Genomic DNA, 113,562 nt, shown 5'->3' on the forward strand with positions numbered 1-113,562 from the left:
CCCGCGGAGCGGGTACCACATCGCTGCGCGATGTGCAAGCGAACCCCCGCGCTGCGCGCGGGGGTTGCGCTCCCGCTCCGCGTGAGCGCTGGCGGGTGCCTGCGCCACCCGCACACCGGGCCTGCTGCGCAGGCCCGGTGACGGTCCGTCCGCTGCGCTCCCGGACCGGCGGGACTTTGTCCCGCTGTCAGGCTTCCGCTGCGCTCCAGCCTGCCTGCGGGAGCGCTGCGCTCTCCCGCCTGGCGGTCCTTCCGGCTGCGCCTTCAGGACCTTGAGACCCGCTGTCGCGGGCCGGGCTGCCTGCAAAGGCGGGTTGCTTGCTGATGTGTGATGTCAAGGTAGTCGTTCTTGCTCCCTTCTTGAGGTGATGCACATGTAGTGTTGGCGGAAACAGGTGACATCCTCAGCCGCTCGATGCGGGCTCGGATGCTCACGCTTCCGGGAACGGCTTTAGGCGCAATGTGGAGTACTCAGGATGTGGCGCGGGATCAGGTCCGGCGTCAAGCGGATGGGTGATGTTGCCCGCTGTTTCGAATAAGGTTGCGGAGGCCGCTGTCTGTGAGCGGGAAGCTGCTGAGCGTTTGAGGGGGAACGGTTCCTTCTACGCCTTCGATGCGGACAGGGAGCGGCTGGCTGTCATGTGGTTGGTCAGCACGCGGAGTGGCGGCGTGTCAGGGACTTGATGGTGGCGACCGGTTGGAGTGTGTACGAGCCGGGGCTGGATGCTCAGGGTTCGGTGTGGGCTCGTGAGCGTGAGGAGCGGTCTGCTGGTCAGGCTTCTTCGGTGGGATGGAGGGGTGGGGAGGTGGATGAGTTGCGGGTGGAGGTGTGGTTGTCCGCGGCGTCCGGCCGGCTGGTGCGCATGGTGGCCGACCGTTCGGGGCTGCGCTCCTCTGAGGTGTTGGCGCAGCTTGCTGAGCGAATAGTCGTGAACGAGGACGGTACGGTTTTCGTGCCGCCTTTCACGCTGTCCCTGTGAAATTTTGTGAAGTGAGCCTGCAAGAAGGCGGCGAGGGGGGCCATGGAAATGCTGGGTATTGAGCTTCGGGAACACCAGGTGCATCAGCGATCGGCATTTCGCAGGTGGGTAGGATTTCCTGCAAGATCAGATGTGCCCGCGCAGGGTGCCCGGGGGACGATCGTGTCCGCGACAGGCTCGGGCAAAACCATCACAGCTGCCGCGTGCGCGCTGGAGTCGTTCGCAGACGGCCGGATCCTCGTGACCGTGCCCACCCTGGACCTGCTCGTGCAGACCGCCCAGGCGTGGCGCCTGGTGGGCCACCGGGCGTTGATGGTCGCGGTGTGCTCGCTGGAGAACGACCCGGTGCTGAAGGAGCTGGGGGTGCGGACCACGACCAACCCGATCCAGCTCGCCCTGTGGGCCGGGTCCGGGCCCGTGGTCGTGTTCGCCACCTACGCCTCCCTGGTGGACCGCGAGGACATCGACGCACCCGAAGGCCAGCGCAAGGTCCGCGGACCGCTGGAGGCCGCTCTGGCAGGCGGGCAGCGGCTCTACGGCCAGCGCATGGCCGGCTTCGACCTCGCGATCGTGGACGAGGCCCACGCAACCGCCGGAGATCTTGGTCGTCCGTGGGCGGCGATCCACGACAACCAGCGGATCCCGGCGGACTACCGGCTCTACCTCACCGCGACCCCGCGCATCCTCGCCGCGCCCCGGCCCCAGAAGGGCTCCGGCGGCCAGGAGGTGGAGCTCGCGACCATGGCCGACGATCCGAACGGGACCTACGGCGCGTGGATCGCCGAGCTGGGCCTGTCGGAGGCGATCGAGCGGAAGATCCTCGCCGGGTTCGAAATCGACGTCCTCGAGATCCGCGACCCCTCCCCCGTCCTCGGGGAGTCCGAAGAGGCGCGGCGCGGCCGGCGCCTGGCGCTCCTGCAGACCGCGCTCCTGGAACACGCCGCCGCCTACAACCTCCGTACGGTCATGACCTTCCACCAGAAGGTCGAAGAAGCCGCCGCGTTCGCCGAGAAACTGCCGGAGACCGCTGCCGCGCTCTACGCAGCCGAGGTCTCCGCTGAGGACTTGGCCGCCGCCGACAGGCTGGCGAGGTCCTCCATCGATGCGCAGTTCTACGAGCTGGACGCCGGCCGCCACGTACTCCCGGACCGGGTGTGGTCGGCGTGGCTGTGCGGCGACCACCTCGTCACCGAGCGACGCGAAGTGCTGAGGCAGTTCGCCAACGGGATTGACGCAGCCGGGCGCCGGGTCTACCGCGCGTTCCTCGCCAGCTGCCGGGTGCTCGGGGAGGGCGTAGACATCACCGGCGAGCGGGGCGTGGAAGCGATCTGCTTCGCCGACACCCGCGGCTCGCAGGTGGAGATCGTGCAGAACATCGGCCGCGCGCTCAGGCTCAACAAAGACGGCAGCACGAAGGTCGCCAGGATCATCGTGCCGGTGTTCCTGGAGCCCGGCGAGGACCCGACCGACATGGTCGCCTCCACGAGCTTCAAGCCGCTCGTAGCGGTCCTCCAGGGCCTGCGCTCGCATGACGAGCGCCTGGTCGAGCAGCTCGCCTCCCGCGCCCTCACCCACGGCAAGCGCAAGCTCCACCTCCAGCGCGACGAACAGGGGCGGATCGTCGGGGCTGGCGGCGAGAGCGACGGTCAGCACCAGGAGGACGACGACACTGAGACCGCCGCCGAAGCGGCCCTGCTGCACTTTTCCAGCCCGCGCGACGCAGCCACGATCGCGGCGTTCCTGCGCACCAGGGTGTACCGGCCGGAGTCCCTGGTGTGGCTGGAGGGCTACCAGGCCCTGCTCCGCTGGCGGAAGGAGAACGAGATCACCGGCCTCTACGCCGTCCCGTACGACGTCGAGACCGAGGTCGGCGTCACCAAGGACTTCCCCCTCGGGCGGTGGGTCCACCAGCAGCGCAAGGCGCTGCGGGCCGGCGAGCTGGAGGACCGGCGCAAGGTCCTCCTGGACGCGCCGGAGGCCGGGATGGTCTGGGAACCGGGTGAGGAGGCGTGGGAGGTCAAGCTCGCCACGCTGCGGTCGTACCACCGGGCCACCGGGCACCTCGCTCCGCGTCAGGACGCGGTGTGGGGCGAGGGCGAGGCGATGGTGCCCGTCGGGCAGCACATGGCCAACCTCCGCCGCAAGGGCGGCCTCGGGAAGAACCCGGACCGGGCGGAGAAGCGCGCGAAGCAGCTCGCCGCGATCGACCCGGACTGGAACTGCCCCTGGCCCCTGGACTGGCAACGCCACTGCCGGGTGCTCGCAGAGCTCGTCGACGCCGACGGCCACCTGCCCGACATCGCACCCGGCGTCACCTTCGACGGCGATGACATCGGCCGGTGGCTCCAGCGGCAGAAGAACCCAGGCACCTGGACACAGCTCCTCCCCGAACAGCAGCAGCGACTGGCCAAGCTCGGCGTGACGCCTGCCGAGCGGGCCGCCCTAGCTCCGGCCCCGGCGGCCAGTCGCGGGGCGAAGGGGCCGAGCAAGGCGCAGCAGGCGTTCCAGCGGGGCCTGGCGGCCCTCGCGCAGTGGGTCGAGCGGGAAGGCGTGGACCGGCCCGTACCACGCGGCCACAGCGAGGAGCTCGCCGTCGACGGGGAGGAACCAGTGATCGTGAAGCTGGGCGTATGGGTCTCCAATACGAAATCCAGGAGGGACCGGCTGGACAGCGACCAGCTGCAGGCCCTCCGGAACCTAGGAGTCCAGTAGGCAGGAAGCGTACGGAAGACGTACGAAAGACGTGCCTTTCGCGTAACTCCCCGGTCTGAGCCTCCAGGCCCACCCCCGAAGCCGCCGCCACGCTCGCGGCAGCCCCGCCAGACGGCGAAACCGCTCACCCAGCGCGCAAGGGGGCTGTGGTCTATCGCCGGAAGCCTCGTCGAGGGTCCCTGGTGCTGCGGTTCATCGAACGGGTCGAACCAGGCGGCCTCCCGAAGGTCGCCCACGCCCATGAACTGGTTTGCGGGGTGATCTGGGTCCTCGATGCCGGTGAACTTGGAGTGGAAGAGCATCAGGACGCCGTGGTCTTGGAACAGCAGGTCGGAGCAGCTGTCCCAGCTGTAATCGTCCTCGTGCTCCGGGAGGCTGCTGTGGTTGTCCTCTGCGGGGCGGTCCTCCAGGTAGATCGGTGCGTCCTCGATGGCCAGGTGCAGGGCCATCTCCTCCGCAGTGCAGGTGGGGTTGGGCCAGTTTCCCTTAGCGAGGTCGGCGGCCAGGTCGTCAAAGGCGCGCGCCATCCGCCGTCGCCAACGGTGGTCGGCTGTCCAGGTGAGCGGGGGCAGTCGGTCGAAGACCTGCCACATTGCGGAGTCAGCGTCTGGCAGGAACTGGTCTCCCAGACGCTGCGCGTCGTCGTAAGCCTGGTCCGCGAGGACGACCAGTGCTGTGTGGAGCAGGTCGGCGGTACGGGGGGCGGGCCGGGCTGGTGTGGTCAGCGCGGCCAGGGAAGCTGGAGTGCGCCAGTCGGCAGGGGGTGCGGCGGGCGGGACGACGTCCGGCAGCGCGAGCTGCGACAATCCGGCGTCGGTACTCTGAGCAAGTTCGGCCTCCGCCTGCGCGGCGGTCAGCGCGCCGAGCTGCCGAGGGGGCTCGGCCTGGGTGACGGCGGCGTAGCGCTGTCGCTGAGAAGCTTCGAGGTCCTTCTTCAGGCGGCGGCTGCGGGCGGCCCGTGCCCTTCGGACGGCGCGGAGCTGTTCCTCGGTGGCCTGGTCGGCTAGGTCCGCGGGGCCGAGGTAGCGGCCGGTGGCGGCGTGGTAGACCTCGATGCGGTGGTCGTGGTGGGGCATGAAGCGGATACGGACCTGGATCCCGGCCTGGCCGGTCATCCACGGCCCCACGTAGTCGCGTCTGCGGAAGCGGATGCCGCGGGTGGTCAGGGTGCGGGTGCCGGCGTCCTCCAGGGTGAACGTCCACAGATCCGCGGCCGGCACGTCCCGCAGCGGGGTGGGATCGTCCTGCCACGCCTGAAGCGGAGTCTTGCCCCGCAACGGCGCCGGACGGTGATCGGTGTTCCACCAGAGCGTCCAGGCCAGCAGCTGGGTGGTGAAGTCCTCGAAGCCCAGTAGCACTTCGTCCTTCGGACGAGAGGAGCGTTTGCCAGGGCGCGGCTGGCGGGCCTAGCCGGGCAGCGCGGCCAGGAACATGCTCTCCACCGCCCGGTTCAGGCCTTCCACGGTGCCCTTGAGGTGGGGGGTGTAGGCAGGCAGGTCCTCCACCGTCACGTCCAGGAGATCGAACACGGCGGTCACCGTCCTCGACAGGAAGTCCTTGCCGCGGTCCACCCGCACCTTCTCGGGCAGACCACCGAACGGACCGTAGGGGTCCTCGCGCAGGACCGCGGAGCGCAGCGCGGCCAGCACCGACTCCCTCGACGGATGCACCGGTGTCACCGCGACGCCGGTGATCGCGTTCGTGGCGCAGTCGGTGAACCAGGTGATCCACGGCCTGCGAGCCTTGCCATCGACATCGACCAGCACCGGCACCTGGACGTGGTCCGTCTCCCACACCTGATTGCGCCAGCCCCGCGGCCGGGCCAGGAACACATCATGCTTGCGCGCCGCCCGCTCCCCACCCGCGAGCCCCGCCCGCTCCCCCGGCGTCAGATCCCGCTGGATCGCCCGGTGCAGCGTCGGGATCGACGGAGGCGGCTCCCCCTCGCCCCTGGCCGCCCGAGCGATCAGCTCGCGATGCACCGCCGCGACGTTGCCCTTCCACAAGGCCAGCAGGCGGCGCACTTCCGGGGTGACGGAGAAGCGGTCCCGGGTCTGGGCCCGCGTCCCGGGCTCCGCGGCCGCGGACTCGTCACGCTCGGCAGCGGCAAGCCACCGCCACACCGTGCGCTCGGTCACTTCCAACGACTGTACCGTCAGCCGTACATGCCGGGTCGTCAGCTTCTGGTCCTGCCGCAGGGCGAGCAGCCGGCGCACGGCAGGGCCGCGCAGCGCCGACAGGGAGGAAGAAGGCAGACCTCCCCGCGCGTGCGGGCCGTCCCCGTGCACGCCGGAGCGGGAAGCGCCCTCTGTCGGCCCGGCCGCGCCGGTCACAGCGGCCCCATGAGCCGTGCGCAGGCCCGCTCCAGCATCCGGCGGTCCACTACCGGCCGGCTCTTGCCGTAGGTCTCGGCGGTCAGGTGCGAGGTGAGCTTCGCCCAGGTCCGGAAACTGCCGTGTCCCACATGCTCGTCCACCCACGCGACATTGTCCTCGCTGACGTCCTCCCACAGGGGATGGAAGGCAGCCATCACGGTGGCCACCTCGCGCGGGATGAGGCGCGGCACCAACTCCCAGGTCAGCACCCGAGAGGCCGGCGCAGGCACGCGGCGCAGCGCCCGTTCGCTCCCGCGCCCGCCAGCACGAGGGCCGTGTCCGTGTCCGGGTGGTCCCACAGCCCGCGCAGAAACTCCAGCGCCGGCCCCGGAAGGCGCTGTGCCTCGTCCAGGACCAGCACACGGGGCTGTCGGAGCGCGTTCACCAGCGTCAGGTCGGCCTCCCCCGCCCCGCGCGGCAGACGCCTGCCCAGCTCGAGGGCGTCCGCGAGCACCCGGCGCAGTTCGGGAACCGTCGGGTGCACACCGACGTGGACCCGACGGACCCGGGCGGGGTGCGGCAGCTGGGACAGGGCATACTGCAGCGCGACGGTCTTGCCCTGGCCGGCGTCGCCGTACAGACACACCACCGCCCCCACCGCGGCCGCGTGCGCGACCGTCCGCAGCACCGACCGAACAGCAGGCGTGTGCACCACCTGCGCGCCCGGCACCAGGACCGGGACCTGCGCCAGATGCTTCTGCTCCCGCAGAAAAACCTGCCCGCCTGTACCTTGGCCGGCCACAACGTTCAAGCCCAGCTCGCTGAGCGGATCGGGCCTACGCGGCCCGGCCACCTCAGGCTCCCGCTCGGCCATCAACGCCCGGCCCGCCCGGCGGTCCCGGCGGATCACCCGGTGCAGTGTCGACGCCGACGGAACCGAATCCCCGCCGCCAGCCGCGGCCAGCCGGCGCCTCAGCTCAGCAACATTCCCTCCCACCTCGCCCAGCAACGCCCACACCTCGTCCGACACCGCACACCCCTGCCGGACCGGCGCCTCCAGCTGCCCGGTCGTCTTGGCCTGCTCCAGCCAGCCGAACCACTCACCGCCGGGCAGTCCCGCACCCGTCTGCACGCCGGTAGGCACCCGGCGGCGCCCGGGGCCGTCACGGCGTGCGTGAGCGTGAAGAGGGGCACCGCCGAGGCGGGTACACGGTGCACCGCACCGGGCGACGTCCGCTCTGGCCGGCGGAACACCGTCGCTCCCGCGGGTTCCCCGACCGCTCACGCCGACGAAACCACCGCGGGCGCCCGGATCCTGGCCGCCGCGGCGGACAACGCCGGCGCCCCGGCCGGCGGCGGCCTCGGTACCGAGTTCGAACCCGACGCCGACGACCCCGAACCTCCGGCCCCCGCCTGGCCGGTCACCAACCCCGCCACCGGGACATGGAGCCGCACCGGCCGCATGTGCCTGGACGGCGCCGAGGTCACGTACAAGCTCCTCGACTCGAAGGGCGCGGAGATCGGGAACGGCCTGATACCCGTCAGTTCCACCCTCAGTACCTCCTACAAGTCCCTCGACGTCAACGAGACGATCACCGCCAAGCTGATCCGCGTCACCGGCGACGTGCACAGCTTCACCCTGCGCATGCAGGTCGGCTGCGGCACCAGTTGCACGCCGGTGACCAAGCAGCTTTGTACGCCACCACCCTGTCGTACGACCAGGAGGTCACCGGAAAGACCAAGTACCGGGGCGACCCCTTCGCCACGGGAAAGACCCGCGTCTCCCTACGGACCAACTACGCGATGTACGTCACGCGCCGGGCACCAGCACGATCGGCAACAAGTACGACCTGGTCCAGCCCCACAGGCGGCGAGATCCGCTGTAACGCCGAGCAGCCCCGGCTGCGTCATCCCCACGGAACGACCCGCCGTCCTCAGCTATCCGCGCTCGCACGCGAAATGCGGGATCGTCGTCCCGAATCAATGAGGAGATCATGCGGCGCCGTGGTACCGACATCCTGCACGCCGTCGACCCGGCCCAGGCGACAGAGACAGACGACCCGTTCCGCATCGAGTTCACCGCTTGAACGGGCACCGTGAACCGGATGCCCCGCGTTGTGCCGCGCGGGCGCCCAGCAGACACGATCCGGTAGAGGACGCCGGTACATAGAAGGAGGCAGAACATGACGACGGACGCGTTCGACTGGGCGGGTGACCAGATGTGCGTCACCTTCACCCGGGACTTGGACCCCACCGAGGTGTTCACCCGCTACGGCGCCGACCCGGCCCGTTCCCGCATGCTCGACGCGGACGCCGCGTCCGACCTGCAGCACTCCAACGGAGCCCGGACCATCGTCGCCCTGGCCCAGGAAGCCGACGTCCCCCGCAATGCACTCACCCAACGCCATCCGGATCTGAGGTCCGCCAGAAGGCCCAACCCGCCGAAGCCGAAACGCAGCTACGCAAACAAGTCGTGAAACTCAAGGAACTCCGCGCAGCGGACAAAGACGAGATCGCCGAACTCCGCGCCGACCGCGAAGCCCTCATCCGCGTCGTCCACCAGCTGACCCTGGAAAACCGGCAGCTCCGCCAGCAGCCCACGGCCCCTGCCCCCGTCGTCCGTATCCTGCCCACTCAGCCCCAACCACCCGTCGCCTGAGGCTCGGGCAGCGCACATCGCCGCCATCAACCGATGGCCCCCACGGTGAGGGCGGGCAAAGCCCGCCCTCAGACCAGCTTCGAAACACCCTCACGGCTCCGGAGCCGTGTACTTCAGAGGCTTGGTTTCTGCGCCGGAGCGTCTCAGCTCCTGGTCAGGGTGCGCCCGAGAAGGGGCAGCAGGCGGTCCCAGTGGCGCTGCAGTGCGGCGGGGCTGAAGGCATCGGTGTCAGACATGGTGAAGCCGTGAACGGTGCCGGGATAGATCTCGGAGGTGTAACCGACACCCGCCGCATCCAGAGCCTTGTTGAGCTCGCCGAGAGCCTCGGGCGTCAAGTCGCTCTCGGCATGGCCGAAGTGGACCTCGGCGGAGAGCTGGGAAAAGCTGTCGGTGCCGTCGACTCCCACCGGACCGTGGAATGCGGCGACGGACGCCACCTGGCCTGGGTGGGCCGAGGCGGTGCGTGTCGCCAACAGGCCACCGATGCAATAGCCGGTCACCGCGACCGGTCCGGCGCTGACCTCGGGCTGAGCAGTGAGGAACCTGAGGTATGCGTCAGCGTCTCGCAGAACACGGTCGGCGGTGTGCGCCTCGATCAGGGGCATCAGCTGAGCGAAGACTGCGGGCCGGGCCTCTTCTCCGATGTGCTCGGGAAGTTCAATCACCGGTGCCGTGCCGTGGCGGTAGAAGACGTTGGGGACGAGCACGTAGTACCCGTGCCCGGCCAGTTCGCGGGCCATTTCTCGCAGCACGGGCCGGATGCCGAAGCCGTCCGCGTACATCAGCACCCCTGGGCGCTGCTCGCCGTGGACGGGGAAGGCGGCAAAAGCATCGGCCTGGCCGTCCGCGGTAGGAATCGGCAGCGTCTTGGTGGGCATGAATTCTCCTGTCGTGGTTGATGTGTCGAGCCTGTGATCAACACGACGGAGGCGGAGCCCGCGCGGCAGCGCACGCTCCTCGATCGAACAGCGGGCCCGCATTGGCCCGCACGGCGCTCAGAAGGGCACCGGGTCACCAATCCGTGTGTGGCGCGATGCCGTCCCGGTAGTCATGTCTGCAACATAGCCCACCCAACGAAGCCACTGCCAACACCCTTAAACCACAATGCAGTTCGCAAGAATGATCTCGGCCAACACCTCGCTCCCGAACCCGCTCGACGCGCTGCCCGTGGCACCCATACCGATCTTGAAGCTGCACGATCCTGACTGCACTGTGTAACACCTCCTCGCCTCAACACGCAGGACTTGACAGAGAATCCGCCGGGTGGGGCGGCCAGGAAAGGCTGAACGTCACGCTGGTGGAACCCGAACTAGCGGTGGAAGTCGGCGTCGACGTCGCCCGCGACGCCTCCGGCCGGTGGGGCCACCCCGCACGCTGGCACCGCCCCCGCCCCGGCCTCTCCCCCGCCGACGTCCCCCGCCTGACGTCACCGCCGCACTGACGATGGCCCGGCGCGGCGGTGACGCCGACGCGCAACCGGCTGAGCGCGCCCCGATCCCCGGCCGCGGCCGCGCCGCCCATCCCGCCCCTCCCTTCCTCTTTCATCTCAGCCGAAGGACATGGGCAGAGCAGCCGCAACGGGGATGTCAGCGAACCGACCACGGCAAAACGATGCGGTGACCTGCGCGGACAGAGGGACGGTCCTGCGGGTCGCGCAACCCCCAGCGCAACCTCGTGCTCCTGGTCGACCGGGGCAGCCGGTCACGCGGCCCGGACGGCTCCGCGGGCGCGGGCGAGATGGCGCAGCTCGGACCGTGCCGCCGGCACCGAGGGGACGGTCTTCCCGTAGGGGTGCCACCACAGCTGTACGGACAGGAGCAGCAGGTGGCAGCGCAGGGCGGTGGTGTCGCGGGGGCGGGGTGCGGCGAGCGCGTCGTAGGTGGCGTTCCAGGCGGCTTGCGTCTGCACCAGGTCGTTGGCGAAGTCGGTCACGTCCATACCGGCATTAGATCGCTTGTTCGACTTTTGTGTCACTTCGGACACGCCACTCGAGCCGTGCTCGGGGGTCGCACCCGGCGTGGTCGGCCTCATGGCCGGGCGACCATGCGGGCCCGGCGGCGGCGGAGTTCCTCAGCCCAGTTCCAAAGCAGTCCTTCGAGGACCAGATTGCCTCCGCGGGCCACGGTCTGGAGGAGCTGGGCGCACACGGTCGCTTCGGCGGCGAGGCCGGCCGGACTGCCCAGCACGGGAAAGGCGGCGCGGACGCGGGGGGGGGGCAGTGTCCGGCTGGAGCAGCGAGTAGGCGTAGAGCGTGCCGACGTCGCGCCTACCAAGGCTTGAGACCAGGCGCTGACTGGCCCTGCACGCACCGGGGGCCTTGCCCCTCAGCAGATGGAGCTGCCGAAGGGCCGGCGTCCTCTGCGACCGATGGCCCCACCAGTCCCCCGCAGTGCGCCTGGTGCGGACCGGCCCGCAGCAAAGGCGTCAGCGGCTCTCAGGCGAGGACGACTGGCTTGCCGCTCAGCACCACACCGGCTTGGCGTAGCTCACTGATCGCGGTGCTGGTGGTCTCGGCGGCAACGCCGGCGGTGAAGTCGAGCAGGACCCGGACGGCGAAGCCCGCTCGCACACCGTCGAGCGCGGTGGCCTTCACACAGTGGACACAAGCGATGCCGACGACATCGAGCATGCTGATGTGGTCGGCGGCGCCGAGGTCGACATCTCCCTCGGTCTGGCCGCGATCGCCGGCCGGTTCGCCGACGACGACCTGATGTGCATCGTCCAGCACCGCAAATCCGGCGTCCATCCAGCCGACCTCGTCGTCGCCGACGAAGCCCACTCCGTCCAGCCCGGCACTTCCGCCTGGGCCGACTTCGGCCGCACCCACAGCGGCCCCGCAGAAAGGAACCCGAAGCCATGACCGGCATCGCGTTGCTGGACCCAACCACCGAACCGGCCGCCCAGCAGGCCCTGGCGGTGGTGGCGTCCTTGTCAGTGAAGACCAGCTGCCAGCGGCCCGCGCTGGCCAGGTACTTCACGGGTGGAACAGCCGGTGAGGAGGGTCGCGGCGGCGGTGCCGAGCGCGAGGGCTACCCTCCTTCTTCTCATGGTGCTGACCTCTTCCTTGTGCTCTGTCGTGCCCACGTGCCGAGGACTGGGACGCATTCCTCGGCGAAGTACTCGTAGTCGGCGGCGGTGTTGTAGACGTGCGCGGACAGGCGCATGTAGCCGATGCCGCCGAAGCTGGTGAAGGCCGCCTCCACGCCCAGTTCCCGGGCCACCCGGTCCCGCAGGGCGTCCGCTTCGAGCCGGTCGGCGGCGAGCCCGTCCGGCAGGCGCACCAGACGCATGCCGGGGACGGGCATGCCGACGTCGACCGAGGTGTCCGCACCGAACGGTTCGGCGAGCGCCGCGCCGATGACGCGGGCGCCGTAGTCGGCCAGGTCGTCCATGTAGCGGCGGGTGGTCGCCCACCCCCAGGTGCGCTCGATGAAGGCGAGAGACGCCGGCGCGGCGAGGTAGGCGGTGGCGTCGACGGTGCCCTGCTGGTCGAAACGGTCGGGGAAGGGATCGGCCGCGGCCCACGAGTCGATCAGCGGGTGGAGGCGCTCGCGCAGTGGCCCACGGGCGATGAGCGCCGCGGTGCCGCGCGGGGCGCAGCCCCACTTGTGCAGATTGCCGGTCCAGAAGTCGTACGTGGTGCCGGCGAGGGGCTCTTCCAGCAGGCCGGGCGCGTGTGCGCCGTCGACGAGGACGGGGATGCCGCGCCGCCGGGCCTCCGCCCCGATGCGTTCCACCGGAAGTCGGCGTGCGGTCGCCGAGGTGATCTGGTCGACGACGACGAGTCCGGTGGCGTCACCTAGCTCGGCGGTGACGGCCTCGAACGCCTGGTCCTCGTCCGCGTCCAGGGGCACCCGGGCGGTGCGGACCCGGCCGCCGCTGCGGCGGGCCAGCCGCTCGGCGCCCATCGTCACGGCGCCGTAGCCGTGGTCGGTGACGAGGATCTCGGCGCGGGGAGGCAGGTTGAGGGCGGAGTAGACGACGCTCGCGCCCGCGCTGGCGTTCGGCACGAGAGCGAGATCGCCGGCGTCGGCCCGCAGGAAGCCGGCGAGCTCGACCCGTGTCGCGGCGAGGCGCTGGGGCAGCGCCGGGAACCACACGACGGGTGAGCGTTCCATCTCGGCACGCAACAGGGCCTGCTGCTCCTGGGCCACCAGCGGAACGGCACCGAACGAGCCGTGGTTCAGATGCTTGAGGGCAGGGTCGAGCGACCAGGCCCGGTCGGCGGGCCGGCCGTCCGCAAGGAGCAGGGGGCGCGGTGCGGTGGTCACCTCGGTCTCACTCACAGGACTCCACATCTGGGCAGGGCCGTCCTGCGGAGGCTCACCCTCCGCCGGACACATCTGATGACTGGGCATCCTGCCTACCTTCTCGGGCGGAAACAAGGGTCGTACAGTGAAAGTCATCAGATGACTTGCCTGGGATGCCTACCCGACACATCTGACGGCCCGCCGGGCCTCGCTACAGTTCTCCGAGGGACGCGGCCTGATCGCGGCTCGCCGGGGGAGGAAGAAGGAAACGGATGTCCGCAGTCGAGAAGGCCTTCCACGGCCTGCGGCACATGATCGGGACAGGGCGCCTCGGCCCGGGCGAACGCATCCCGCCCGAAGGGGATCTCTGCGAGGAACTGGGCGTCTCACGGGGGTCGCTGCGCGAGGCGGTGCGGATGCTCGCCGCCCTGGGTGTCATCGAACCGCGGCACGGCTCGGGCACGTACGTCTCGCAGCTGAGGCCCCAGGACGTGATCGGAAGCTTCTCCCTGACCCTCGAACTCCTGCCGCTGTCGGGCCTGCTGGAGGTCTACGAGATCCGGCGCGTCCTCGAGGCGCACGTCGCGGCCCAGGCGGCGGCGCGCTGCACCCCGGAGACGGTGGACACGCTCTTCGCCCTCATCGAGGACATGGAGGCCACGAGCGACCCCACCGAGGCGTCGGAACTGGACCACCGCTTCCACGCCGAGATCGCTCGCCTGGGCGGCAACCCGACTCTGGCCACGCTCCTCGCGGTCTTCCGCTCCCGGTCCCGCAAGTACCAGGTCTTCACCCTGCCCGAAGGCCCCGAACTGCGCAGGAAGAGCGACGAGGACCACCGCGTCCTGGCCACCGCCATCGCCGATCGCGACCCGGTCGCGGCAGCCGGCGCGGCGCAGGCGCACGTCGCCCAGACGGAGCGGTGGCTGCGGGCGTTCATGCCGCCGGTCGAGGAGCCCGGCGACGTCGGCTGAGGCAGGGGCGCCGGTACTGGCCCGGGCACCGGTGCCGTCGGGGATGATCTGCGCGCGATCTGCCCCGGGTGAGGCGTGTCTCACCGCGCAGGCGTTGCTATGCAACTAGGCGCATAGCAAGATCCCACCATGGCGCTCGAGCACGCGATCCTCGTTTCCCTGCTGGAGAAGCCGGGCTCCGGCTATGAGCTCGCCCGGCGGTTCGAGCGGTCCATCGGGTACTTCTGGACCGCCACCCACCAGCAGATCTACCGCGTGCTCAAGCGCATGGAGAGCGACCGCTGGGTCGACGTCCGCGATGTCCCGCAGTACGGACGTCCGGACAAGAAGGAGTACTCCGTCGCCCGGCCCGGACGGGAAGCACTCTCCGCGTGGCTGAGCGAACCGACCGAGCCGGAGAGCGTGCGCCACGACCTGGCGGTGAAGATCCGGGGCGCCGCCTTCGCTGATCCGGCCGCCCTGATCAGCGAAGTCGAGCGGCACCTGCAGGCGCACGCCGACCGTCTCGCTCACTACCTCGCGGGCGAGTCCCGCGACTTCGGGGATCCCCCGGCGGACGGTCCGCTCGACGCCGAGCGGGAACTCCAGCACGCCGTACTGCGCGGCGGCATCGCGTACGAACGCATGATGATCGCCTGGCTCGACGACGTCCGCGCCACACTCGCCCGCTTCGACGCCGGTCGCTGACCGGCCGAGCGGCCCCCGGGACTCGCGCCCGGACCCACCCTCACCCCTCCCAGCCGAAAGGCGGCACACGTGACCGACGCGCTGCTCTTCAACCCGCGCACCTACAACCCCGCGCACTTCGATCCGGAGACCCGCAGGCTGCTGCGTGCCACCGTCGACTGGTTCGAGGAGCGGGGCAAGCGCCGGCTCATCGAGGACTACCGCACCCGCGCCTGGCTCGGTGACTTCCTCGCCTTCGCCGCCAAGGAGGGCCTCTTCGCGACCTTCCTCACCCCCGCCTCCGCCGCGGCGGAGGACGGTGGCGACAAGCGGTGGGACACCGCCCGCATCGCCGCCCTCAACGAGATCCTCGGCTTCTACGGCCTCGACTACTGGTACGCCTGGCAGGTCACGATCCTCGGACTCGGCCCGGTATGGCAGAGCGACAACGCCGCCGCTCGCGCCCGCGCCGCCGAACTTCTCACCCAGGGCGAGGTGTTCGCCTTCGGCCTGTCCGAGAAGGCGCACGGCGCCGACATCTACTCCACGGACATGCTCCTCGAGCCCGACGGCACGGGCGGTTTCCGGGCCACCGGCTCCAAGTACTACATCGGCAACGGCAACGCCGCCGGGCTCGTCTCGGTCTTCGGCCGCCGCACCGACATCGAGGGCCCCGACGGTTACGTCTTCTTCGCCGCGGACAGCCGTCACCCGGCGTACCAGCTGGTCAAGAACGTCGTCGACTCCTCGAAGTTCGTCAGCGAGTTCCGTCTGGAGGACTACCCCGTCACCCCGGACGACGTCCTGCACACCGGCCGCACCGCCTTCGACGCCGCCCTCAACACCGTCAACGTGGGCAAGTTCAACCTGTGCACCGCCTCGATAGGCATCTGCGAGCACGCGATGTACGAGGCCGTCACCCACGCGCAGAACCGCATCCTGTACGGCCGCCCCGTCACCGCCTTCCCGCACGTGCGGCGGGAGTTGACCGACGCGTACGTCCGGCTCGTCGGGATGAAGCTGTTCAGCGACCGCGCCGTCGACTACTTCCGCACCGCCGGCCCCGACGACCGCCGCTACCTCCTCTTCAACCCCATGACGAAGATGAAGGTGACCACGGAGGGCGAGAAGGTCATCGACCTGATGTGGGACGTCATCGCCGCCAAGGGCTTCGAGAAGGACACCTACTTCTCGCAGGCCGCCGTCGAGATCCGCGGTCTGCCGAAGCTCGAGGGCACCGTCCACGTCAATCTGGCGCTGATCCTGAAGTTCATGCGCAACCACCTCCTCGACCCGGTCGCCTACGAGCCGGTCCCGGCCCGCCTCGCCGCGGCCGACGACGACTTCCTCTTCCGCCAGGGCCCGGCCCGCGGCCTCGGCTCGGTGCGCTTCCACGACTGGCGGCCGGCCTTCGACGCCTACGCCCACCTGCCCAACGTCGCCCGGTTCCGGGAACAGGCCGACGCACTGTGCGAGTTCGTCCGCACGATGGCTCCCGACGAGGAGCAGCGCCGTGACCTCGACCTGCTTCTCGCGGTCGGTCAGCTGTTCGCGCTCGTCGTCCACGGGCAGCTGGTCCTGGAGCAGGCAGCCCAGTCGGAACTGCACGAGGAGGTGCTCGACGAGCTGTTCGCCGTCCTCGTGAGGGACTTCTCGGCCCACGCCGTCGAGCTGCACGGCAAGGACTCCGCCACCGAGGAGCAGCAGCGCTGGGCGCTCGGGGCGGTGCGGCGCCCGGTCGTCGACGGCGGCCGTTCGGAGCGGGTCTGGAAGCGCGTCGAGGCACTGTCCGGGGCGTACGAGATGATGCCCTGACCCGAGGCCTCGGCCCGCCCCGGGACGAGCCTCGCAGACCACGCGCGAGGGGAGCGAGGCCGGCAGCAAGGCGACCCGCTCCTCCCGGAACAGCGGCTCTACCTGAAGCCCATGCGCGGGTGCTCGTCAGTTCGTGAGCCGCTCATGAGGACAGGACGGCGGCCTGAGCGAGGGCAGCGGTCTGCTGTGGCGTTCCGTCGATCGGGACGGCCGCGCCCCTTTCCTCCTGGCCCAGCGGTTCGAGGTCGGACACTTGCGAACGGAGCAGTTCGGGCGGCATGAAATGGCCCCGCCGGGCGGTGATGCGTGCGGCGATGAGCTCCGGTGAGCCGTCGAGGTGGAGGAAGAAGACATGGGGGGCGGCGGAGGCCAGGCGGTCACGGTAGCGCCGTTTGAGCGCCGAGCAGGTCACCACTCCGCCGCTGTCCGCATGGTCGACCAGCCACTGTGCGATCTTGTCCAGCCAGGGCCCGCGGTCGGTGTCGTCGAGGGGGTGGCCCGCTCGCATCTTCGCCACGTTCGACGCAGGGTGGAAGTCGTCCCCCTCGGCACAGTCGACACCGAGGCGCTCTGCCAGCAGTCGGCCCACTGTGGTCTTCCCCGAGCCCGAAACGCCCATGACGACAACCAAGGGAACGGTGTGGTGGGACATTGAGGTCCTTCCTTCGAGGGGTGGCCGCCGATCGATCAGAGTTCGACGACCACCTTGACGTCGTCCTGTCGGGGGCTGAACGCCTCCATCGCGCGCTCCAGCGGCACCCGCCGAGTGATCATGCGCTCCAGCCATGACAGGTCCGCCTGCGCCAGGGCGTCGGCAGCCTGGCGATAGTGACGCAGGTTGGCGTTGACCGATCCCACCACCGCGTCATTCCGCAAGACGATCTCCCTGTTGATGGCACCACCGTCCACGGTCGTCCTGCGGCCCGTGGGAGACACCCCGGTCAGGCACACGACTCCGTAGGGCGCGGTGCCCGTCAGGGAGGTGAGGACCACCTCGTTCGCGCCCGTGGCCTCGATGACGACATCCGGGCAGAGACCGGTGATGACCTGCTCGACGTCCCCCGCGTGGTACGTGGCACCCAGGTCCCGTACCAGGGCGGGCTTGGTCCCTTCGGTCACCCGGTCGAGCACATGGACCTCCAGGCCGCGCTGTGCGCCCAGAAGAGCGGCCAGCAGACCGATGGGCCCCGCGCCCGTCACCAGGACGCGGCGTGGGTCGAACCACGAGCGGGCACCGACACGCTCGACCTGTTCCCATGCCTTGGCCACCACGGAAGTCGGCTCCAGGAGCACACCTGCGCGCTCCAGATGCGGCGCGAGCTTCACCGCGTAATCGGCCTCCACGCACCACGTCTGCGCGCCGAAGCCGTCGATGCTCTTGATGCCGCGTTCGGTGTAGCGGCCGTTGCGGCACATGTCGAACTCGCCCCGCGCGCACGCCCCGCAGGGCTCCGGGTCCGGCCGCCGAACCACCCCGGCCACCAGGTCGCCGGCCGTGAAGTCACTGCCGGGCGGCGCCTGCCGGACTCTGCCGAGGGATTCGTGCCCCAGCACCAGCCACTCACGCTCCGCGGGAGCCCAGCCGTACTCGCCCTGGACGATCTCCTTGTCCGTTCCGCACACTCCCACGGCCAGGCCCTGCACCAGCAGCTCATCGGCTGCCGGAACGGGATCGGGCACATCCCGCACCTCGAGGGACCCCTTCTCTCCGGGCCGCACGGTCAATGCACGCATCGCCAACCTCGTCCCTCCTGTCATGGGCGCCGTTCGTGCGCACCGCTCCCTGACGTATGTCCCGTTCGGCGTCCTTCAGCACCACTCGGCCGGCAGGACGACCCGGGAGCGTGCGCCGGGCGGGGTCAGTGTGGGGTGGGGCGCAGGGCGAGGAGAGCGATGTCGTCGGTGCTCCCCGCGCCGAGGCCGAGGATCAGCTCGTCGCAGAAGACGTCGAGGGGGGCCTGTGCGAGGGCGGCGGTGTGCCGGCGCAGCCGGGCCATGGCGTCGCTGAGGGATTCTCCCGGGCGTTCGATCAAGCCGTCGGTGAACATGAGCAGGGTGGAACGGGCCGGCAACGGATCGCGGGCGGTGGGCCTGGGAAGGGTGCTGTCCACACCGATGAGCACACCGGACGCCGTGTCGAGGTAGCGGGTGTCGCCGTTGGGGCAGGTCAGCAGCGGGGGGAGGTGTCCGGCAGAGGAGTGGTGCACCTCCCACGGGCCGTTGCGGGGGCCCTTGACCACGGCGTACGCGCAGGTCGCGGTGGAGTGCGGGTAGAGGGTGAGGGTGGCGAGGTCGAGGCGGCGCAGCACCTCCGCGGGCCGGTCCTGGCAGTCGACAGCGATGCCACGGAGCATGTTGCGCAGTTGGCTCATCGTGACCGCAGCGTTCAGATCGTGCCCGGACACGTCTCCGATGACCAGGGACGTGTCGCCGTCGGGCAGGGTGAAGGCGTCGAACCAGTCGCCGCCGATCTGCGCGGTGGTGCTGGAGGGGGCATAGCGGGCGGTGATCTCCATGGACGGAATGTGCGGGAGGCGGGGCAGCAGGGAACGCTGAAGGCGCTCGGCCGCGGTACGGGTGTGCTGATGCAGACGGGCGTTGTCGACACTCAGCGACATGCCTTTGACGACGTCGGCGACGAGGAGCGCGTCCTCCTCGGTGAAGGGGTCCTCGTCGCCGGTACGCACGACGATCAGGGCGCCCAGCACTTCACGCCGGGCCCGCAGCGGAGCCATGATCGTGCTGCCGGCGTCCAGCTGCTCGAACAGTTCCAGCTGCCGGGCGTCAAGGGCGCTCTGCGCCTGGTCCGGTGACGGAATGTCGGTGATCAGCAGGGGTCCCGCACCGTTCAGTACCCGGGCCAGCGGTCCTCGCGCGTTCTCGGACACCGGGGGCAGCCTGCCGAGGTCCACCCCGACGCTCAGTGCCTGGGGCTCGCGGTGGACGACGCAGACCCGTTCGGCGTCCCCGAACTCGTCGAGCAGGTCGACCACGCACCAGTCGGCCATCTGCTGGGTGAGGACGTGGCACACACGGCGCAGCCCCTCCCGCAGGTCGAGTGTGCTCGACAGTGCGCTGGTGGTGTCGGCCAGCAGGCTGAGCCGCTTCCACGCACCTGCCGCCCCCTCAGCGCCGGCTCGGGGCGCTCCCGCCGCCCCGGTGGGCAACCGCACCGAGGGCCCCGGATGGGGACGTGACGCCGGCCGGTCCTCGCCGGGAGCTGTCGCCCTCGGCATGAACTGGCCGACCCGCACCGTGCGGCCGTCCACTGCCTCCTGACTCTGGACGTGCAGACGCACAGGGACCAGGCTGCCGTCGTGGTGCAACGCCGGCAGTGGGATGGACCGGCCCATGATGCGGGACCGGCCGGTCAGCCGTAGCGAGGTGAAGCCGGCCTGATGGCGCTCGCGCAGATGCTCGGGGATCAGCACCGTCAAGGGCCGGCCGATGAGCTCGTCGGCCTGCCATCCCAGCAGGTCGGCCAGTGCGGCGTTGACCGCGATGATCCGGCCGTCGTCATCGGCCGCGGCGGTCGGGACGCTGCTGGCCTCCACGTCGCCGGCGTCCCAGGGCGCCATTTCGGCGGAGGTCGCGTCCGGCACGCCGGGCAGCAGCGTCCACGCCGTGGGCGGACCTCCGGAGAGTTGGGTGACCAGTTGGTCGAGCACCCACTGGTAGTGGGTCCGCACGTGGGGTTGAGCCGGGAGGGTGAGCAGGGACCCCAGCTGCGCCGCCGCGTCGCCGTTCGCGAGCACGTGCCGCAACGTGTCCACGGCCGGCGCGGCGTCCGACGGGAACGCGATGTCCAGGGTCACGGTCGCGCCGCCGGTGACCGTCTCCTGGAGTGCGAACGTCATGGACGCGTCGATCACGTCGGCCACGTCCTCGGCGACCAGCAGGTCGGCACTCGACACCCCGGCGCGTTGCTCGTCGCAGGTGGTCAGCGTCAGCTCGCGCAGCATCTCGGCAGTGTGCTGCTGCGCCGCGCGGAACAGGATGGAGGACATGTCGATCAGTGTCACGGTCGCGGTCCGCCCGTGCGTCGGCACAGACTCCCACCCGGACGTCGGCGGCGCGGGAGCCTCGGACCACAGCTCGAACCAGACCGTCTTGCGGTCCTCCCCGACGTGGGCTCCGTGGCTGGAAGCCAGCTCCTCGACCACGGCAAGACCCCGTCCGGCACCGGCGTACGGCCTGGACTCCCGCGGCACGAGCGGGCAGTCCGGCCGGTTGTCGCCGACTCGCACGCGCACGTGTCCCTCGTGGGACCAGACCCGCACCTCCACCTCGGTACGCGCGTGCAGCACCGCGTTGGTCACCAGCTCACTGGCCAGAAGCTCGGCGGTGTCCACCACCTCCGGCGGGGCACCGGGCAGCGCCGACCGCACGAACCGCCGAGCCAGCGGCACACTGCGCGTCTCCGGAGGAAAACGCCGCGAGAGAACTCCGGGCGGGCTAGAGCTGTCCATACCGCTATTGCTCCCGCCAAAGGGCGAAAATCTAACGCGTGGACGGACCCCACGAACCCCACGAACCCCACGAACCCCACGAACCCCACGAACCGCGGTGCCGACGGGGACGGCCCGTTCGTACAGCAGGCGCTGTGCGCCCTCACCGCCATGCCGGCGCGGTGGGGGATCAGAAGTTTCGCCGAGCGGCCGGCTGCGACCGCGTCTCCCCGTCTCGATCACACGGACGGCACGCCTGTCGGAGTGCCTGACCAGGCGCGGGCCCGTGCGACCCGCCCCCGACCCACTCCTCGCAGCCTCACTCGTACTCCGTGCCGCCCTTCCGTGTGAGATACGCCGGACTCACCGCCTTGGCGATCGCCCGACCCCCGGTCACCGGGCTGTACCGCTCTGCGCAAGGCCGTATCACCACGCCCTCCCGCAGGTGCAACCCCCGCCCCGACACCGTTTCCCGGCCGACGGCGACCTCCAGCACGCGCTCGATGTCGTACGGCCCCTGGAACAGTCGCGGCACCAACGGCAGGCGTCCCTGCAGCAGTTCGGCCGCGTCCAGCCACCGCACCTGCCCGTCGATCTCCGCGGAGACGTCGAAGACGGCGTACCCGAGCGTGTCGCGGCGCCCGTCCGCGCCGTACGTCAGGTCCTGCACGCCCGCCCCGTACACCTCACCGAAGATCCCCACCCGCCGTGCCCCCAAGCGCTCGGCGAGCCGCGCCGCGGCCTCGGCGACACCGTGCCCGCGCACCGCCCGCCAGTACAGATTGCGCGGATCCTCCTTCAGCGCCAGCGACTTCGCGCCGAAGCCCTTCGACGAGACGTACACCCGTCCCTCGCCCGCGACATACGTCAGCAGGCACGCCGACCCGTGCAGCTTCTCCGTCAGGACCACGTCCTCGCCCGGCGTGAAGATCCCGGGGAACCGCTGGATGTTCTCGATGTCGACCCACGGCAGCAGCTCCGACGCGGCCTCCACGTCGCCGTTCATCACTGGCGGCACCGGCGGCACCCACTTGGTGATGCCGAGCAGCGTGGCGAAGTCGGTCCCCTCCAGCGCCGCCCGGGCCAGGTCGAACCCCGCGAGCGCCTTGGGGCGGCACACGATGCCCTGCGACAGCTCACCCCGCAGCCGCACCGCCTTGACCCGGTCCGCGTTGCCGCCCGCGAGCCGCCCGGTCAGCCCCAGCTCCTCGATCAGCTCGGACGGCAGCACCGACTGCTCGGGGATGTACACCGCCGCCTCACCCGTGCGATACGCGCCCTTCGCGACGACGGCCCGGTACAGACCCACCTGGGCCAGCTCGAGCGCATCGGCGTTCGGGTGCTCATGCACGGTCAACACTTCGGCTGTGACGCGCAGCGTCGACATGGGGGACTCCTCCAGGTACCTACGTGGGTTTCATCGCCACTCAGTCTCCGGACGGGAAAGGGGTGGGTCGAACGGATTGGCGCCTGGTAGCGTCTCACTCTTCGGCCGGCGAGCCAGCCGTGCACGGCGTCCTGACGGGACCGACCCCCGCTCCACGCACCCGTCAGCCGACCCCGAGGCCGACCGCCAGCGTCAGTTCGAGGACCCGGTGCGGCGACGTGAGGTCCGGGAACAGCTCCCGCAGTTGCGACATCCGATATCGCACTGTCTGAGGGTGGACGAACAACTCCGCCGCCACCTCGTCCCGCCTGCCCTGGTGCAGCAGCCACGCCCGCAACGTCTCCTCCAGCCGCCGTGCCCTTGCGACGGGCAAGGCCAGCAACGGTGCGAGGGCTCGCGCGCGCAGGTCGGCGAACGCGTCCGGGTCGGCGCTCAGGACCAGCTCGGGCAAGTGGTCCTCGGTGTCGCGGATGTCGGAGGAGAGAGAGCGCGCACGCAGGGCTCGCGCGTAGGAGGCGGACGCCAGCGTCCACGGCCGGGACGGGCCGACCACGGCGGTGCGGTCGGTCAGCCGCCGCAAGAGGAGGGACCGGTCGGCGTCGGGGACGAGCAGCACACCGGTGGCGTCCGGCAGATCGTCGAGGACGAGGGTGGTCGGGTCGAGCGTGCGGTACGCCGGCCGGGCCTGGGCGGCCGGCAGCAGGACCGCCGTGAGCGACACCGGAGGCTGCCACCCGGCCCGTTGAGCGGAGGCCAGCAGCACGTCCGGGCTCGCGCCGGCGAGGAGGTCGCGGGCCAGGTGTTCCAGCTGGCGCTCGTGAGCCCTGCCCTGAGCGGCCAGTTCGTCGGCGTGGCCCGCGGCGCTCGCGGCGGAGAGTTCGTCGATGTAGGCGAAGGTCAGCTCGGCGAACTTGGCCACCTCGGCGGCCGGCAGACCTGCCGGTACGGCACCCTCTGCCAGGCATCGCCAGGCCACGCGGGCGCCGACGCGGTAGGCGCTGAGCAGGGCGTCCATCGAACGGCCGTCGCGGACCTCCCCGCGGCCCAGCTCGTAGGCGGCGTCACCGCCGTCGCCTCCTGTGGCCTTCCCGCTCGCGAGGTCCAGGTAGTGTCCCAGGGCGGTGCGGACGGCCCGGCGGATGGTGGCGCCCATGTGGCCCGAGAGGGCGTTGGCGTAGGAAGGGACCTCGTCGATGATCGCTTGGACGACCTCGTCGGCGGTGGTCTTCAGCGCGGCCCGAAGTGCGGTGACCGTCGTCTCGTCCAAGGCCAGTTCGCTGGCCCTCTGGATTGCATGGCTCACGTTTTGTTCCCTGCGAACAATTCAGGCGACCAGATTCACGTCCTGCGGTCAGGACTTTACGCGCTGCGGCGCAGCAAGCTGAAGTCATGACGAGTACAGCCCTCCGCAGCAGGGCGTGGAAACTGCTGGAGATGGTCACGACACCGCTGCTGCCGTCGGACTACCTCGACCTGGTCAGCCCGCTGCGTGCGGGCGCTGACCTGCGCGGACGCATCGAGTCCGTGCACCCCGAGACGCGTGACGCCGCGACCATCGTGATCAGGCCGGGACGGAGCTGGCGCGGCCACACCGCCGGTCAGTACGTGCGGATCGGGGTCGACGTCGACGGGGTGCGCCTGTGGCGTGCCTACTCCCTCACCTCACCGGCCAGCCGTCGGGACGGCCGCTTCACGATCACGGTGAAGGCGATCCCGGACGGCAAGGTCAGCAACCACCTCGTCCGCAGTGCGAAGCCGGGCACACTGATCCAGCTCGACCAGCCGACCGGAGACTTCGTCCTGCCCCGGCTCAAGCCCGCCAAGGTGCTCTACCTGACGGCCGGCAGCGGCATTACGCCCGTCATGGGCATGCTGCGCGACACCGAGCTCGACGACGTCGTCATGGTCCACTGCGCGCTACGGCCGCAGGACGTGATCTTCCGCAACGAACTGCACGACCTGGTGGCGGGCAGGAAGCTGCGGCTCACCGAGGTGCACACCGACACGGACGGCATGCTCGACATCGCCCGCCTCGACGAGCTCGTACCCGACTGGGCCGAGCGCGAGACCTGGGCCTGCGGGCCCGCGGGTCTGCTCGACGCCGCCGAAGCACACTGGGCCGAGCACGGCGTGCAAGAGCGCCTGCACACCGAACGCTTCCGCCCCCGCATCGTCGTCACCGGCGACGGCGGCGAGGTCACGTTCAGCACCACCGGCAAGACCGTCGACGCGGACGGCGCCACGCCGTTGCTGGACGTCGGCGAGGACGCCGGCGTGCTCATGCCCTCCGGGTGCCGTATGGGCATCTGCTTCGGCTGCGTCACGCCGCTCAAGGCGGGCGCCGTCCGCGACCTGCGCACCGGCGAGATCACCGAAGCCGAGCCGGGCGTGCTCATCCAGACCTGCGTGTCCGCCGCGGCGGGCCCCTGCGACATCGAACGGTAGGAACACCTTGACCGCAATCGACCCCACCGCCCACCTCACTGCGGAGCAGATCGAGGAGCTCGGCCGCGAGCTGGACGCGATCCGCGACGAGGTGATCGCCAGCCGAGGCGAGAAGGACGCCGCCTACATCCGCAAGGTCATCTCGGCGCAGCGCAAGCTCGAGCTGGCCAGCAGGGGCGTGCTGCTGTTCTCCTTCTTCCCGCCGGCATGGCTGATCGGCACCGCCGGTCTGTCCGTGGCGAAGATCATGGACAACATGGAGATCGGCCACAACATCTTGCACGGCCAGTGGGACTGGATGCGGGACCCGAAGATCCACTCCACCACCTGGGACTGGGACCACGTCTCGCCGGCCGACCAGTGGAAGCACTCGCACAACGAGCTGCACCACACGTACACCAACGTGATCGGCAAGGACAACGACCTCGGCTACGGCATCATGCGCGTCGACGAGGACCAGAAGTGGCAGCCGTTCCACCTCGGCCAGCCCCTGTGGAACTTCATCAACGCCTGCTTCTTCGAGTACGGCATCGCCGCGTACGACCTGGAGCTCGGCGCGAACCTCAGCAAGCACCGCCGAAGGAATCCGGAGTTCCGGGCGCGGGCCAGGGCCGTGGGCCGCAAGATCCGCAAGCAGGTGCTCAAGGACTACGTGATCCACCCGCTGCTGTCGGGCCCGTCGTTCCTCCCCACGCTCGCCGCCACGTTCACCGCGAACGTGGTCCGCAACCTCTGGTCCCACTCGGTGATCATGTGCGGGCACTTCCCCGAAGGTGTGCAGGTCTTCCAGCGCCGGTCGATCAAGGGCGAGACGCGCGGACAGTGGTACCTGCGCCAGATGATGGGCTCGGCGAACATCAGCGGCAGCAAGGCCATGCACTTCATGACCGGCAACCTGTCCCACCAGATCGAGCACCACCTGTTCCCGGACCTGCCGAGCAACCGGTACGCCGAGGTCGCCGTGAAGGTGCGTGCGCTGTTCGAGAAGTACGAGCTGGAGTACGTCACCGGGCCCCTGCCCAAGCAGGTGTTCTCCGCATGGCGCAAGGTCTTCCGGCTCTCGCTGCCGAACAAGAAGGCCGAGGCCGGCACGCCGGACCGCGAGCGGGAGCTCCTCGCAGCCTGATCCCGGCATCGGTTCGGTTTTCCACCACGCCGGCCTCGACCACGTTTCCTGTTCTTTGCTGTGTGTGCCGGTCGTCCGACTGCCTGTCGGCGAACCGGCCGCCCCGCGGCGAAGACGAAGCCGCTCCGCTCGGCGCCACGGGCTGCGGTACCGCGGCGCCTTCGGCGAAGAACGGGACGCGGTCCCGTGTGACGACCTCGACGCCGGGCGGTTCAGATGCCGCAGGTGGGGGCGGACCAGTACGGGGACGGGTCGAGTGCGACATGGGTGTGGTCATGGTGATCGGGGTAGCCCGGACCGAGGATCTCCGAGAAGCCGTGCGTGCGGGCCTGCTGGGCGAGGCGGCAGAGGGACGGCGAGCCGGTCAGATCGGCGGCGTCGCCGTACAGGTGGCGGCTGGTGGACGACCCGCCGACGGCGTTGTTGCAGGCGTAGGAACGAAAGCCGCTGGAGACGGTGAGCGGGACGTCGCCGAGCGCGTGTCGCATCGCCTCCAGTTTCCACATGGTCTTCAGCGCGTTGGCCCTGGCGGTGGCCGCCGGGACGGCACCGCCCGACCAGTCGGCGTTGCAGCGGTTGAGCTCGGCGTAGGAGAAGTGGACCGGCGTGCAGTCCGCGTCCTGCAGCGCGTAGAGCTTGCTGAAGGTCGCGGGGCCCGCGACCCCGTCGGCGGCAAGGCCGTAAGCGGACTGGAACTTGCGCACGGCGGCGGCCGTGCGGGCGCCGTACTGGCCGTCGTAGGAGAGACGCTCCCCGGAGGTCACCCACCCCGCCACCCGGATCTGCAACTGGGTGACGTCGCTGCCGGAGGCGCCCTGGGAGAGGGATCGACCCCAGGTGTAGCACTCGTCGGCGTATGCGGTACCCGCGGTAGCGCCCACGCCGATCGTCACGCCTGACGCGAGCATGACAATCGTGGTGACGAGGCGTGTGATCCGTCCGAACATCCAGACCTCCCGGTCGTCGGTGCGCACGACCGCTCTCGTGGCGGTCATCGAACCCAGCCTGAGCCCAAGTGCTACGCGCGTCAACAGTGTGGTCGTGACGGGAAGTTGAACGGTGGCGGCATGCGTGTGCCACGAGAGCGCGTGTCCGGGGCCGGCGCGCCATGAGGACCTTGCCCACACCAGCACGACTCCCCCACTCCCCCGGGCTCGCTCATGCGGGTTCGCGCCGCCGTCCGGCGTACGGCGATCACCGCCAGAAATCCGGGTGACCCCGTCGTCGCACGTCAGGACAATGGCCGGTACCCAGAAGCGAAAGGCGCCGACCGTGACCGTCCCTCCGTCCCTCCGGCTCTCCGGCTCTCCGGCTCTCCGGCATCGTCCGGTCGACCGCGTACGGCCTCGCCCGCGCGGCCCCCTCGGCCGCGCGGCCCTTTGCTCCGGCAGTACGAGGACGCCTTCGCAGCGGGCCCGTCGGTGCTCCCGGGCGAGCCCGACGAAAGCTCCGGCCGATACCTGTCCGCCCCGCTTCCGCGCGCGCCTCTACGCGGAGTCGGCAACCGCCGCCTCCGCACACCGGTGAACCCCGTCGCGCCTCGGGCCTCGCTCACACGAGCGCAGACACCGACGCGCCGACACCTGCCCCTCATGACGAGATGAGTCACCTTGCCCAGTTCTTCCGTCGGTCCGGCCACCGCCCTGACGATCGAACCCTTCCGTCCGGCCGCCCACTTGGGTCCCGCAGCCGAACTGCTCGCCGCCCGCCACCAGCGTGACGTCCGGCTCGAGCCGGTGCTGGGTGGGCGCTTCACCGTCCTGGAAGAGTGCCAGGCCTTGCTGGAGCAGGCGTGGGAGGACGGCGCCCGTGGTGCGGTCGCGGTCCGGGAAGGCGCGGTGGCCGGATATCTGCTGGCCCGAAGCGGGGAGGGGCAGCGTGGCCGTCACTGCTGGACGCAGCCTCAGGACGCCGCCCACTCGCCGGCTGCCGGGCCGGCCGTCCTGCACCGGCTGTACACCGCTTCGTCCGCCGCCTGGCTGGCCGACGGACGTCTGCACCACTACGTGGTGGCTCCGAGTGCCGACCTGCCGCTGTGGCTGGCGCTCGGGTTTCCCCACGAGCAGGTCCACGCGGTCGTCGACGTCCCCACGACGGCGCCGACCGCGGCACCGCACGGTGTCCGGAGGGCCAGCCCCACCGACATGGAAGCGCTGGAGCCGCTTCTCGGGCTCATCAACGAGGCGCACGCGGCACCGCCGGTTTTCGCGTTCACGGACCAGCCGATGTGGGACGTCCTGCGGTCCGGCCACCTGGAGTTGGTGAACGATCCGGCCGTGGCGTACTGGGTGTGCGAGGGGCGGGACGGCATCGACGGTTTCGTCGTCATGCGTCCGGTTCCCGACGAGGAGGCCTCGATCCTCAAGCCCGAGGGCTCGGTCGAACTCCTCCTGGCCGCGACGGCTCCGCACGCCCGCGGTACCGGCGTCGGCCGCCGACTGACCGAGTGGGCCCTGGCAGACGCGGCACAGCGGGGCTTCACGGTCTGCGTGACCGACTGGCGGGCCGCCAATCCCTTCTCGTCCGTCTTCTGGCCTCGCCGGGGATTTCGGCCCGTCGCCCATCGGCTGCACCGCATCCTGGACCCACGGCTACTGGGCCCGGAGCACGTTGCCGGGGGCTGACCGGCTCTGTTGCGTCCGGCACCGGGCCGACAGCTGCCTGGCTCGCTCAGGTGCGGGCGAGTTCGGCCGCGCCGAAGGAGACGTCGAAGCGGTCGCACCAGATGCTGACGCTGGTGTAGCGAGCCGGATCGATGTCGTCGGGCAGGACGTAGTTCTGGTTTCCCTTGTTGCCTTTGAGCTTGCCCAGGCTGACGTGCCTGCCGTCGTCGAAGACATGCCAGCCTGCCTTGCCCTCCTTGACGGGCGCGTCGGTCAGCCATACGCGCAGGTCCGGTCCGTTGCTGGTGTCGAGGTTCTCCAGCCGGACGACGTACGAACCGTCGGTCAACCGCACGAGCTTCGCCGTGCCCGACGTCGAGTGCTCGTGACTGATCAGCTCACCACGCGCCAGTGTCCTGGGTCGCGCCGACGGGGTGGCCGTCTCACCCTCCGCCGAAGGCGTCGCGGAGGAGGCCACGGCTTCGGGCAGTGCCTCCTGGACGGTCTCGTCCTGCCACAACTTCCACGGCTGGAACCAGTACAGCCCGAAACCGACTGCGGCGACCGCCATCACCAGCACCGTCACGACCAGCGGTTTGCTCAGTGGCTTCCGCCCACGCTTCATCGTGCTTCTCCCCCTCGGAGTGCGCCTGTCACTGTCCATTCAACGCGGCAGGACCTCCGCTCCGCAGCCCGCAGGAGATGACGGAACTCTTACGGACCGCGGCGACAGCGGTTCACCGCGCAGGCAAGGACAGCAGATGCCGGGGTGCGTCAACGTCCACGTGCTCACCAGCCGTCGAGGGTTTTTGGCCAGCCGCACCGGCATGACGGATGCCAACACATGCAACGCTTTCGACAACGATCAGCCCCACCGCAGGAGCCGCGAATGGGGTGGTCAGTGGGCTCATCACAGGCGCCCTGTTGCGGGTCCGACAACCGCGGGGCTCAGGCGTCGATGCGCACCCAGGTGCGGCCGGCGCGGAGAAACAAGGTGCCGTCACGGCCCTGGCCGCAATGCATCACCACCCGCCCGGGCAGCCGCACCCGCTCCTGACCGATGGCGACACACTCGTCGCCGACCAGTTCCGCGCGGGTCACGGTGGTCCTGCGGTCCCACGGTCCACCACAGCGCGCGCCACCCCGCCTGGACGTCTCTTGAGGACAGCCGCCACATCACGGGCAGATCATCGAACATCATGAGGATGGACCTTCGCGTCTCCGGGGGCCTACGTCAGGGGTAGGGGTCAGACCAGTCCGACCCGCCGGGCAGTGGCCTCGGTCTGCTCCAGGTGGTCGCGGGCGGTGGATCCCAGGGCCGCGATGACATGGGCCACGACCGTCTCGATGACGGCGAGCGTCGGCACGAGACTGTCGTAGGGCGAGGTGGAGGCGACGCGGCTGGGCAGCACCACGTCGGCGTGGGCGCTGACCGGGGAGAGCCAGGTGTCGGTGAACACGACCACCTTGCCTCCGCGTTCGCCGGCGAGCTGGGCGAGGGTGAGGTTGCCCGGCTCGTAGCGCCGGTAGTCGAAGACCACCAGGACGTCCCGGCGGTTCAGGCCGGACAGGACCGCCGTGCGTTCCACGTCCCGGTCCGGAAGGATCTGCACCGTGTCGCGCATCTGCATCAGGTGCAGCGCCAGGTACTGGGCCAGCAGGTGGGTGAACCGGCCGCCGCACAGCAGGATCCGCCGCTTGGGGTCGCAGAGCAGGGCGACGGTGGTCTCCAGGTCGTGCGCCGGCAGTTCGGCCAGGGTCTGGGCGACGGACGTGCTGAACGTGGACCCGCTGCGCGCGAGCAGCGTGCCCTCGGCCGAGTCGCCCGGGGGCGCGCCCGCGGCCTCGTACAAGGACAGCGGGGACGCCTCGCGCTCCTGCACCTCGGTGCGCAGGGCGGCCTGGAACTCGGGGAACCCGCCGAAGCCCAGCCGGCCGGCGAAGCGCAGGACGGTCGGTCCGCTGACGCCGGCCCGCTCGGCGATGCTCGCGACGGTCTCGAACCCGACCGCGGGGTAGCCCGCCAGGATGACCCGGGCCACCTTGCGTTCGGCGGGGCTGAGTTCACCCAGGTTCAGGCGGATCTCGTCGGCGAGCGTGCCGTGGGTCACGGGTGTCTTCCTTCCTCGGATGGAGCGGCCGGTGTGCCGGGTGGGCGTCCGGCACACCGGCCGCGGTGGTGCTCACTGCGGCCGGACGGAGACCGACAGGTTCAGCAGGGTCCGCGGCGTCGAGCGGTCCGTGCTCCAGGCCGTGAAGGACGGCCCCTTGGTGAGGACGGCTGCGAACTGCGGGTCCTGCTCAAAGGTAGTCGCCGTGGCGGTGTTCCGGGCGCGGGTGCCGGCCAGGGCGCGGGCCGTGGAACGGAAGGAGTACGGCACTCCGTCCGGGTTGTCCGCGGAATGGAAGACGTCGCCGTTGAGCGGGACGGGACCCGCGCCGGCCGGTGTGTACCGGCGCTTGACCGTGCCGGGCTCAGCGTGCCAGAGGGCGGCGTCGTAGTGGTCGCCGTCGGTCAGGTAGCTGTAGCGGGCCCCGGTGAGGGACCAGCCGTCGGCGGACGTCCTCGCCCTGGCCGCGCGCAGGTCGAAGACGGCGACGCCCTGCGTCCCCGCCACCTGCATGGTCTCCTTGGTGGTGCCCGGGCGGTCCACGATCAGTGCGGTGTTCTCCTCCAGGGCGTAGACGCGGTCGTGGCCGGTGTCGGCGGCCAGGCGCAGGATCCGGCCCTCGCGGCCGTACGCGCCGGTGTGGGTGTCGATCAGGCCGGAGCGCAGGAGTCCGAAGCCGCCCTCGGGGAGGTGGCCGAGGCGGGTGGGGTCCTCGAAGTAGCCGGGTGCGCTGCCGTCGCGCAGTCCTTGGTAGGACTCGCCGCCGGTGACCATGTCCCGGCCGGCGGCGATCTGCGCCCCGGCCGACGTGCCCGCGACGACGGCTCCCTGCGCGAGCCGGCGGCGGATGGCAGCCAGGGCGCGGGAGTCGGTGTGCTCGTCGCCGTGCAGCAGGGTGGTGACGTAGCGGTACTGGTCGCCGCCGCCGAAGAAGAAGCCCGTCATGGACTCGATCTGTGCGACGACCTCGTCGTCGTCTGCGTTCGCGAGGTGGTCCAGGTCGATGGGGATCCACTCGGCGTCCGCCGCGCCGTGGCGCTCGAACAGGTCGACGTAATAGGCGCCGTTGCACGCGGAGTTGCTGCACCGATCGGGGTCGTCGGCGTCCGGATCCTGGCTGGCCGGGACGGAGGCGGCCGTCAGGACGCCGATGCGGGCCCGGTCCCCTCCGGCGCGGCGGATGATCTCGCCGTACACCTCGTCGTTGTCGGCGCTCAGTGCCCCGCCGACCAGGACGAGCGAGCCGGACCGCGCCGCGAACGGCCCGGACGCACCGCCGGCGGTGGCGGTAGTGGTGGTAGCGGTGGCGGGGACGGCGGTCAGGAGTACGACGCACACGGCGCCTGCGGCGCCGAGGGTGCGACGGCGTGCGGGCAGGGGTCTGGACACGGAGCCTCCAAGGTGGGTTGTCTCGCAGGGGATGTGGTGCCGGGTGGGGCCCTGCTGGGCGCAGCCGGGGCTCGCGCGGTACAGGGTTCAGCGGGTACCGGGGCCGCACCTCGCACGGGTCAGCGGGTGCCGAGGGCCGTGATGAGCGAGGCGAGCAGGGCGATGCGGGGCGCGACCGTCGTGGTGTCCAGCCACTCCCCGGGGCTGTGGTCGGCGCCGCCGACCGGTCCGAGGCCGTCGAGGGTCGGGGTGCCCGTGCCCGCGATGAGGTTGGCGTCACCGACGCCGCCTGTGGCGGCCGCGCCGACGGTGATGCCCAGGGCCCGCGCCGCCGTCGCCGCCTCGGCGTACAGCGCCCGCGTGGCGGGGGTGTCCTCCATCGGCGGGCACAGGTCGCGCTGCTCGATCGTGACGTCGGTACCGGGGACGCGGCAGTCGGCGGCGGCCTCCTCCATGGCCGCCCGTACGGCCGCGAGGTCGCGGGTGCCGGCCGCGCGCACCTCGACCTGCAGTTCGGCCTCGTCGCAGACGATGTTGGGCAGCCGGCCGGCGCGGATGACGCCGACGTTGACGGTCACGCCCCGCTCGGGCCGGTTCATGGCCTGGAGGGCGACGGTCAGCCGCGCCGCCGTCAGTGCGGCGTTGGCTCCGCGCTCGGGCTCGATGCCCGCGTGGGCCGCCTTGCCGGTGACCGTGACGAGGTAGTCGGCCACGCCCTTGCGGGCCACGACCAGGTCGCCGTTCTCCCGGGCGCACTCCAGAGCCAGCGCGCAGTCCACGCCCCGGGCGACGTCCTCGGTGACAGAGCGGCTGAAGGGGGAGCCGATCTCCTCGTCCGGCGTGACGAGGAAGACGAGTTCGGCGTAGTCCGTGACTCCTTGTACCGCCAGGAGCTCCACTGCCGTCAGTCCGGCGAGGAGTCCGCCCTTGTCGTCGCTGACCCCCGGGCCGTGCGCCAGCCGGCCGGCCAGGGTGAACGGGCGTGCGGCAGCCGTTCCCTCGTCGAAGACGGTGTCCATGTGCCCGGCCAGGAGCACGCGTCGTCCGCCGTCGCGCACCGGGCGCGTCCCCCGCTTGCGGCCGACCAGTACGTCGCCGGTGCGGGGGCCCTGCCCGGGAGGGGGTGGGGTGCGCCGCACGGTGAAGCCGAGCGACCTCAGGCGTCGCTGCACCGAGTCGGCCACCCGGTTGACCCCGTCGGCGTCGTGCGAACCGGAGTCGATCGACACGAGTGCGGCCAGGTCGCTCAGATAGTCCTGTAGGCGGTCCTCGGCGAGGGCGAGCATGTCCCGTTCGAGCGTGCGCTGCCGCGCGTGGGCGCTCACAGGACCTTGGACAGGAAGGCACGGGTGCGTTCCTGCTCCGGTTCGGTGAGGACCCGGCGCGGATCGCCGGCCTCGACGACGACGCCTTCGTCCATGAAGACGGCCGTGTCCCCGACCTCGCGGGCGAAGCCGATCTCGTGCGTGACCACCACCATCGTCATCCCGTCGCCCGCCAGGGCGCGCATCACGTCGAGCACGTCCCCGACGAGTTCCGGATCGAGGGCCGAGGTGGGCTCGTCGAACAGCATGAGCTTCGGCTTCATCGCGAGCGCCCGGGCGATGGCGACCCGTTGCTGCTGGCCGCCGGAGAGCTGGGCGGGGAAGTGCCCGGCCCGGTCCGCCAGACCGACGCGCCGCAGCAACTCGTGCGCCTCCTCCCGGGCCTGCGCCCTGCTGACGCCGCGGACTCGTACGGGCGCCTCCGTGATGTTGTCGAGGGCGGTCATGTGCGGGAAGAGGTTGAACCGCTGGAAGACCATGCCGATGTCGCGGCGGCGTTCGGCCACTTCCTTCTCGCGCAGTTCGTGCAGGGTGTCGCCCTGCTGGCGGTAGCCGACCAGTTCACCGCCCACCGTCAGCCTTCCCCCGTCGACCTTCTCCAGGTGGTTGATGCAGCGCAGGAAGGTGGACTTGCCGGACCCGGAGGGGCCGAGCAGACAGCACACCTGACCCTGTTCGACGGTGAGGTCGATGCCCTTGAGGACCTCCAGCCTGCCGAACTGCTTGCGCACGCCCTCGGCGCGCACCATGGGCACGTTCATCACGCGGCGCCCTTCCTGCCGGGGCGGACAGTGGATCCGCCGGTCGCGAAGCCCAGCATCCGGCGCAGCGGCGAGGCCTGCCCCTGGGTCGAGCTGCCCCGGCCGTAGCGCCGCTCCAGCCAGGCCTGCGGGACGCCGAGCAGCGTCACCAGGGCGAGGTACCAGATGCTGGCCACCACGAGCATGGGGATGACCTGGTAGTTCTGGGCGTAGACGTCCTGGATGTTCGACATCAGGTCGTGGGCGGAGATGACCGACACGAGCGCGGTCATCTTGAGCATGTTGATGGTCTCGTTGCCCATCGGCGGGATGATCACCCGCATCGCCTGCGGCAGGACGATCCGGCGCATGGTCAGCGCCGGGCCCATGCCGAGGCTGTGCGCGGCCTCGGTCTGGCCGCGGTCGACGGACTGGATGCCGGCGCGCACGATCTCGGAGGCGTACGCGGCCTCGTTCAGCCCCAGGGCGAGCAGGGCCGCCACCGCCGGGGTGAGCAGGGAGTTGGTCTCCATCTGGAAGAAGGTGATGTCGGTGAAGGGGACGCCGACCTTGAGGTACTGGTAGAGGGCCGCGGCGTAGCCCCAGAAGATGATCTGCACCAGCAGGGGGGTGCCGCGGAAGACCCAGACGAAGAGGGTGGCCAGGCCGTACAGGACGGGGCTGGTGGACAGCCGCATGACGGCGATCAGGGTGCCCAGCGTGAGGCCGAGCGCCATGGCCGCCGCGGTCAGCCAGAGGGTGGTGGCGAGGCCGTCGAAGATCAGCCCGGCGAAGAGGTAGTGCCCGACGACGTCCCAGTGCAGGTTGGCGTTCTTGGCGAGCGACCCGGCCAGGCCGACGAGGGCGGTCAGCGCGACGGCGATGGCGATCCAGCGCCCCCAGTGCCGTACGGGGACGACCTTCAGCTCCTGGGGCGCCGGGCCGGATCGCGTGGTCTCGCGCGGTGCGGTCACGTCGGTCATGTCAGTCGACCGCCGCGTTCCTGGTAACTTCCTTCACCGCGATGGAGGCCACGCCGTACTTGTCGAAGATCTTCTCGGCGGTGCCGTCGTCGATGAGCTGCTGGAGCGCCTTCTGCACGGCGGTGGTCAGGGCGGGCAATTTCTTGCTGACGGCTATGCCGTTGGGCGAGGCGTTGTAGCCGCCCGGGGCGGCCGGGTCGTCGACGAGGTCGAAGGCGGCTCCCTTGTCGGCGGTCTTGGCGACCCAGCCCGCGGCGGGCTTGGTCAGCACCTGCGCCACGACCTGGCCGGAGCGCAGGGCGAGCTGGGCGTCGGAGTCCTTGGGGAAGGTCTTGATGTCGATCGTGCCCGTGGTGCATCTGCCCTGTTGCGACTTGAGCAGGTCGAGCTGGTTGGTGGCCGCCTGGACGGCGACCTTCTTCCCGCAGAGGTCGTCCAGGGTGCCGATCTTCCCGGGGTTGCCGTCCGCGACGAGGATGCCGGAGCCGGACTGCGAGTAGTCGACGAAGTCGACGACCTGCTGGCGTTCCTCGTTGTCCGTGATGGCGGACATGGCCGCGTCGTACTTGCCCGCCTGGATGGCCGGCACGATGCCGTCGAACTTCTGCGCGCTGAAGGCGAACCGGACGCCGAGCCTGGCGCCGATGGCCTGTCCGAGGTCGTAGTCCAGACCGGTGAACTCGGTGCTGCCTTCCTTCACGTACATCACGAACGGCGCGTAGGGGACGTCGGTGGCCACCTTGACGGTGCCGGCCTTCTTGATCCGGTCCGGAAGCGCGTCGTGCAGGGCCTGGTCCTTCTTCACCTCCACGCCCGCCACCGTCACCTTGCCGGCCGGCGCGGCGTCCGCGGTGTCCTGGTCCCCGCAGGCCGTCAGCGCGAGCGAGGAGGCCGCCAGGAGGATGGCGGCCGCGGAGGCGGACAGGGATCTGTTCATGGGGCAGGGCCTTTCTGGATACGGAGGCGGACCGGACGTCTTCTTCTCGCCGGCCCATGCGGCTGTAAGTTACAGACCTGGCGCTTGAATGCCTAGATGTATCGATCGTTACGTTCGAACTTGAGAGACTGAGACCTTCCCGTTACCCCACATATCGCGCCAAGGTGGACATAAATGCAACGATCTTGAGGCCGATCCGGCGTTACATCGACGCACTGATCACGATCATTCGTATCGGCGGCTCCCTCGTGTCTGGTGCTGCCGTGGGACACGCCGCCCGGAGGACCAATCCGCCGGCCTCCCGGAGCCGGATTCCCTGTGTGGCGGACACGGCCCCGTGGCTTGCGTGGGCCTCCCGGGGGCACGTGACCGGGAACCTCGCATCCGGCGCGACGACCGCCGAGCCCGTGTCGTCACCCAGGCAGGAACGGACAACGGTGCCGGTGGAGACCGGCACAGGGATGGATGTCGGTGAAGGAACCCGTATTTATCGGCCCTCGTCCGGTGCGGCAGCCGGATCTGGAAGCGCTGGTGGAGTCCGTGGCGCGCGGGGACACCGATGCCTTCGGCCTGCTGTACGACGCCGTCGCGGCCTCCGTCCTGGGCGTGGCCCGGGCGGTGCTGCGTGATGTGGCGCAGTCCGAGGAGGTCGCCCAGGAGGTACTGGTGGAGGTGTGGCGCACCGCGCCCCGCTACCGGCCCGACCGCGGCACGGCCCTGAACTGGATCCTCACCCTCGCCCACCGGCGCGCCATCGACCGGGTCCGCTCGGTGGAGGCGGCCGCGGCCAGGGACCACAAGGCCGCGCTCCTGGACCGACTGCCGGAGTACGACGAGGTGAGCGAGCAGGTCGAGAACCGCCTGGAACGCGAACAGGTCCGCCGGTGCCTGCGCACACTCACCGAGTTGCAGCGCCAGTCCGTCACTCTCGCCTACTACCGAGGGCTGACCTACCGCGAGGTGGCCGCCCAGTTGTCCCTGCCCCTGGGGACGGTCAAGACCCGCCTGCGTGACGGACTGATCCGCTTGCGCGACTGCCTCGGAGTGAGCGCATGACGACCGACACCGATCTGCACACCCTGACCGGGGCCTACGCCCTGCACGCCCTGTCCGACGAGGAACGCGCGCTGTTCGAGCGGCACTTGAACGCTTGCCCGTCCTGCGCGGACGAGATCACCGAGTTCACGGCCACCGCGGCGAAACTGGCGGCCGCCGTCGCCGTCACACCGGGCCCCGCCATGAAGCGGCAGGTCCAGCAGCGTGTGACCACGGTGCGGCAGGTGGCTCCGCACGTCCCGCGGACGCCGTCGGCAGCGCGGCTGCGCCGGCGCCTTCCCCCGCTCGTGCTCGCTGCCTGCCTGGCCGCGGCAGCCGCCCTGGGGGGCGTGGCCGTGTGGGAGCACGAGCGGGCCGAGGACGCCGTCGCGCAGGGACAGCAGGCCCGTCGGCAGGCGGACGAACTGGCCGCTGTCCTCGGGGCCTCGGACGCGGTGTCGCACCGCGTCCCGCTCCAGGGGGGCGCGAGCGCAGCCCTGGTCGTCTCCCGCGCGCACGACAAGGCCGTTCTGGTGGCGGCCGACATGGCAGCACCGCCCGAGGGCAAGGTCTACCAGCTCTGGTACGACCAGGGCGGCAAGATGCGTCCGGCAGGGCTGATGGACAGCGACCGCACCCGTCAGGCCGTGACCCTGTCCGGGTCGGCCAACTCGGCTTCCGCCGTGGGCATCACGGTCGAACCCGCCGGAGGATCGCCTCGCCCCACCTCGGCGCCGCTGGCCGTGGTGGACCTGCCGGCGTGACGGAAGGCGTCCAGATATCCGGGTCGGTCGATGTGAAAGCGGGTCGCTGAAAGCGGGAGTTATTCTGCACGTCCCGTCTTTCTCGCCGGGCCCCGGTGGTCAGCACTGCTGCTGACCACCGGGGCCTTCTTCGCACACTCCCCCACTTTTCGACAGGGCGACCGGATCAGAACAACCGTGAAGATCTGTGCGATCCGGAACGCCGGTCTCGTCGCCGCCGCCGGTGCGCTGGTGCCGGGCCGGGCCGGGGCCGCCTCCGCGGACAGCGGTGCCCAGGGTGTGGCCGCCGTCTCCCCCGGCGTGGCCTCCGGCAACGTCGTGCAGGTGCCGGTCCACGTTCCCGTGAACGCCTGCGGCAACACGGTGAACGTCGTCGGCTTGCTCAACCCCGCCTTCGGCAACGCATCCGCGAATGTCAGCGGACACGGCTGGGCAGCTCGGGGCTGACCGGAGGACGGGATATCCGTAGGACGGAATATCCGTAGCCACGGGCACTGCGGATTGGTCCGGGAAGAAAGTCGAGCGACTTGATTTCCGGGCCAATCCGTCCGCCGGCCGGCAGCGGATTACCCACGTGAGCGATGAAGAGAAGAAGCCGCGAACTCCCGTGCAGCGACTGCGCCTTGCGCTCGGTGCGCTGAGCGGCTTGCTGGCCGGATTCGCCGCACTGACCGTGGCCGAACTGGTGGCGGCAGGTGTGCGGCCACAAGCCGGTCCGATCGTGGCGGTCGGGGGTGCGGTCGTCGACCGCACCCCGGCCGCGGTGAAGGACTGGGCGATCCGCACCTTCGGCGCCGACGACAAACTGGTGCTCCAGACCGGCATCCTGGCCGTCCTGGTGGTGTGCGCCCTGGCTCTCGGTGTTCTGAGCCTGCGTCATCGGCTCCTGGGAGCGGCCGGGGTGGTGCTCTTCGGTGTTGCCGGCTCCGCCGCGGCGGTGGGGCGACCGGACTCCGAAGGTGTCGTCGACGCGCTGCCCTCCCTGGTGGGGGCGGTGGTCGCGGCCGGACTCCTCCACCTTCTCGCGGGCCGGATCCACACCTCGGGTCCGTCCCCCGAGGGCTCGGACCGGCGTCCGGACCCGTCCGGAGGGGAGGGCTGGGACCGACGCGGCTTCGTCATCGCCGCCACGGCCGCCGCCGCGGCCTCGGCGGGTGCGGGTGTGCTGGGCCGGTTCCTGAACGACTCCGCCGGCAAGGGCGCGGTCGCCTCCCGGGACAGCGTCGTCCTCCCGGCCGCGAACTCGTCCGCTCCCCCGACACCCCGGGGGGCCCGGGTCCGGGTGGCGGGTGTCAGCCCGTTCGTGACCCCGACCGAGGACTTCTACCGCGTGGACACCGCCCTGGTCGTGCCCAAGGTCGACGCCAGGGCCTGGCGGTTGCGCATCCACGGGGCCGGAGTGCGCCGCCCGCTCACCCTGTCCTTCGACGACCTGCTCGCACGCGAGTTGATCGAACGTCACATCACGCTCACCTGTGTGTCCAACGAAGTCGGCGGCCCGTACGTGGGCAACGCGCGCTGGATCGGCGTCCGGCTGGCGGACCTCCTCGCGGAGTGCGGGGTCGTGCCGCCGTCGAAGGGGGGCCGTGCCGACCAGCTCGTGGCCCGCTCGGTGGACGGCATGACCATCGGCAGCCCGGTCGAGGACGTGATGGACGGCCGCGACGCGATGCTCGCCCTCGGCATGAACGGTGCCCCATTGCCCTTCGAGCACGGCTTCCCGGTCCGCATGCTCGTGCCGGGTCTGTACGGATACGTATCGGCCTGCAAATGGATCGAGGACCTCGAACTGACCACGTTCGACGCCTACGACGCCTACTGGGTCAGGCGCGACTGGGCCCGCGAGGCGCCCGTCAAGACCCAGTCCCGGATCGACACACCGAAACCGTTCGCCCGCCCGAAGGCCGGGACCGTGATGGTGGCCGGCGTCGCCTGGGCCCAGTCCCGCGGTATCGACCGGGTCGAGCTCCGCGTGGACGACGGTCCCTGGCAGGAGGCCGGCCTGGCCGCAGAGGACACCCGGGACACCTGGCGCCAGTGGTCCTTTCCCTGGCGGGCGACCAAGGGCGCGCACACCCTCACCGTCCGCGCCACCGACCGCACCGGTCAGGTGCAGACCGCCGGACGCACGCGCACGGCCCCCGACGGTGCCAGTGGTCGGCACTCCGTCGCGGTGACCGTCGAGTGACCCCCGAACTACTTCCCTTTCCACAACACCCGACAGCGGCCGACGGCCGCTCGATCATCAGGAGAACCACATGAACACCCGTGTCCGCCGCATGGCCACCGCCGTCGCAGCCGCGGCCGTCCTCCCCCTTGCTCTGAGCGCCTGCTCCGACGACGGCGGCAGCTCGTCGAAGGCCGACTCCGACACCAAGGCGTCGGCGTCCGCCCCCGCCTCCGACGACGCGATGGCGGGCTCCAGCCCGTCCACCGAGGACGAGCCCTTCGGCCCCGCCTGCGCCTCCGTGCCCAAGGATGGCGCCGGCTCCTTCGACGGCATGGCCAAGGACCCCGTGGCCACCGCCGCATCCCACAACCCGGCGCTGTCCACCCTGGTCACCGCTGTGAAGAAGGCCGGCCTGGTCGACACCCTCAACAACGCCGAGAACATCACCGTCTTCGCGCCCACCAACGACGCCTTCGCCAAGATCCCGAAGGCGGACCTGGACAAGGTGCTCAACGACAAGGAGCAGCTGACCAAGGTCCTCACCTACCACGTCGTGGGCCGGAAGCTCGCCCCGAAGGACCTGGAGAGCGGCTCCTTCGACACCCTGGCGAAGTCCAAGCTGACGACGTCCGGCTCCGGCGAGTCCTACACGGTCAACGACTCGGCCAAGGTGGTCTGCGGCAACGTGAAGACCGCCAACGCCCACGTCTACATCGTCGACACCGTGCTGATGCCGCAGAACTGACCGCACCCACCTGCCGGCCGGGCACCGCGCGAGCGCGCCCGGCCGGCAGGCGCGTCCCGGCCCAGGGGACACCCGCCTGGGCAACGAGCCAGTCCCGCACCGGAAGCACCCTCAACCAGCGTGATGGATCACCAGCTTGAACTCGGCGAGCATGAGCAGCCTCGAGTGGGCGTCGTCGTGCGTGACGCGCAGGGCCAGCGGCGTACGAGGGTCCACCTTGATGGCCCAGTGCTTCGCGAAGAACTGCCGGCCCGGGCTCGGTGATCGGTGCTCGGTCGCCGTGGTGTCGTTGGGGCGGGGCGTCAGACCAAGCGGGTCCCGCACGAACTGGTCGCGCAGCTCCTCGTAGCCGCCCGTGCCGCTGCGCGCCTCCCACTGCAGGAGCGCATACAGCTGCCCGAGACCGGCCTTCGACGGCCAGATCAGCCCGCTGCGGTCGTCCGTCGCCCAGTTGGACACCACGTAGCCGTCGGGCTGTACGGCTTGGTGCATCCTCCACCGGTCCGTTGACTCGCCCGCCCCGAACGGGAACCGCACCACCTTGTAATCCGACCCGGGCGCGATCAGCTGAGGCGTGTCCACCTTCAGCGAGCAGAACTCAACGCCGGGGATGGTGGAGCCGCTTGTTCCGGACATGGGTCACGTCTGCCCACTCGTGCAGCCCCCCATGCGGTGCGCGTCCCCCTCTGGCACGCCCAGGCCGAGCAGCACCGTGTAGTCGTCCCGCTGCCGCACCGCACGGGCAGTGCCGTGCCCTTCACGCCCGGCCTCCGGTTGCCTTCACCCCCGCATCGCCCCTGCTCGTCCCCGGTTTCCCGGTCACCGGGCCGGTGGGCAACAGGAAACCCGTCGCCGCCCGGCCCGCGGCGGCGCAACTCTGGATCCGTCAGCCGGCGGCGGTGAGGGGAGGCGGGGTGCATGCGACGGGCACTGATGTCGGTCTGCGTGGCCGTGACAACCACCGCGGCCGTCACGACCGGGTGCACCAGCGGTGGTGACGACAACGGCCGTACAGGGACACCGGATTCACGTCCCGCGGCACTGACCTGGCAGGAGGAACTGCGCGTCGCCGACGCGCAGCAGCGACTCGTCAAGCAGTGCATGAACCGCCGTGGCTTCACCTTCTGGGAGGACCGCGGTCTGACGCGCGACGAGAGCCGGCCGGTGCGCTTCGTGCAGGACGACGTGGCGTGGGCCCGCGCCCACGGGTACGGGGGCCGGATCGAGGCGAAGGGCCAGGCCCTCCATGCGCGTCACCCCGTCGGCACCTACCGGCAGAGCCTTTCGGCCGATCGGCGCGCCGCCTTCGACACGGCGCTGGACGGCGGCGCCGACGCCCGCGTGCTCACGGTGACCCTGCCCGGCGGCGGGCAGATCCGCAAGCGCCTGGGCGGCTGCATGGAGGAGGCCGAGCGCACGCTCTACGGCGATCCGGCCGCTTGGTTCCGCGCCGGGAAGGTCGTCACGGGTCTCAACGCCCTCTACGGCGACCGGCTGATGAAGGACCGCCGGCTCAGCTCCGCAGTCGGGGCGTGGTCGCGGTGCATGCGGCGGGCGGGACTGCCCTACAAAAATCCTCGGGCCGCCCGCGACGCCGTCCGCGGCAACGCCGGCCGGCTGGAACCGGCCCGTTCCGATGAGGCGTTCGCCGCCGAGCGGAGGGTCGCCGTCGCGGACGCCATCTGCGCCCGGCAGACCTCCCTGCGAGCCGTGGCCTCCGCCCGGGAGACGTACTACCTGGAACGCCTGCGCGACCGGTACGGCAGGGAGATCGACACCTACCGGCATCTCGGTCAGCGGGCCTACGACCGGGCGGTGCGGATCGTTCCAGAGCGCCGCTGACCACGCGCGCTCCGAACCCGACACCGCTCACGGTGCGGGCGCACCGGGCCGCCGGCCCGGCACACCCGCACCCGCACCTCCGCACGACCGGTACCACACCGACAGTGACAGGAAACGAGGGAAACAGCATGCGCAAGATCAGCGTCACCGCAGCGGTCCTTGGGCTCGCCGCCCTGGGCCTGGCCGTGCCCGCCACCGCGCAGGCGGCGGAGAGCGCCGTTCCCGGCCCCGGCTGCAACAGCAAGTGGGGACCGCGCAACGGCTACATGTACGCCTGGCAGGACCTGGACTGCGGGGGCACCCTGTTGATCAGCACGCCGGGCAACAGCAGCAACTGGGGTCCCGGCTCCAACGACAAGGCCACCTCCGTCATGAACCGCGGTTACACGGGTGGCGCGGACCACGTCGCCTTCTACGAGAACGACAACTACGGTGGCGGCCACGCGTGTCTGGCGCCGGGAGAGCTGTACGCCGACAACCTGACCGACAACCGGTTCACCAACGGCGTCGTCGTGAACGACAACATCACCTCGCACCGCTGGGTGGTCGGGAGCGCCTGCGGGGCCTTCCTGACCTGATCCGCCGGCCGATGGGAACGGGCGGCCCGCGCTCCCTGCGAGCCGCCCCGCCCTTCCGTCACCCCGCCCTTTCGGCGCCCGCCCCCCTGTCGCCCCGTCGCTCGCGGTCAGGGGAACGCCACGCATGCCTGGGGAGCCTCGCTGGCCCGACTGGCGCAGTAAGCGGCGCAGAACGTCCGGAACCGCCCCACCGGTTCCGGACGTTCGCCTTTTCGCCACGCCCGGGGAAAGGCTCGCCTGCCCTGCGCGCCCCCGCAGTAGCCTGGGCATCCGCCGTCTCACGGACGCACTGCCATGGGGGACACCGTGGGAGACCCGCAGCACGGGCATGACGCCGACGACCGGAACGGGCGGGACGGGAACGCGCTGACCACGCAGTCCTTCCCCGCGCAACTGCGACGACTGCGGCAGGCACGCGGCCTGTCGCTGACCGATCTCGCTCGGCAGACGCACTACAGCAAGGGCTACCTCAGCAAGATCGAGACCGGGACGAAGCGAGCGACCCTCGACGTCGCCCGCCTCTGCGACCAAGTACTGAACGCGGACGGGGAGTTGCTCAGGCTCGTCCAGGAGAGACCGCTTTTCGGCGGCGAGGACGCATCCGAGACGGCCGTGACCGAGCAGCAGTCCCACGAGCCGTGTCCTTACCGTGGGCTGTCGGCGTTCACCCCGCAGGACGCGGAGTGGTTCTTCGGCCGGGAGCAGGCGACGGCCGCTCTGGTGGAGCGGGTCTTCGAACGGGTGGGCAGCGGACCGCTGTTGCTGGTCGCTCCCTCGGGCGCGGGCAAGTCGTCCTTGCTCAACGCCGGGCTGGTGCCCGCCCTGCGGCGCGGCGACTTCCCGATGCCGGGTGCCGACCGGTGGCCGGTGGTGACGTTCACGCCAACGTCGCGGCCGCTGGAGGAGTTGCTGGAGCGCACCGCGAAGGCGGTGGGTGGGGACCTCGGGGTCACCGTCGAGGAAGCCCGTCGGCGCCCCGACGCGGTGCTGGATGCCCTCCGTGCCATGGTCGAGACCCCGTCCAAGACTCCGGGGGACCGCCGGCCGCCGCCCTGGCGACCGGTGCTGATCGTCGACCAGTTCGAGGAACTCTTCACGCTCTGCACGGACGCGGACGAACGCCGGTCGTTCGTCCGGGTGCTCCGCACGCTGGCGGCGTCCTGGCCGGAGACCGGCGGGCACGGGTCCGCCGTGGTGGTGCTCGGCATGCGGGCCGACTTCACGGGCAGCTGTCTCGAACTGCCCGAGCTGGCCGCGGTCTTCACCGACGGGTTGTACGTGCTCCCCCCGATGTCCCTGGCGGAGCTGCGGGAGTCCATCACGCGCCCGGCGCAACTCGCCGGGCTGACCCTCCAGCCGGGTCTGGTCCCCCTGCTCCTGCGCGACGCGGGACTGCTCGACGGACCGGGCGGCGCCTCCCCCGGCGCCACCGGGACCCACCCCGGCGCGCACGAGACACCCTCGGGCGCCCTCCCTCTCGTCTCCCACGCTCTGCTGGCCACCTGGCAGCGGCGTGAGGGCTCCGCACTGACCGTCGCCGGGTACGAGCGGGCCGGCGGGATCCGGGGCGCGATCGCACGCACCGCCGAGAACGTGTTCGCCCGGCTGTATCCGGCCGAGCAGAAGACGATCCGCCGGGTTCTGTCCCGCCTGGTGTACGTCGCGGACGGGGCCGGGGCGACCCGCCGCCGGATGGGCCGGGCGGCGCTGATGGAGCAGCTCGCCGACGCCGACGGCGCTCCCGCCGCGCTCGACGCCTTCGTACGGGCCCGGCTCATCACGATGGACAGCGACACCGTCGAGATCACCCACGAGGCGCTCCTGCACGCCTGGCCGCGGCTGCGCGACTGGATCCACGCCGACCGCGCCGGACTGCTGCTCCACCAGCAACTGGCCCACGCCGCCGCGGAATGGGAGCGCGAAGGCCGTGATCCGTCCGCCCTGTACCGCGGCACCCGGCTGAACACGGTGCGTTCCTGGGCCGAGGAACTCGACGGATGGAGCCGGCTCAGTCCCGGCGAGGAGTCCTTCCTCGGGGCGAGCCTGGCCGAGCGGGAGGTGCTGGAGCGGCAGGGCAGACGCCAGGTCCGGCTGCGGCAGACGCTGCTGGCAACCCTCGCCGTGCTGCTGGGCCTCGCCCTGACCGCCGGGGCGTTCGCCTACCAGCAGCGCGAGAGCGCCCTCGACCAGGAAGCCGTCGCCCGCTCCCAGGCCCTCGCCGTACGCTCCGCGTCGCTCGCCGGGGGGCAGCCCGAGGCATCGATGCTGCTGGCCGGGGAGGCCTATCGGACCCACGCCACCACGGAGGCGCGCGGCGCGCTGCTGAGCACGCAGTCCCAGCCCTTCTCCGGCCGGCTGGGCGGCCACCGGGGCGCGGTCAACGCGGTGGCCTTCGCGCCGGGCGACGGGTCCCTGGCGACGGCCAGTTCCGACGGGACGGTGACGTTGCGCCGGGTGCACGACCGCCGTACGACTGCCACGTTCGCGGTGCACGGTCCTGTCCGGTCGATCGCCTTCAGTCCCGACGGCCGCTTCCTGGCGGCGACGTCGGCACTCGGTCCCGTGAGTCTGTGGGACGTCGCCGGGTCCCGGCGGACGGCCCTGCTCGGTGAAGGCACCAGCGGCTCCCGGACGCTGGCCTTCGACCCCCGCGGGGGCAGGCTCGCCGTCGCGACCACGCGCGGGGTGATCGAGCTGTGGGACACCGCGGGCACTCCGCGGATCGCCGCGACCCTGACCGGACACCAGGGCTCGGTCAACGCCCTGGGGTACGCGCGGAACGGCCGGGCCCTGGTCTCCGCCGGCACCGACCGGACGGTGCGGTTGTGGGACACCGACCGGGCGGCGCAGTCGACGGTGCTGAAAGGGCACACCGACGAAGTGCTGGGCGTCGCGTTCTCCCCGGACGGCCGCAAGGTGGCCTCCGGCGGCATCGACCGGACGGTACGGCTGTGGGACGTCCGCGGTCGCCGGCTCAGTGCGACGCTGCCGGGGAGCAGCGACGACATCAACGCCGTGACGTACACCCCCGACGGCGCCACGGTGATCGGCGCGGTCGGTGACGGCACGACCCGGTTGTGGGATGTCCGCAGCGGCCGGCAGACGGCCGTGCTGGCCGGCCACACCGACTACGTCATGGGGGCGGCCGTGACCTCGGACGGTGCCCTCCTGGCCACCGCGGGGTTCGACCGGTCCGTGGTCCTGTGGGACCTGGGCGGTCCGGTGCTGACTGCGCGTCCGTTCACGGAGGTGTGGCAGGCGCGGTACAGCCCGGACGGGTCCCTGCTGGCCACGGCCGACACCGACCACACCGTGCGCCTGTGGGAGGTGCGCGGGCGGCGGTTGGTGGGGACGCTGCGGGGCCACACGGAGGCGGTCTTCTCGGTGTCCTTCGCACCCGACGGGCGAACTCTGGCGTCCGCGGGCTCCGACGGCACGATCCGGTTGTGGGACGTGGCTGCCCGCTCCCTGGTGAGGACGCTGACCGGCCACACGGGGCAGGTGCTCTCCGTCGCCTTCGCGCCCGACGGCCGGAGTCTGGCCTCGGCCGGCGCCGATCGCACGGTGCGCCTGTGGAGTGTGGGCGAACGCACGCCGCGGGCGACGCTGTCCGGCCACCGCGACTACGTCAACAGTGTCGCCTTCAGCCCCGACGGCCGGACCCTGGCAAGTGCGGGCGACGATCTGGCCGTACGGCTGTGGGACGTGTCCGCGCGACGGCTCCTCGACACGCTGGGCGGCCACACCGGCGCGGTCCGCGGCGTCGCCTTCGCCCCGGACGGGCGGACCCTGGCCAGCAGCGGCAACGACGGCACCATCCGGCTGTGGGACGTGGGACGGCGGCGTGCGCAGGCCGTGCTGACGGGGCACATCGGCTCCACCCGGGGCATCGCCTTCGCCCCGGACGGCCGTACGCTCGCCAGCAGCGGCAACGACCGTACGGTGCGTCTGTGGGACGTGGCCGCACGGCGTCCGTGGGCAACGTTGACCGGGCACACCGACGCGGTGTGGAGCGTGGTCTTCGCTCCGGACGGACGCACGGTCGCCAGCAGCAGCACCGACGGCACCGTACGGCTGTGGGACCTCGACCCCGGGTCCCGCCTTGCGGAGATCTGCCGGCTGCGCGCGGACCTGACCGCGGACGAACGCGCCGCACTGTTGCCAGGGGTCCCGCTCTCGGCCAAAACCCCTTGCGACGAGCGGGACTGAGCATCGGGGTCCCTGCTCGGAGGGGGTTTCCCAGGTGTTTCCCGTTGCCTGTCGGCAACAGGCGACGGTCGGAGCGTCGACGGTCACGGGCCGCGGCCAGCAGGCTGCTGTGCGACCAATTCTTCACCGCCTACAGGAAACGGGGGTCCTGGCATGGTCCGCCGGACCGGTCTCATCCGCACACTGATCGCCTTCATGGCCCTGATGTTCTGGGCGCCGGTGTCCGCCACCGCCGCGCCCGGCCCGGAGTCCGCGCCGCGGTCGGCCGCCGCTGCGTGCGGCGCCCTGGCGCCCGGGGCCTCCGCCGCTGCGGAGCGGGCGATCGCCGCCGCCTGCGCCGAGGTGGCGGCCGGCACCTGGTACACGTGGGGCGGCGGCCACGGCCCCCGACCGGGCGCCACCTATGGACAGGTCGACCCCACCGACCCCGACAGCGCGCACGACCCCGAGCGGCTCGGCTTCGACTGCTCCGGCCTGGTACGGCACGCCTACGCCAAGGCGGCGGGCTCCGACATCCTCGACGGCATCGCCAGCCAGCAGTACTACACGCACCGCGCGGCGGCCCGCTTCACGGCCGCACAGGGCCTCGCTCCGCTGCTGCCCGGCGACCTGCTCGCCTGGGGCACGCCGAGCGACCTGCACCACATCGCCATCTACCTGGGCGCGGGCAAAATGGTCGAGGCGAAGGAGTCGGGCACCCGGCTCATGGTCAGTGACGTCCGCATGAACGGCTACTTCGGAGCCGTCCGCGTCAACACCGGCCAGGTCACCGGTCACATCCACCAGACCTGGGGCACCGACGTGTGGACCAAGGCCAAGCCCTCGCTCGGCGCGGCACGCGTGTACGCCTTCCCGTACTCCACCACCATCCGGGTGCAGTGCCAGATCCACGCGGAGATGGTCAGCGCCGAGGGCTACGACAACGACGTGTGGTCGTACCTGCCGGACTACCGGGCGTGGGTGAGCAACATCTACATCAAGGGACCGGCGTGGCTCGACGGCGTCTCGGACTGCGGGACGGAGACACCCGTGCCGATGGTGTGATCGAGGCGCAGCGCCGCGCAGGGACCCGGACACCATGATCAGCGGTGCCCGGGTCCACGCGTCCTCAGCAGATGTCGAGGCTGTTGAAGTCGTAGGTCGCGTAGTCCGGGAAGCTGTAGATCTGGCCGTCCGCGGGGGCGTGGTACGAGTAGGTGGGCCCCCAGAAGCGGACCTGGGCTCCGCCGGTCTGGTTGTTGCGGGCGAACAGGGAGTCGACGAAGTTCGAGAGCGACCGCGTATCGCACTTGAACAGGTGGAAGATGCTGAGCCTGCCGTCGCCCTGGCCCACGGCCACGCAGGCGATCCCGGATGCCAGGGAGCACGTGATCAGCTCCGAGTTCCGCTTGTCGGCCGGCACGTCCCGCTTCACCCACTCGCCCGAGAACAACGGGGAGATCTGCGGTGTCCATGCGGTCGTCCCGGCCGCGCCGTCCTGCGCGGCCTGTGCCGGTGCCGACGCCGCCAGGGGAACGAGGACTGCGGCGATCATCGCCACGACCATCGCAGCCACCCGTGTTCTGATTCTTCTCAAGGTCATGTGATTCCCTCAGTAGTCGCAACCGATGCGGCCGTTCCGACGGCCGGATGCCGCCACCACGGCTGTTGCTGTTACTCGCCGGAGCGCCGGCTCTGCTCTGCTCCACCGTGCGCCGCAGCGGCCGGCGCTCCCCCGCGTCAGCGATCAGGACCGTAGTGCGGGCAAGGAGCGTCGCGACACTGACAGATGTCAGGGTGTGAACGGGCTCGCGACCGGCGTGACTTCACACGCGCAGTCAGGCACCTTCAGGCGGGGGCGCTGCAGGCGGTCGCGCGGGGACCCTGCACCTGCTCGTCGGCAGGGTCCCTGGTCGACGTCCGCCAGGCGATGGGGGCCTGCACCGGGCGGGCCTACCTCTCGTCGGGTTCGTCCTCGTCCCGAAGGCCCCTCGACGGGCCCCTGACGTTGCCCAGAACCCGTTTGCTCTGCTGGTCGACGAGGCGTGTCACGCTTTCCTGGGCGATGCCGAACATGAGGGCCCAGGCAAGGATCTGAGCACCGGAGTCCAGATCCGTCAGTCCCGGCACGAAGCCGCCCTGGATCACGAGCAGACCGAAGACCGCGGCCAGGGCGCCGACCGGCAGCCGCAGCAGCAACAGGCAGATGGGCACCATGTACGGTGTCGCGGTGCCCTGCATGTGGCGCAGGGACACGGCTCCGGCCAGAGCCGCCCCGCACAGCCCGAAGAACTCCACGATGAGTACGTCGGCGCCCTCCGGCGTCCCGTCGATCGGGCAGACCAGGTTGGTGTTCGGTCTGAAGCAGAGGTTCTGCGCTATCGCGCTCGGCTCGGCGTATCCCCAGAAGACGATGAGCCCGGCGATGAGGGCGGTGAGAAGGACCGAGGTCAGCAGGATGTTGCGGAAGCTGCGTGCTCTCGCCCTCTCCAGATCCTGGGCGTCGTTGGCGGCGCGCAAGGCCCGCACCGCGAGGTCCCGGAACCGGGAGTCCACGTCGTGCCCGTTCGAACGGAGCTGCAGCTCCAGTTCGTTGCGCAGCGGGTCCTCGTCACCGAGGTGCTGCTGCGCCCGCGCGAGCACCTCGCGGCCCCACCACGCCAGCTCCGCCTCCCCGGCGAGCTTCAGGATGGTGACCTCGGCGCGGTGGATGTTCGCCCAGGTGCGGTCCACGGCAGAGCCGGACAACAGGGACAGAGGGGTGTCCCTGCCGTTGAGAGCCTCCCGAGCTGCCTCGAGCTGAACCTTGGCCTTGTTCACGAGGCGCTGGCGTTCGCTCGACAACTCGCCGCGGGCCTCGATCGTGCCCAGGTCGCCCTGAAGCTCGGCGACATAGGCCGAGGCGCGCTGGTGCCAGGAGGACTTCCGCCTGCCCGCCACGTCTCCGTCTTCGTCAGGGATGATCCGCACAGGGGAATCCACCATGGTTCCGCCCTCCGCCGAGCGACCCGGAGTTCACCTCAACAGGGCTCTCACCTCCAATTTCCCGCCACACGGGCGTCAACGCAAGTCAGCGCCGAAGCGGGTTTCCCTTCCCTGTTCGTTCCGCTCGGCGTCCGCCCGGCGGCGGTGATCCCGCAGGCTCTGCTCGCGTTATTCGCGTAGGGACGCACCCCTGAGTCGACAGGGTGTTCATTTCGCCCTCAACATTTGATCCGGATACGATCCGGAATCTTCCCGCATGTGGACAAGGTGCAGGTCAGACAGGGTGCGAGTAATATCGCAAATGGAATTACCCAGCATTCTTGGGCAACGAGTTCGGGAAACTCGACACCCGAGCGGAATCACCATTGGAACACATCGGAAGAAGGAGCTGACAATGTCGGATCGCATACTTTTCTACGGCGCGGACAAAGGACGTGGGGTCGTCGCCGCCCTCGACGCCGCCAACCATCTCAGGGACGTCACCGTCATATCCGCGGGCAGCTTCGCCAAGGACTGGACCGCCTTCACCGGCCTGAGCGGCGATCGACTCCTGTTCTACAGCGCAACCAGGGGCGGCGGCGTCGTCTGCTCCGTCGATGACGACAACAACATCGCGGACGTCACCGTCATGCCCAACGGCAGCTTGGCCACCGACTGGACAGAGGTCACCGCGCTGAGCGGCGACCGCGTCCTCTTCTACGGCAAGTCCAAAGGACGCGGCGTCGTCTGCTCCATCGACGACGGCAACAACCTCGCAGACGTGACCGTCATACCCCCGGGCAGCTTCGCCAAGGACTGGACGGAGATCGCCGCGCTCAGCAACGACCGCATCCTGTTCTACAGCGCCACCAGAGGCCGCGGCGTCGTCTGCTCCATCGACGATGCCAACAACATCGCAGACGTCACCGTCATACCCCCGGGCAGCTTCGCCACCGACTGGACCCAGATCACCGCCGTCAGCGGCGATCGCATCCTGTTCTACGGCAGGTCCAAAGGACGCGGCGTCATCTGCTCCATCGACGACGGCAACAACCTCGCAGACGTCACCGTCATACCCCCGGGCAGCTTCGCCAAGGACTGGACGGAGGTCAGTGCGCTGCGTCCGCCGGAGGGCCGCGTGCGAGTCGGCCGCTCCGCGGAGCTGCACCACGCGTAGACCACCATTCCCTCACCGCGCCGGAGACGCACCGCGGCTCCGGCGCGGTCAACGACCGGGCCGCGTCCAGCGAGAGTGGTTCCGACGCCACCAACTGCTGGTCGGATGGGCCGGATAGCTGAACTGCCTTACGGAGCAGGGGGGTCAGGCAATACGTTATGCCCTGAACCCAATGCTTCGGCTGAAAGACAGACGGCAGACATGACCGACCACACGACCGCGTCCGGACCGGCAGGGCATCAGAACATCGACACCTCCGTGCCGCATTCGGCCCGCATCTGGAACTACTGGCTGGGCGGGAAGGACAACTACCCGGTCGACGAGCAGGCCGGCGACGCCTACACCGCCGTGTTCCCCGGCATCGTGACCATCGCGCGCAGCAGCCGCGCCTTCCTGCGCCGCAACATCACGTACCTGATCGCCGAGGTGGGCATTCGCCAGTTCCTCGATGTCGGGACAGGGCTGCCGACCGCCGACAACACGCACGAGGTCGCCCAGCGGATCGCCCCGGAGTCGCGGATCGTCTACGCCGACAACGACCCGATGGTGCTGGCGCACGCCCGGGCTCTGCTCTACTCCACGCCGGAGGGGGCGACCGCCTACGTCGACTCGGACGTGCTCGACCCGGACCGCATCCTGGCGGCCGCCGCGGACACGCTGGACTTCAGCCGGCCGACGGCCTTGATCCTCAGCAACATCCTGGGGCACATCGAGGACTACGACCAGGCGCGTTCGATCGTGACCCGTCTGATGGGAGCACTGCCGTCCGGCAGCTACCTCTCCATCAACGACGGTTCGCGAGGCATCGACCCGGTCTTCGAGCAGGCGCAGGACGGGTACAACAAGAGCGGCGCGGTGCCGTACACGCTGCGCACCGTCGACGAGATCACCTCGTTCTTCGACGGCTTGGAGCTCCTGGAGCCCGGCGTCGTATCCGTCCCCCAGTGGCGGCCCGACTCCACCGACCCGGCCCCGCACGTCATCGCCGAGCACGGCGGACTCGCCCGCAAGCCGTGATCAGCTGTCTGGCCATGGCGTGAAGTGACACGCCGCCGGCACGGTCGGCCTCCAGCCCGGGACACGCTGGATCTCCTTGCTGTTTTCCGCCCGGCGCCCGCACCATGTTCCTCCAGTGATCATGGTGCGGGCGCCGGGCGTCCGCACACGGGGGACGGGAGCCGACGCATGCGCTGCACAGCACGGAGACTCAGCGGGACCGCTCTGGCCACGGTGGTCCTCTCAGCAGGGCCGGCAGCCTGTACGGGCGGCAAGCAGGAGAGCGCCGGCCCGTGCACGGACGGGACATACGCCTGGTCGGATGTACAGCGCTCGGAGGAGCTGACCGAACTCGCCGACCCCATCCGGTTGAAGAGGAAGACGGCGTCCTACTCGGCCCGACTCAAGCCGGTCGGCGAGACCGGCGTGAAGCCCGAGGTGAACGTAACACCGCAAGGGGTCAGCGCTGCCGACGTGATCAAAGCCTTGGGAAAGCACCTCCGGGTGGAAGAGCCGCTCGCCGACCCGAGCGAGCGCGACGTGCCCGAGGAGCGTCTCGGACACGTCTTCGAGGCGGCGACCGGGGATCTCAAAGGTGCGTACTACTCGTGGGGTTACCGCAAGGCCGTCGAGGCCGACTTCACCTACGCCTGCGGCTCCGACACGCCGGTGAGGGGCCACGTCCGGACCTGGGAGGGGACCGGCTCCGGCTTCCTCCCCTGTTCCGACGACCCGTCGGAGCTCGAGAGCGGTCGCCAGGCCGCCCGCGAGCGCTGCCCCGAGGGATCGAAGGCGGTCAAGACATCCTGACCGGCCCAACCACACCCGCACCGACCGCCCCGCTCCACCGGCCCCGCCTCACGTGCGGTGTCACGCACCGTCCAACTATGGCTGGTTCCCCGGTACATAAGGCCGCTGCCCGCTGAAAGTCTTGGCCCGACGGTCCTCCCGGTGCGCCGGCGCGCTGGACGGCTCGCCACCTGGTGGGCGACGCATCGCGCAGGGAATCCCGACCGGCATTCGCCTGCGCGACACGTCGCGACCGTCTCGGCGCCATCTCTCCCCTCGTGACCGCTGAGCAGAGCGGGCACCGATCGAAGGACGGAATATGAAACGGATGGTCTCCAAGGCCGGTGTCGTATTAGGTGCTGCGGCGCTTGCCGCCACCGCGCTGATGACCGCCGGCCCCGCCAACGCGGCCTGGTCCGACTGCCCGTCCGGTGCGCTGTGCGCGTATCTGGGCACCGGCGGCGCGGGTGACCCCGGAACGGTCTACGGCAACAACACCAACCTGCTGCAGTACAACAAGTTCAACAACGCGGAGTCGCTGTACAACAACGGGAACAACTGTGACGTTCGCGTCTACTCGGGCCTGAACTACACGGGTTCGGTCGCCGTGGCCCAGCGGGGTTGGACGTACTCCCCTCTGTACAGCCCGTGGAAGGACAACGTCGCCTCCAACCGCTGGTGCTGAGCCGATACCGCGGGCGGTTCCCTCACCTGGTGCTGATCACCGCACTGGCCGCGGCCGGTTGCTCCTTCTCGGAGGAGCCCGGCCGCGCGCTCGCACCCCCCGACGTCCGCCCGCTCTCGGGAGCCACCGCGGTGAGTCACGCCGACTCGGTGCGTCTGCACGACCGCACGGAGCGAGCCGTGACCGCCTGTATGACTGGCCGTGGCCAGGAATACACGGCACAGCCCGCCAACTCCTCGGCACGCAGCGCGGAGACCAACCCGTACGGACTGCTCACCCCGCAGCGGGCCGCCGCGGACGGTTACGGCATCGTCGGCGAGTACCTTCACCTGCGATCCACTCCGCCACCCGTCGAGAAGCCGCGCTCGAAGGCTTGGCAGGAGGCCCTGACCGGAACCCCGGAGCGCCGGGTGACGCTGCGACTCACGGGCGGGACCACGGTGCAGTACTCGGCGGACGGTTGTGTCGCCCGCGCGAACGCTGAGGTGTACGGACCGAAGTGGAACACGCTGGAGCCACTCACCATGAAACTGGCGAACCGGGTGCTCGCCACCGTCGAGGACGATCCGGCCTATCGTGAGGCGCTCCGGCGCTGGTCCGCCTGCATGACGAACGCAGGGCATCCCGCGACGGACCTCCAGGCCGCGCGCGCACCCCTCAACTCCCGTCTCAAAACGGCTGCGCAGGACGAGCAGCGGCTGCGAGCGCTCGGCCGCGACGAGATCACGGCAGCGAAGGCCGACGCCCAGTGCCAGACCGAGACCGAACTGGCCAAGACCATTGCGGGCGTCCAGCGAAGGGTCGAGGGCAAGCTGCTCACTGCGGAGGACCGCTCGACCATCGCCGGCTATCGGCAGGCCAAGGAACAGGCACTGCGCGACGCGGGCTGATGAGTGGCCGACGCCCGGACGGCATGCGGCAAGGCGGCGACCGGGCGGGGCGAAGCCGGTGCCGGGCTGGACGGCGCACGGTCACGGAGCCCGATCGTCTCGTGCGGCTTCGGGCCGACGCGAGAATGTGGCGAGCACGCCACCCATCTCGCCGGCGGCGGACGCGTTGGCGGCCCCCCGGGTGCACGACGAGTAGAGCGGCAACCCCCTGGTCACTGGCGTCTGAGCGCAGCCGCAGCGATCGCATGAGAGCTTCGTCGTCAACCTGCGAAGACATAACGGATGCGATGCGCCATCAACTACCGGTTGTGTTCAGGCCATTGACACCTCCATTACCCAGCATTTACGTTCCGGCCATCTGAGAGCGCTCTCAGACTCCCCTCCTGTGAAGACTTGAGGTGCCGCATGCCATCCCCACACTCCAGACGGGCAGCGATCCTGCTGCTCGCCCCAGCCCTCGCCGCGTTCGGTCTCGGCCCCGCCGCCACGCCGGCGGCCGCGGCCACCGTGCCCGTCGGCTCGGGCAGCTACTCCGACACCCGGCCGTCCGGCACGTCGGGCCCCACCACCAACACAGGAACGCCGGTCACGCCCAAGGTGACCGCCGCCGCGCGGAACCGGGCCGTGCCCACCAACGACTGGTGGTCCTCCCTCGCCTTCCAGCGCTACGGCGACAACCCGTGGTCGACCCCCATGTACGGGCACCCCCTCACCTACCAGGCCACGTCCGGCGGGCTCGACATCGGCTACCCGACCTCCCCCTCGATCGTCGGTGACGGCCGTCAGTACGAGTACGCCCACAAGCGGGACCTCACCATCGGCCTGAGCGGCCTCAACTCGCCCGACACCAAGGCCGACGACTGGTCCGACTGGACGGTCACTCCGCTGTGGTCCGACGGCACCCGTACCCTGCGCACCACCATCGGCCACGGCTCCCCGTTCGTCTACGCCAAGGGCACGGGTGGCAACGCGCAGATCACCACCGCCGGCGCACCCACGGTCTTCAGCGACCAGGGCAACGTCCTCGGCATCACCGTCGCCGGGCATCACTACGCCCTCTTCGCGCCCACCGGCAGTGACTGGAACGTCTCCGGCTCCACCGTCACCGCGGGCCTGGGCTCCAAGGACTACTTCTCCGTCGCCGTACTGCCGTCCACGGGCGCGCTCGCGACCTTCAAGAAGTACGCCTTCAGCTTCGTGACCGACTCCAAGGTCGCCTGGAGCTACTCCGGCGGCACGGTCAGAGCCACCTACACGCTCACCACGGAGGCGAAGGAGGGGACCGAACGGGGCACGCTGCAGGCGCTCTACCGCCACCAGTGGCTCAACACCTCCGACGCGCTGACCTCCTACACCTACGTCTCACCCCGCGGCACCATGAAGGTCCGCGAGTCGGCCTCCTTCACCACGAGCCAGAAGGCGGCGGCGGTACTGCCCGGGCTGCCGAAATCCAGTGGCGTGGACGCGGCCCGGCTGCGCGGCTACCTGAACGAGGTCGTGAACGCCTCCGACCCCTTCTCCGGCGCCACGGACACCTACTGGACCGGCAAGGCGCTCGGCCGCCTCGCCCAACTCGTCCCGCTGGCCGAGCAGATCGGTGAGACCGGCACGCGCGACCGTCTGCTCGGGCTGCTCAAGGGCAAGCTCCAGGACTGGTTCACCGCGGGTGGCGCCAACGAGTTCAGCTACGACAAGGACTGGAAGACCCTCACGGGCTATCCGGCTTCGTACGGCAGCGACACCGAGCTCAACGACCACCACTTCCACTACAGCTACTACGTCTACGCGGCCGCGATCGTCGCGCAGTACGACCAGGGATGGGCCGCCGACTCCGCATGGGGCGGCATGGTCAAGACCCTCGTGCGAGACGCCGCCAACCCCGGCCGCACCGACACCGCCCTCCCCTTCCTGCGCGGCTTCGACGTCTACGCCGGCCACAGCTGGGCCTCCGGCCACCAGGGCTTCGCCGCCGGCAACAACCAGGAGTCCTCCTCCGAGTCCACCAACCTCAGCGCGGCCCTGGTCCTGTGGGGTTCCGCCACCGGAGACACCTCGCTGCGCGACCTCGGCACCTACCTGCTGACCACCGAGTCGGAAGCGATCGCGCAGTACTGGTTCGACGCGGACGAGCAGGTCTTCCCCTCCTCCTTCAACCACGACACGGCCGGCATGGTGTGGGGCAGCGGCGCGGCCTATTCCACCTGGTGGACCGCCAACCCCGAGGAGATCCACGGCATCAACGTCCTGCCCGTCACCGGTGGTTCACTGCACCTCGGCGGTGAGAAGGCCGCGATCCGGCGCAACATCGCCGAGATGGAACGGGAGAACGGCGGCCCCGCCGTCGAGTGGCGCGACATCCTCTGGGAGTTCCAGTCCCTGGCCGACCCCGCCTCGGCCAAGTCGAAGTGGGACGCCGGCAACGCGAACTACACGCCGGAGCAGGGCGAGTCCAAGGCGCACACGTATCACTGGATCAACACGCTCGACGCGATCGGCGCGCCGGATGCCACGGTGACCGGCGACCTCCCCACCTCGGCCGTCTTCTCCAAGGGGACGACCCGTACCTACGTCGCCCACAACCACGGGGCGTCGGCGCGGACCGTCACCTTCTCGGACGGGAAGACCCTCTCCGTCCCGGCTCGCTCCACCGCGAGCACCACGGGGTCGGGTTCCTCGGACCCCGACCCGGATCCCGACCCGCCGACGGGGAACACCTTCCAGCTGCGCAGCGGTGGAGTACTGACCACGGCGACCGGTGGCACCTCCGGCAGCGACACGATCGCCTCGGGCGGCGGCGCCAACCACGACGGCACGCCGTACCAGCCTCTCGTCTACGAGGTCCGCGGCGTCAACGGCACTCTCACTCCGGGTGCGGGGACGACGTTCCGGTTGCAGGTGGACGCCGGCACCACCGTCGGCCTCGGCCAGCAGGCCCGTGTCAGCTACGACTTCACCGGTGACGGGAGCTTCGACCGGACCGAGACGTACAACTACTTCGCCACCGACCCGGTCGCCGGGTGGGAGGAGTACGCGCAGACCCGCGGCCTCAAGGCCTCCACAGGCACCCTGGGCAATCTCAAGGGTGGAACCGTCCGCCTGGAGGTCTGGAACGCCATCGGCAACGGCACCTCGAAGCTCCAGACCGGCACGGACAAGTCCGTGGTGGTGATCCCCTACAGCTGACCCGGCGCACGAGGCTCGTGCGGCGGGTGACGACACCAACGAGTCACCCGCCGCACCGCCCGCGGGGCGTGAGCCAGCGGCATCTCGCGCACTGCCGACGGAAACTGACGGCCCGTACTGAAACCATCTTCCCCAGTGCTCTGCGTACACCTTCAATTACTGCGGCCTAGTCGAAGAGCGCCGCCTCGGGCGCCGGTGACCCGGCCCAGTGCATGCGGGACCACGGGAGGGACAGGTCGTCCGTGCCGCTCACCGTACGAGGCGCCAGGTCCTCGATCCGGGCGGCCTCGTGGTGCCGGGTGAACACGGTGTCGACGTAGCGGTGGCCGGTGTCGGCGGCGAGGAACAGGACGGTACGGCCGGGCTCTTCGCGGCGTTCCCACCGCGCGGCCAGGTAGGCGGCTCCGGTGGAGAGACCCGCGAAGACGGCGTGCCGGCGCAGCAGGTCGACGTTGCCGGCGAGTGCGGCGTCGAAGGCGAGCCAGTGCAGGGTGTCGTAGAGGTCGTGGCGGACGTTGCCGAAGGGGATGGAGCTGCCGATCCCGGCGATGATGATCTCCGGGTCGGCGACGTGGTCGCTGCCGAAGGTGACGCTCCCGTACGGTTGGACGCCCACGAGCCGTACGTCGACGGAGCGTTTCCTCAGGTAGTGGGTGAGGGCGCCGGTGGAGGCTCCGGAGCCCACGCCACCGACGAAGGTGAGGGAGTCGCCACCGATCCGGTCGTGAATCTGCTCGGCGACGGCTTCGTAGCCGAGGTAGTGGATGTCGTCGTGGTACTGGCGCATCCAGTGGTAGTCCGGGTGTTCCCGCAGGATCTCGCGTACGCGGGCGACGCGGCGGTTCTGGTCGAGCTTGAGGCTGCTGCTGGGCGGCATCTGCTCCAGGTGGGCGCCGAGTACGTCGAGTTGGGCGCGCAGGGTCCGGTCGACGGTGGTGGAGCCGACGATGTGGCAGCGCATGCCGTAGCGATGGCAGGCCAGGGCGAGTGCGTAGGCGTAGATGCCGCTGGAGCTGTCGACCAGGGTGTCGCCGCGTCGTACGGCTCCGGTGTCGAGCAGGTGGCGTACGGCGGCCAGGGCGGAGACGACCTTCATGGTCTCGAAGCGGAGGCAGAGCAGGCCGTCGTCGAGACGTATCAGGTCCGGGCGTCCGATGGCTTCCGAGATGTGTTCGTCCACGGGGACTCCTCACTGCTGGGGGACGTGAAGGTGGTGAAGGTGCGGGTCGGCGTGATGCCCTCGCGTTCGAGGGCGCGGGTGCACCGGCGCAGAGCGTGGCGCAGGCCGGGCGCGCGGGGGTCGAAGAGGATGCCGGCGACGTTGCCGCTGTGGGCGACCTGCACGCCGACGGCGCCGGTTGCGTCGGCGATTCCGGTGAGCGCGGGGAACTCGGGGTGCCACAGGACGCGTTGGCGCAGCCGGGCGCTGGCGGTGCCGACCCGGCCGAGCAGGGCGGTGTCGGCGTCGGCCACCGCCCGGCGGAGCATCCGGCGCAGGTGGCCGTAGGCGGCGAGGTCGTCGTCGTGGTGGTGGAGGGCGGGGAGGGAGAGGGTGTCGACCGGTGCGCCGCCGCCGAGCGCGCACCCGACGACCACGGCGGGCGGCAGCACGGAACCCAGTACTTCGAGGACGCGGCCCTCGCGCTGGGCGAAAAGCAGCGGCCGTGCACCGTGCATCAAGGGGTCGCTGGCCCCTTCGGCGCGCACCGCGATGCGGGCGATCGTCTCCGCGGGCAGCAGCACGCCCCAGGAGTCCGCGACCGCCCGCACGGTGGCGATGACGTCGCTGGTGGAGGATCCCATGCCGAGCCCGACGGGGAGGTCCCCGGCGAGCGTCAGCTCCCCGCCGCAGGGCTCCGCGTCGCGGCGTGCGGCGCACTCCCGTACCGCCAGGACGGCGGCCGCCCGCGCCTTGGTGCGGCCGGCGGGCGTCACCGTCACCTCGTCCGCTGGCCTGCCCGGCCGGCATGTGAAGCGGGCGGTGCTGCCCGGTCCGTGCATCGGCAGCGTGACCAGTGCGTGGACGGGGCGACGCCGCTGGTCGAGGAAGACGCCTTGCAGGATTTCGCCATGGTGGCAGGCGGCGCGTCCGGTGCCCTCCGTGTCACGGGCAGGGGCGCCCGGTCGGCGGGTGGCGGCCGTCATGCGTGGCCCGCCGCCCGGTAGCGGTACAGGGTGGTGGGGTCGGCGCTGAACTGGGAGAAGGGGAAGGGCTCCGCGGACAGGGCGGTCACGCCCCGTCCGAGGAAGGCGCGCGCCACGGCGCTGCCGGTCTGGGCGTAGACGACCAGGGGTACGCCGCGTTCGCGGCAGCGGGCCAGGACGGTGTCGAAGCTTCCGTTGCCGAGCGTCATGCCGGTGGCCACAACGGCGTCGGCGGTGTCGAGGACCTCGTGCATGTCGTCGGTGACCGGGTCGCCCCACTGGGTGGTGCGGAGGTTGAAGTCGCAGAGCAGCGGGTCACCGCCGCGCTCGCGGATGGCCGCGACGAGCGGGTTGACCACCCCGATCAGAGCGACCTTGGCTCCGGTGTCGATGTCGAGGAGCCCGGCGACGGCCGCGTCCCGGGCCAGCGCCCGGGTCTCGGGTGTCCCGGCGGGCAGGGTGACGGGTTCCGCCTCCGTCGCCTCCCGGTGCGGGCGGACCGAGCTGAGGTAGGCGTCGAGCGCGGCGACCTTGAGCGCCTTCGGCGCCTCGCGCAACAGCGTGTCGACGGGAGTACCGGAGGCGTCGCGGCACAGGGACGGGTCGACCTCGCCCGCCTCGAAGGCGCAGCCGCCGAAGGAGTCGCCCAGGCGGACGAGGACGTACTGGTTGAGGTAGGTGGTGTTGCCGCCGGCCAGGCGGGTGCCGTGGTGCACCCAGAAGACGCTGGTGGCGACGAGGTCGGCGGGGCGGGGGCCGTGCTCGCCGGCAAGGACGGCGGCCAGGAGTTCCTCGGTGTTCTTCATCGCTGTCCTCCGGTGCGGGGAGTGTCGTGGGTGATGCGGAAGAGGTAGGTGAGCACGCCGTCCTGCCAGTCGTGGAGGTGGTCGATCCGGGGGCTGAGCCCGTGGTCCAGGGCGTGCTGGACCAGGGCGCGCAGGTCCGCGGTGTTGGAGGCGATCACGTGGATCTCACCGCCGGGGGCCAGCAGGTCCTTCTCCGTGATCTGGGCGAAGAACGTCGCCAGCAGTGGCACGCCCACGCACACGTTGCGCACGACGTCGGGGTCGTCACTGACGGTCTGGCTGACGGCGGGCGGGTTGAAGGTGACGACGTCCAGCTGGACTCCCTCGGGGAGAGCGTCGAACACGTCACTCACTGCGGGCAGAAACGGGGGGTGTTCGCCGACCAGGCGCCGGTAGTGACGGGTGGCGGCGGCCACGCTCTCGGGGTGGACGTCGAGGGCGTGGATCTCCCGGGCGCCCCGGACACCCGCCGCGACGGCCTCGACGCCCAGGCCGACGCCCATGGCGGCGTACCGCAGGCCGCGGGTCTCGATACGGCCGTCCAGGACGCGTTCGTGGATCAGGCGGCTGGTCCAGCCGGGTAGGAAGACGCCGGGCGGAACGTCGAACGTCCAGCCGTTCCACTCGTAGGAACGAGTCGTGTGCAGATCCGCCTTGGGCTGGTTGAGGGCGATGATCCGGTCGGCGGGCAGGGGTGGGGGCAACTGCTCGAGAAGAGCGCGGCCGGTCGAGTCACGGTGCAGGTTCATGGGTCCTTTCCTTGTCACACGGCGGGGTGGCGGGCGGCCACGCCGAAGGGCGGCCTGTCCGGCGGGTGTCGGTGCCTGCCGGACGAGCCGTGGCGGGCGGGGACTCAGCCCTTGAGTTCGCGCAGGTAGGCGCCGAACTTCTCCAGGCCGTCGATGTTGCGGGGGCCGCTGATGCCCTCGTTGTAGTCGAGGACGAAGAAGTTGCCCCTCTTCACGGCCGGGAGTTCCCGGGTGTGCGGGGACTTCCGCAGGAAGTCGATCTTCTTCTCGGCGGGCAGGTCGCCGTAGTCGAGGATGACGATGACCTCGGGCTCGGCTTCGGCCACGGATTCCCAGGTGACCTGGGTCCAGCGCTCGTCGAGGCCGTCGAAGACGTTCCTGCCGCCGGCCGTCTTGATGATGTCGTTGGGTGGTACCTGGTTGCCTGCGGTGAACGGCTGGTCGGTGCCGGAGTCGTAGAGGAAGACGGGCACGGGATCGCCGTCCGGGGCCTTGGCCTCGACCTCTGCCACGCGCTTCTTCAACCCGTCCACGACGTCCGTGGCCTTCTGCTCGACCCGGAAGATCTTGCCCAGCCGTTCGAGGTCGGTGTAGAGAGCCTGGAAGGGGCTCATCTTCTCGGGGTGCCCCGGGTAGTTGAAGCAGCTCTCGGTGTGCATGAAGCTCTGGATGCCGAGCTTGTCCAGGATCTTGGGTGTGATGCCCCGCTCGTCCTTGAAGCCGGAGTTCCAGCCCGCCACCACGAAGTCGGCCTTGGCCTCGACCACGACCTCCTTGTTCAGGAGGTCGTCGCTGAGCATCTTCACCTTCGCGTAGTCGGACGCCCAAGGGGACTCACTCACCGGCGGGTTGGCGGGCGGCATCACGTAGCCGTGCACGTGCTCGGTCAGGCCGAGGGCGAACAGCTTGTCCGCGCTGCCGCCTTCGTAGGCCACGGCCCGCTCGGGCACCGTGTACGGGACCGGTTCACCGCACCGCTTGACGGTGACCTTGCCGGACTCCTTGGCGTCCGACTCGACCTCGGCACCGCATCCGCTGAGCACCAGCACCGCGGCCAGCGCGGAGCCGAGAGCGGCGGGCCTTCGGACCGCGGCGGGGTTTCGGGTTGTACCCATGCGTGAACAGCCTTTCAGCGGGTGGAGTTGAGCGCATACAGCAGTTGGGGAGCGCCGGTCAGCGGGTGGGGGACGACGCTGGCCCGGACGCCGAAGACGTCACCGACGAGGTCGGTCGTCAGCACGTCCGCGGGCGCCCCGGAGGCCACCAGGCGGCCTCGGGAGAGCACGCCGAGCCGGTCGCAGGCCGCCGCGGCGAGGTTGAGGTCGTGCAGGACGACCAGGACGGTGAGCCCGGAGGAGCGCAACAGCGTCAGCAGGTCGACCTGGTGGCGGACGTCCAGGTGGTTGGTCGGCTCGTCCAGGACGAGGATCTCCGGTTCCTGCACGAGGGCGCGGGCCAGCAGGACACGCTGGCGCTCGCCACCCGACAGCGTGAGAACGCCCCGGTGTGCGAGGTGTCCGATGTCGAGTCGTTCCATCGCCCGCTCGCACAGCTCGCGTTCCCGGCCACCGAGTGCCCGGTTGCCGCGCAGATGGGGCGCGCGTCCGAGCGCGACGACCTCCTCGACCGTGAAGTCGACGTCGACGCCGCCGTCCTGGGTCATGGCCGCGATGGTCCGGGCGCTGTCGCGCATGGGGAGCCGCGTCAGGTCCTGCTCCCCCACCCAGACGGTTCCGGAAGTGGGCCGCAGTGCCCGGTAGACGCACCGCAGCGCCGTGGACTTGCCGCTTCCATTGGGCCCCACGAGCCCCACGACCCGACCGTCCGGCACCGTGAGGGACAACCCGCTCACCAGGCTCCTGCCGTCCGTCACCACGGAGAGCTGATCGAGTTCCAGGTCCACGTCAGCGCCCTCCGAAGGTGTAGCCCCGGCGCCGCATCAGGGCGATGAAGACCGGCACCCCCACGAGCGCGGTGATGACTCCCAGCGGCAGCTCGCGCGGGGCCACCAGGGTCCGTGCCGCCAGGTCGACCCACACCATGAAGATCGCCCCGACCAGGGGGGCCACGGCGAGGACGCGGGCGTGCGTGGCACCGACGACCATCCGCACCACATGCGGCATCACCAGACCGACGAAGGCGATGGCGCCGCTGACGGCGACCATGACGCCCGTCACCAGGGAAACGAGCACGAGCAGCATCTTGCGGTGCCGGTCGGGATCGAAGCCGAGGCTGGAGGCGGTCTCGTCCCCGAGCGACAGCACGTCCAGCGCCCGCCCGTGTCGGTACAGCACCGCGAGACCGGCCAGCACGACGACGGCGACGACGGGCAGCGCGCTCCAGGTCGCGGCGCCGAAGCTGCCCATGGTCCAGTACAGGACCATGCTCGTCGCCTCGCCGTCCGGCGCGAGGTAGATGATCAGGCTCATGACAGCCTGGAATCCCGACGACATGGCCACGCCCGTCAGCACGAGGCGCAGCGGGGACAGCGCGCCGCGACTGGAGGAGGCGGCGTACACCAGGAGCGAGGCGGCGAGTGCGCCGGCGAAGGCGCCGACGGAGACGGCGTGGATGCCGAGCACCGCGAGCCCACCGGTGACCGTGACCCCGACCGCACCCACGGAGGCGCCCGAGGAGACCCCGAGGACGAAGGGGTCGGCCAAGGCGTTGCGCACCAAGGCCTGGATCGCGACTCCGACCGCACTCAGCCCGGCCCCCACCAGTGCCGCGAGCAGCACACGCGGTGTGCGGATCTGCCAGATGATCTGGTAGGTCGTCACCTCGTCGGCTCCGATGCGCCCTCCGCTGAGAGCCGCCCACAGGTGGCGAGCGGTCTCACCAGGGGTGACGACCGCCGGCCCGAGCCCGATGGCGACGACGACGGACACCAACAGGACGGCGGCCGGCCCGGCGCAACCGAGGATCAGCACCTTGCGGGACGCGAGGCGAGCGCGCACAGCCTTCTCGGGCCGGGGCGCCGACGCCTCGGGGGGAGTGACCTCCGCGCTCACGTCAGGCGAGGACTCGGGTCCCGCGAGTGGAGGCGGGTGCGGCACCGTCACGTCCCCTCGTTAATGAAAATCATGTTCATGTGCAGAACCTAGCACGCGCTCTGGCCTGCCACGCAAGTGCGGACCGGCCGGCGACCGCGGTGCGATCGGGCGGCCGGCAGCACTCTAATGGAAATGATTATCAGTGCGATAGTGTGACGTCCGCGCCGCGCTGCCCGCCGTCCGCCACGGCCGGCCCCGTTGCACAACTTCCGTGCAGGGCAGGCCCCTTGCAGCCGGATCGCGGCCGATCCACCGCCGCCGACAGGAACAGGAGCACTCCTCCGTGCCCACCCCCTCCACCCCCACCACAGCCGAGTCCCCTCCCTCCGAGCAGCGCTCGGTCCTTCTCGACGTGCCCTTCCTCCGCCTCTGGACGGGCGCCACGGCCTCGGGCCTGGCCACCTGGGCCCTGCCCTTCGTCCTCGGTCTCGCGGTCTTCGACCGGACCCTGGCCGCCACCGACCTCGGCCTGCTGCTCGCCGCGCGTACGGTCGGTTTCCTCGCCGCGGTGCCCGTGGCCGGAGTACTGGCCGACCGGCACTCCCGCCGGGGCGTCGTGCTGTGGGCGGGGCTCGCCGCCGGAGCCGCCGCCCCTGTGCTCGCCGCCGGGCTGGGACGCTCGGTGCTGCTGATGGCGGTGGCTGCCGCGGTGTCGGGAGCGGGCCAGGGCGCCTGCCGACCCGCCTACCAGGCCCTCACCGCCGAGGTGGTCGACGCGGGTCGCAGGCAGCAGGCCAATGCCGCCATGACCCTGGCGGTACGGGTCACCACCCTCGTGGGCCCTTCCCTGGCCGCGCTGCTCGCCGTCTTCCTGGACACATGGGCGCTGCTGTGGGGCGTCGGACTGCTGTGGCTCGTCGCGGCCTGCGTTCCCGGGCGCGGCGCACGGCCCGGGGCTGCGGACGACACGCCGGAGCCTTGGCCCGGGCCGGGCAGGGCGTCCTTCCTGTCCGAGTTCACGGAGGGGGTCCGCGAGGCGCGCAGGCACCCCTGGTTCCTCGCGGGTCTGGGCGCGCTGACAGCCGTCATAGCCACCGGCTACTCCGCGACCGGCGTCGCCCTGCCCATGGTCAGCAGGGACGCGTACGGGACCGAGGTCGTTCTCGCGGGTGCGATGACCGCCTACACCGCCGGAGCGCTCGGGGGTGCGCTGCTCATGGCCCGCTGGCGTCCGCGCTCCCCCGGCCGGGCGGCCCTCGCCGGCCTGGCCTCCTACGGCTTCGCCCCGCTCAGCCTGGTGTTCCCCGTGCACCCGGTCGTCGTCATGGCTGCCTACGCGGTCGCCGGCATCGGCATCGAGCTGTTCAACGTGCCGTGGTTCACCGCCGCCCAGCGCGAAGTCGCCCCGGACAAACTGGCCCGCGTCTCGTCCCTGGACTTCCTGCTCTCCTACGGCCTCGCCCCGGTCGGACTCGCCGTCATCGCCCCCGCCATCGACGCGTTCGGCGCCACAGCGGTCCTCGCGGGCTGCGCACTCGTCTGCTTCGCGGCACCCGCCACCGCCGCCCTGGTGCCCAGTGCCCGTACCTTCTCGACGGAACGACGGGGCGGCGACGCCCTATGACGGCCCGGATGGAGGGACCGGCTACCGCTGTCATAGGCCTTTCCGGTCACTCCACAGCGCGGCCGATGAGTTTGCGGCACGCGGGCGGTCCAAGCTCGTGACACCTCAGGAAAGGACTCCGACATGTCCGAGCTTCTCATCGACTTCATCACCTCTCTCGACGGTCACGCCTCGGGAAAGGGTTGGCCCGGGTTCTGGGGTCTGGAGGGCCCGGAGTACCTCGCATGGCTCGGCGAGCAGCCCGAGGCCACCTACCTGATGGGAGCGAACACCTACCGCCTGATGTCGGGCTTCGCCGCAGGCCAGGTCCCGGAGGGCCAGGACGAGTTCAGGCCCGAGGAAGAAGCGTCCGTCGACGAGCTCACGCAGGCGACCAAGGTGGTGTTCTCCTCCACGCTCCAGGAGCCACTCACGTGGGCCAACTGCACACTCGTCCGCGGCGACGCCGTCGAGACGGTCCGCAGCATGAAGTCCGGCGGCTCCGGGCTCCTCACCACGATCGGCAGCCTCAGCCTGTGCCGGTCCCTGCTCCGCGCCGGACTCGTCGACCGCTTCCGGGTCGTCATGTTCCCGGTGATCACCGGGGTCACGGGCGAGGAGCGCATCTACGACGGCTATCCCGACGTCGCCCTCGACATGACCGAGCACCGCACCTTCGACGGCCGCATCCAGCTGGTCGAGTACAAACCCCGCGTGCTCGAGCGTCCCCCGCTCGACATCCCCGCCTGACCCCCACCAGCCCGGTGGGTGCCGTGCCGCTCCGGACCGTGCCTAACGGTTGACGGACCGCATGCCTGCCTCGTCGTACCGCTCGCCGGCCGCTTCGGGCAGCTCCGCGTCGATGCGGGCCAGGTCGTCCTTCGTCAGGTCGACGTCGACGGCGGCCGCGTTCTGCTCCAGGTAGGTGCGGCGCTTGGTGCCCGGGATCGGCACCAGGTCCTCGCCCTGGGCCAGCACCCACGCGAGGGCGAGCTGAGCCGGCGTGACGTCCTTCTCGGCGGCGATCTCCTTCACCTTCGCCGCCAGCCGCAGGTTCGCCTCCAGGTTGGCGTCCTGGAAGCGCGGGTTCTGGCGGCGCCAGTCGTCGACGTCCAGGTCGTCCGGCGAGGTGAACCGTCCGGCGAGGAAGCCCCGGCCGAGAGGTGAGTACGGTACGAAGCCGATGCCCAGCTCCCTGCAGGCGGGCAGCACCTCGGCCTCCACGTCCCGCGACCACAGCGAGTACTCGCTCTGCACCGCCGTGACCGGGTGCACGGCGTGCGCTCGCCGGATCGTCCGGGCGCTCGCCTCGCTCAGTCCGATGCAGCGCACCTTGCCCTCGGCGACCAGTTCGCCCAGTGCGCCGACCGTCTCCTCGATCGGCACGTTCGGGTCGACCCGGTGCTGGTAGTACAGGTCGATGTGGTCGGTTCCCAGACGCTTCAGGGAGCCGTGGACGGAGCTGCGGACGTGTTCGGCCGAGCCGTCCTGCGGGCCGACCGTGCTGCCGTCGCCCGGTACGGCGTCGTCCATCCGGTAGTTGAACTTCGTCGCGATCACATAGTCGTCGCGGCGCCCCCGGATCGCCTCTCCGACGAGGGACTCGTTGGTGAGCGGACCGTACACCTGCGCGGTGTCGAGGAAGTTCACCCCGAGGTCGAGGGCGTGCCGGATCGTCGCGACGGCCTCCTCCTGGTCGGTGGTTCCGTAGAAGGCCGACATGCCCATGCACCCCAGGCCGACGGCCGATACCTGCAGATCCCGCAGACTGCGCTTTCGCATGTCGTGTCCCAGCCTTCCCTGCACGCTTGATCATCCTCGGGGCTCGCGCTCCCTCGTGTTTTCGACGCTACGACTTCGAGCGCACTCCAGGGCAAGTGACAGGCGCGGACGGACCGGGCCGCCCGGGCGCGGCTCGGCGCGCCCGCCCCGCGCATCCCCTGCCCGGTGACTGCATCTCGCGTGCGGTGTCGGGACGAAGCAGTGGAGGAACGAGGGAACCGCAGAGGAGAGAACATGACCGACACGGGCGTGGGCCGGGGCGCAGTGCCGCCGAGAAGCGTGTGGCCGACGGCACGGGCCGGTGATCACCGATGACGAGGTGGACGCCCCGGCCCGACGGCGGACGGCCCTCGGGGAAACCCTGCTCCCACACCTGGACGGCGGACCCGCCCCCGCTGACTCGGACGTGCCCGGCCTGCGCGGCGCGCGGACGCACACCCGCCGCTCTCCTGCTGTGCCTGACCTGCGGCCATGTGGGCTGCAGTGACAGTTCTCCCGGCGCTCACGCCACGGCCCACTTCGACGCCAGCGCACACCCCGTGGCACGCGCCCTGGCAGGTGACCGGCCATGGGCCTGGTGCTACGAGGACGAGATGTATCTGGACCCGCCGGAATGGCCGGGGCGGCGTCCCGCTCCGCGGCCGCCGGAGTCGGTGTGGGACTACCCGCGGCCGCCCGTGATGCGGGAGGACGACCGTGAGGTACGGGTGGAGTGGGCCGGCCAGGTGGTGGCCGAGACCCGCAGGGCCGTCCGGGTACTGGAGACCAGCCATCCCCCTGTGTTCTACATCCCTCCGCGGGATGTACGGGCGGAGCTTCTCTTCCCGGCGATCGCTGAGCGGACCTGGTGCGAGTGGAAGGGCTCAGCCCGTTACTGGGACGTCATCGTCGGAGACGCCGTGCGTGCTGGTGCCGCCTGGAGCTACCCCCGTCCCGAGCCCGGCTACGCGTCCCTGGCCGACTTCTTCGCCTTCTATCCGAGCCGCATGGACCGCTGCACGGTCGACGGGGAGGAGGTCACGGCGCAGGACGGTGACTTCTACGGCGGCTGGATCACCGCGGAGGTGCAGGGACCGATCAAGGGCGCCCCGGGCACCCGGCTGTGGTGACGCGGCGACGAGTGGGGGCGTCGGGGGCGGGGGCGGCGAGGGCCGTGGCCATCCGGGACAGGGCTGCGGGGTCGAGGCGTCGGAACGGCCCGGTACGCTCCGGCAGATGACGAACACCGGCATGGATGATGCGCAGTTGAACCGACTGTGGGGGGCCGTCTGCGCCTTCGCCGGGGTCTTCTTCCTCCTGTGGGCACTGTCCTGGGTCAACGCGAGCGTGCTCCATGAGGACCTGCCGAATGTCTGCGGGGACCTGCACACGGCCCGCTTCCCCTTCGAGAAGTCGTGCACGCGTGAGGACGGCACCGTCGAGGGCGCGAACAGCCCGCTGTTCGAAGGGATCTTCTTCGGCTCGATGTCTGCCGGAGCGGTGTGTCTGGCGGTCGCCTGCGGGGCCGAGCACAACCGTCACCGCCGGCCCCGCCCGCCTCAGGGGCGTGGATGAGTCTCCTGGCCAGGTGATCCGGTTCGGCCGGTCCGGCGGCGATGACGCGTTCTCGTCCAGTACACGGAACCGGCCGCCGCTACGGCGAGCGCTGCGAGCAACGGAGCGCCCCAGGCAAGTGCGCGCTGCAGGGAGGCCGCGGCCGCGTAGCCGGCGCCGGCTTCCGCTGTCGCCCACACGGGCGCGGCAAGTGCGCTGTAGGGGGCGATGCGCCGGTAGGGCAGGTGGGTGGCGCCGGCCAGGTGGGGGGTCAGGGTGCGGATCACGGGGACGAAGCGGGTGAGGAGCAGGGCCTGGCCGCCGTGGCGGGCCATCAGGTGCTCGGCGCGCTGCCAGGTGGCCGTCGGGATGTGGTGGCCTGGGCCGCCGGTGCGCAGGCGGGCGCCGAGTACGCGTCCGGTGCGATGGGCCAGGAAGTCCCCGGTGACGACGGCGCCGGCGGTGACGGCGATGACGGGCAGCAGGTGCAGGTGTCCGGCACGGGCGAGGGCGCCGGCGGTGAGCAGCAGGGTCAGAGTGGGGACGAAGGCGCCGATCAGCAGGAGGGATTCGGCCAGCACGGCGGCCGCGAGGACCAGGTAGGCGGCGGGGGCGGGAACGTCGCTCAGGAGGCCGGACAGGGTGCTCATGCCGTGATGTCCGCGGCCCGGGTGCGCGGGGTGGCGGTGGTGGGGGTCGCGGGGCGTCGGAGCTGCCACACCTTGGCCGGGGGAAGGTTGGCCCAGACGGCCCAGCGCCCGGTGGCGTACCGGCGTTGGTAGTCGGCCAGGAGCTCTTCGACCGCCCGGTGACGGCGGGTCTCGGCGCGGCTGGAGAGCAGGTGACGGGCCTTGCGGGTGCCCAGGTAGGCGAAGTAGGTGAGGGTGCCGCCGGGCTGGAGCAGCTCCAGGCACCGGTCCATGATCGTTTCGACCTGGTCGAGGGTGAGATCTGCTTCGACCGCTCCGGTCCTGCGCGAGGTGGACGGTCTGGTGGAGGAGGCACGCGCGGCAGGACAGCAGATCGCCTTCACCGTGTCCGGGCCGGCCGGGTCGGCCCCGGCCGCGCATCGCCTGGCTGTCTACCGGATCGTCCAGGAAGCCCTCTCCAACGCCCGCAAGCACGCCCATGGAGCGCCGGTGACCGTTCGGCTCGACTGGAGACCGCCCGCCACTACCGTGGAGATCGTCAACACCCCGGGTACCGGCGCCGCGGCGCCTGTCGAGTCCGGGTTCGGCCTGGTGGGCCTGCGCGAGCGCGTCACCGCCCTCGGCGGCCACCTGCACGCCGGTCCCGGTGGCGCCGGTGCCTGGCGACTGTCCGCTCGCATCCCCCACCCGCCCGCTCCCGGGCAGAACGGTGCCCGCCCGTGATCCGCGTCCTGATCGCCGACGACGACGCCCTCGTCAGCCTCGGTCTCTCCGACCTCCTCGAGGGCGACGACAGCATCGAGGTCGTCGCCCAGGCCACGGACGGGCTGCACGCCGTCGAGCTGGCCACCGCCCACCCCATCGATGTCGCCCTGGTCGACGTGCGCATGCCCCGCATGGACGGCATCACCGCCACCGCACACCTGCGCGCCCTGACCCGGCCTCCGAAGGTGATCACCCTGACCACCTTCGACCTCGACGAGTACGTCTACGACGCCCTGGCGGCCGGAGCCGACGGCTTCCTCCTGAAAGACACCGACCCCGCGGAGATCCTGCGGGCCGTCCACCTCGTCGCCGCCGGATCAGCCATGCTCCACCCCAGCGCCGCGCGCCGCCTCATCGACCGTTACCACCACGCCCACAGACCGCAGACCGCCGCGGCCCGGGCCAGGCTTCAGCGGCTCACTCCACGCGAACGCGACGTGCTGGCCCTGCTCGCCCACGGCTGGACCAACGCCGAGATCGCCACCCGTCTGCGCATGCGTGAGAGCACCGTCAAAGCCCACGTCAGCCGCATCTTCGCCAGCCTGGACGTCACCAACCGGGTCCAGGCCGCCCTCCTGGCCCGCGACGCCGGTCTCGACCATCCGACGGACTGAACGACGTGCCGGCGGAAGGCGGCGGCTCGCCACCGACTCTGTAGCCTTCGTCCGGTGCCGAGACAGGTCGCGGAAACGAGAGACAACGAGTATTGCCATGGCTGAGGTTGGGAAGCTGACCAGGGTCGTGCAGACGTGTGCGGGACACCCGTCACAGTGGGACGCCTGGACGGCGGACGGCCAGTACCTGTATCTCCGGTACCGGCACGGTCAGGGCTCCGTCGAGTGGCACACCGGCCCCGGCGACGACGCCGACACTCCGGAGTCCTGGGAGGACGGCCGCTCGGGGCTCCTGACCGAGTGGGACGACGGCACCCGCGCCGGGGTCATCGGTCTCGAGGACTTCCTCGCGGCGGCGGGCCTGAAGTTGGCGCCGGACGCCTCGGTGCGTGCCGACGATCCGGCGGTGAACTCCTGACCGGCCCCGTCACCGGTCGCGCGAGGAATCCCCCACGGCACCGCCCTCATACGGATGGACGCCGGCAAATGACCGTTTCGCGGCATCGGCTCTGGCAGAGTCGAGGCGTGTTCAGCACTGTCGCCCTTCCGCCGGCATGACCCCTGCCGAGCAGCGCGCCGAAGGCGCGGGACCGTTCACCACCCGGCTCACCTGGCAGCCGCCCGGCGGCGGCACCGCCGTGTGGGAGTCGAGGCCCGCCCGGCGCCGCGGCATCCTCGCGGCCCGTCCGGCCGGTGTGCCGGCCGGCCGGCACACCGGCGTCGGCGAGCGCGCACTCGCCGGGATGCGCAGACTCAACGCGATCGCGGCGACCGCCTTCGTCATCGGCGGCGCGCTGTTCGCCGCCGGTGCCGCCGTCGCCCAGTTCGGCTCCGGGGATGCCACCACCTGCGCCTCCGTCTACTTCGCCGGCGGCCTGTTCTTCAACACCGGCGGCTACGTCAGTCTGCTCCAGGTCGTCAACGCCCCGCGTCATCGACCCGGCGGCGACGGACGGCTGTTCACCCGCGACTGGCGCTGGTGGAGCTACGAGCCCACGCGGGTGGACTGGCTGAGCACGTTCGTCCTCTTCGCGGGCACGCTGGTGTTCGCCGTCGACCTGCTCGACTCCTTCCTGCAGGGGCTGAGCGTGCGGCAGACCAACCGGCTCGTGTGGGCCCCGGACGTGATCGGCTGCCTGCTGTTCCTGATCTCCGGTCACCTCGCCTTCGTGGAGATCTGCCACCGCGGGTGGCCCTGTCTGCGCCGGCGCAGCCTCGGCTGGTGGATCGTCGCGGTGAACCAGCTCGGCTCGGTCCTCTTCATGATCTCGGCACTCGCCGCCTACACCCGCCCCGCCACCGGCAGCCTGATCAACGCCGACATCGCCGACTGGGGCACCCTCCTCGGCGCCGGATGCTTCTCCGTCGGCGGCCTCCTCCAGCTGTTCGAGCGCCCCTGACGCACGGGTTCCGCCTGCCGGTGGAATTCGCACCGGCACCGCGGGCATTCGGCGGAGTCGACGGGCTGCATGATCACGTTGCCTGTCTCATGGAGGCATGCCCAATCCTTCTCGGCGCACCCTGCTGCGCGCCTCACTCGCCGCGTCCGGCGGGGGCCTGCTGTCCTCCTGCACCGGCCCGGACCGTGAGCCGCGCTCCGGCCCCCGGGGATACGGCAGCAGGCAGACGTTCGTCCCGGACGGCCCACGGGGGTACGTCAACCCGTCCGACCCGGAGGTGCTCGCGGCCGAGCGCGCCCGCGGTTCCGGGCCGGTTCGCACGTACCGCATCACCGCGGCCGAGGCGTCGCTCGACCTGGGCGGGCGTACCGTCCGGACGTGGGCGTACGACGAGGCGCTTCCGGGGCCACTGGTGCGCGCGAGCGCCGGCGAGGTGCTCGACGTGACCCTCGCCAACCGGCTGCCGGCCGTGACGGCACTGCATTCGCACGGGGTCCGGCTGCGCTGTGACATGGACGGGGTCGCCGACCTCACCCAGCCGCCCGTCCGGCCCGGGACCGACTTCCGCTACCGCTTCACGGTCCCCCACCCGGGGACGTATCTCATGCACTCCCACGTCGGGATGCAGTCGGACCGGGCCCTGTACGCGCCGCTGGTCGTCGACGACCCGCGCGAGCCCCTGGCCTACGACGCGGAATGGATCGTCGTGCTGGACGACTGGCTCGACGGCGTGGAGGGCTCCACCCCCGAAGAGGTACTGGACCAGCTCAGGCCGGATGACGCGAGGGGCTCGGGACACGCGGGGACGGGTGCGGGCCACTCGGGCCCGGGGTCCGGCCGAGGCGGGTCGACGCATCCGACACCCGGCCGGAAGGCCGCGGGTCCCTCCCGGGTGCTGCACCGGGCCCGCAGCCGGATGCTGCACGGACGGGCCGGCCACGTCGCCTACCCCCACTACCTGGTCAACGGCCGTCTGCCCGAGAACCCGTCGGTGTTCCGCTGCCGCCCCGGCGACCGCATCCGGGTGCGCATCATCAACGCCGGGGCGGAGACGGCCTTCCGTGTCGTCCTGGGCGGTCACACCATGACGGTGACGCACACCGACGGCTATCCCGTGCAACACAGGAGGACCGACGCCCTGCTCGTCGGGATGGCGGAGCGGTACGACGTTCTCGTCACCGCCCGGGACGGTGTCTTTCCCTTGGTGGCGCTGGCCGAGGGGAAGAGGGGGCGGGCCCTCGCCGTGCTGCGTACGGGCAAGGGAGCGCGGACGCTCCCACCGGTCACGGCCCGCCCGGACGAACTGGACGGACGGACCGTGTCCGCCCGGCGCCTGGTGCCGGACGAGTCGGTGGCCCTCGAGGACCGGGAGCCCGACCGCGAGCTGCGCATCCGCATCACCGGCGGCATGGAGAAGTACGACTGGGGCTTCGACCACCAGCCCTACTCGCCGCAGCGGCGCCATGCCGTGCGGGCCGGCGAACGGGTTCGCCTCACCCTCATCAACGCCACCGACATGTGGCATCCGATGCACCTGCACGGGCACACCTTCGCCCTCGCCGGCCTGGACGGCGCGGGCGCCAGGAAGGACACCGCGATCGTGCTCCCGCACCGGAAGCTGGTGGTCGACCTGGACGCGGACAACCCCGGGCTGTGGATGCTGCACTGCCACAACCTGTACCACTCGGAGAGCGGGATGATGACGGTGCTCGGCTACCGCAGGTGAGAGTCGCTTCGCCCTGACGACGACCACGGGGGGACCAGTAGGCTCTGGTCGCGCCACGGTCCGTCCGGGAGGGGAAGCGCGATGATCGCCGCTGAGTACGGTTACGAGGTGCTGCCCGGAGTGGCGGTGGACACGCCGGGCGTCGAGGACGTCCTGCGGCAGCGTGAGCGAGGCCTGCGGTGGGGCGTCCTGGCGCTGATCGCCGAGGTCCTGCTGCTGGTGGCGGTGCTCTTTCTCGCGGGCCCCGGCTCCGCCACCGGTTCGGTCACCGCCGCCTGCGTGGCCCCCGTCGTCGCGGTCACGGCCGGCCTGACGCTGCTGTGGCGCCGGGCTCGGCGCCGGGAGCGGCTGGTGATGTCCACCTACGGCTGGCAGGTCTGGCCCGTGCGGACGCAGGACGTCCGCGTGGTCTCCGCCGAGGGCGAGCGGGCCCGGGGCCGCCGCTGGGGGACGGACGGGCGGGTGGTGCTGCTCCAGCCGGACGGTCAGAGCCACTGCTCCTTCCCCGTCCCCGCCGACGGCTGGGACGGCCCGCGTCCGCGGGGGTCCCGCCCGGCGGACCGGGTGTGGTTCGCCGGCGACACCCGGTTCGGCGGCATGGTGGCCGAACCGGGCGGGCTGCCCTTCCGCTACGTCGTCCGTGCCACGCCGGGAAAGCGCCGCGGCACCGGATCGGAGGACGAACTGGCGCGCCGCGCGGGCCTGATGCCCCGGAACCGGCCGCGGTAGGCAGTCGGCGCTCGTCAGGGTTTGCGGGCCATGCCCGCGGCGATGAGGTGTTCCCAGACCGTGAGTTCTCGTCCGCCCCACGGGCCGTCGGTCTCGTCGGGACGCCACAGCGACGCGGGGACTATCCCCGGGTCGAGGATCTCCAGGCCGTCCAGCAGGGAGGCGATCTCCGCGTCCGTGCGCCACCGGCCGCGACCGAATGTCTGCTGCAGCACCTTCTCGGCCTGCGTCGTCTCCGGGTTGTCGCCGGAGCGGAAGTGGCTGATGAAGAAGTGGCTGCCGCTGGGGACGTGGTCTCGCCAGTAGCGGACGATGCCTGCGGGGTCCTCGTCGTCGTTCACGTGGTGGAGGATGGCGCTGAGGATGACGGCGACGGGGCGGGAGAAGTCGATGATCTCCCGGGTGACCGGGTGGGAGTGGACGCCCTCCGGGTCGCGCACGTCGACCGCGACGACACGGGTCCGGTCGTTCTTCTCCAGCAGTGCACGGCCGTGGACCAGCACTTGACCGTCGATGTCGACGTAGACCACCCGGGACTCGGGAGCGTGACGTTGCGCGACCTGGTGGACGTTGTCCGCCGTCGGCAGGCCACTGCCCAGGTCGATGAACTGCCGGATGCCGGTGCTCCTGGCGATGTCCGCGACCGCCCGGACCAGGGCCGCCCGGTTGGCGAAGGCGATGGCCACCGACCCGGGCAGATCGCGCTTGAACACGTCGCCGATCTCCCGGTCCACGGCGTAGTTGTCCTTGCCGCCGAGCAGGTAGTCGTAGACGCGGGCGATGCTCGGCCTGGTCGGGTCGATGAAGGAGCCTTCGTACGTCATGGAGGCATTCTCCCCGGCAACCGGGCCCGCCCATCCGCGCTTTCGGCATTCCGGCCGGTCGCGGGCCGGGCAGGGGACTTCGACTCAGCGCCCCCAGCGCAACAGCGTCGTGCCCAGCGTCATCCCCCCGCCGAAACCGGCCAGCAGCACCAACTGGCCTGCTTCCAGGGGCCTTTCGTCAGCGCGGGCCGCGTGGTCCAGGGCGAGCGGGATGGACGCCGCACCGGTGTTGCCGTGCCGGTCGACCGGCAGATGCACCCGCGCCGCGGTCAGCCCCAGGAGGGCGGTCACCGAGTGGAGCATCTCCCCGTTGGCCTGATGGGGGACGAAGTGGTCGACCTCGCCGGGCCGGACGGAGAACCGCTCCAGCGTGCCCGTGACCGCGGCCGGCAACTCCCGTTCGACGAACTCGCGCACCAGGCGCCCCTGCATGCGGAAGTAGTGCTCGCCGCGCGCCACGGACTTCTCCGACGCCGGCTGCCTGCTCCCACCCGCCTGCACCCCGATCAGCGCGTGCAGATGCCCGTCGGTGCGCATCGCCGTCCCGACCAGGCCCCGGCCCTCGCCCACCGGCCCGATCACCACCGCACCGGCCCCGTCACCGAACAGCGGCGCCGTCCTGCGGTCGGCCGGATCGATGATCCGTGAATACACCTCCGCGCCGATCACCAGCGCACAGCGCCGTCGTCCGCTGCCGGTCCCGCCGGGCTCGCCGGACTCGCCGTCGTCGACGGTCAGCAGCCGGGCAGCCGTGTGCAGCGCGGCCACGAAACCGGCGCACACGGCGTTGACGTCGAACGCAGCGGCCCCGCGGGCGCCCAGCCTGTGCTGCACCAATGCCGCTGTGGCCGGCTGCGGATGGTCCGGCGTCGACGTCGCGACGACGATCCAGGCGAGGTCCTCGGCCCGTACCCCGGCATCCGCCAGTGCCCGGGCTCCCGCATGCGTGGCCAGATCCGAGGTGGCCTCGTGATCAGCGGCGTAACGCCGTTCCACGATACCGGTCTTGCGTTCGATCCACTCCGCGCTCACCCCGGCGAGCCGGCCCACCTCAGCGTTGGCGACGACCCGCTCGGGCAGGTGGGCGCCGGTGCCCCACACTCCGATCGCGCCCCGCCCCGGCGCGCGCGCCGTCATGACGCCACCGCAGAACGCACCGCGAACCCCAGTTGCTTCCCTATGGTGGACAGCACCCGGCGTTGTTCCCCGACGAGGAAGAAGTGTCCGCCGGGCAGCACGTTGAGCTCGAAGGCGGACGTCGTGTGCGCCCGCCACGCCCGCACCTGTTCCGGCGTCGCCTTGGGATCACGGTCCCCGGTGAAGGCGGTGATGGGGCAGGCGAGCGCCGGCCCGGGCCGGTAACGGTAGCGGCGCACCGCACCGTAGTCGGCGCGCAGCGCGGGCAGGATCATCCGCAGCGTCTCCTCGTCCTCCAGCAACTCCGGGCCCGTGCCGTCGAGCCGGGCTATCTCCGTCAGAACCTCCTCGTCGGTGACGGGCTGGTATTCACCGGCGGTGTCCAGCGACGGCGCGCGGCGCCCGGAGACGAACAACCGCGACGGCCCCCGCCCGGCCGTCTGCAGCCGGCGCGCGGCCTCGAAGCCGACGATCGCGCCCATGCTGTGCCCGAACAAGGCGTACGGTTTGTCCGTCCACGGCTCCAAGGCGTGCGCGATCCGCTCGGACAGGACGTCGACTTCACCGAGCGGGCTCTCGCCGCGCCGGTCCTGACGCCCCGGGTACTGCACCGCCAGCACCTCGATCCTCGGGGACAGCGCACGGGCCACGGGGAAGTAGAAACTCGCCGAACCGCCCGCGTGCGCCAGGCACACCAGCCGCACGGGCGCTTGAGGGGCGGGGAAGAAGTTCCTGAGCCACGGATCGTCACCGTGGTGTGCGGTCATGGCGTCTCCTCGGCGTTTCCCGGGCGTGCGTCACCGGGAGAGCATGGGCCGCCCTCGTCCCCGCGCGCCTCCCCTGACACCCCCCTGAATCACCCCCGCGAGCACCGGGCGGAAAGTCAGGGGGTGGTCCGGGGTGGTCCCGTCCGGCCTGGGGCCAGCACGCTGGCCGGTGACGCAGCAGTTGTTCGCCGTGGCGAGAGGAATCGGGAAACACCGTGGACGAGATCATCCAAGCTGTGACCGGTGAAGCATCGCCGCACGACATCGCCGCGCTGCGCCTGCCCGAGTCCTACCGGGGCGCCGTCGTGCGCCGCGAGGACACCGCCATGTTCGACGGGCTGGCCTCCCGGGACAAGGACCCCCGCAAGTCCCTGCACATCGAGCACGTGCCGGTGCCCCAGCCGGCGGCCGGCGAAGCGCTCGTCGCGGTCATGGCCTCGTCGGTGAACTACAACACCGTCTGGTCCTCCATCTTCGAACCGGTGGCGACCTTCGGGTTCCTTCAGCGCTACGCCCGCCTGTCCGAGGACACCGCCCGGCACGACCTGCCCTACCACGTCATCGGCTCGGACCTGTCCGGCGTCGTCCTGCGCACCGGTCCGGGCGTGAACCGGTGGAAGGCGGGCGACCGGGTGGTGGCCCACTGTCTGTCGGTGGAACTGGAGTCGGCCGACGGCCACAACGACACGATGCTCGACCCCGAGCAGCGCATCTGGGGCTTCGAGACCAACTTCGGCGGACTCGCCGAGATCGCCCTGGTGAAGTCCAACCAGCTGATGCCCAAACCCGCCCACCTGACCTGGGAGGAGGCCGCCGCCCCCGGCCTGGTCAACTCCACCGCCTACCGGCAGCTGGTCTCCCGCAACGGCGCCGGCATGAAGCAGGGCGACAACGTCCTCATCTGGGGTGCCAGCGGCGGACTCGGCTCCTACGCCACGCAGCTGGCTCTGGCCGGGGGTGCCCACCCGATCTGCGTCGTCTCCAGCGAGCAGAAGGCGGACATCTGCCGTTCGATGGGCGCCGAAGCCGTCATCGACCGCAACGCCGAGGGCTATGAGTTCTGGAAGGACGAGCACACCCAGGACCCCAGGGAGTGGAAGCGGTTCGGCAAGCGGATCCGCGAGCTCACCGGCGGCGAGGACGTCGACATCGTCTTCGAGCACCCGGGCCGGGAGACCTTCGGCGCGTCCGTCTACGTCACCCGCAAGGGCGGCACCATCACCACCTGCGCCTCGACCTCGGGCTACATGCACGAGTACGACAACCGCTACCTGTGGATGTCACTGAAGCGGATCATCGGCTCGCACTTCGCCAACTACCGCGAGGCCTGGGAGGCCAACCGGCTCGTCGCGAAGGGCAGGATCCATCCCACGCTGTCCAAGGTGTACCCACTCCAGGACACCGGCCAGGCCACCTACGACGTGCACCGCAACCTCCACCAGGGCAAGGTCGGCGTGCTCTGCCTCGCCCCCCGGGAAGGCCTCGGCGTGAGCGATCCGGCACTGCGCGCCCGCCACCTGACGGCCATCAACCGTTTCCGCCAGGACCAGGACCAGGATCAGGAACCCACCCCATGACGACACCCACACCCAGCCCTGCGCCCATCTCCGCGACCGCGCCGGTGATCGGCGTCGTCGGCCTCGGCTCGATCGGCGAAGCACTGCTGCGCGCACTGCACGACACCGGCCACCGGGTCGTCGGCGTCGACACCGACCTGGACGTCCTCACCCGCCTGACACGGCGTCTGAAAGCGGCCGCCCCCACCGCCGCCGGCCCCGAGCCCGTCCTCGGCGACGACTACGGCCTGCTGCGCGGGAGCGACCTGGTCGTCGAAGCCGTCCCCGAGGACTGGGACGTGAAGACGGAGGTTCTCGGCCGGATCCACGACGTCTGCCCGCCCGGCACCCCGCTGGTCACCACCACCGACACCCTCCCCCTGGCCCGGCTCGCCATCGCCTCGGGCCGCCCCGCCGACCTCGCCGCACTGCGCCTGTTCACCCCACCCGCGGCCGGCTCCCCCGCCGAACCCGTTCACACCTCGCTCAGCTCCCCCGAAGCCGCTCGCGCCGCGCACCAGGTCGTCGAGGCCGCGCGGCTCACGGCCGTCCAGGTCGGCACCCGGGCCGCCGCGGACGCCACCGCCCTGGTGCTGAACCTGCTCAACCGCGCCGCCGCGCTCCAGGACACCGGCTACGTCTCCCACCACGCCATCGACACCGCGATGCGCCTGGGCTGCGCGCTGCCCGCAGGCCCCTTGGAGACCCTGGACGCGATGGGGCTGGACACCGTCCATGCCGCCTTGACGGACCTTCACCGACGCACCGGGGAACCGTCGTTCATTCCGGCGCCCGTCCTCACCCGGCTGATCGACGACGGCCGCCTGGGCCGCAAGACAGGTCGCGGGTTCTACACGTACGACGACACCGGGGCACCCTTGCCCGAGCACACCGCCACCCCCGACCCGAGCGCCGCCCGCTCCGTCCACCGGGTCGGTGTCGTCGGCTCCGGTGCCATGGCCAGCGGCATCGCCGAAGTCACCGCCACGGCCGGCCACCCCACCCTCCTCGTCGCCCGCAGCGAGGACAAGGCCCGGGCCGCCCTGGACGGCATCACCGACTCCCTCGTCCGTGCCGTACGCCGCGGCAGGATCACACCCGCCATCCGCGACCAGGCCCTGGCCGGCCTGCGCACCGGCACGGACGTCGCCGCACTGGCCGCCTGCGACCTGATCGTCGAGGCCGCCGCCGAGGACCCCGACGTCAAGCGGGACATCTTCGTCGCGCTCGGTGAGACGAGTGCCCCCGGCACTCTTCTGGCGACCACCACTTCCAGCCTGTCCGTCGCCGCCTGCGCCGACGCCTCGGGCCGTCCCGCCGACGTCATCGGCCTGCACTTCTTCAACCCCGCGCCCGTCATGCGGCTCGTGGAGATCGCGCACACCCCCGACACCTCCCCCGCCACCCTCGCCACGGCTCACACCTGGTGCGAGGAGCTCGGCAAGACACCCGTGCACTGCCCCGACCGGACCGGCTTTATCGTCAACAGCCTGCTCTTCGGCTATCTCGGCGCCGCCCTGGACCTGCTCGACCGTCGGGGCGCCGACGACCACGTCATCGAGCACACCGACACCGCCGTCCAACGCGCTTACGGCTATCCCATGGGCCCCTTCGCCCTGCTCGACACCATCGGTCTCGACGTCAGCCTGGCCATCCAGCACCGTCTCCACGACCGGTTCCCCGCCACCCACCAGCCCTCGAAGGCCCTCGCCGAACTCGTCACCGCCGGTCTGCTCGGCCGTAAGAACCGCGACGGTCTCCGCACCACCACGCATCGTGTGCCCTAGCCCCCCACCCGGAGGGGGCGGGGTGCCGGTGACCCCGGCACGCGGCAGCTCGGGCGACGGTTCAGAGGGCGGCCGGACGTGCGGTGTCGCTGGTCCGCGCAGGTGAGACCGTGTGTTGGTGGAGGGGCAGCGCTGCCCGGGGCGTGACGATGGAGCCGGAGCTCAAGACCGCCGTACCGCGCTGACCGAGCCGTTGATGCTGCTCCGGACGAGCGGTGACGTGCGCGTGCGGCGGCGACCGGATCCGCACGACCTAGGACGGGCGAACGTGCACGACAATCCCGAGGTGGCCGGCGACGGCCGGGAGGCGCTCCCGGAACACGAGAGCCGAGAGGGCCGCTGGGGCCGTTTCCGCGGGACGCCGTGGTGGCCCGCGACCGTGCTGGTGTTCATCCTGGCCGCGGCGGCCGGGCTGTTCGCCTGGTCGTACACGTACGCCATGGCCAATCCGACCCCGCACCAGCTCCCCACGGCCGTTGTCGGGCCGTATCAGGAGGAGCGCGGCCGGGCGTTCCTCGCGGGGCTGGGCACGGCACTCAACTCGTCCATGCGCACCCGAACCTACGACTCGCGGGCGGCGGCCCTGGAAGCCGTCGAGGAGCAGCGGGTCTTCGCGATCTTCGAACTGGGCGGGGACGGGCGGCATGTCCTGCTGGACGTCTCCTCCGCCTCCGGTGCCTCGGTGGCCGAACTGCTGGCGCAGGCGGCGCCGGCGGTGGGGCGGGCGACCGGGGTGTCGGTGACCGTCCGGGACGTCAACCCGCTCCAGAACGGCGACCCGCGCGGTCTGGCCATCTTCTACGTCTCGCTGGCCGCGGTGATCATCGGCTTCGTCGGTGCGATCCAGCTCAGCGTGCACGCCCGGGCGCTCACCCCGCTCGAGCGGATCGCCTTCACCGCCGCCTACGCGCTGCTCGGCGGTTTCGCCATCGCGGCGGCAGTGGACTGGCTGCTCGGCGCGCTCGATCTGCCGTTCGTGGAGTCGTGGCTCATCCTGGCCCTCACCATGTTCGCCAGCGGCATGACGTTCACCATGTTCAACACCCTGGTCGGCCGCTGGGCGATGCTCCCGACCTGGGGCGTCATGGTCCTGCTGGGCAACCCCTCGTCGGGCGGTGCTGTCTCGTGGCCGCTGCTGCCGTCCGCGCTGGGCGTCATCGGGCGCTGGCTGCCGCCCGGCGCGTCGGTCAACGCGCAGCACACCGCGGTGTACTTCGCGCGGCACCAGCACGCCTTCCCGTTCCTGGTGCTGACGGGCTGGGCGTTGGTGTCCTGTGCGGTGTTCTGGACCTGGCGGCACCGCCACCCGGGCGGACGGGACCGGCAGCCGGCCGAGGACGCGGCACCCGACGGCGCAGGAACCTGACGCGCCCGCAAGGAACTTGGGGGGTGCCGCCGCCGCCTCCCCGCGGCCCTGACGTAATCTCCTCCCACGAACAGGGGAGGGATCATGCCAGGTAGAACGGCCGGAACGGCCGGCATCGTGGTCGGTGCCACGGTTTTGACGCTGCTGTCCACCACCGTGGCCCACGCAGAGGGTCGTGGAGACATTCGCGTCACCAAGGCCGTCGTGAACGGTGGCAACAACGTCATCGTCGGCACGACCGCACGCGTCACCTACCCGATCGCCATCACTATCCGGGACAACTCAGGAGTGAAGGGCCTGACCCGCGTCAGCGTGTTCAACACGTCGAACGGGTGGGGCTTCAGCGACTGGGTGGACACCAAGTGCGAGGCGAAGAGCTCCACCACGTCGGTGTGCACGGCCAAGATGACGGTCGTCCCGGCGTGGCTAGACGACGCCGTGCCGGGGGACTCCAACGTCTCGGCGGGCGTCTGGCAGGTCAACGCCACAGTCAAGGCCAAGGACGGTGACTACTGGATCTCCGACCACATCGCCGAGTTCAAGATGAAGCGGGCGTCCAGACTCACCACGGACGCCGCCCCTGAACCGGTGGCCAAGGGTGCCGCGCTCACCGTCACCGGCAAACTGTCCCGGGCCAACTGGGAGGACCTGAAGTACCACGGCTACACCGGGCAGAAGGTGCAGCTTCAGTTCAAGAAGGCAGGCGCCACCCGGTACAGCACCGTCAAGACGGTGAAGACGGACGGATCCGGCAAGCTCAGCACCAAGGTCACCGCCGCCTCGGCAGGAACCTGGCGCTGGTACTTCCCGGGGACCACCACGACCGCGCGAGTCGTGTCGACCGGGGACACCGTGAACCTGAAGTAGCCGTCCGCTCGCAAACGGGTGTGATGTCCAAGAGGAGCCAGACTGTCACGTGGACGGAGACCGTCCACTACGGCTCGCCCAGCTCCGGCAGAGGCGGGGGCGGGGGCGGGTGGTGGTGACGGAGGCGGCGGAAGCTCAGTGGCCGCGCTCATTGCCTACCTCCTCTGGCTGCTCAGCCTTTTCTTCTAACCAGCAAGGGATCGACAGGAACAAGTGACACACGGATGAGACAGGTGTCGACCAGTTGGACCGCTATGACGGTGATGTGCGCTGCCCTTTTCGCGCCTCTGACCGGATGCGTGCAACAGGGGAAACCAGCGGCACCTGTCTCGTCCGCAGACGTGGTCGGCCGCTGGAGCGGCACCTGCGGGGCAATCCTCGACGTCTTCAAGGGCGGCCGGTTCAGCTTCACCGACTTCCCATCGGGAGAGGGACCGCACGACGAGCGGCGCCTCGACGGCAGCGGTACGTGGTACCTGTACCGCGGAGGGAAGGACGCTTTGCCCCCTTCTCTCAACCTGGAGTACAACAGGACCCTGTTTCCCTTGCTCTTCACCCATTCGTCCGACGGCGCCCTCACCGCGATGCGGTTCGAGGAGGAGGACCGTACCTGCTCCTTCACACGGAAGGGATAGCCGTCGGTCGGCGGACCGGCCGTCTCCTCGACCAGGGCTACGATGACACCTCGTCCTGGTCGAGCACCGGACCACCGGGAACACGAGCGCCCGGCACGGTCGTCCAAGAAGGTGGTGACCGCTGCTGTCCTGGCGGCGGCCACCACGTGGAGCACGGTCATGATCGTGTGGGGCCCGCGCCGCCGCTGGTCCTGCTGCCCTGCTGGGCCTGCTGTTTATGTGGCCAGCCAAGTATGTGCCGTGCGGACTCACCCCTCGTGCTCGCCGTCGTACTCCGGTGACGGCAGCGGATCGGTGACCCAGCCCGCCGTCAGCACCAGTCCCGTGTGACGATGCACGGCGAGAAAGCCGAAGGGCCGGTCGAAGTCGGCACGGATGCGGGTGGTGACGTATCGGAGGTCGGGGAGGCCCCCGCCGGCCTCGCCGAACGCCGTCACCACGGCGGCCTCGAAACCCGACGCGTGGAACCGCGCCATCGTGCTCTGCCCGGCCGACCCCACGGCGAGCGGGAAGTCGCTGATGCCGGGGAAGTGCCCGCGCGAGGTGTCTCGCGCCGTCGTGAGCCCGAACAACTGATGCAGCCTCATCAGGTCGTGGCGGGCACTCATGTCGTACGCCACGGTCGTCACCTCCAGCGACGGCGGCTCCGGCCGCGTGCACCGCACCCTCTCGACCGTCAGGCCCGGGCCCACCGACCCCAAGGGCAACTGCGGCCCGCGCACGACCGCGTGCCGGCGGGCGAGGAGGTCGACCCCGGCCTGGAGCACCTGCCCCGGCTTCATGGCCTCTTCACCGAGCAGCAGGTGCACGTCCAGGGCGTTGTTCCCCAGCACCTTCACCTCGGTGACGTGCCCGCCAGGTGTGTCCGCCACTGCGACCCGGTCGAGCACGGCGCTGGAACGCCGCAGCGCCAGCCGCGGCGTGGTGGCCCACGGCTCGTACGCCGTCTCCAGTTCCGTTTCGTGGAAGGGACTCAGCCACCGCGTGCGCAGGGCCAGGGCACTGGCCAGCACCATCTGCGTGTCCTTGGTCAGCGTGATCGGCATGCGGCCGACCAGGCCACCGGTCCGCTTCACCGTCCAGGTGTCCAGCGCCAGTCGATCGGCCACGAGGTCGCCGGTGAGCACCCCGTGAGCGTCGACTGGCAGCCCCTCCTCCCACGGGACCTTCAGCTGCAGCGTGCGCTGCGTCCACAGCCCCACAGCGGTCTCCAGCCCCCGCATGGCACCCATCGCTGTCAGCAACTCGCGCGCGGCGGCCGGAGCCTGCCGGGCGTCGAGCCCCAGAGCCTCCGCCAGCTCGGACCGCGCCCGGCCCTGCGCCCCGTCGGCCAGGTGAGCCAGCAGCGGCCACACCCCCGCGGCCGAGAACACCGTGCCGCCGTCCGAGACACCGGCCCACCGCGCGGTCAGCCCGTTCACCGCGCGGACCGTCGTCGTGAGTCCCACGCCGCCCCCTCACCCGTGCGCCTGCGACGCCATCACAACACCCAGCAGCAGTGCGCCAGTTCAGCGCAGCACCTTCAGTATCGCCAGGGAGAGGCGCTCCGCGGTGTCGTGAGCGTCTGCGCCCGGCAGGACGAGGTGGCTGAGGGTCATCCGCACCGCGATGTCCGCGGCGACGTCGACGAGCATCTCGTCCCGGGCGGGGAAACGCTCCGCGAGCCAGCCGCGCAGCAGGTCCTGCGCCACGTCGAAGACCGGGTCGGCGCGTGCGGTGAGGTACGGCAGCAGGCTGTCGGAGCCCTCGCGCGCTGCCAGGACGACGGCCCGCACGAGGGGGTTGCGGTGGGCCTCGGTGAGGACGAAGCGGATCGCCGCCTCCAGCGCGGCACGGGTGTCCGGGAGCCCTGGCTGGAGGACCGCAGCCACGCTGTCGAGGAACGCCTGGGTCTCCCTGACGACGAGAGCACGACCGAGACCGGCCCTGTTGCCGAACTCCTTGTAGACCGACGGCCGGGACACCTCCGCCGCGGCGGCGACGGCCGACAGGCTCACCCCGTCCCAGCCCGAGTCGCACGTCAAGTCGCGTGCGGCGTCCAGCACCCGTTGCCTCATCTGCTTGCGCCAGGCGACCCGCGGCGGATCGGGTGCCTGCGTGCCGGTGTCCTGGGGTGTCGCCGTGTGTCCGTGTGCCGCCATGGCCCCAGTCTGTCAGGGCCGCCCAGGGCGGGCGCGGCGCGGCCTCCAGCCACCTGACGGGCACTCAGAACGTTGACACCGTGATCTCCCTTGTCAGCGGTCCGGCCTCTTGGCACGCTCGGTGCTCCCCCCAAGGAAGTGCGCCCCCGCCGTCCCCGCGGGAGGGCGGGGGCGCACTGTGCTCACCAGGAGGTGTCATGCCGCATCGTCGGGGACTAGAGGTCCAGCGGTGGCGTGATCCGAAACGGTATCTGTGGCTGCTCGCCCTCGCCGTACCCACGCTGCCGTTCCAGGCGGGCGGTCTCGTCGCCCTGACGGGCGTCGGGGCGCTGTGGTGGTGGGGGCCGGTCTTCGCCTTCGTCCTGCTGCCGGTGGTCGACCACGTCACGGGCAAGGACAGCGCCAATCCGCCCGAGGAGGTCATGAAGGCCCTGGAGGCGGACCGGTACTACCGCTGGTGCACGTTCCTCTATCTGCCGCTGCAGTTCGGTGCCCTCGTCTGGGCCTGTGGGCGGTGGGCCGGGGGCGAGCTGTCGGTCGCGGAGAGCCTCGGGCTGGCCGCGACGACCGGGGTCGTGGCCGGGGTGGCGATCAACACCGCTCACGAACTCGGCCACAAGCGGGAGCAGCTGGAACGGCGGCTGAGCCGCATGGCGCTGGCGCAGAGCGGCTACGGACACTTCTACGTCGAGCACAACCACGGCCATCACATCAGGGTCGCCACGCCGGAGGACCCGGCGAGTTCGCGGATGGGTGAGAGCTTCTGGCGCTTCCTGCCGCGGGCGGTGGTGGGCAGTCTGCGTTCGGCCTGGATCCTGGAGAGCCGCCGGCTCCAGCGCCGCAACCGACGAATCTGGAGCCTCCACAACGACGTCCTCACGTCCTGGGCGCTGACTGTGGCGCTGTTCGCCGCGCTGGGCTTGTCCTTCGGCTGGACCGTCCTGCCGTACCTGCTTCTTCAGGCCGTACTGGGCTTCAGTCTCCTGGAGACGGTCAACTACCTGGAGCACTACGGGCTGTTGCGGCAACGCCGGCCGGACGGCCGCTACGAGCGGGTCGCGCCCCGTCACAGCTGGAACAGCAACAACACGGTCAGCAACCTGTTCCTCTTCCAGTTGCAGCGCCACTCCGACCACCACGCCAATCCGCTGCGGCGCTACCAGACGCTCAGGCATGTCGAGGAGGCACCCCAACTGCCGTCCGGCTACGCGACGATGATCGTCGTGGCGTGGTGTCCACCGCTGTGGCGCCGCATCATGGACCCTCGACTGCACCGGCACTACGCGGGCGACCTGTCCAAGGCGAACGTCCGCCCCTCCCCCGGCGCGCCGATCACGGCCCCGACCACCCAGGGGTGAGCACGACCACCGGGCTGCCCAGCCGGTCCTGAACGCCGGCTTCACGGATGCTTCGGACGGCCGCGCCAGGGCTCGGGCTTGCGCGGCGAAGCGGTCAGCTGCCGATGCCGTGGGCGAGGAGGCTTTCGGCGGTGTCCGCGATCGTGTCCTCGATGGGGCGCGCGGTCCAGCCGAGGAGCTTCTCCGCCTTGGCGCCGGTGGCGTCGAGGTCGCGGCCGAGCTGGTGCTTGAGCAGGCGCAGTTCGGGGTTCGCGAGGGCGAGGCCTCGTGTGAGCCAGACGGGCAGCTCGCGCGTGGGCACGTGCGCGGCGCGTTCGCCGAGGCGCTCGCGCAGGATGCGGGCGATGTCGACCACGCGAAGGCTCGGTCCCGCGACCGCGAGGAAGCGTTCACCGGCGGCCGCGGGGTCCGTCATGGCGCGCAGGTGCAGGTCGGCGACGTCGCGGACGTCGACGTAGCCCATGCCGAAGGGCGGGCAGGCGGGCACCTTCCCTTCGAGCATCCGGCGCACCAGACGCAGGGAGGGCGGGTCGTCCGAGCCGAGGAGGGGCCCGAAGACGCCCACGGGATGCACGGCGGCCAGCTCCATTCCTCCGCCCTCCTCGGCGATGAACTGCCAGGCGGCTCGCTCGGCGAGGGTCTTGGACCGCTGGTAGGGCGGGATGTCGGCGTCGACGTCGGTCCAGTCCTCCTCCGTGAACGGCGTCGACCGCTGCGGGTGACCCATCCCGACGGCGCCGAAGGAGCTGGTCAGGACGGTGCGGCGGACGCCGGCGTCGCGTGCGGCGCGCAGGACCCGCAGTACGCCTTCCCGGGCCGGGACGATCAGGTCGTCGTCGGTGGCGGGGGTGTGGCGCAGGGTGGGTGAGGCGACGTGGAGGACGTGGTCGCAGTCGGCGACGGCGGCGTCCCAGCCGTCGGCCTGCTGCAGGTCGGCGCGTACGACGGTGAGGCGGTCGTCGTCGAAGGGTGCCGCTCGGTGCAGCCAGGAGCGCAGGGCCGGTTCGCGCCGCAGGTCACGGACGGTGGTGCGCACGGTGTGACCGGCGTCGAGCAGGGCCAGGATGCACCAGCTGCCGATGAAGCCGGTTCCTCCCGTGACCAGTACCCGTGTCATGTGTCTCTCCTCAACTGGTGCTTCATGCGGGGCGGGTGGTGGGTGTGGGTGTGACGGGGTGTCGCGGGGGTGTGGCCCAGCGGGATGAGCAGGCCGCCGGCCCGGGCGGTCGGCCCGGGGCGGGCGACGGGGTTCATCGCAGGGACATGCCGGGGACGCGCCGGCGGATGGCCTCGAGTTCCGCTTCGTCCGAGACACCCTGCCAGTCGTGGCGCGGGGTGTAGGGGGCTTCCAGGGCGCGGACCTCGTCGTCGGTGAGCTCGACGTCGAGGGAGGCGACGGCCTCGTCGATCTGCCGGACGGAGCCCGCACCAACGAGGGGTGCGGTGACGACGGGCCGGCCGCGCAGCCAGGCGAGCGCGATCTGTGCGCGGCTCACACCGTGCGCCTGTGCCACCTGACCGACCGCGTCGATGATCGCCTTGTTGGATGCTTCCTGCGCCGGCGAGTAGAGCAGGTCCGCGTAGCTCCCGTCCGTCTCGGAGCGGGCGGTCGAGCGGGCGTCGTCCCAGGCACGGGCGAGGCGGCCGCGCGCCAGCGGGGACCAGACGAGGGTGCCGACGCCTTCGTCCAGGCACAGCGGGATCATCTCCCGCTCCTCCTCGCGGGCGAGGAGGTTGTAGTGGTCCTGCATCGACACGAACCGCGCCCAGCCGTTCTGCTTCTGCAGGTGGAGGGCCTTGGCGAACTCCCACGCGTGCATGGACGAGGCGCCCAGGTAGCGGACCTTGCCTGCCTTCACCAGGTCGCTCAGGGCCTCGAGTGTCTCTTCCCACGGGGTGGAGTGGTCGTTGCGGTGTATCTGGTAGAGGTCGATGTAGTCCGTGCCGAGACGGCGCAGCGAGTGGTCGACCTCGGTCATGATCGCCTTGCGCGACAACCCTCGTCCGTTCGGTCCCAGCCGCATGGGATGGCGCAGCTTGGTGGCGATCACCACGGCGTCGCGGTCGGCGTACTCGCCGAGTGCACGGCCGAGGATCTCCTCGCTGGAGCCGTTGGAGTACAGGTTCGCGGTGTCGAAGAAGTTGATGCCCGCCTCGAGCGCGTGCTTGATGAGCGGCCGGGCCTCTTCTTCGCCCTTCGACCAGACGGGGTGCCCGCGGTCGGGTTCCCCGTACGTCATGGCGCCGATGGCGATGGGTGACACGTCGAGGCCGGTGGTGCCGAGCTTGATGTAGTGCATGACGCCCCTCTAAAGTAAGTGGAGAGCTCTCCGAATACCGTAGTGGAGAGCTCTCCACTTAGCAAGGGGAGGTCTCGTGGTCCGTTCGGACGCCCGTGAGAACAGGGCGCGCATCCTCGCCGCCGCACGCGAGGCGCTGGCCGAGGACGGCAGCACGTCGATGAACCAGATCGCCCAGCGGGCGGGCGTCGGGCCGGGCACGCTGTACCGCAACTTCCCCACCCGCGAGGCGCTGGTGCTGGCCGTCTACCAGGACGAGGTCACCCGCATCGTGGGCACCGTGCCCGATCTCCTCGCCGCGCTGCCGCCGCTGGAGGCGCTGCGCACGTGGACGCTCGACCTGGTCGAGGCCATGCGACGGAAGCACGGCCTCGGCGACGCTCTCGGGCCGGGCGCCCACCAGGCGATCAGCGAGCAGAGCTACGGCCCGGTGATCGCCGCGATCTCCGAGCTTCTCGACGCCGGCAAAAGGGACGCGAGCATCCGGGCGGACGCCGACGCCGGCGACTTCCTCCAGCTCACCGGTGCTCTGTGGCGCGCCGCCACCACCCCCGAGGACCGGGCTCCCCGCATGCTCGCGCTCATCCTCGACGGCCTGCGAGGGCAGCCGCAGCCCTGACGGCCGGCTCCGGGGAGCCGGTCGGCGCCGACGTCCCCAACGTCCCGGGCGTCCTCGGCGTCCTCGGCGTCCCTTGCGTCCTCGGCGAGTCCTAGTGAGGAGATCCCGCGGCAGCGCCCCGCACGGGACGGGTGCCGTGCGAGGCGGGTGCCGTGCGGGGCGGGGCTGGTCGCGGACCCCCGGGGGGCGGCCGGTCAGAGTCCCAGAGAACTCGTTTCGGTGATGCTCGCCCAGTCGTTCTCGGGGTTCGCCCAGAAGGAGATCTTCAGATAGCGGACGTCCAGAGGTCCGGTGGTGAACAGGACGGTCTCGGGCGCGGTGGTCGTCCCCGAGCTGCGGCCTTCCCACACCTTGGTGTACGAGACGCCGTCCTGCGAGGCGTGGATGGTGTAGTCGTTCCACCGCAGGTCGCCGCGGTGCCAGGCCACCGTCGCGCCGCACAGGTGGCGTTGCGTGCCGGCGTCCAGGATGAGTGCCGCGCCGAAGCCCTGACCGGACCAGCGGGTCGTCAGGTCACCGTCGACGGCATGGGCGGGCGGGTTCGCCGGTTCGTGGGTGGTGGCGGTCGCTGCCGTCACCGGTGCGGCCCGGGCGCAGGTCCGCTGCGGTGCGACGTCCTTGTGGACGGCCCGCTCGTCGCCCAGGCGCAGGGCGTCGTAGTGCAGCACGCGCTGGGTGGTGCTGGACGGGGCTCCGGTGTTCCAGTCCCATTTGTAGATGCCGAACTTGAAGTAGGGCGAGCGCGGTCCGCCGTCATGGGTGGCGCCGGTGCGGTTCACGACCCGTTCGCCGTTCTTCCAGACCTGCAGCACGCCGCTGCTGTCGGCGCGCCAGGTGACGTGGAAGACCCAGTCCACCCAGACACCGGTGCTGTACGCCCCCAGGTCGATGAACTGGCCGCGGAAGTCGATCTTCCAGCGCCCTTCGTCGGTGAGCAGCGCCAAGGGCGGTGAACCGCCCGGGCAGCCCACGTCGCACTGGTGCCACTGGCTCACGATCTCGGCCGAGGTGTCATAGGCCCAGCTCGACGCCAGGTTGATGCTGAAGCCGTACCATCGCTCGGCATTCGCCGGCTGCTCGTCGCGCTGCGATATCTCCGCCCGTTTGCTGCCGGAGACGACCGGGTCGGTCTTGCGCAGCTCGAAGCGGGCCCCGTGGGAGCCGTCGCGCGTGGGGCCGGTGACGTTGGTGGCGCCGTACGACGTGCCCCACTGCTTCAGGAAGTTGGGCGGCGCGGTGGTGGGGAGCGTGCGGTCGGCCGCCTGTTCCCAGTCGAGGGTGCGCAGGACTCCGGCGGGGTCGGCCGCCGCCGGCTGCGCGGGCGACAACGCGAGTGTCGCGGTCAGCACGGACATGACGACGGTCAGGAGCCAGGCTCTCGGGCGTGATCGTTTCATGGTGCGACTCCTCTCGGGGACGCTGAGCGGACGGTCGCGGATGGGCGACGTCCGATGGCGGGCCCCGACTCTTCCCCCGGGTGGAGATGCGGGCAAGGGCCGACCACAGGGCGCGCGGAGCATCCGGGCCTCGATGCGCACCACCGACGGATGGCCCACGCCGCCGACACAGATGGCCGTACGGATGGTGCGACACCGTGTAGACACGGGAAGTACAGGGCTGGTCGGAGCGTCGTCGTCACCGCTCACCTCCCCCACCCGAGCACACCCCGCTGGAGCGGTGCGCTACGGTCCCGCCATGACCGACCCCGGATCCGTCGCCTGGCCGCCTGCGGCGATCAGGACCGAACGGCTCGTGCTGCGCCAGTCGGAGGCCGGGGACCGCCGGGCGTTCATCGACCTTTTCGCCTCGCCGCAGGTGCACACCTACCTCGGTGGCCCGCGCTCCCGCGACGAGCTCGAACGCGTGGTCCCCGAAGTGCCCGGGCGTCGCCCGGGCGTCTTCGTGGTCGCACTGGACGGCGCGATGATCGGCACCATCACCCTCCTGGACAGGCGCGACGCCACCCGTCCGGGGCACGTCCGCCCGGAGGGCGGGGAAGCCGAACTCGGCTACATGCTGCTCCCCGAGGCGTGGGGACGCGGGTACGCCGCCGAGGCGTGCGCAGCGGCACTCGACTGGTTCGCCGTCGAACTCCCCGGCGAGCCGGTGGTGCTGTGCACCCGGACCGCCAACTCCCGTTCCGTGCGCCTCGCCGAGAAGCTGGGGTTCAGCGAGGTGGAGCGGTTCGAGGAGTGGGGCGCCGAGCAGTGGTTCGGCGTGTGGACCCCGGGCACCTGAGCAACCGCGTCACCGCCGTCGACTCGGATGAGGTCCGGGCGGCCTGCCGGGCGTCCGGCGTGGGCGCGCTGTCAGGATGCCTCGGGTGGGGCGCCGAGGGTGTCGGCGTAGAGCCGGAACAGGCGCAGGCCCTCCGGCCCGTCGGGGCCGGGCCGGGACAGGCGTTGCCAGCAGTCGGCGGTGAGCCGGCGTGCGTGGGTGCCGGGCCACGGCTGGGGCAGTAGCTCCGGGGGGAGCAGCGGGTCGGGTCGCACGGCCGCGGTGAACTCCGCCGCGAGTTCGACCGCCATGGCCAGCCGTCCGGCGGCCACGCGCCCGGTGTCGTCGGCCGCTTGCGGCGCACCCAGTGCGGTCAGGCAGTGCCGCGCGAAGACATCGAGCCGCTCGTAGCGCGCGGCGATCTGCTCCAGGGGCCACAGCTCGGCGGCCAGGGCCGCCGGTTCGGTGAGGGCGCCGAGGCGCAGGTCGGTGCTCGTGAGGAAGGTCAAGGAGTCCAGGACGCCCAGCCGGCGGGCGTGGGCCTCGACGATGTCGGTGACCGGGTTGGCGGTGACGTAGAGACCGCCCTGGAGGGGGGCCGCGCCGAGGTGGAGGAGCGTGTCACGCAGGGCGTCCCGGGTGGTGCGGCGCGATTCGGGGATGGCGAAGGCGAACAGGTGCCACACACCGTCCCAGGGGACCTGCCCGGCGTCCTGCCGGTAGGCGTGCCGCACGTAATCCGCGTCCGGGGCGAGGGCGCCGGTGGGGTCGGCCACGGCCCGCAGCACGGCCTTGCGTCCGCGCCCGTCCTGGGTGAACCGGCCGTCGGCGACCAGGCGTTTGATGCACAGCCGCACCTGTTGGTCGGTCATGCCCAGCAGGCTCGCCACGCTGTACAACTCGCCGGCGTCGACGGTGCCGTCCTCCCGCACCAGTGCGTGCACGAGCAGCCGGGTGGGCACCTCGGGGCGGGGAGGGCCGTCCGCATGGGCACCCGTGGTGAGGGTGCCGGCGGCCGTCATCGCACGCCCCCGCCGGTCCGGTCCGCCCGGGTGACGGGGCGGTACATGGTCGTCACGGCGCCGAACCCCATCAGGCGGCGCAGGTAGGGCGTCTGCTCGGTGTGCCCGGCGACGAAGCCGTGCCGTTCGTACAGGGCCCGGGCACGGGGGTTGGTGTCGATGACGTCCAGACGGATGCGACGGCAGCCGTGGTCGGCCGCGATGGCGGCGACCTCCTTCAGCAGCAGGCTGCCGATCCCGCCGCCCCGGTGCCGCGCGTCCACCGCGATGCCGTCCATGACCAGTTCGCCCTTCCGGGGCGTGCGCTCGAACAGGGCGAGCACCGCGACCCGGGGCAGGCCACGGAAGAGGCCGTAGGTGGACACCACGTCCCGCACGCCGCCGCCGGTCAGCGCGCGCCCGCCGAGCTGGTATCCCGCCACCCCGACCACCTTCCCGTCGGCGAGGGCGGTCACCCCCCGGTCGTGGTTCAGGTGTGCGGCGATGAAGGCCCGCCCGGTGTCGGGAGGGTTGAGTGCCGATCCGAGTTTGCGGCCGAACGCCTCCCAGTACAGCGCGGCCACCTCGCCCTCGGTTCCTTCGGGCACCTGGCGTCGACACTCGACTCGCGGGGTCCAGCCCTCACCGGCCCGTCCCTCCTCCGTCGTGCGGCCCTGCGGGTTCACCGGCTCCATGCGCGGCTGCTCCCCTCTCTCGTCCTCGGCGCCTGACTCTATCGAGTGTAGTACGTTCATTATCCATACGAGCGTTTTCTGAACGATAGATCGGAGGGCCGGGTGCTGAGGCGACGGGAGGGGGTCCGCGCGGGGCGCGGGCGGCGGGGCCTGTTGTGGGTGCTGGTGGGGGCCGTGTTGGTGGCAGGCGGTCTCGGCGGGATCGTGGTGTGGCAGAACACTTACGCCCTCCGCGAGGAAGGCGTGGCGCTGCGGCACCACGGTCATCGCCTGGAGGGGGTGCTGGCCCGCCCGCCCGCAGGCGACGGACCGTTCGGACTGGTGGTCTTCGTGCACGGCGACGGGCCCGTGGACGCGACGCACGACACCTTCTACCGGCCCTTGTGGGAGTCGTTCGCGCGGGCGGGGTACGCCTCGCTGTCGTTCAGCAAACCCGGCGTGGCGGGGTCGGAGGGCGACTGGCTGGAACAGAGCATGGACGACCGCGCCGAAGAAGCCCTCGCGGCGGTCGCCTGGGCCCGCAAGCGTCCCGACATCGACGGGCGTCGCATCGGACTGTGGGGAGCGAGCCAGGCCGGTTGGGTGCTGCCGAAGGCCGCCGCTCGGGACCGGGGCATACGCTTCGTCATCGCCGTCTCCCCTGCCGTCAACTGGATCCGGCAGGGCCGCTACAACCTGCTCGCCGAGCTCCGCCGGGACGGTGCCGACCAGCGACAAGTCGAGCAGGCGATGCGCCGCCGCGAGACGACTCTGCGGCTGCTGCGCCGGGGCGCGACCTACGAGGAGTACCGTGCGGAAGTCGGCGGCTCCGCCGACATCTCACCCGGCCGATGGCGCTTCATCGCGGCGAATCACACCTCCGACGCGGTCGCCGACCTGCGTGCCATGAGGGGAACTCCCGTCCTGCTCGCACTGGCCGGCCACGACGTGAACGTGGACGTCGCGGAGACCGAGGCCGTCTACCGCGAGATCCTTCCCGCCTCCACGCTGCGCGTCCAGCACTACCCCGACGCCACGCACTCGCTGGTCGACCACGACACCGAAGGCTCGTCGCTGCGGCTGACCGCGACCGCCGTGTTCGCACCGCGAAAGTTGTACGCGGCGGGGTTCCTCGACCGTCAGGCCCGCTTCCTGCGGCGACTCGGCGCGGGAGAGTGAGTGGCGCGAACGCCCCCACCGGCAGCGCGCACGGCTGGGGCCGGCGGGTTCGAGCACGGCGACGAGTTCGGACGCCACGCCAGGGACGCCCGCCGGCGCGCCGCGCGCACCACGTCCCCAAGGCCGGGCCTTCGTCGCGTCCCGCGCGTGTGCCTGCCCGGATCCTCGTTGCCGCCCGGCGGGTTGGGCTGGGTCGGCTGCCCGTGTCCGGGCAGCCGGCCGGCCGGGCTGTGTCGGCTGCCCGTGTCCGGGCGTACGGTGGGGCACGATCGTGTCACGCGCTCCGCCCGGCAGGGCGGGCCCAGATCCGCAGTCGAGGAGACCGTGTCCCACACTCAGCGTCCGGACCGCCCGCACCACCTCTCCGCCGAGCACCACGAGATCGACGGAGTACGTGTCGTGACCTTGCGGGGCGAGATCGACCGCGATGTCCAGGACGTGCTCCGCGAGGGCCTGCTGGGCGAAGCCGGTATGGCGTCGGCGCGGATCGTCGCCGATCTCAGCGGCGTCACGTTCATGGACTCCAGCGGCGTCAACGTCTTCCTCGCCGCCCATCTGCAGACCGAGGCCGCACAGGGGTGGGTACGCATCGCCGGCGCACAGCGGCCCGTCCTGCGCGTGCTGCAGATGACCGGCGTCGACACGCTGATCGCGTGCCATCCGACCATCGAGCAGGCGCTGACCGCCTGACCACCGCGGTGTGCGGGGCCGCATGGACGATGCGGCCCCGCACACCCGCCTGAACGGCTTCTCCTAGCGCGTCCGCCGGGTGCTGCCCGGATCCCCGACACGCGTGGCCCGCAGGTCGAAGGCGAACGCTTCACCGCAGGTGAGCGGCACCTGCCGGCCCAGCACGTGCACCGTCACCTCGGCGGCGAGCGGGGTCCGCCATCCGTTGGCCACCACCTTGCCCCAGGGTTCCGGGTGCACTTCCCGCACCCGCACGCGCGGCCCCGACGCCTCGTACGAGCCCTCCACACGGGCGAACTGCCGGTCCGCTGCCGCCTCTTCGACCCGGCTGTACTCCACTCGGCCGGAGATGACGCCCCGGTCGAACAGGCCGCGCTCGACGGGCCCGCCGCCCCCGTACCGCTCTCCGTCGGCTTCCACGGACAGACTGACGTGGGTGCCGAAGGCGGAGTTCTCGTACAGGTCGAGCGACACCTCCATGCCGTCCCGCTCCGCCTGACACGCGACGGCGTGCCCCTTCTCCAAGGTGACTCTGAGCCACGTGTCCCGGCCGTCGGCTGCTGCCGCCGGCGTAGCCGTCAGCAGTGTCGCAGCGAGCGCTCCGGTGATCGCTGCTCGCTTCCCTACCTGCATGCCGCACTCCCATCCGTCGTGTGTCGGTGAACTCCGTGCCAGTTGGACTCACGTAGGGCGGATGAGGATGTAGGGAATCACCGAGCGCGTATCGGCGCCCGTCGGCGGGACCGCCGGGGACGCGATCTCGCCTCCGTCCAGCCGATGATGTTGACTCGTTCTCCTGGGCCGGACCTCGACAGGAGCTACGACATTGACGTACGACATCGCCGCGCTGCGCTCCCGCTTTCCCGCACTGGCCGCCGGGACCGTCCACTTCGACGGGCCCGGGGGCACGCAGACGCCGCAGCCCGTCATCGACGCCGTCGCCGACGCGCTGGCGCGGCCCCTGTCCAACCGCGGGCAGTACTCGCTGGGCGAGCGCAACGCCGAGGCCGTCGTCACCGGAGCACGCCGGGCCGTGGCGGACCTGCTGGGCGCGGACCCGGCGGGGGTCGTCTTCGGGCGCAGCGCCACCCAGCTCACCTACGATCTCGCCCGCACCCTCGCCGCCTCGTGGGTGCCCGGCGACGAGGTCGTCGTCACCCGGCTCGACCACGACGCCAACATCCGCCCCTGGGTGCAGGCCGCTCAGCGGGCCGGCGCCACCGTGCGCTGGGCCGGGTTCGACCCCGCCACCGGGGAGTTGACGGCCGACGACATCCGCGCCGTCCTGTCCGAGCGCACCCGGCTCGTCGCCGTGACCGCCGCCTCCAACCTGATCGGCACCCGCCCTCCGGTCGCCGAGATCTGCCGCCTGGCCCGCGAGGCCGGGGTGCTCACCCATGTCGACGGCGTCCACTACACCGCGCACACACTGGTCGACCTGCCGGCGCTGGGCGCGGACTTCTTCGTGTGCTCCCCGTACAAGTTCCTCGGCCCCCACCACGGCGTCCTGGCCGCCCGGCCCGCGCTGCTGGAGACCCTGCGCCCCGACAAGCTGCTGCCCTCCAGCGACGCGGTTCCCGAACGTTTCGAACTGGGCACTCTGCCCTATGAGTTGCTCGCCGGCACCCGTGCCGCCGTCGACTTCCTGGCCGGACTCGACCCGAACGCCACGGGCACCCGGCGCGAACGCCTGACGGCCTCCTTCGCGGCACTGGAGGGACACGAGGGCACCCTGCGCACCCAGCTCGAGAAGCAACTCGCCGCGCTCCCCGGCGCCACCCTCCATTCCCGGGCCGCCGACCGCACCCCCACCCTCCTGATGACCTTCGAGCAGCACGACACCGCCGACGCGTACCGCTTCCTCGCGGCGCGCGACATCCACGCCCCCTCCAGCCACTTCTACGCCATCGAGACCTCCCGGCACCTCGGCCTGGGCGACACCGGCGGTCTGCGCATCGGACTCGCCCCCTACAACAGCCCGCAGGACGTCGACCGGTTGCTGGCGGCGCTGACCGAGTTCCTGGAGCAGTGAGCTTGAGGCGTCGTCCGCGGCCCGGGGCTCGCGCGCCACTGCCCGATCGCGGTCGCCGTCGCGGTCGCGGTCGCGGTCACGGTCGCGGTCACCAGGCCAACGCCCTGTCGATGTCGGCGGCGTCCGCGGACTCCGCCGCCCAGGAGACGTATCCGTCGGGCCGCACCAGGACGGTCGTCCGCCGGTCACTCGCCCAGTGCGCCACGGTCAGCCATCCCTCGCGCACGCCGGGACCCTCGTACGTCCCGGGCGTGATGAGCACGAACCGTCCGCCGCGCAGCGCCTCGTAGAGCCGGCCGTCCTTCAGGGCGACGTCGGGGGCCCGGGTGCCGGTGAGGCGGTGGGCGCCACGGGGGGCGGGGTAGGCGTAGCCGACACCGGTGATCTGCCCCAGGGCCCTGCGCCGGACGGGCGGGGCCATGTCGACGCACGCGGAGACCAGGGCGCGTACGGCGCGCAGCAGCGGGTTGCGCGCGCGGGCCAGCCGGACCAGTCCGCCACTGCTGCGCAGCACCGCCCGGCCGATCGGGTGGCGCTCGGCCTCGTAGGTGTCGAGGAGCCCGTCGGGCGCCCGGCCCTGGAGGGTCGCGGCGAGCTTCCAGCTCAGGTTGGCGGCGTCCTGGAGCCCGGTGTTCATGCCCTGCCCGCCGGCCGGGGAGTGGATGTGTGCGGCGTCCCCGGCGAGGAAGACCCGCCCCACCCGGTAGTGCGGTGCCTGGCGCTCGTCGCTGTGGAAACGGGAGAGCCAGCGGGCGTCGTGCATGCCGTAGTCGGTGCCCATGGCGCGGCGCGTGATCGCCTTGACCTCGTCGAGGTCGAGCGGCGCGTCGTCGGAGACCTCGTTACGCCGGTTCCAGCCCATGACCCGGTACCAGCCGTCGCCGAAGGAGGCGATCATCGCGAAGGTGTCGCCACGGCCGTTCACGGTGAGGACGCTCTCGGGCTTCTCGGTCAGCCGCACGTCGGCCAGGATCAGCGACTTGATGACGGACACGCCGGGGAAGGCGAGACCGATCGCCTCCCGCACGGAGCTGCGGTGACCGTCGGCGCCGACGACGTAGGCCGCTCGGCGGGTGACGACCGTCCCGTCGGGGCCGCGCACGTCGAGGTCGACACCCTCGTCGTCCTGCCGCAGTCCGACGACCTCGCTCTCGTACGCGAACTCGACGCCGGCCTCCCTGGCCCGCCGCTCCAGGAGCCGCTCGACCTCGTACTGCGGGGTGACGAGCAGGAACGGGAAGCGGGACGGCAGCGTGCTCAGGTCCAGGGAGAGCCGACGGAAGAGCCGGAGGCCGGTGAGGGTGTCGCCGGTGGCGACCAGGTCGTCGGCGAGCCCGCGGGCGTCGAGCTGCTCCAGGGTGCGGGCGTGCACCCCGAAGGCGCGGGAGAGGTTGCTGATCCCGTGCGGCCGCTTCTCGACGAGGGTGACGGTGACACCGGCGGTGGCGAGGTCACCGGCCAGGAGCAGACCGGTGGGGCCGGAGCCGACGACGATCACGGTGTGGTGGGTGGCGGCGCCCTTGCTGTTGCGGCCGCCCGTGCCGGTTCCCGTGCCCGTGCCGGTGCCGGTTGCGTCCATGGTGGCCTCCTGGTGCCGACGCCTACGCGTCATCGACGGCTTGCCAACGAATGTTGGCCAACGCTTGTTGACGACGGTAGCGAGCCCGCGAAGCCGATGTCAACACGTGTTGGCCAACAATTGTTGGCGAATGCTGGTTGACCTACAGGCGTTGGCCTACGCTTGTTGGCATGAACGGCAGCGACAGCATCCCGGCCCCCGGCTCCGACGCCCCCCGCCGCTCCGACGCCACGCGCGGCGCGATCCTCGCGGCCGCCCGCGAGCGCTTCGCGACCGACGGTTACGAGCGAGCCACCATCCGCGCCATCGCCAAGGACGCCGCCATCGATCCGTCGATGGTGATGCGGTACTACGGCAACAAGGAGGGCCTGTTCGCCGCGGCCGTCGCCATCGACCTGCGACTGCCGGACGTGAGCGGGGCGGACCGCCGGCAGGAGGCCGGGCGCATCCTCGTGGAGCACTTCCTCGACATGTGGGAGACCAACGAGGTCCTCACCGCCCTGCTGCGGGTCGGCGTGACCAATCAGGCCGGGGCCGAGCGCATGCAGACGATCCTGCGGGACCAACTGCTGCCGGTCGCCCGGCAGGTGTGCCCCGACCCCGAACAGGTACCGGCGCGGGCGGCGCTGATGGCGTCGCAGCTACTGGGGCTGGCGCTCACGCGATACGTGCTGCGGATGCCGCCCGCGGTGGGGCTGGCGCGGGCGGAGGTCGTGGCATGGCTGGCACCGACGATCCAGCGGTACCTGAGCGCACCCAGTCCGTGACCCCGACCCACGACCCCCGGCCCTCTCTCCCTTGTCGTCTCTCGCGACCGCGGTGAGAAGCGCGGGGCACACGATCACCACGACACCTCACGCACCTTCGCCCCGCTCTGCGGCACAACCGTGGCGGTGATCTCCGAGCGGTGGCGGTTCGCCGAGAACGTCACCGTCAGCGTCTGCGCCTCGGTCCGGCTCGTGCTCACCGTGAAGCCCCGGTTCGGCACCGCCGAGATCAGGCACACCGCGTCCTCGCCGAACCGCACGGTGGCCTTGCCGCCTTCGGACGGCACCGTGTAGACGCCGGCGCCGCCGTCCTCACACCCGTCGCCGCCCCCGCCGGCCGGCCCCTCGGAGGCAGTGGGGCGGGCCGTGGGTGCCGCCGTCGGCCTGGGCGTCGGGGTGGGGGCGGTCGCCGCCTCGCTGCTCCGGGAGGGCGGGCTGGGTGTGCGGCTGCTCGCCGAGGGACTCGGGGAGGGCTTCGCAGTGGTGGGGCCGGGCCGCGGGGACCTCACCGGCTCGCTCGGCGCCGACTGCGCGACCGGCGCGGTCGGCCGCGTCGACCCCACGACGAAGTGGATCGTGACGATGACAGCCGTGACACTGGCTGCCGTGCAGACCAGCCAGATGATCAGGTAGCGCAGGAGGCGGGACACGACACCATAGTGACGGACCGGCTAACGTGCCTGCTCATGGCCTCCGTACTTGTCGTCGAGGACGACCCCGTCATCCGGGCCGCGTTGATCGAGGTCCTGACCGGTCACGGCTACGCGGTCCGGACCACCCACCAGGGTTTCGAGGCGCTGCGCGAGATCACCCAGAGCCCACCGGACATCGTCGTCCTGGACCTGGGTCTGCCCGACCTCGACGGTCTCGACGTGCTGCGCATGATCCGGGGCATCTCCCGCGTGCCCGTCCTGGTCGCCACCGCCCGCGACGACGAAGGAGAGATCATCCGGCTGCTCAACGCAGGCGCGGACGACTACCTGGTCAAGCCGTTCTCCGGCGGTCAGCTCGCCGCCCGGCTCGCCGCCGTACTGCGGCGGACCGTGCCCGCGGACGTACAGGCGGCCAGGCGGCCCGTCCTCCAGGTCGCCGACCTGCGCATCGACCCGACCGCGCGCACCGCGCACCTGGCCGGCCGGGAACTTCCCCTCACCCGGCGCGAGTTCGACCTGCTCGCCTATCTCGCCGCCCACGCCGACCAGGTCGTCTCGCGGCAGCGCATACTCGCCGAGGTGTGGCAGCAGCCGTACGTCGAGGACCAGACGGTCGACGTCCACCTCTCCGCGCTCCGCCGCAAGATGGGCGAGGAGGCACGAAAGCCCCGCTATCTGCGCACCGTTCGCGGTCTGGGCATCAAGCTGGTCAGCTCGCCATGAGACGTGCCCTCGCCGGGATCGCCCTCGCCGTCACCTCGATGGTGGCCCTCTCCTTCCTGATCCCCCTCGCTCTCCTCGTGCGCGAACAGGCCCGGGACCGGGCCACCACGGCCGCCGAGCAGCGGGCTTCCGCGCTGTCCCCGGTGCTGGCCCTCACCACCCGGCGCGCGGACGTGCAGCAGGCCGTCGCCGAGCTCGGCTCGTCGGACCAGCTCGTCGTCCGGCTGCCCGACGGCGGGTTCGTCGGCACCCCGCACGCGCCCCGGGCGACGCTGGACCGGGCGGTGCGGGGACGCGAGACGCTGGCCGTGGACACGTCCGGGGGGTGGGTCTACCTCCAGCCGGTCGTTCTGCAGGGCGACCGGGTCGCGATCGTGGAAGCCTTCGTGCCCGCCGCGGACCTCACCCGGGGTGTGGCGGCGTCGTGGGGCGTGATGGCGCTTCTCGCGCTGGGTCTGGTCGGCGGCTCGGTACTCGTCGCGGACCGGCTCGGCGCTCGCGTCGTCCGTTCCTCACGCGGTCTCAAGCGCGCCTCACTGGCCCTGGGCTCCGGCGACCTGGACGTGCGTGTCGAGCCCGACGGGCCGCCCGAACTGCAGGAGGCCGGTGCCGCGTTCAACACGATGGCCGACCGGTTCCTCGACCTGCTCGCCGTGGAGCGCGAACTGGTCGCCGACCTCTCGCACCGGCTGCGCACCCCGTTGACCGCCCTCTACCTGGAGGCGGACCGGATGGGCTCGACGCCCAGCGCGCGGCGGGTCGCCGAGGCGGCGGGCCAGCTGGAGAGCGAACTGGACGCCATCATCGCCGCGGCCCGTACACCGCTGGCGTCGGCGCAGCCGGCCCGTGCGGCGACAAGCGCGGCGAAACCGTGCGACGTGGCCGAGGTGGTCGCCATGCGCCTGGACTTCTGGTCGGTCCTCGCCGCCCAGCAGGGACGCCCGTACGAGCGTTCCCTCACCCCGCGCCCGGCGCCCGTCGCCTACCCCGAGGACGACCTCGCGGCCGTCGTCGACGCCCTGATCGGCAACGTCTTCCGGCACACCCCGGAGGGCACCGCCTTCGCGGTACGCGTGGAGCGGGTCGACCGGCATGCGATCCTCACGGTCGACGACGCGGGGCCGGGCGTGGCGGACCCGGACGCGGCGCTCACGCGGGGCGTGAGTGTCGGCGGGTCGACGGGGCTGGGTCTGGACATCGTGGCCCGGGCGGCCGGCGCGGCGGACGGTGAGATGACGATCACCCGCGCGCCGCTGGGCGGCGCGCGGGTGCGGGTGTCGTTCGTCCTGGCCGACGCGGGCGGCGCCGGGGGCGGACAGCGGTGAGGCGGGGTCAGCGACCGGCGCCGAAGTTCTGCGTCCACCAGGGGCCGCCGTCGCCGAAGTGGACGCCCACGCCCAGCTCCTTGAAGGAGCAGTTGAGTATGTTCGCGCGGTGACCGGGGCTGTTCATCCAGGACTTCATCACCGACGCGGCGTCCGCCTGGCCGCGGGCTATGTTCTCGCCCAGGGTCGACCACTGGTATCCCGCGGCCTCGACCCGGGTCGTCATCGTCGAGCCGTCGGGCCCGGTGTGGGACATCACGCCGCTGCTCGCCATGACGTCGCTGTAGTCGTCGGCGGCCCGGGTGAGCCGGTCGTTCGCCGTGACGGGTGAGCAACCCGCCGTGGCCCTCTCCTTGTTGACCAGCGCCAGCACCTGGGCCTCGGGCCCGCCCGAAGCGGACCCGGAAGCAGACCCGGAGCCCGCTCCGGTGCCGCCGGAGCTCGTGCGGCCGGCACCGCTCGCCGTCCCGCCGCGGCTGCTCCTGGCCGCCGTGCCCGCGGGTGCCCCGGGCGCGGCCTCGGTGGCCTTCCGCCGGGGAGGGGTGGGGCTCGCCGGCTTCTTGCGCTTCTCCTTCGGCTTCGCGCTCGGTGAGCTGCTCGCCTTGGCGCTAGGGCTCGCCGAGGCCGAGGCGAGGGGCGTCGCGCTGACGGTCGTCTTCGCGGCGCCCGGCCTCGTTCCGGTGCCGTCGGCGACCACCCGGTCCGATCCGCCGCCGTCCTGGCCGCCCGCGACGGCCACCGTGATCCCCACGCCCGCGATCGCGGCGACGGCTCCGATGGCCAGCGCGGGACCGCGTGCCTTCAGCCCACTGCGGGGACGGGCGTGGAAGCGGGACGGGCGGGCGGCTCGACGGGAACCCATGCAGGACACCTCGGTCTGTCGGTCGGCTGACTCGCCCCCCGAGCCCGGTGGCCGCGATCGCGGCCACCGGACCTGTGGGGGGTGTTCGAGAGCCTAGGACCCGGCCGGGGCGGGAACCGCAGTTCGAAGGTCATCTTCAAGAAGCCTTAAGAGAGCCGCCAAAGTCCCCTGAGGAACGGGGCGGTGCCGTCCCGGCCGACGGGTCGGTGCCGTCCCGGCCGACGGGCCGGACCGTACGGCAGCCGCCGCCTCGACGCGTCAGGATCCGCCGTGCAGCAGGTCCGCGTCGATGTCCGCCGGGCGCGCGCAGCCCGCGAGAGCCATGGCCGTCGACAACTGCGTACGGTACGAGTCCAGCAGCGCCGTCACCCCGGCCGCCCCGCCGAGCGCCAGGGCCCACACCACCGGGCGTCCCAGGAGTACGGCGCGTGCTCCCAGGGCCAGGGCCATGAGGACGTCGGTGCCCGTGCGCACGCCGCCGTCGACCAGCACCGGTACCTCCGCGCCCACGGCCGCCGCGACGGCGGGCAGTGCGTCGGCGGTGCTCGCCGCACGGTCCAGCTGCCGGCCGCCGTGGTTGGAGACGATCACCCCCGCCGCTCCCGCGGCGACGCACGCCTTCGCGTCGTCGGCCCGCAGCACGCCCTTGACCAGCACGGGCAGTCCGGACATCCGGTGCAGCCGTTCGATGGCGTCCAGTCCGAGCGACGGGTCCTGCTCCCAGCCGGGCAGCCGGGTCCCCACCCCCACCGAGCGGCACAGGGGGTCGTCCTCGGGAAGCGGCAGCGGAAGCCCCGACGTCGCCCTGGGCGGTACGTAGGGGGCGTCCACCGTCAGGACCAGCGCACGGGCCCCGGCCGCGACGGCCCGGTCGACCTGGCCGCGGGTGACCTCGGCGTCCCGCAGCCAGTACACCTGGAACCACCAGGGGCCGGCGGCCGCGGCGACCTCCTCTGGGTGGCGGGTCGCCCGGGAGGAGAGCACGAGCAGTGAACCGGCTGCGGCGACGCCGGCCGCCGTGGCCGTCTCACCCTCGTCGTGCGCCATGCGGTGGAAGGCGGTGGGCCCCGCGAGCACGGGGGCCGTCAGCCGGGTGCCCAGCAGTTCGACGCTCGTGTCGACGGACGAGACGTCGCGCAGCACCCGGGGCAGGAGCCGCCGGCCGCGCCAGGCGGCTTCCGCCTCGTGGGCGCTGATCTCCTCGTCGGATCCCGCGGCGTAGAAGTCGTACGCCGCGGCCGGCAGTACGGCCCTCGCCCGCGCGGCCAGGTCCGGCGCCGCTCTGATGCCGAGGTCCTGCGCCCCGGGTCCCGACGCGGGTTCCGCCATCTCAGACCCAGTCCTGCGCGTCGCGGGCCGGGTCGTCGCCGGGCACCGTGACCTCGAACCTGAGCGCCGCAGCGGCCTGCCGGGCACGGGTCACGGCCTCGTCGGTGTCCGCTCCGCGTGCCCGGACGAAGGCCGCGCGCGACTCGGAGCTGTCCAGGTCCCCCAGCGTGTCGCCGGCGTTCAGCAGGGCCTCGGCGGCCACCACGCCCGGCCGGTCGGCGACCTCCTCCAGGCCGTCGATGCGGGTGAGCGTGCCGCGGGCCCGGGGCACCGCGAACCAGATCGCCTCCGGGCTGCCGTCCACCGACGGGTCCGCCAGGGTCTTGCGGATGCCGGGGAGCACGGGCTGCCCCAGTGTCTGCCGCACGACGCAGTCCACCAGGTCCACGCCGGTGACGTCCTGCACCAGATACGGGATCTCGTCGCCCGCGAGCCGGACATGTGTCTCGATGACCCGCGGCCCCGCCTCCGTCAGCACCACCTCGGTGTGGGTGACGCCGTGGGCGATGTCCAGGGCGTCCAGCAGCCGCCGCACGTAGGTGTGCACCGCGTCGGTCTGTTCGGCGGAGAGCCCGGCGGGCACGACGTGACCGAGTTCGACGAAGCCGACGGGGTCGGAGAACTTGCGCGTCACGGCGAGGATCTCGTGCTCGCCGTCCTCGGAGAAGGCCTCCACGCTGAACTGAGGGCCCTCGTGGAAGCGCTCGACGAGCACGCCCGCGTCCGGGATGAGGCCGAAGTCGCGGGCGGCGCGCGCGAAGGCCTCCTCCGCTTCCTCGACGGACCGTACGACGGAGACGCCGAAACTGCCGGCCCCCCGGACCGGCTTGACCACGCAGGGCGTGCCGTGCTCGGTCAGGAACGCCCGCAACTCGGCGACGTCGGCGACCCGTCCGCCCGGGGTGTCGTCCACGCCCCGTTCCGCCAGGCGTCGCCGCATGGCGTCCTTGTCGTGCACCCAGGCGATGGTGCGGGGCGAGTGGCAGGGCAGGCCCAGCGCGGCGGCGACCGCGGCGGCGCGGTCCTGGTCCCGCTCGCCGAACGTACCCACGCGGGTGAAGGGGTGCCGTGCGTGCACGGCTGCTGCCAGGGCGATCCACTCCTCGTCGGGGGCGTCGCTGCGCAGCGCCAGCACCCGGTCGTGCTGTCCGGGTGTGCGGATCTTGGGGACGAAGTCCATCCGGCACAGGATCGTCGTGGCGGTGCCGGGGCCGCCCACCTCCCGGATGAGGCCGGGGATCTCGCGGCCACCGCCGACGATGAGCACGTGTTCGGTCATGGGGTCACCTCGGTGGGAGAACTGGTTGCGGGGGTGGAGGCCTTGACGGACACGGACTCCGCCGGGGCGGTGCGGGGCGCACCGGTGATCCGCAGGACCACGGCCGCCAGGGCGTACACGACGGCGAGCACTGCCCAGCCCGCGGTGCCCAGGGGCAGGAGCACCCCCGTCATCAGCGCGGGACCGACGATCTGCTGACCCGTCATGCCCAGGCTGAAGGCGCCGAGGTAACGGGCGCGGGCCGGGGCCGGTGACAGTTCGTACGACAGGTTCCACACGGCGACGGAGTGCAGGTTCTCGCCCACCGTCAGCAGCACCACGGCGACGACGGCACATGCCGCAGCGGGCCACACCGGTACGTGTTCGGCGCCCGCGAAAGCCACGCACGAGACCAGCAGCGGAAGCAGGGCCAGCGGGACCAGGCGCAGCGCCCCGGCCGTGGTCTCCGCGAAGCGGGACACGTACACCTGGAGCAGCACGGTGAGCACCGTGTTGACGGCCAGCAGCACCGAGACCGCCGAGGAGGGCGCGTCGGTGGCGGTGGTCAGCCACAGCGGCAGCAGAACGAACAGCACCGAATCGTGCAGCGACAGCACGCCGTTGGAGAGGGTGAAGAGCAGGAACCTCACGTCCCGGAAGGGGGTCCGGATCGCTGCGGGGGCCGGGGCGTCGCTGTCCGGGCTGTCCGGCGCGAGCGGCTTCGTCTCCGCGGGCACGGCGGGCACGCCGTCGGGGGCGGAGGCGGCCGCCCGGCGGCGCAGCTGCTCCACCACGGCGGCGATCACCCAGAAGGTCAGGGCGTTGCCCAGGAACAGGGCGACGAAGGCCGCGCGCTCCTCGATCGCGAGGACGGCGCCCGCGAGCAGGAAGCCACCCGTCAGGCCGATGTTGCGCACGGAGCGGATCGACGCCATCGTCCGGGTCTGGTTCTCGCTCCCCTCGATGATGCCCACGACGACCTGCTGCAGCGGTGAGCAGCCCCGGTCCAGCGCGGTGAGCACACACGTCAGCACCGCGTACGGCCAGAAGCTCTCCACCAGGGCGAAACCGGCGTATCCGAGTCCGCGCAGGGCCAGCAGCGCCACGTACACCCGCGTCGGGCCGATCCGGTCGGCGAGCCGGCCCAGCGGCATCGGGCTGAGGAGCCCGGCCACGGCGGCCACCGACAGCACCAGACCGACCCGGCCGGCGGGCAGGCCCACGACCGTGACGAAGTACAGGGTGGACGCGGCCAGGAACATGCCCGAGCCCACCGAGTCGACGGCGGCGCCCGCCGCCAGCCGGCGCCCGGCCGGTGTCCTCGGCAGGATCGACAGCAGCAGACGTGCGGCCCTTCCGGTCGCGCGCTTGTCAGGTTCCCCCGTCATGGGGTCCTCTCCCCCTTCATGTGCCGCTCCGCGCTGCGGTGCCGGCGATCCAGTCCACGAGTTCCGCGGTACGCCGCAGGTGGAGGGCGGTGGCCGCCTCCGGCGGCGGCTGGCGCAGGTGGTTCCAGACGTAGCGCCGGGCGGCGTTGACGCACAGCTCCGCCCGGTCGGCCGGCAGACCGCGGGCGGACGACAGCAGTGCGGCGGCCAGCGCCAGCCGGCCGACGCGGTCCACCAGGACCCAGCCGCCCGCGGCGGTGTGCGCCGGGTCGGCGTCCACCCACTCCCCGCGGGTGGTGCCCAGCCCGGCCAGGGCCGCGTCGGCCGTCTCCCAGGCGGTGGCCGCCCGGCCGGCCGGGCGGCCACCCAGGGCGGTACGCAGTGCGGCGCACACCGCGTCGTACACCTCGGCGCAGGCCAGGGCGGCGACGAGGGCCGCCGCGCGGCCGTGTGCCGCGACGGCGTCCGCTGCCCCGCCGGCCTCCCCGGCGGTCCCCGTCATGGTCGAGGCGCGCACGGTGTCGGCCTGGACGGCCCACAGCGCGCATCCGCGCAGCACGGCCGCGGCGGCGTCCTCGCCGGGCCCGGCAGCGGGAGCGGAGGCCGCCTCCCGCTCGGCCCAGGCCCGGGCCGCCGCCAACTCGACCATCCGATCGCACAGTTCCTCGTCCAGGGCGGCCCGTCCTGCGGGTGCGGGCGCACCGGCCGCGCGGGCCGCCGCGTCGGCCGCCGGTGCCGTCAGCACCGTCTGGAGCCGGATCACGGTGGTCTCCAGACCCGCGACCGCCGTGCGGACCGCGTCCTCCCCGGTGCCGTGGTGGGCCGGTACGGCGCAGGCTCGCTCGTCCGCCGTGCCGGTCGTCGGTTCGGTGCGGCTCACACCCGCTCCAGCCAGCGCGCGTACCGCTCGTGCCGGCCGGCGACGACGTCCCGGAACAGTTCGCGGAGCTGCTTGGTGACCGGCCCGACGCCCCGGGCGCCCATCGGCCGCTCGTCCACCGAGGCCACCGGCACGACCTCGGCGGCGGTGCCGGTCAGGAACGCCTCGTCCGCGATGTAGACCTCACTGCGCGGAATGCTCCGCTCGGTCACGTCGAGTCCCAGATCGCGGGCCATGGTGATGACGCTGTCGCGGGTGATGCCGGGCAGGATGCCGTCGCTGACGGGAGGGGTGATCAGGGCGCCGTCCCGCACCAGGAACAGGTTGGCGGCGGAGGCCTCCGCGATGTGGCCGGTCGCCGTCAGCATCAGCGCGTCGTCGTAACCGGCCCGCTTCGCCCCGACCTTGGCGAGGGCGCTGTTGACGTAGGCGCCGGTGGCCTTGGCCAGCGGCGGTACGGTCTGGTGCGAGTTGCGCTGCCAGTTGCTGACGATGAGGCGGCAGCCCTCGGCCTCCGCCTTGTCCCCCAGGTACGAGCCCCACGGCCACACCGCGATCGACATGCGCACCGCGTCCAGTTGGGGTGCGACGCCCATCTCGCCGTAGCCGAGGTAGGCCAGGGGCCGGATGTAGCAGGAGTCGTGGCCGCTGTTCCTGACCAGATCGAGCACCGCGGCGACCAGCTCCTCGTCGGTCCAGCGCAGTTCCATCATGTAGACCCGGGCGGAGTCGCGCAGCCGCGCCATGTGCTCACGCAGCCGGAACACGGCAGGGCCGGAGTCGGTGGCGTAGGCGCGGATGCCCTCGTAGACGCCCCATCCGTAGTGCAGGCTCGGAGTCAGCACATGGACCTTCGCGTCGTCCCAGGGGACCAGCTCGCCGTCCATCCAGATGAGCGGGGTCGGGGTCAGTGGCATGTGCTCAGTCTCCTTGTGAAGTCGTGCTGTCGTACCCGAGGCCCCGGAGCCGGTCGCGTTCGCTGGTGCCCTGCAGCCGCAGGACCTCCTCCAGCTCGGTGCCGCCGGTGCCGGTGAAGCGGAACCAGCCGTGGCGTGCCTCGAGGTCGCAGCCGCGCAGCTTCTTGGCGTCGTAGGCGGCGAGGCCGTACCAGATCTCGCGCACGCCGTGGGCCAGTGCCCAGCGGTACGTCTCGTGGTAGGTCAGGGCGAAGTAGACGCCCTTGGCGTCCTCGTGGAAGCCGGCCGTGCGGCCGTACATGGCGTGGCCCGAGCGCAGGTAGAGGACGAACCCCAGCGTCTCGCCGTCGCGTTCGGCGCTGATCACCATGCAGCTGTCGCCGACGGTCTCGCGCAGGGCGTCGAAGTCCCGCTGGACACGGGCGTGCCCGCCGGGCAACCCGTACTTGGCCCGCAGCTTGACCTGCAGGTCCACAATCGGTTCGGACAGCGCCCCGGGGCCCTCGCGGACCACGGTGGTGAAGCCGGCCGCGGTGTAGTCGCGCAGTTCCTTGAGGAGGCGGGTGCGCTTGCGGCTCGTCAGCCCGGCCAGGTACGCGTCCCAGTCCGGGGCGTCGAGCCGCATGACGGACTCGGCGCCGAGCACCGCCGGGATGTGGCCGCGTGCCTCGGCTGCCGGGCCGAGGACGGCGGCCTGCTCGTCGGTGGCGTACAGCAGGGAGCTGCTGCGGCAGCCGAGCTGTTCCGCCGTCTCGTCCAGCAGGCGCGGCAGCTCGGCCAGCACCCGCGCCCGGCCGGCCGCGTCACGGCCCTCGGCGTGGACGATGCCGTGGTGGGAGCCGAACACGGAGAGGGCGACCGAGGGGTACTGACCTCGACGGGCGTCGGCCAGGCGCGCGGTCAGGTCCTCCCAGCGTGCCTGCTGCTCGGCGTCCAGCAGCTCCGGGGCGCCGAACGCACTGGTGTCGCCGGTCATCTTCGGCGTGTCGTAGAAGAGCAGCCCTCCGGCGTCCCGGGTGAGGAGCAGGGGCGCCAGGGCGACGAGGGCGCCGTCCTCACGCACGGCGAGGTAGCGCACCTCGTGCAGATCGGTGCGCTCGGTGAAGCGCCACCAGCGGTCGTCCTCCCAGATCACGGCCGGGTCGGCGAGGGCCGGGAAGGTCGCCGCGGTCGGGCGGGCACCGGGGCCGAGGATCTCGGCGGTCAGGTCGCTCACCGGGTCGCCTCCTCGTGGTCCGCCGGGGCGTCGACCACCGAGTCGATGTCGTTGCCGGGCCGGCCGGAGGGCTCCCAGCCGAAGCCGGCCTCCGCCTGCGCGCCGGTCTTGTCGAGCAGGGCGAGCAGTTCCTCGGCGTCGTCCGCCGTCACCAGCCAGGTGGCGACGAAGTCCCCGGACTTGCGGCCCGCGTACCGGGCGCCGCCCCAGTCCTCGCCGGCCTGAGCGTGGACGGTGAAGTCACGCGCCCCGTCAGGGGCCCGGGCGGGCACCCGGACGATGCGCCCGTCGCGTGGCGGCAGGCCGAAGTTGGCCACCAGGGGCGCCGCCTCGGCGTGCGCCCGTACGGCGTCCAGATCCACGGGGAGTCCGCACTCGATCCTGGCCCACAGGTGCCGCGGGTCCATCCCGAGCACGGCGTGCAGCATGGCGGGGATGGGTGTGCCCCCGACCCGGCCGGCGATCTCGCACAGCACGGTCTCGCCGGTGTCCGTCACGAAGAACTCGGCGTGCACGAACAGCGCCGGGGCCGCGGGCAGTGCCTTCACCAGCCGCCACGTCTCCGCCACCAGCCGCTCGTGCAGCGGATCGGAGTCGGGCAGCGTCCAGCTGCCGTTCCCGGAGTCCGTCCAGTGCGACAGGCAGCCGCCGTCGGTGTACACGGACGGCACGCACACCACGGGCCGCCCGTCGACGTGCAGTGCGTCCACGTGGCACATCCGGCCGCTGACGTAGCCCTCGACCTCGTGGCCGCCGCCGGTCACCCGGTCGGCCACCTGCGGGATCTGGGACGGATCGTCCAGGACCGCGACGCCGGTCGAACCGGAGCCGCCGCGCGGTTTGACCACGACCGGGCCCGGGTGGTCCGCCATGAAGGCCGCCACGTCCGCGGCGGTGGCCACCGCCGCGAAGGGCGGCACCGTCACACCGCCGGCCGCCGCCAGCTCCTTCATCAGCACCTTGTCGCGGTACGCGCGGGCACTGGCGGGCCGTTGGCCCGGCAGGCCCAGTTCGTCGCGCAGTTGCGCCGCCCGCTCGACGTCGACCTCGGCCAGCGCCAGCACGCGGGTCACGGCGTGGCGGTCCGCCAGCCGCCGGGCCGCCGCCAGGACCGAGGCGTCGTCGGTGTAGTCGGCGACCCGTTCCACATCGGCGAAGCCGGGTCCGGCCGTCACCTCCTGCGAGGTGACGGCCAGCAGCCGCCCCGACTCCTCGGGCAGCCACGCGGCGAAGGGCAGGCCCGCGTTGCGCGGGCTGAGCAGGACGAGGATCACGCCGGCACCCCCGGCCAGTCGACGCCCTGTTCGGCCGCGAGAGCGGCGAAGGCCTGCGCGGTGTGCGGGTCGAGCGGGATGCCCTGCTCGCCGCGCTCGCCGGCGATGCGCCGCTGGGGGTCGCCGGGCACCTGCACGGGTTGTTCGGCGTCGGCCCCGGGCCGGGCGCCGCGCGTGGTGTCCAGCATGTTCCTGAGCCCCGAGGCGAACGGTGCGCTGCCGGCGAAGGCGGCCGGGTCCAGACACACCAGGAGGTGCCCGATGCCGCGGCTGCGGCCGGGCGTGGAGGAGCCGATGTGCTCCAGCTCCCAGTCCGCCGGGGAGCCCGTCAGCACGGCACCCAGCAGGGTGGCCACCATCGCCAGGCCCTGCCCCTTGTAGCCGCCCAGCGGTGACAGTGCGTACGCCTGCTCCGGGTCGGTGGCGGGCCTGCCCTCGGTGTCGGTGGCCCAGCCGGCGTCCAGCGCCCTGGCGTGCTTGCGGCGCTCCTTGATCTCGCCGAAGCAGACCTGGCTCGTGGCCATGTCGAGAGCGAACTCGTCGTCCTCGACGGCCGCGGCGAAACTCAGCGGATTGGTGCCGAACAGCGGCTCGGTACCGGAGAACGGAGCGACCCGGGAGGCGGCGGAGGTCGTGACGATGCCGACCAGGCCCTCCCGGGCGAGGTGGCGGCTGTAGACGGAGGCCGCCCCGAAGTGGTTGGAGTTGCGGACCCCGACGGCGGCGACGCCGTGCGTGCGGGCCCGCTCGGCGGCGATACGGGCGGCGGTCAGTCCGGCCACCACCCCCAGCGCGCCCCCGGCGTCGAGCATGACGGCCGCTCCGGAGTCCCGGACGGTCCGGATGTCCGGGCGGGCGGTGGCGATGCCGGCGGCC

General features: G+C 71.4%; 103 protein-coding genes and 4 pseudogenes (1 of these 107 only partly in view). 51 read left to right on the top strand and 56 right to left on the bottom strand.

The genetic code is table 11. The features are described 5' to 3' along the window. The first annotated feature begins 805 nt into the window (after window positions 1-805). The gene (locus ACZ4M5_RS14625) at window positions 806-979 is read left to right on the top strand and encodes a hypothetical protein (protein ID WP_467736601.1); all 174 of its coding nucleotides are present in this window, start codon (window positions 806-808) and stop codon (window positions 977-979) included. A 48-nt stretch (window positions 980-1,027) separates the two neighbouring features. Beyond that, window positions 1,028-3,691, top strand: a complete 2,664-nt coding sequence (locus ACZ4M5_RS14630; protein ID WP_467736603.1) for a helicase associated domain-containing protein — start codon at window positions 1,028-1,030, stop codon at window positions 3,689-3,691. Between the two features lie 713 nt (window positions 3,692-4,404). On the opposite strand, the pseudogene ACZ4M5_RS14635 reads toward ACZ4M5_RS14630, so the two are convergent. From ACZ4M5_RS14635 to ACZ4M5_RS14645, 3 genes and pseudogenes are all read right to left on the bottom strand, one after another. Further along, window positions 4,405-5,907 (bottom strand): annotated as a pseudogene (locus tag ACZ4M5_RS14635) (transposase); the annotation flags it as partial. Between the two features lie 113 nt (window positions 5,908-6,020). Then, on the bottom strand, window positions 6,021-6,221 hold the full coding sequence (locus tag ACZ4M5_RS14640) for a hypothetical protein (RefSeq protein ID WP_467736605.1): 201 nt from the start codon (window positions 6,219-6,221) through the stop codon (window positions 6,021-6,023). Between the two features lie 47 nt (window positions 6,222-6,268). Continuing rightward, window positions 6,269-7,138: an ATP-binding protein gene (locus ACZ4M5_RS14645; RefSeq protein WP_467736607.1), complete on the bottom strand. Its 870-nt coding sequence runs from the start codon at window positions 7,136-7,138 to the stop codon at window positions 6,269-6,271. Between the two features lie 1,051 nt (window positions 7,139-8,189). Here ACZ4M5_RS14645 and ACZ4M5_RS14650 point away from each other — a divergent pair. After that, window positions 8,190-8,483, top strand: a complete 294-nt coding sequence (locus ACZ4M5_RS14650; protein WP_467736609.1) for a hypothetical protein — start codon at window positions 8,190-8,192, stop codon at window positions 8,481-8,483. Beyond that, on the top strand, window positions 8,480-8,665 hold the full coding sequence (locus ACZ4M5_RS14655; protein WP_467736611.1) for a hypothetical protein: 186 nt from the start codon (window positions 8,480-8,482) through the stop codon (window positions 8,663-8,665). The genes ACZ4M5_RS14650 and ACZ4M5_RS14655 overlap by 4 nt, the downstream gene beginning before the upstream one ends. A 143-nt stretch (window positions 8,666-8,808) precedes the next feature. Here the strand turns inward: ACZ4M5_RS14655 and ACZ4M5_RS14660 are convergent, their stop codons facing one another. Beyond that, a complete protein-coding gene (locus ACZ4M5_RS14660) occupies window positions 8,809-9,543 on the bottom strand; it encodes a dienelactone hydrolase family protein (RefSeq protein WP_467736613.1) in 735 nt (244 codons plus the stop codon). Window positions 9,544-9,962: 419 nt separating this feature from the next. Here ACZ4M5_RS14660 and ACZ4M5_RS14665 point away from each other — a divergent pair, with 419 nt between their 5' ends. Next, window positions 9,963-10,106, top strand: a complete 144-nt coding sequence (locus ACZ4M5_RS14665) for an ATP-dependent DNA ligase (RefSeq protein ID WP_467736615.1) — start codon at window positions 9,963-9,965, stop codon at window positions 10,104-10,106. 260 nt (window positions 10,107-10,366) lie between these two features. Here the strand turns inward: ACZ4M5_RS14665 and ACZ4M5_RS14670 are convergent, their stop codons facing one another. The 3 genes and pseudogenes from ACZ4M5_RS14670 to ACZ4M5_RS14680 all read right to left on the bottom strand — a co-directional run bounded on the left by ACZ4M5_RS14670 (window position 10,367) and on the right by ACZ4M5_RS14680 (window position 12,951). Beyond that, the gene (locus tag ACZ4M5_RS14670) at window positions 10,367-10,603 is read right to left on the bottom strand and encodes a hypothetical protein (RefSeq protein WP_467736617.1); all 237 of its coding nucleotides are present in this window, start codon (window positions 10,601-10,603) and stop codon (window positions 10,367-10,369) included. Window positions 10,604-11,099: 496 nt separating this feature from the next. Beyond that, window positions 11,100-11,297 (bottom strand): annotated as a pseudogene (locus ACZ4M5_RS14675) (isochorismatase family protein); the annotation flags it as partial. A 412-nt stretch (window positions 11,298-11,709) separates the two neighbouring features. Further along, window positions 11,710-12,951, bottom strand: a complete 1,242-nt coding sequence (locus tag ACZ4M5_RS14680) for an aminotransferase class V-fold PLP-dependent enzyme (protein ID WP_467736619.1) — start codon at window positions 12,949-12,951, stop codon at window positions 11,710-11,712. A 236-nt stretch (window positions 12,952-13,187) separates the two neighbouring features. On the opposite strand from ACZ4M5_RS14680, the gene ACZ4M5_RS14685 reads away from it, so the two are divergent. From ACZ4M5_RS14685 to ACZ4M5_RS14695, 3 genes are all read left to right on the top strand, one after another. Then, window positions 13,188-13,889, top strand: a complete 702-nt coding sequence (locus ACZ4M5_RS14685; protein ID WP_467736621.1) for a FadR/GntR family transcriptional regulator — start codon at window positions 13,188-13,190, stop codon at window positions 13,887-13,889. A 129-nt stretch (window positions 13,890-14,018) separates the two neighbouring features. Continuing rightward, window positions 14,019-14,576, top strand: a complete 558-nt coding sequence (locus ACZ4M5_RS14690) for a PadR family transcriptional regulator (RefSeq protein WP_467736623.1) — start codon at window positions 14,019-14,021, stop codon at window positions 14,574-14,576. Between the two features lie 69 nt (window positions 14,577-14,645). Continuing rightward, window positions 14,646-16,370 carry an acyl-CoA dehydrogenase family protein gene (locus tag ACZ4M5_RS14695; RefSeq protein WP_467736625.1) on the top strand — a complete coding sequence of 575 codons (1,725 nt, stop codon included), beginning with the start codon at window positions 14,646-14,648 and terminating at the stop codon, window positions 16,368-16,370. A 142-nt stretch (window positions 16,371-16,512) separates the two neighbouring features. On the opposite strand, the gene ACZ4M5_RS14700 is transcribed toward ACZ4M5_RS14695, so the two are convergent. The 5 genes from ACZ4M5_RS14700 to ACZ4M5_RS14720 form a co-directional block, all read right to left on the bottom strand. Next, window positions 16,513-17,022 (bottom strand): gluconokinase, encoded by a 510-nt coding sequence (locus tag ACZ4M5_RS14700; protein ID WP_467736627.1) that lies wholly within the window; start codon window positions 17,020-17,022, stop codon window positions 16,513-16,515. A 35-nt stretch (window positions 17,023-17,057) separates the two neighbouring features. Then, the gene (locus ACZ4M5_RS14705; RefSeq protein WP_467736629.1) at window positions 17,058-18,104 is read right to left on the bottom strand and encodes a glucose 1-dehydrogenase; all 1,047 of its coding nucleotides are present in this window, start codon (window positions 18,102-18,104) and stop codon (window positions 17,058-17,060) included. Between the two features lie 125 nt (window positions 18,105-18,229). Then, entirely contained in the window at window positions 18,230-20,839 is a 2,610-nt protein-coding gene (locus ACZ4M5_RS14710; RefSeq protein ID WP_467736631.1) for a SpoIIE family protein phosphatase, read from the bottom strand. Between the two features lie 298 nt (window positions 20,840-21,137). Beyond that, window positions 21,138-22,205: an RNA ligase (ATP) gene (locus ACZ4M5_RS14715; RefSeq protein ID WP_467736633.1), complete on the bottom strand. Its 1,068-nt coding sequence runs from the start codon at window positions 22,203-22,205 to the stop codon at window positions 21,138-21,140. 163 nt (window positions 22,206-22,368) lie between these two features. Further along, window positions 22,369-23,508 (bottom strand): PucR family transcriptional regulator, encoded by a 1,140-nt coding sequence (locus tag ACZ4M5_RS14720; RefSeq protein ID WP_467736635.1) that lies wholly within the window; start codon window positions 23,506-23,508, stop codon window positions 22,369-22,371. 131 nt (window positions 23,509-23,639) lie between these two features. On the opposite strand from ACZ4M5_RS14720, the gene ACZ4M5_RS14725 reads away from it, so the two are divergent. Continuing rightward, window positions 23,640-24,650, top strand: a complete 1,011-nt coding sequence (locus ACZ4M5_RS14725; RefSeq protein WP_467737346.1) for a ferredoxin reductase — start codon at window positions 23,640-23,642, stop codon at window positions 24,648-24,650. Between the two features lie 7 nt (window positions 24,651-24,657). Next, the gene (locus ACZ4M5_RS14730; RefSeq protein ID WP_467736637.1) at window positions 24,658-25,776 is read left to right on the top strand and encodes a fatty acid desaturase family protein; all 1,119 of its coding nucleotides are present in this window, start codon (window positions 24,658-24,660) and stop codon (window positions 25,774-25,776) included. A gap of 212 nt (window positions 25,777-25,988) precedes the next feature. On the opposite strand, the gene ACZ4M5_RS14735 is transcribed toward ACZ4M5_RS14730, so the two are convergent. Then, window positions 25,989-26,723, bottom strand: coding sequence for a D-Ala-D-Ala carboxypeptidase family metallohydrolase (locus tag ACZ4M5_RS14735; protein WP_467737348.1), 735 nt, complete (start codon window positions 26,721-26,723; stop codon window positions 25,989-25,991). 663 nt (window positions 26,724-27,386) lie between these two features. Between ACZ4M5_RS14735 and ACZ4M5_RS14740 the strand changes: the two genes are divergently transcribed. Continuing rightward, window positions 27,387-28,400 (top strand): GNAT family N-acetyltransferase, encoded by a 1,014-nt coding sequence (locus ACZ4M5_RS14740; RefSeq protein WP_467736639.1) that lies wholly within the window; start codon window positions 27,387-27,389, stop codon window positions 28,398-28,400. A 46-nt stretch (window positions 28,401-28,446) separates the two neighbouring features. Here ACZ4M5_RS14740 and ACZ4M5_RS14745 read toward each other — a convergent pair whose 3' ends face one another. From ACZ4M5_RS14745 to ACZ4M5_RS14780, 8 genes are all read right to left on the bottom strand, one after another. Continuing rightward, window positions 28,447-29,004, bottom strand: coding sequence for a DM13 domain-containing protein (locus tag ACZ4M5_RS14745; protein WP_467736640.1), 558 nt, complete (start codon window positions 29,002-29,004; stop codon window positions 28,447-28,449). A 323-nt stretch (window positions 29,005-29,327) separates the two neighbouring features. Next, window positions 29,328-29,480 carry a hypothetical protein gene (locus ACZ4M5_RS14750; RefSeq protein ID WP_467736642.1) on the bottom strand — a complete coding sequence of 51 codons (153 nt, stop codon included), beginning with the start codon at window positions 29,478-29,480 and terminating at the stop codon, window positions 29,328-29,330. 146 nt (window positions 29,481-29,626) lie between these two features. Next, window positions 29,627-30,490: a MurR/RpiR family transcriptional regulator gene (locus ACZ4M5_RS14755; protein WP_467736644.1), complete on the bottom strand. Its 864-nt coding sequence runs from the start codon at window positions 30,488-30,490 to the stop codon at window positions 29,627-29,629. Between the two features lie 72 nt (window positions 30,491-30,562). Further along, complete coding sequence (locus tag ACZ4M5_RS14760; protein ID WP_467736646.1) at window positions 30,563-31,879, bottom strand: cyanophycinase; 1,317 nt, start codon at window positions 31,877-31,879, stop codon at window positions 30,563-30,565. A 119-nt stretch (window positions 31,880-31,998) separates the two neighbouring features. Then, complete coding sequence (locus tag ACZ4M5_RS14765) at window positions 31,999-33,204, bottom strand: M20 family metallopeptidase (protein ID WP_467736648.1); 1,206 nt, start codon at window positions 33,202-33,204, stop codon at window positions 31,999-32,001. Beyond that, window positions 33,201-33,965, bottom strand: a complete 765-nt coding sequence (locus ACZ4M5_RS14770) for an amino acid ABC transporter ATP-binding protein (protein ID WP_467737350.1) — start codon at window positions 33,963-33,965, stop codon at window positions 33,201-33,203. Before ACZ4M5_RS14770 ends, ACZ4M5_RS14765 begins: the two co-directional genes overlap by 4 nt. Next, window positions 33,965-34,927, bottom strand: a complete 963-nt coding sequence (locus tag ACZ4M5_RS14775) for an amino acid ABC transporter permease (protein ID WP_467736650.1) — start codon at window positions 34,925-34,927, stop codon at window positions 33,965-33,967. Before ACZ4M5_RS14775 ends, ACZ4M5_RS14770 begins: the two co-directional genes overlap by 1 nt. A 1-nt stretch (window position 34,928) precedes the next feature. Beyond that, window positions 34,929-35,864: an ABC transporter substrate-binding protein gene (locus ACZ4M5_RS14780; RefSeq protein ID WP_467736652.1), complete on the bottom strand. Its 936-nt coding sequence runs from the start codon at window positions 35,862-35,864 to the stop codon at window positions 34,929-34,931. 471 nt (window positions 35,865-36,335) lie between these two features. Between ACZ4M5_RS14780 and sigK the strand changes: the two genes are divergently transcribed. The 5 genes from sigK to ACZ4M5_RS14805 all read left to right on the top strand — a co-directional run bounded on the left by sigK (window position 36,336) and on the right by ACZ4M5_RS14805 (window position 40,578). Next, window positions 36,336-36,920 carry an ECF RNA polymerase sigma factor SigK gene (sigK, locus tag ACZ4M5_RS14785; protein ID WP_467736654.1) on the top strand — a complete coding sequence of 195 codons (585 nt, stop codon included), beginning with the start codon at window positions 36,336-36,338 and terminating at the stop codon, window positions 36,918-36,920. Further along, window positions 36,917-37,663 (top strand): anti-sigma factor, encoded by a 747-nt coding sequence (locus tag ACZ4M5_RS14790; RefSeq protein ID WP_467736656.1) that lies wholly within the window; start codon window positions 36,917-36,919, stop codon window positions 37,661-37,663. Before sigK ends, ACZ4M5_RS14790 begins: the two co-directional genes overlap by 4 nt. 183 nt (window positions 37,664-37,846) lie before the next feature. Beyond that, complete coding sequence (locus tag ACZ4M5_RS14795; RefSeq protein WP_467737352.1) at window positions 37,847-38,110, top strand: chaplin; 264 nt, start codon at window positions 37,847-37,849, stop codon at window positions 38,108-38,110. A gap of 127 nt (window positions 38,111-38,237) precedes the next feature. Then, complete coding sequence (locus ACZ4M5_RS14800) at window positions 38,238-39,851, top strand: molybdopterin-dependent oxidoreductase (protein ID WP_467736658.1); 1,614 nt, start codon at window positions 38,238-38,240, stop codon at window positions 39,849-39,851. A 70-nt stretch (window positions 39,852-39,921) separates the two neighbouring features. After that, window positions 39,922-40,578, top strand: a complete 657-nt coding sequence (locus ACZ4M5_RS14805) for a fasciclin domain-containing protein (protein WP_467736660.1) — start codon at window positions 39,922-39,924, stop codon at window positions 40,576-40,578. A gap of 111 nt (window positions 40,579-40,689) precedes the next feature. On the opposite strand, the gene ACZ4M5_RS14810 is transcribed toward ACZ4M5_RS14805, so the two are convergent. Further along, window positions 40,690-41,214: a hypothetical protein gene (locus ACZ4M5_RS14810; protein ID WP_467736662.1), complete on the bottom strand. Its 525-nt coding sequence runs from the start codon at window positions 41,212-41,214 to the stop codon at window positions 40,690-40,692. A gap of 282 nt (window positions 41,215-41,496) precedes the next feature. On the opposite strand from ACZ4M5_RS14810, the gene ACZ4M5_RS14815 reads away from it, so the two are divergent. The 4 genes from ACZ4M5_RS14815 to ACZ4M5_RS14830 all read left to right on the top strand — a co-directional run bounded on the left by ACZ4M5_RS14815 (window position 41,497) and on the right by ACZ4M5_RS14830 (window position 48,251). After that, window positions 41,497-42,420 carry a hypothetical protein gene (locus tag ACZ4M5_RS14815; protein WP_467736664.1) on the top strand — a complete coding sequence of 308 codons (924 nt, stop codon included), beginning with the start codon at window positions 41,497-41,499 and terminating at the stop codon, window positions 42,418-42,420. Between the two features lie 128 nt (window positions 42,421-42,548). Continuing rightward, window positions 42,549-42,998: a peptidase inhibitor family I36 protein gene (locus ACZ4M5_RS14820; RefSeq protein ID WP_467736666.1), complete on the top strand. Its 450-nt coding sequence runs from the start codon at window positions 42,549-42,551 to the stop codon at window positions 42,996-42,998. A 294-nt stretch (window positions 42,999-43,292) separates the two neighbouring features. Next, window positions 43,293-47,207 (top strand): nSTAND1 domain-containing NTPase, encoded by a 3,915-nt coding sequence (locus ACZ4M5_RS14825; RefSeq protein ID WP_467736668.1) that lies wholly within the window; start codon window positions 43,293-43,295, stop codon window positions 47,205-47,207. Window positions 47,208-47,360: 153 nt separating this feature from the next. After that, window positions 47,361-48,251: a C40 family peptidase gene (locus ACZ4M5_RS14830; RefSeq protein WP_467736670.1), complete on the top strand. Its 891-nt coding sequence runs from the start codon at window positions 47,361-47,363 to the stop codon at window positions 48,249-48,251. 64 nt (window positions 48,252-48,315) lie between these two features. Here the strand turns inward: ACZ4M5_RS14830 and ACZ4M5_RS14835 are convergent, their stop codons facing one another. Together ACZ4M5_RS14835 and ACZ4M5_RS14840 are read right to left on the bottom strand one after the other, a co-directional pair. Next, window positions 48,316-48,762, bottom strand: a complete 447-nt coding sequence (locus ACZ4M5_RS14835) for a hypothetical protein (RefSeq protein ID WP_467736672.1) — start codon at window positions 48,760-48,762, stop codon at window positions 48,316-48,318. A 377-nt stretch (window positions 48,763-49,139) separates the two neighbouring features. Further along, the gene (locus tag ACZ4M5_RS14840; RefSeq protein WP_467736674.1) at window positions 49,140-50,171 is read right to left on the bottom strand and encodes a hypothetical protein; all 1,032 of its coding nucleotides are present in this window, start codon (window positions 50,169-50,171) and stop codon (window positions 49,140-49,142) included. A gap of 394 nt (window positions 50,172-50,565) precedes the next feature. Between ACZ4M5_RS14840 and ACZ4M5_RS14845 the strand changes: the two genes are divergently transcribed. The 6 genes from ACZ4M5_RS14845 (at window position 50,566) to ACZ4M5_RS14870 (ending at window position 57,870) form a co-directional block, all read left to right on the top strand. After that, on the top strand, window positions 50,566-51,327 hold the full coding sequence (locus ACZ4M5_RS14845) for a hypothetical protein (RefSeq protein ID WP_467736676.1): 762 nt from the start codon (window positions 50,566-50,568) through the stop codon (window positions 51,325-51,327). Between the two features lie 201 nt (window positions 51,328-51,528). After that, window positions 51,529-52,344: an SAM-dependent methyltransferase gene (locus tag ACZ4M5_RS14850; RefSeq protein WP_467736678.1), complete on the top strand. Its 816-nt coding sequence runs from the start codon at window positions 51,529-51,531 to the stop codon at window positions 52,342-52,344. Between the two features lie 168 nt (window positions 52,345-52,512). Further along, window positions 52,513-53,133: a hypothetical protein gene (locus ACZ4M5_RS14855; protein WP_467736680.1), complete on the top strand. Its 621-nt coding sequence runs from the start codon at window positions 52,513-52,515 to the stop codon at window positions 53,131-53,133. 298 nt (window positions 53,134-53,431) lie between these two features. Next, window positions 53,432-53,797, top strand: a complete 366-nt coding sequence (locus ACZ4M5_RS14860) for a peptidase inhibitor family I36 protein (protein ID WP_467736682.1) — start codon at window positions 53,432-53,434, stop codon at window positions 53,795-53,797. Between the two features lie 179 nt (window positions 53,798-53,976). Beyond that, window positions 53,977-54,687: a hypothetical protein gene (locus ACZ4M5_RS14865; RefSeq protein ID WP_467736684.1), complete on the top strand. Its 711-nt coding sequence runs from the start codon at window positions 53,977-53,979 to the stop codon at window positions 54,685-54,687. 405 nt (window positions 54,688-55,092) lie between these two features. After that, a complete protein-coding gene (locus tag ACZ4M5_RS14870) occupies window positions 55,093-57,870 on the top strand; it encodes a glycosyl hydrolase (RefSeq protein WP_467736686.1) in 2,778 nt (925 codons plus the stop codon). Between the two features lie 166 nt (window positions 57,871-58,036). On the opposite strand, the gene ACZ4M5_RS14875 is transcribed toward ACZ4M5_RS14870, so the two are convergent. From ACZ4M5_RS14875 to ACZ4M5_RS14905, 7 genes are all read right to left on the bottom strand, one after another. After that, window positions 58,037-59,050, bottom strand: a complete 1,014-nt coding sequence (locus tag ACZ4M5_RS14875) for a pyridoxal-phosphate dependent enzyme (RefSeq protein WP_467736688.1) — start codon at window positions 59,048-59,050, stop codon at window positions 58,037-58,039. Then, window positions 59,008-60,015, bottom strand: coding sequence for a GHMP family kinase ATP-binding protein (locus ACZ4M5_RS14880; protein ID WP_467736690.1), 1,008 nt, complete (start codon window positions 60,013-60,015; stop codon window positions 59,008-59,010). Before ACZ4M5_RS14880 ends, ACZ4M5_RS14875 begins: the two co-directional genes overlap by 43 nt. Continuing rightward, the gene (locus ACZ4M5_RS14885) at window positions 60,012-60,821 is read right to left on the bottom strand and encodes a Rossmann-like domain-containing protein (protein ID WP_467736692.1); all 810 of its coding nucleotides are present in this window, start codon (window positions 60,819-60,821) and stop codon (window positions 60,012-60,014) included. The genes ACZ4M5_RS14880 and ACZ4M5_RS14885 overlap by 4 nt, the downstream gene beginning before the upstream one ends. Further along, window positions 60,818-61,570 carry a class I SAM-dependent methyltransferase gene (locus tag ACZ4M5_RS14890; RefSeq protein ID WP_467736693.1) on the bottom strand — a complete coding sequence of 251 codons (753 nt, stop codon included), beginning with the start codon at window positions 61,568-61,570 and terminating at the stop codon, window positions 60,818-60,820. The genes ACZ4M5_RS14885 and ACZ4M5_RS14890 overlap by 4 nt, the downstream gene beginning before the upstream one ends. Before the next feature lie 104 nt (window positions 61,571-61,674). Continuing rightward, a complete protein-coding gene (locus ACZ4M5_RS14895; protein WP_467736695.1) occupies window positions 61,675-62,685 on the bottom strand; it encodes an ABC transporter substrate-binding protein in 1,011 nt (336 codons plus the stop codon). Window positions 62,686-62,699: 14 nt separating this feature from the next. Next, complete coding sequence (locus ACZ4M5_RS14900; protein ID WP_467736697.1) at window positions 62,700-63,473, bottom strand: ABC transporter ATP-binding protein; 774 nt, start codon at window positions 63,471-63,473, stop codon at window positions 62,700-62,702. Window position 63,474: 1 nt separating this feature from the next. After that, on the bottom strand, window positions 63,475-64,494 hold the full coding sequence (locus ACZ4M5_RS14905; protein ID WP_467737354.1) for a FecCD family ABC transporter permease: 1,020 nt from the start codon (window positions 64,492-64,494) through the stop codon (window positions 63,475-63,477). Window positions 64,495-64,906: 412 nt separating this feature from the next. On the opposite strand from ACZ4M5_RS14905, the gene ACZ4M5_RS14910 reads away from it, so the two are divergent. Then, a complete protein-coding gene (locus tag ACZ4M5_RS14910; RefSeq protein WP_467736699.1) occupies window positions 64,907-66,187 on the top strand; it encodes an MFS transporter in 1,281 nt (426 codons plus the stop codon). Between the two features lie 123 nt (window positions 66,188-66,310). Next, window positions 66,311-66,916 (top strand): dihydrofolate reductase family protein, encoded by a 606-nt coding sequence (locus tag ACZ4M5_RS14915; protein WP_467736701.1) that lies wholly within the window; start codon window positions 66,311-66,313, stop codon window positions 66,914-66,916. Between the two features lie 42 nt (window positions 66,917-66,958). Here ACZ4M5_RS14915 and ACZ4M5_RS14920 read toward each other — a convergent pair whose 3' ends face one another. After that, window positions 66,959-67,948, bottom strand: a complete 990-nt coding sequence (locus tag ACZ4M5_RS14920; protein WP_467736703.1) for an aldo/keto reductase — start codon at window positions 67,946-67,948, stop codon at window positions 66,959-66,961. Between the two features lie 311 nt (window positions 67,949-68,259). Here ACZ4M5_RS14920 and ACZ4M5_RS14925 point away from each other — a divergent pair, with 311 nt between their 5' ends. Both ACZ4M5_RS14925 and ACZ4M5_RS14930 read left to right on the top strand, forming a co-directional pair. Further along, on the top strand, window positions 68,260-69,057 hold the full coding sequence (locus ACZ4M5_RS14925; RefSeq protein WP_467736705.1) for a DUF427 domain-containing protein: 798 nt from the start codon (window positions 68,260-68,262) through the stop codon (window positions 69,055-69,057). Between the two features lie 106 nt (window positions 69,058-69,163). Then, window positions 69,164-69,502 (top strand): hypothetical protein, encoded by a 339-nt coding sequence (locus ACZ4M5_RS14930; protein WP_467736707.1) that lies wholly within the window; start codon window positions 69,164-69,166, stop codon window positions 69,500-69,502. Here ACZ4M5_RS14930 and ACZ4M5_RS14935 read toward each other — a convergent pair. Beyond that, window positions 69,487-70,131, bottom strand: coding sequence for a DedA family protein (locus ACZ4M5_RS14935; RefSeq protein ID WP_467736709.1), 645 nt, complete (start codon window positions 70,129-70,131; stop codon window positions 69,487-69,489). The two genes, ACZ4M5_RS14930 and ACZ4M5_RS14935, sit on opposite strands and share 16 nt — an antisense overlap. Further along, a pseudogene (locus ACZ4M5_RS14940) lies at window positions 70,128-70,418 on the bottom strand (translation initiation factor IF-2); the annotation flags it as partial. The pseudogene ACZ4M5_RS14940 and the gene ACZ4M5_RS14935, both read right to left, overlap by 4 nt. A 13-nt stretch (window positions 70,419-70,431) precedes the next feature. Here ACZ4M5_RS14940 and ACZ4M5_RS14945 point away from each other — a divergent pair. The 6 genes and pseudogenes from ACZ4M5_RS14945 to ACZ4M5_RS14970 all read left to right on the top strand — a co-directional run. Then, window positions 70,432-70,854, top strand: a pseudogene (locus ACZ4M5_RS14945) (sensor histidine kinase); the annotation flags it as partial. Next, window positions 70,851-71,510 (top strand): response regulator, encoded by a 660-nt coding sequence (locus tag ACZ4M5_RS14950; RefSeq protein ID WP_467736711.1) that lies wholly within the window; start codon window positions 70,851-70,853, stop codon window positions 71,508-71,510. The pseudogene ACZ4M5_RS14945 and the gene ACZ4M5_RS14950, both read left to right, overlap by 4 nt. 97 nt (window positions 71,511-71,607) lie before the next feature. Beyond that, window positions 71,608-71,928, top strand: a complete 321-nt coding sequence (locus ACZ4M5_RS14955) for a hypothetical protein (protein WP_467736713.1) — start codon at window positions 71,608-71,610, stop codon at window positions 71,926-71,928. Window positions 71,929-72,064: 136 nt separating this feature from the next. Then, a complete protein-coding gene (locus ACZ4M5_RS14960) occupies window positions 72,065-72,910 on the top strand; it encodes a hypothetical protein (protein ID WP_467736715.1) in 846 nt (281 codons plus the stop codon). 97 nt (window positions 72,911-73,007) lie between these two features. After that, window positions 73,008-74,636 (top strand): multicopper oxidase family protein, encoded by a 1,629-nt coding sequence (locus tag ACZ4M5_RS14965; RefSeq protein WP_467736716.1) that lies wholly within the window; start codon window positions 73,008-73,010, stop codon window positions 74,634-74,636. Between the two features lie 81 nt (window positions 74,637-74,717). Beyond that, the gene (locus tag ACZ4M5_RS14970; protein WP_467736718.1) at window positions 74,718-75,365 is read left to right on the top strand and encodes a hypothetical protein; all 648 of its coding nucleotides are present in this window, start codon (window positions 74,718-74,720) and stop codon (window positions 75,363-75,365) included. A 14-nt stretch (window positions 75,366-75,379) separates the two neighbouring features. On the opposite strand, the gene ACZ4M5_RS14975 is transcribed toward ACZ4M5_RS14970, so the two are convergent. The 3 genes from ACZ4M5_RS14975 to ACZ4M5_RS14985 all read right to left on the bottom strand — a co-directional run bounded on the left by ACZ4M5_RS14975 (window position 75,380) and on the right by ACZ4M5_RS14985 (window position 78,093). After that, window positions 75,380-76,189: an SAM-dependent methyltransferase gene (locus ACZ4M5_RS14975; RefSeq protein WP_467736720.1), complete on the bottom strand. Its 810-nt coding sequence runs from the start codon at window positions 76,187-76,189 to the stop codon at window positions 75,380-75,382. Between the two features lie 84 nt (window positions 76,190-76,273). After that, a complete protein-coding gene (locus tag ACZ4M5_RS14980) occupies window positions 76,274-77,326 on the bottom strand; it encodes a 3-oxoacyl-ACP synthase III family protein (protein WP_467736722.1) in 1,053 nt (350 codons plus the stop codon). Beyond that, window positions 77,323-78,093, bottom strand: a complete 771-nt coding sequence (locus ACZ4M5_RS14985; RefSeq protein ID WP_467736724.1) for a thioesterase II family protein — start codon at window positions 78,091-78,093, stop codon at window positions 77,323-77,325. The genes ACZ4M5_RS14980 and ACZ4M5_RS14985 overlap by 4 nt, the downstream gene beginning before the upstream one ends. Before the next feature lie 215 nt (window positions 78,094-78,308). Between ACZ4M5_RS14985 and ccrA the strand changes: the two genes are divergently transcribed. From ccrA to ACZ4M5_RS15010, 5 genes are all read left to right on the top strand, one after another. Next, window positions 78,309-79,670, top strand: a complete 1,362-nt coding sequence (gene ccrA, locus ACZ4M5_RS14990) for a crotonyl-CoA carboxylase/reductase (RefSeq protein ID WP_467736726.1) — start codon at window positions 78,309-78,311, stop codon at window positions 79,668-79,670. Further along, window positions 79,667-81,436, top strand: a complete 1,770-nt coding sequence (locus tag ACZ4M5_RS14995) for a 3-hydroxyacyl-CoA dehydrogenase family protein (protein WP_467736728.1) — start codon at window positions 79,667-79,669, stop codon at window positions 81,434-81,436. Before ccrA ends, ACZ4M5_RS14995 begins: the two co-directional genes overlap by 4 nt. Before the next feature lie 286 nt (window positions 81,437-81,722). Next, on the top strand, window positions 81,723-82,802 hold the full coding sequence (locus ACZ4M5_RS15000) for an ABC-2 transporter permease (RefSeq protein ID WP_467737356.1): 1,080 nt from the start codon (window positions 81,723-81,725) through the stop codon (window positions 82,800-82,802). An 84-nt stretch (window positions 82,803-82,886) separates the two neighbouring features. Continuing rightward, the gene (locus ACZ4M5_RS15005; protein WP_467736730.1) at window positions 82,887-83,669 is read left to right on the top strand and encodes a hypothetical protein; all 783 of its coding nucleotides are present in this window, start codon (window positions 82,887-82,889) and stop codon (window positions 83,667-83,669) included. A gap of 233 nt (window positions 83,670-83,902) precedes the next feature. Further along, window positions 83,903-84,304 carry a hypothetical protein gene (locus ACZ4M5_RS15010; protein WP_467736732.1) on the top strand — a complete coding sequence of 134 codons (402 nt, stop codon included), beginning with the start codon at window positions 83,903-83,905 and terminating at the stop codon, window positions 84,302-84,304. A gap of 248 nt (window positions 84,305-84,552) precedes the next feature. On the opposite strand, the gene ACZ4M5_RS15015 is transcribed toward ACZ4M5_RS15010, so the two are convergent. Further along, on the bottom strand, window positions 84,553-85,752 hold the full coding sequence (locus tag ACZ4M5_RS15015; RefSeq protein WP_467736734.1) for a serpin family protein: 1,200 nt from the start codon (window positions 85,750-85,752) through the stop codon (window positions 84,553-84,555). Between the two features lie 60 nt (window positions 85,753-85,812). Beyond that, window positions 85,813-86,445: a TetR family transcriptional regulator gene (locus ACZ4M5_RS15020; protein ID WP_467736736.1), complete on the bottom strand. Its 633-nt coding sequence runs from the start codon at window positions 86,443-86,445 to the stop codon at window positions 85,813-85,815. A 197-nt stretch (window positions 86,446-86,642) separates the two neighbouring features. Here ACZ4M5_RS15020 and ACZ4M5_RS15025 point away from each other — a divergent pair, with 197 nt between their 5' ends. Continuing rightward, window positions 86,643-87,803, top strand: a complete 1,161-nt coding sequence (locus ACZ4M5_RS15025) for an alkane 1-monooxygenase (RefSeq protein ID WP_467736737.1) — start codon at window positions 86,643-86,645, stop codon at window positions 87,801-87,803. Window positions 87,804-87,897: 94 nt separating this feature from the next. Here ACZ4M5_RS15025 and ACZ4M5_RS15030 read toward each other — a convergent pair whose 3' ends face one another. Together ACZ4M5_RS15030 and ACZ4M5_RS15035 are read right to left on the bottom strand one after the other, a co-directional pair. Further along, window positions 87,898-88,920 (bottom strand): SDR family oxidoreductase, encoded by a 1,023-nt coding sequence (locus ACZ4M5_RS15030; RefSeq protein ID WP_467736739.1) that lies wholly within the window; start codon window positions 88,918-88,920, stop codon window positions 87,898-87,900. A gap of 133 nt (window positions 88,921-89,053) precedes the next feature. Further along, entirely contained in the window at window positions 89,054-90,103 is a 1,050-nt protein-coding gene (locus ACZ4M5_RS15035; RefSeq protein WP_467736741.1) for an aldo/keto reductase, read from the bottom strand. A gap of 76 nt (window positions 90,104-90,179) precedes the next feature. On the opposite strand from ACZ4M5_RS15035, the gene ACZ4M5_RS15040 reads away from it, so the two are divergent. Next, on the top strand, window positions 90,180-90,722 hold the full coding sequence (locus tag ACZ4M5_RS15040; protein ID WP_467736743.1) for a TetR/AcrR family transcriptional regulator: 543 nt from the start codon (window positions 90,180-90,182) through the stop codon (window positions 90,720-90,722). Between the two features lie 194 nt (window positions 90,723-90,916). Here ACZ4M5_RS15040 and ACZ4M5_RS15045 read toward each other — a convergent pair whose 3' ends face one another. Then, window positions 90,917-92,119 (bottom strand): heparin lyase I family protein, encoded by a 1,203-nt coding sequence (locus tag ACZ4M5_RS15045; protein ID WP_467736745.1) that lies wholly within the window; start codon window positions 92,117-92,119, stop codon window positions 90,917-90,919. 298 nt (window positions 92,120-92,417) lie between these two features. On the opposite strand from ACZ4M5_RS15045, the gene ACZ4M5_RS15050 reads away from it, so the two are divergent. Further along, window positions 92,418-92,960 (top strand): GNAT family N-acetyltransferase, encoded by a 543-nt coding sequence (locus ACZ4M5_RS15050; protein WP_467736747.1) that lies wholly within the window; start codon window positions 92,418-92,420, stop codon window positions 92,958-92,960. Window positions 92,961-93,031: 71 nt separating this feature from the next. On the opposite strand, the gene ACZ4M5_RS15055 is transcribed toward ACZ4M5_RS15050, so the two are convergent. Next, window positions 93,032-93,961: a PaaX family transcriptional regulator C-terminal domain-containing protein gene (locus ACZ4M5_RS15055; RefSeq protein ID WP_467736749.1), complete on the bottom strand. Its 930-nt coding sequence runs from the start codon at window positions 93,959-93,961 to the stop codon at window positions 93,032-93,034. Then, complete coding sequence (locus ACZ4M5_RS15060) at window positions 93,958-94,635, bottom strand: GNAT family N-acetyltransferase (protein WP_467736751.1); 678 nt, start codon at window positions 94,633-94,635, stop codon at window positions 93,958-93,960. Before ACZ4M5_RS15060 ends, ACZ4M5_RS15055 begins: the two co-directional genes overlap by 4 nt. 174 nt (window positions 94,636-94,809) lie before the next feature. Between ACZ4M5_RS15060 and ACZ4M5_RS15065 the strand changes: the two genes are divergently transcribed. Both ACZ4M5_RS15065 and ACZ4M5_RS15070 read left to right on the top strand, forming a co-directional pair. Further along, window positions 94,810-95,793: an alpha/beta hydrolase family protein gene (locus ACZ4M5_RS15065; RefSeq protein WP_467736753.1), complete on the top strand. Its 984-nt coding sequence runs from the start codon at window positions 94,810-94,812 to the stop codon at window positions 95,791-95,793. Between the two features lie 324 nt (window positions 95,794-96,117). Beyond that, complete coding sequence (locus ACZ4M5_RS15070) at window positions 96,118-96,483, top strand: STAS domain-containing protein (RefSeq protein ID WP_467736755.1); 366 nt, start codon at window positions 96,118-96,120, stop codon at window positions 96,481-96,483. A gap of 63 nt (window positions 96,484-96,546) precedes the next feature. Here ACZ4M5_RS15070 and ACZ4M5_RS15075 read toward each other — a convergent pair whose 3' ends face one another. Then, on the bottom strand, window positions 96,547-97,116 hold the full coding sequence (locus ACZ4M5_RS15075; RefSeq protein ID WP_467736757.1) for a hypothetical protein: 570 nt from the start codon (window positions 97,114-97,116) through the stop codon (window positions 96,547-96,549). Between the two features lie 193 nt (window positions 97,117-97,309). Here ACZ4M5_RS15075 and ACZ4M5_RS15080 point away from each other — a divergent pair, with 193 nt between their 5' ends. Next, window positions 97,310-98,515, top strand: a complete 1,206-nt coding sequence (locus ACZ4M5_RS15080) for a cysteine desulfurase-like protein (RefSeq protein WP_467736758.1) — start codon at window positions 97,310-97,312, stop codon at window positions 98,513-98,515. An 88-nt stretch (window positions 98,516-98,603) separates the two neighbouring features. On the opposite strand, the gene ACZ4M5_RS15085 is transcribed toward ACZ4M5_RS15080, so the two are convergent. Then, window positions 98,604-100,094: an FAD-dependent monooxygenase gene (locus tag ACZ4M5_RS15085; protein ID WP_467736760.1), complete on the bottom strand. Its 1,491-nt coding sequence runs from the start codon at window positions 100,092-100,094 to the stop codon at window positions 98,604-98,606. Between the two features lie 170 nt (window positions 100,095-100,264). On the opposite strand from ACZ4M5_RS15085, the gene ACZ4M5_RS15090 reads away from it, so the two are divergent. Beyond that, window positions 100,265-100,861 (top strand): TetR/AcrR family transcriptional regulator, encoded by a 597-nt coding sequence (locus ACZ4M5_RS15090; protein WP_467736762.1) that lies wholly within the window; start codon window positions 100,265-100,267, stop codon window positions 100,859-100,861. A gap of 74 nt (window positions 100,862-100,935) precedes the next feature. Here ACZ4M5_RS15090 and ACZ4M5_RS15095 read toward each other — a convergent pair whose 3' ends face one another. Further along, window positions 100,936-101,148 (bottom strand): hypothetical protein, encoded by a 213-nt coding sequence (locus tag ACZ4M5_RS15095; protein WP_467736764.1) that lies wholly within the window; start codon window positions 101,146-101,148, stop codon window positions 100,936-100,938. A 79-nt stretch (window positions 101,149-101,227) separates the two neighbouring features. Here ACZ4M5_RS15095 and ACZ4M5_RS15100 point away from each other — a divergent pair, with 79 nt between their 5' ends. The 3 genes from ACZ4M5_RS15100 to ACZ4M5_RS15110 are packed head-to-tail and all read left to right on the top strand — an operon-like array spanning window position 101,228 to window position 103,562. Continuing rightward, entirely contained in the window at window positions 101,228-101,494 is a 267-nt protein-coding gene (locus tag ACZ4M5_RS15100) for a hypothetical protein (RefSeq protein WP_467736766.1), read from the top strand. 53 nt (window positions 101,495-101,547) lie between these two features. Beyond that, a complete protein-coding gene (locus ACZ4M5_RS15105; RefSeq protein ID WP_467736768.1) occupies window positions 101,548-102,237 on the top strand; it encodes a response regulator transcription factor in 690 nt (229 codons plus the stop codon). Continuing rightward, window positions 102,234-103,562 (top strand): sensor histidine kinase, encoded by a 1,329-nt coding sequence (locus tag ACZ4M5_RS15110; protein WP_467736771.1) that lies wholly within the window; start codon window positions 102,234-102,236, stop codon window positions 103,560-103,562. The genes ACZ4M5_RS15105 and ACZ4M5_RS15110 overlap by 4 nt, the downstream gene beginning before the upstream one ends. 7 nt (window positions 103,563-103,569) lie before the next feature. Here ACZ4M5_RS15110 and ACZ4M5_RS15115 read toward each other — a convergent pair whose 3' ends face one another. From ACZ4M5_RS15115 to ACZ4M5_RS15155, 9 genes are all read right to left on the bottom strand, one after another. After that, window positions 103,570-104,424, bottom strand: a complete 855-nt coding sequence (locus tag ACZ4M5_RS15115) for a CAP domain-containing protein (RefSeq protein ID WP_467736773.1) — start codon at window positions 104,422-104,424, stop codon at window positions 103,570-103,572. A gap of 258 nt (window positions 104,425-104,682) precedes the next feature. Next, window positions 104,683-105,753 (bottom strand): alpha-hydroxy acid oxidase, encoded by a 1,071-nt coding sequence (locus ACZ4M5_RS15120; RefSeq protein WP_467736775.1) that lies wholly within the window; start codon window positions 105,751-105,753, stop codon window positions 104,683-104,685. A 1-nt stretch (window position 105,754) separates the two neighbouring features. Then, window positions 105,755-107,032: an ATP-grasp domain-containing protein gene (locus tag ACZ4M5_RS15125; protein WP_467736777.1), complete on the bottom strand. Its 1,278-nt coding sequence runs from the start codon at window positions 107,030-107,032 to the stop codon at window positions 105,755-105,757. After that, window positions 107,029-108,399: an MFS transporter gene (locus ACZ4M5_RS15130; RefSeq protein ID WP_467736779.1), complete on the bottom strand. Its 1,371-nt coding sequence runs from the start codon at window positions 108,397-108,399 to the stop codon at window positions 107,029-107,031. The genes ACZ4M5_RS15125 and ACZ4M5_RS15130 overlap by 4 nt, the downstream gene beginning before the upstream one ends. Before the next feature lie 16 nt (window positions 108,400-108,415). Then, the gene (locus ACZ4M5_RS15135) at window positions 108,416-109,279 is read right to left on the bottom strand and encodes a hypothetical protein (protein ID WP_467736781.1); all 864 of its coding nucleotides are present in this window, start codon (window positions 109,277-109,279) and stop codon (window positions 108,416-108,418) included. After that, window positions 109,276-110,196 carry a branched-chain amino acid transaminase gene (locus tag ACZ4M5_RS15140; protein ID WP_398111647.1) on the bottom strand — a complete coding sequence of 307 codons (921 nt, stop codon included), beginning with the start codon at window positions 110,194-110,196 and terminating at the stop codon, window positions 109,276-109,278. The genes ACZ4M5_RS15135 and ACZ4M5_RS15140 overlap by 4 nt, the downstream gene beginning before the upstream one ends. A 4-nt stretch (window positions 110,197-110,200) precedes the next feature. Then, complete coding sequence (locus ACZ4M5_RS15145; protein WP_467736783.1) at window positions 110,201-111,412, bottom strand: GNAT family N-acetyltransferase; 1,212 nt, start codon at window positions 111,410-111,412, stop codon at window positions 110,201-110,203. Further along, window positions 111,409-112,686 (bottom strand): ATP-grasp domain-containing protein, encoded by a 1,278-nt coding sequence (locus ACZ4M5_RS15150; RefSeq protein WP_467736785.1) that lies wholly within the window; start codon window positions 112,684-112,686, stop codon window positions 111,409-111,411. Before ACZ4M5_RS15150 ends, ACZ4M5_RS15145 begins: the two co-directional genes overlap by 4 nt. Then, on the bottom strand, window positions 112,683-113,562 hold the 3' portion of the coding sequence (locus tag ACZ4M5_RS15155) for an Ldh family oxidoreductase (RefSeq protein WP_467736787.1). Its footprint extends 239 nt past the window's final position; 880 of the gene's 1,119 nt are visible here — the last part of the coding sequence; its start codon lies off the right edge, out of view — the gene reads right to left on this strand; its stop codon occupies window positions 112,683-112,685. Before ACZ4M5_RS15155 ends, ACZ4M5_RS15150 begins: the two co-directional genes overlap by 4 nt.

This window comes from Streptomyces sp. NPDC026246, from assembly GCF_055567995.1.

Coding starts and splice junctions, on each gene's coding strand:
- ACZ4M5_RS14630 (WP_467736603.1), top strand. CDS start 1,028: ATGCTGGGTATTGAGCTTCGGGAACACCAGGTGCATCAGCGATCGGCA.
- ACZ4M5_RS14640 (WP_467736605.1), bottom strand. CDS start 6,221: ATGGCTGCCTTCCATCCCCTGTGGGAGGACGTCAGCGAGGACAATGTC.
- ACZ4M5_RS14650 (WP_467736609.1), top strand. CDS start 8,190: ATGACGACGGACGCGTTCGACTGGGCGGGTGACCAGATGTGCGTCACC.
- ACZ4M5_RS14660 (WP_467736613.1), bottom strand. CDS start 9,543: ATGCCCACCAAGACGCTGCCGATTCCTACCGCGGACGGCCAGGCCGAT.
- ACZ4M5_RS14670 (WP_467736617.1), bottom strand. CDS start 10,603: ATGGACGTGACCGACTTCGCCAACGACCTGGTGCAGACGCAAGCCGCC.
- ACZ4M5_RS14685 (WP_467736621.1), top strand. CDS start 13,188: ATGTCCGCAGTCGAGAAGGCCTTCCACGGCCTGCGGCACATGATCGGG.
- ACZ4M5_RS14690 (WP_467736623.1), top strand. CDS start 14,019: ATGGCGCTCGAGCACGCGATCCTCGTTTCCCTGCTGGAGAAGCCGGGC.
- ACZ4M5_RS14700 (WP_467736627.1), bottom strand. CDS start 17,022: ATGTCCCACCACACCGTTCCCTTGGTTGTCGTCATGGGCGTTTCGGGC.
- ACZ4M5_RS14705 (WP_467736629.1), bottom strand. CDS start 18,104: ATGCGTGCATTGACCGTGCGGCCCGGAGAGAAGGGGTCCCTCGAGGTG.
- ACZ4M5_RS14710 (WP_467736631.1), bottom strand. CDS start 20,839: ATGGACAGCTCTAGCCCGCCCGGAGTTCTCTCGCGGCGTTTTCCTCCG.
- ACZ4M5_RS14715 (WP_467736633.1), bottom strand. CDS start 22,205: ATGTCGACGCTGCGCGTCACAGCCGAAGTGTTGACCGTGCATGAGCAC.
- ACZ4M5_RS14725 (WP_467737346.1), top strand. CDS start 23,640: ATGGTCACGACACCGCTGCTGCCGTCGGACTACCTCGACCTGGTCAGC.
- ACZ4M5_RS14735 (WP_467737348.1), bottom strand. CDS start 26,723: ATGTTCGGACGGATCACACGCCTCGTCACCACGATTGTCATGCTCGCG.
- ACZ4M5_RS14745 (WP_467736640.1), bottom strand. CDS start 29,004: ATGAAGCGTGGGCGGAAGCCACTGAGCAAACCGCTGGTCGTGACGGTG.
- ACZ4M5_RS14770 (WP_467737350.1), bottom strand. CDS start 33,965: ATGAACGTGCCCATGGTGCGCGCCGAGGGCGTGCGCAAGCAGTTCGGC.
- ACZ4M5_RS14775 (WP_467736650.1), bottom strand. CDS start 34,927: ATGACCGACGTGACCGCACCGCGCGAGACCACGCGATCCGGCCCGGCG.
- ACZ4M5_RS14780 (WP_467736652.1), bottom strand. CDS start 35,864: ATGAACAGATCCCTGTCCGCCTCCGCGGCCGCCATCCTCCTGGCGGCC.
- ACZ4M5_RS14790 (WP_467736656.1), top strand. CDS start 36,917: ATGACGACCGACACCGATCTGCACACCCTGACCGGGGCCTACGCCCTG.
- ACZ4M5_RS14805 (WP_467736660.1), top strand. CDS start 39,922: ATGAACACCCGTGTCCGCCGCATGGCCACCGCCGTCGCAGCCGCGGCC.
- ACZ4M5_RS14810 (WP_467736662.1), bottom strand. CDS start 41,214: ATGTCCGGAACAAGCGGCTCCACCATCCCCGGCGTTGAGTTCTGCTCG.
- ACZ4M5_RS14815 (WP_467736664.1), top strand. CDS start 41,497: ATGCGACGGGCACTGATGTCGGTCTGCGTGGCCGTGACAACCACCGCG.
- ACZ4M5_RS14820 (WP_467736666.1), top strand. CDS start 42,549: ATGCGCAAGATCAGCGTCACCGCAGCGGTCCTTGGGCTCGCCGCCCTG.
- ACZ4M5_RS14825 (WP_467736668.1), top strand. CDS start 43,293: ATGGGGGACACCGTGGGAGACCCGCAGCACGGGCATGACGCCGACGAC.
- ACZ4M5_RS14830 (WP_467736670.1), top strand. CDS start 47,361: ATGGTCCGCCGGACCGGTCTCATCCGCACACTGATCGCCTTCATGGCC.
- ACZ4M5_RS14840 (WP_467736674.1), bottom strand. CDS start 50,171: ATGGTGGATTCCCCTGTGCGGATCATCCCTGACGAAGACGGAGACGTG.
- ACZ4M5_RS14845 (WP_467736676.1), top strand. CDS start 50,566: ATGTCGGATCGCATACTTTTCTACGGCGCGGACAAAGGACGTGGGGTC.
- ACZ4M5_RS14850 (WP_467736678.1), top strand. CDS start 51,529: ATGACCGACCACACGACCGCGTCCGGACCGGCAGGGCATCAGAACATC.
- ACZ4M5_RS14855 (WP_467736680.1), top strand. CDS start 52,513: ATGCGCTGCACAGCACGGAGACTCAGCGGGACCGCTCTGGCCACGGTG.
- ACZ4M5_RS14860 (WP_467736682.1), top strand. CDS start 53,432: ATGAAACGGATGGTCTCCAAGGCCGGTGTCGTATTAGGTGCTGCGGCG.
- ACZ4M5_RS14870 (WP_467736686.1), top strand. CDS start 55,093: ATGCCATCCCCACACTCCAGACGGGCAGCGATCCTGCTGCTCGCCCCA.
- ACZ4M5_RS14880 (WP_467736690.1), bottom strand. CDS start 60,015: ATGACGGCCGCCACCCGCCGACCGGGCGCCCCTGCCCGTGACACGGAG.
- ACZ4M5_RS14885 (WP_467736692.1), bottom strand. CDS start 60,821: ATGAAGAACACCGAGGAACTCCTGGCCGCCGTCCTTGCCGGCGAGCAC.
- ACZ4M5_RS14890 (WP_467736693.1), bottom strand. CDS start 61,570: ATGAACCTGCACCGTGACTCGACCGGCCGCGCTCTTCTCGAGCAGTTG.
- ACZ4M5_RS14895 (WP_467736695.1), bottom strand. CDS start 62,685: ATGGGTACAACCCGAAACCCCGCCGCGGTCCGAAGGCCCGCCGCTCTC.
- ACZ4M5_RS14915 (WP_467736701.1), top strand. CDS start 66,311: ATGTCCGAGCTTCTCATCGACTTCATCACCTCTCTCGACGGTCACGCC.
- ACZ4M5_RS14920 (WP_467736703.1), bottom strand. CDS start 67,948: ATGCGAAAGCGCAGTCTGCGGGATCTGCAGGTATCGGCCGTCGGCCTG.
- ACZ4M5_RS14925 (WP_467736705.1), top strand. CDS start 68,260: ATGACGAGGTGGACGCCCCGGCCCGACGGCGGACGGCCCTCGGGGAAA.
- ACZ4M5_RS14930 (WP_467736707.1), top strand. CDS start 69,164: ATGACGAACACCGGCATGGATGATGCGCAGTTGAACCGACTGTGGGGG.
- ACZ4M5_RS14935 (WP_467736709.1), bottom strand. CDS start 70,131: ATGAGCACCCTGTCCGGCCTCCTGAGCGACGTTCCCGCCCCCGCCGCC.
- ACZ4M5_RS14955 (WP_467736713.1), top strand. CDS start 71,608: ATGGCTGAGGTTGGGAAGCTGACCAGGGTCGTGCAGACGTGTGCGGGA.
- ACZ4M5_RS14960 (WP_467736715.1), top strand. CDS start 72,065: ATGACCCCTGCCGAGCAGCGCGCCGAAGGCGCGGGACCGTTCACCACC.
- ACZ4M5_RS14965 (WP_467736716.1), top strand. CDS start 73,008: ATGCCCAATCCTTCTCGGCGCACCCTGCTGCGCGCCTCACTCGCCGCG.
- ACZ4M5_RS14970 (WP_467736718.1), top strand. CDS start 74,718: ATGATCGCCGCTGAGTACGGTTACGAGGTGCTGCCCGGAGTGGCGGTG.
- ACZ4M5_RS14975 (WP_467736720.1), bottom strand. CDS start 76,189: ATGACGTACGAAGGCTCCTTCATCGACCCGACCAGGCCGAGCATCGCC.
- ACZ4M5_RS14980 (WP_467736722.1), bottom strand. CDS start 77,326: ATGACGGCGCGCGCGCCGGGGCGGGGCGCGATCGGAGTGTGGGGCACC.
- ACZ4M5_RS14985 (WP_467736724.1), bottom strand. CDS start 78,093: ATGACCGCACACCACGGTGACGATCCGTGGCTCAGGAACTTCTTCCCC.
- ACZ4M5_RS14995 (WP_467736728.1), top strand. CDS start 79,667: ATGACGACACCCACACCCAGCCCTGCGCCCATCTCCGCGACCGCGCCG.
- ACZ4M5_RS15005 (WP_467736730.1), top strand. CDS start 82,887: ATGCCAGGTAGAACGGCCGGAACGGCCGGCATCGTGGTCGGTGCCACG.
- ACZ4M5_RS15020 (WP_467736736.1), bottom strand. CDS start 86,445: ATGGCGGCACACGGACACACGGCGACACCCCAGGACACCGGCACGCAG.
- ACZ4M5_RS15025 (WP_467736737.1), top strand. CDS start 86,643: ATGCCGCATCGTCGGGGACTAGAGGTCCAGCGGTGGCGTGATCCGAAA.
- ACZ4M5_RS15030 (WP_467736739.1), bottom strand. CDS start 88,920: ATGACACGGGTACTGGTCACGGGAGGAACCGGCTTCATCGGCAGCTGG.
- ACZ4M5_RS15035 (WP_467736741.1), bottom strand. CDS start 90,103: ATGCACTACATCAAGCTCGGCACCACCGGCCTCGACGTGTCACCCATC.
- ACZ4M5_RS15045 (WP_467736745.1), bottom strand. CDS start 92,119: ATGAAACGATCACGCCCGAGAGCCTGGCTCCTGACCGTCGTCATGTCC.
- ACZ4M5_RS15050 (WP_467736747.1), top strand. CDS start 92,418: ATGACCGACCCCGGATCCGTCGCCTGGCCGCCTGCGGCGATCAGGACC.
- ACZ4M5_RS15055 (WP_467736749.1), bottom strand. CDS start 93,961: ATGACGGCCGCCGGCACCCTCACCACGGGTGCCCATGCGGACGGCCCT.
- ACZ4M5_RS15060 (WP_467736751.1), bottom strand. CDS start 94,635: ATGGAGCCGGTGAACCCGCAGGGCCGCACGACGGAGGAGGGACGGGCC.
- ACZ4M5_RS15075 (WP_467736757.1), bottom strand. CDS start 97,116: ATGCAGGTAGGGAAGCGAGCAGCGATCACCGGAGCGCTCGCTGCGACA.
- ACZ4M5_RS15085 (WP_467736760.1), bottom strand. CDS start 100,094: ATGGACGCAACCGGCACCGGCACGGGCACGGGAACCGGCACGGGCGGC.
- ACZ4M5_RS15090 (WP_467736762.1), top strand. CDS start 100,265: ATGAACGGCAGCGACAGCATCCCGGCCCCCGGCTCCGACGCCCCCCGC.
- ACZ4M5_RS15105 (WP_467736768.1), top strand. CDS start 101,548: ATGGCCTCCGTACTTGTCGTCGAGGACGACCCCGTCATCCGGGCCGCG.
- ACZ4M5_RS15110 (WP_467736771.1), top strand. CDS start 102,234: ATGAGACGTGCCCTCGCCGGGATCGCCCTCGCCGTCACCTCGATGGTG.
- ACZ4M5_RS15115 (WP_467736773.1), bottom strand. CDS start 104,424: ATGGGTTCCCGTCGAGCCGCCCGCCCGTCCCGCTTCCACGCCCGTCCC.
- ACZ4M5_RS15120 (WP_467736775.1), bottom strand. CDS start 105,753: ATGGCGGAACCCGCGTCGGGACCCGGGGCGCAGGACCTCGGCATCAGA.
- ACZ4M5_RS15125 (WP_467736777.1), bottom strand. CDS start 107,032: ATGACCGAACACGTGCTCATCGTCGGCGGTGGCCGCGAGATCCCCGGC.
- ACZ4M5_RS15130 (WP_467736779.1), bottom strand. CDS start 108,399: ATGACGGGGGAACCTGACAAGCGCGCGACCGGAAGGGCCGCACGTCTG.
- ACZ4M5_RS15140 (WP_398111647.1), bottom strand. CDS start 110,196: ATGCCACTGACCCCGACCCCGCTCATCTGGATGGACGGCGAGCTGGTC.